Raw genomic sequence first — 114175 nt, 5'->3', positions numbered from 1 at the left:
GAGCGTTAAACGGAAATCCTGCGCGCACTGTGCCAGACGGTCGGCTGATTTCTGTAGCTGCTGCACGTCGCGCACCTCAGTGCGATAGGCAATAATGATGTCTTTGGCGAGGTCCTGCAGTTGGCGGCTCGAAAGTTGCTGTCCAAAGTATTGACTGGCGATATCGGGTAACTGATGCGCTTCATCGAAGATCATCACATCCGCTTCCGGGATCAGCTCGCCAAAACCACCCTCTTTGACCACCAGATCGGCAAGGAACAGATGATGGTTCACCACCACCACATCGGCATCCATGGCTTTCTTACGCGCTTTCACCACAAAGCAATCTTTGTAGAGCGGGCAATCGCTGCCGAGGCAGTTATCGTTAGTGCTGGTGACAAACGGCCAGATCGGACTGTCTTCGGCGACGCCGGAGCAGCTGCTGACGTCACCATCCGAAGTTTGATTTGACCAGCTGCGCACGTTGATCAAATCCCCGAGCGCCTGCACAGTGAGATCGCCACCGGTTTGATTTTGCTGCTCCAGACGTTCGAGGCATAAATAATTGGAACGTCCCTTCAGCAGGGCGGTTTTACCGCTGAACTTCAGGGCACGAGCAATGGTGGGCAAATCGCGGTTATACAGCTGATCCTGTAGTGCTTTGGATCCGGTCGAGATAATGACCTTTTTTTTCGCACGCAATACGGGTGCCAGATAGGCATAGGTTTTACCGGTACCGGTGCCGGCTTCGACCACCAGCTCACCGCCCTTCTTCACCGCTTCCATGACCGCTTGCGCCATTTCACGCTGCGCGGCACGCGGTTTGAAACCTGGAATAGCCTGCGCCAGCGCGCCATCAGCTGCAAAATCGTCTGCCACACATCCTCACCGATTGGTCAAAAACACTGTAATTATGTCAGGATTCCCCTGAGGCGACCACAACAGATGACAGCGCCCTACAGGATATGGCAGGCTAGCGCAGCGAAATTACAGGAGAACACCATGACCATTACGCGTATTGATCCCGCACCCCGCATGTCAGAAGCCGTTGTGCATAACCAGACCGTCTATTACACCAGCGTGCCAGAAAATCTGGATGACGATGCCGAAGCGCAAACCGCCAACGCGCTGGCGGTGATTGACGCGATTCTGACCCGAGTCGGATCAGACAAAAGTAAGATCCTTGATGCCACGATTTTCCTGGTCGATAAAGCTGACTTTCCGGCCATGAACCGTGCATGGGATGCGTGGGTTTCACCTGACAACGCGCCAGTGCGTTGCACCGTGCAAGCTGACTTGATGAATCCGAAGTACAAAGTGGAAATCAAAATCATCGCCGCGCTGTAACCCTTTCTGGCGTTATTCGTCTTCTTCGTCGTCTTCGAACATCGCCCGAATCGATTCACCCTGATAGCTCTGGCGGATCTCGTGTGCCACCTGCGCAATCGCCTGACCACTCGCCATGCCACCCGCCATCAATTCCTGGATACGTTCCACAGCTTGCTGCTGCTGTTCATGAGATAAAGCCGGAAGACCTGTAAACATTATTTGCTCCTGGTGCAAAGGGGGACGCATTATTCCATGAGGAACAAACAGGTGCCAGCGACAAAAAAATGTGCCAGGCTACGCGCCTGCTTGTTGGATTAATTAGCCCGATGATCGTAAAAACCCTTAACCTGAAGTATACGCCGGATGCGCTGTTGCACCGTTTTTCTGCGCTTGCTCATCGTCCCTGGGCGATGTTGCTCACCTCTGGACATGCCGACCATGCCGATAATCGTTTTGACATTTTAACGGCGGATCCCCTTGCCACGCTTACCACGCGCGGCGACATGACGGAAATCGACTGTGATGGCAAGGTGATCCTCTCCGCCGATGATCCACTGTACCTGGTGCAGCAACAGTGCGAAATGCTGGGAGCGACTCCACTGTTTGATGCTGATCTGCCTTTCCAGGGCGGCGCGCTGGGTTTGTTTGGTTATGATCTGGGACGCCGCTTTGAAATCTTACCGCAGCGCGCTGAGCAGGATCTGACAACGCCGGATATGGCAGTCGGCATCTACGATTGGGCTTTGATCGCGGATCATCATCAGCAAAAACTCACCCTGATTTCACTCACCGATGCCGGGCAACGCTGGCAGTGGTTGCAGGCACAAGCGATTCCGCAGCCTAAAGCTTTTGCGCTAACCAGCGACTGGCAGTCAAACCTTAGTTTTGATGAATATGCCGCGCGTTTTGCACAGGTTCAACATTACATTCAGGCCGGTGATTGCTATCAGGTGAATCTGGCGCAACGCTTTAAGGCTCGCTATCACGGTGACGAGTGGCTGGCCTTTTTACGACTCAACCGCGACAACCGCGCGCCCTTCAGTGCATTTATCCGCTTGCCTAAGAGCGTCATTCTTAGCCTGTCACCGGAACGCTTTCTCTCATTGCAGCAGCAGGAGATTGAGACCCGACCGATTAAAGGCACTTTGCCACGCTTAGCCGATCCAGAAGCCGATCGCTTGCAGGCTGAGAAACTGGGCCATGCGGAAAAAGATCGCGCCGAGAACCTGATGATTGTCGATTTGCTGCGCAATGACATTGGCCGCGTGGCAGAACCTGGTAGCGTTAGCGTCCCTGAGTTGTTTGTCGTGGAACCTTTCCCGGCGGTGCATCATCTGGTGAGCACAGTACGAGCGCGACTGCCTCAACATCTCGGCGCAACCGATCTCCTGCGCGCCTGTTTCCCCGGCGGCTCCATTACCGGTGCACCAAAAATTCGCGCTATGGAAATTATTGAGGAACTGGAACCGCAGCGCCGCAACGCCTGGTGCGGCAGCATCGGTTACATCAGCCTGTGTGGTCGCATGGATACCAGCATCACTATCCGCACGTTAATCGCTGAAAATCAGCATCTTTATTGTGCGGCAGGTGGTGGCCTGGTGGCGGACAGCGATGTGGAGCTGGAATATCAGGAGACCTTCCACAAGGTCAATCGTATCTTGCCCAGCCTGAGCGGCGAGGTTTAAATGAGCCTGACGCTTGACCAGTTTCTGAACCGCTTTGTCATGCAACCCCCTGTGAGTGCGCCCAAAAGCGTTATCTGCGGGCGACGGGCGGCTGTACTGGTGCCCGTAATAGACGGTGCTGAGCCCGGGTTGCTGTTGACGCGTCGCTCATCACATTTACGCAAGCATGCCGGTCAGGTGGCGTTCCCGGGTGGGATGCAGGATGTAACGGATAATTCGCTCATTCACACCGCACTGCGTGAGGCCGAAGAAGAAGTCGGCATTCACCCCGCTCAGGTTAGCGTCGTGGGTGTCTTACCGCCCGTGACCAGCAGCACCGGTTTTGCCGTCACGCCGGTGGTCGGCATTATTCCCGCGGACCTACCTCTCAATATTAATCCTGACGAAGTGGAAAGCACCTTCGCGATGCCGCTGGCAGAAGCCCTGCGTCTCAGTCGCTACAGTGGACTCACCTTGCGCCGTGGTCATCGTCAGCATCAGGTGTGGTTATCGTGGTATGAGGATTATTTTATCTGGGGCATGACCGCCGGGATTATTCGCGCATTAAGTCAGCAAATCGCCCTTCCCTGAGTTCCGCGCTGCATGTTACTTCCGCCATAAACTCGATCCACTTCACAACCGCAGAATGGGATAACTATTTCTGTGGCTTATAATTAGTTTATTTCATGCGAAAAGCTGCTCGCTGAGTCACGCGGGCGATTACTATTAGCCGCATAAACGGCCTCAGCCGTACAGAATAAGATTTGTGAGGAGTGTCACCGGTGATTAGTGTTTTTGACATGTTCAAAGTGGGCATTGGCCCATCCAGTTCACATACCGTAGGTCCGATGAAAGCGGGCAAGCAGTTTGTTGATCTGCTGGCCGAACAGGGCAAATTGCAAGACGTGACGCGCATTGCCGTCGACGTCTATGGCTCGCTGTCGCTCACAGGTAAAGGTCACCATACCGATATCGCCATCATTATGGGGCTGGCCGGCTTTGAGCCCGCCACCGTGGATATCGATAGCATTCCCGCTTTTATTAAAGACGTCGAGCAGCGCGAGCGCCTGCTGCTGGCGAACGGTGCACGTGAAGTCGACTTCCCACGCGAAGGCGGCATGGTGTTCCGCAGCGAAAATCTGTCGTTGCATGAAAACGGCATGACGGTTTTCGCCTTTGCCGGCGATCTGTTGATCCTGACCAAGACCTACTACTCCATCGGCGGCGGATTTATCGTTGATGAAGAGCATTTCGGCCAATCCGTACTGGATGAGGTCTCGGTGCCGTATGCGTTCAACTCTGCCAAAGAGTTGTTGAGCCACTGCCATGAAAGTGGATTGTCCCTTTCCGGTTTGGTGATGAAAAATGAGCTGGCGCTGCACAGCCGTGAAGACATTTATGCCTATTTCGGCAACGTCTGGCATACCATGCAGGCCTGTATCGATCGCGGCTTAAATACGGAAGGCGTATTGCCGGGTCCACTGCGCGTGCCGCGCCGCGCTGCCTCGTTGCGTCGTTTACTGGTTTCTTCTTCCAAGCACTCCAATGACCCGATGAACGTGATTGATTGGGTCAACATGTTTGCCTTAGCGGTGAATGAAGAAAATGCCGCCGGTGGACGTGTGGTCACCGCGCCAACCAACGGCGCCTGCGGTATCGTGCCTGCGGTGCTGGCCTATTACGATCACTTTATTGAGACCGTGACGCCGGACATTTTCATCCGTTACTTCCTGGCTTCGGGTGCCATTGGCGTGTTGTATAAAATGAACGCCTCGATTTCAGGTGCTGAAGTGGGCTGTCAGGGCGAAGTCGGTGTGGCCTGTTCGATGGCTGCCGCAGGCCTGGCGGAATTGCTCGGCGCCAGCCCGGAGCAGGTGTGTGTCGCCGCTGAAATCGGTATGGAACATAACCTGGGATTAACCTGTGATCCGGTGGCAGGTCAGGTGCAGGTGCCGTGTATCGAACGTAATGCTATCGCCTCAGTGAAAGCCATCAATGCTGCGCGCATGGCGTTGCGCCGTACCAGTGAACCACGTGTTTCACTGGATAAGGTGATCGAAACCATGTACGAAACCGGTAAAGACATGAATGCCAAGTATCGTGAAACCTCACGCGGCGGTCTGGCGATCAAAGTTCAGTGTGACTAACCAGACATGCTGAAAAAATAATCAATTAGATATTTTTCTGCATCTCACGCTACCTCCAAGTGAGTAAACCAGATACATTAATTTGCGCGCGGCCCTTAGTGGCCGCGCTGTTTTTTAGTGCCGCTTTTTTTCTCTGCGGTGCGCTAAACCTGGCCGCCTCAATGCCGATAACCTACACGTTAATTTGGCTTCAATTTTTGTTTTGCAAGGTGGTTACTGATGCTCATTCCCCAGCAATTTGTCGGTCAATTCCGCCGTAAGCGTTTGCTTATTGCGTTGGTGATCGCGGCGCTGGTTCTGATTCTCACGCTGACTTTTCGTTATATCGAAGAGAAATCGCGTATTGAGCAGCAGTCCCTGAATTTTGCCAGCCGCGCCATTGAGCGCTTTGACCGTATGTTCTCCCCGCTGGATGTCTCCGCCAATAACACGCTTGGGCTGGTTGGCGTGCCTTGCGCGCAAGTTCGCTATCCGTTGATCGAAAAGATCTCGTCATTGCAGACCGTGCGCACCATCCTGCTGGTGCAGGACGACAGTATTTACTGCTCCAGTATTTATGGCCCGCGCAATATTTCGTTTAGTCAGACCTATCCGGAGTTGGCGATTAATAATCAGCGCATGATGCTGACCACCGATAATTACCTGCTGAAAGGCTCACCGGTCTTGCTGCTGTGGACACCCAAATCGCTGGATAATCGCGATGGGCTGCTGCAGGTTATCAATGTGGAATTGATGACAAATTATCTGCTGGAGCCGCAGTTACCCTGGGTCGAACGGGCTATTTTTAATGTCGGCGGACAGAGTCTGGAATATGGCAATCCGTTGATTGAAGAGACAGTGCCATCGGAAGATGAAGTGGCTTTTGATCAGGCTTCACTGCGTTACCCCTACAGCATTACCTTGTATGGCCCTTCTCCGGCACGTCTGGCGTTGCATACGCTGCCTTCCCAATTGCCGCTCGCAGTGTTGCTGAGCTTGCTGATGGGTTATATCGTTTGGTTAGCCACCGCGAACCGCATGAGCCTCAGCTGGCAAATCAGCTATGGCATTACCGCGAATGAATTTATGGTTTACTGTCAGCCGCTGATCAATGCCAAAAGTGGTGAGTGCGATGGCATGGAGTTGTTGCTGCGCTGGCACAATGCGCGTCAAGGCTGGGTTGCGCCGGATGTGTTTATCCCGCTAGCTGAGCGTCAGAACCTGATAGCACCACTGACGCGCTTTGTGTTAGCCAAAGTGGTGAATGAGTTGCCTAACCTGCCGCAATGTTCTTCTTTTCATATTGCGATTAACGTTGCCGCCAGCCATTTCCGCGATCGTGCGATTGTCGAGGATCTGCAAAGTATCTGGTGGCCCGCTAACCCGCTGCCGAAGCTGGTGGTCGAGTTGACCGAGCGCGATGCGCTGCCGGTGATCGATCAATCCGTGGTGTCGCAACTGCATGAGATTGGCGTGCGCCTGGCGATTGATGATTTCGGCACCGGACACAGTTCCCTCGCTTACCTGAAAGACCTGAAGCCAGACGTGCTAAAAATTGACAAGATTTTCACTGCGGCCATCGGTACCGACGCGATTAACGCCACGGTGACAGATATGGTGATTTCGCTGGCGCAGCGTTTGAACATTGCGTTAGTGGCTGAGGGTGTGGAAACCGCGGAGCAGGCACACTATCTGCGTGAGCGCGGCGTGGATCATTTACAGGGCTATTATTACGCCCGTCCAATGCCCATCGAAGATTTCCCTGTGTGGCTGGAGCAGCATCAGGCGCATCTTAGGGCCTGATGTTGGGTTGGATTGTTGTGTCTGATGCTGAGTTGGATTGCTCTGTTTGATGGTGCGTTCGATTGCTATGCCTGGTGGTGCGTTCCAGCCGGTAAAGGGGGATGTTCCGTAAAGACGGCGTGAATACATCCCTGTAGCCTCGGACGCCGCATCCCTGCGGCGTACGCTTTACTCCTCATCCCCCTTTACCGGCTTCATGTGGCATTTTTGCGGTCTGCATAGCGCTGTACCTGGAATGGGTCAATCGCGTTGTGCGTTCAACCTATTCGTTCATTACCTATTTCTCAGTGTGAGTGTGAAAGGTGTCAACGCCATTTATGGCGAAACACTTACTGCTTAATCACATCTCCCTCAGTGAGTGAGTAAAATGTGCCAACGCTATTTAGGACGGGTCACAGAAATAAAAAAGGCCGATATCGTGGATATCGGCCTTTTCGATGACAATTAACTTAGCGCTTACGCCTCATGCTCTTCATCTTCATGCGGCTTATCTTTGGTTACGCGCACCAGGTCGATACGATAATCCGTAGCCTCAATGATTTGGAAATGCAGCGGCGGCAGGTCGATGATCTCACCAGGCTGCGGCAGTTGGCCTTTCTGGGCAATCAACAGACCCGCCAGCGAGGCATGATCTTCTTCCCGATCCACCAGCTCATGGTGGTCGAGCAACTGCTGCAGTGAGTGCAGATCGGTACCGCCCTTCACTAACCAGCCATCACCATCCGCGATAATATCGGGCGTTTCATCTTCATCCGGGAACTCACCGGCAATCGCTTCCAGCACGTCCAGTGGGGTAATCAAACCTTGCACCACACCAAATTCGTTGGTGACGATGACAAAGCTGCCTTTAGCGCGGCGCAGTACGCCCAGCAGGTTGATCGGATCCAGCGTTTCAGGCACCACTATCGCCGGAGTGGTAGCAGCAAACGTCGCCACGTCCATACCATGCTCCAGCGCCACCAGCAGTTCTTTAGCACGCACCACGCCGATGATCTCATCCAGCTCACCGCGACATACCGGGAACAAACTGTGCGGCGTGTCGAGGAGCTGAATACGGATTTCATCCACCGGACGTTCAGCATCCACCCATGAGATATTGCCGCGTGGCGTCATGATGCTACGAATGGAGCGCTGTGACAGCGTCAACACGCCGTTGATCATATAACGCTCTTCGTCTTTAAATGCTTCCTGTGGCATCGCCTGCGTCAACGAAGCTTCTTCAGTGGTTACCGGCTGATGACGCTGGCGACCGCCCATCAGGCGCAAGATCGCTTCAGCGGTGCGTTCTCGCATCGGCCGATGTTCCTGATGGCGAATAAAGTTACGACGCGCAATTTGGTTGAACAGCTCAATCACAATCGAGAAGCCAATTGCGGCGTACAGATAGCCTTTCGGAATGTGGAAACCGAAGCCTTCCGCCACCAATGACAAACCAATCATCAGCAGGAAGCTTAAGCACAGCACCACGACCGTCGGATGGGCATTGACGAAGTTGGTCAACGGCTTCGAAGCCAACAGCATCACACCCATGGCGATCACCACGGCGGTCATCATCACCGGCAGATGGTTGACCATCCCCACTGCGGTAATTACCGCATCAAGCGAGAATACCGCGTCCAGCACCACAATCTGGATCACCACGGCCCAGAAGCTGGCATAACCTTTGTTGCCCTGATGTTCCATGCCGCGGTTTTCCAACCGCTCATGCAGTTCCATGGTTCCCTTGAATAACAGGAACAAACCACCGAACAACAGAATTAAATCTCGCCCGGAAAAACTGAAATCGCCTACGCTGAATAGGGGTCGCGTCAATGTCACAATCCAGGAAATCAGCGACAGCAGGCCCAATCGCATCACGAGAGCGAGTGACAGACCGATCAAACGCGCTTTATCACGCTGTTTCGGTGGCAACTTGTCCGCCAGGATGGCGATGAACACCAGGTTGTCGATGCCGAGAACGATCTCCAGCACGATCAGCGTTAGCAAACCCGCCCAAATTGAGGGGTCGAAGAGAAATTCCATCAATGACTCCTTACAACACAGAGGGGCGAACGAGATTGAGCCTGCGCGGTGAAGCGAGACGAGAGATCGTTAGCAAATGAGGTCACGCTGAAGAGCGTTGTAGTGTGCGCCAGAAAGCGCTGAGAACATGTTGAGCGACGTCGGTGACGGTCCATATAGGTGAGCTGAAGCCCGATACTCCTGAATATTAAACAGAACGCTAATGTATCAGTTACATCAACAACGTCAAAAAATTTTATTACATTTACAAACAACTGCACAAACGCAGGAATAACGAACATAAATGCAATTTTGCAGCGTTACGCTCGAAATAGCTGACAAACATCACATAAATTATTTTTTCGCACACTAAAATAAATCGCGACCTTACTGCTGTGCAGCGGACAGTTTCGGAACATTTATTGATGCGACTCTTCATCTTAGACCTAAACGATCCACCTGAATCAACAACGGTAATTCTCAATGATTCCCGGCAATGCCAGAGAATCTCTCATGCGAACGGAGGTAGCAAGTGACCATTGCTATTGTAATTGGTACACATGGCTGGGCGGCAGAACAGCTGCTTAAAACAGCAGAAATGTTGTTGGGTGAGCAGGAAAATGTCGGATGGATTGATTTCGTGCCCGGCGAAAATGCAGAAACGCTAATCGAAAAGTATCAGGCGAGACTGGCAGAACTCGACACGTCGAAAGGCGTGCTGTTCCTGGTGGATACCTGGGGCGGCAGCCCATTCAACGCGGCCAGCCGCATTGTGGTGGACAAGCCGGATTATGACGTCATCGCCGGGGTGAACATCCCGATGCTGGTGGAAACCCTGATGGGCCGCGATGATAATCCATCCTTTGAGGAATTGATTCATATTGCCGTGGAAGCCGGCCGCGAAGGTGTTAAAGCCCTCAAGACCGAAACCCCTACCCCGGAAGCTGCAGCACCCGTTGCCGCACAAGCCCCGGCGCAACCGCAAAAGCCTTTGGCACCGGGCGAGCACATGAAGATCGGCCTGGCGCGCATCGATGACCGTTTAATTCACGGCCAGGTGGCAACCCGCTGGACCAAAGAGACCAACGTGACTCGCATCATCGTCGTCAGTGATGAAGTGGCTAATGACCATGTGCGTAAAACGCTGCTGACGCAGGTGGCCCCTCCTGGCGTGACAGCACACGTGGTGGATATTGCCAAGATGATCCGCGTGTGGAACAACCCGAAATATGGCCGTGACCGCGTGATGCTGCTGTTCACCAATCCAACCGATGTGGAACGGATTGTTGAACAAGGCGTGGATATCAAGTCGGTCAACATCGGCGGCATGGCATACAAACAGGGTAAAACCCAGGTCAACAACGCAGTTTCGGTCGATCAGAAGGACATTGAAGCCTTCCGTAAACTGAATGAACGCGGTATTGAGTTGGAAGTGCGTAAAGTTTCAAACGACCCAAGACTGAAAATGATGGACCTGATTGCCAAGGTCAATCAGTAGTTCGCTTTTGCCTGCGCTGGCGGGCGAATACTTGAGACCTTGCTGAGGAGAAAAGCAATGGAAATAACCACGCTACAAATCATCCTGATATTTATTGTGGCTTGTATTGCCGGGATGGGTTCGATTCTTGATGAGTTCCAGTTCCACCGTCCACTGGTGGCCTGTACCTTGATTGGTGCGGTTCTGGGTGACATGAAAACCGGTATCATCATCGGTGGTACCCTGGAAATGATCGCGCTGGGCTGGATGAACATCGGTGCGGCAGTTGCACCCGATGCGGCACTGGCCTCCATCATTTCGACCATTCTGGTTATCGCAGGTGGCCAAAGTGTTGGTGCGGGTATCGCACTGGCGATTCCACTGGCGGCAGCCGGCCAGGTTCTGACCATCATCGTCCGTACCATCACCGTTGCCTTCCAGCACGCTGCCGATAAGGCCGCCGAGAAAGGTAATCTGAGCGCCATCAGCTGGATTCACGTCTCTGCACTGGTATTGCAGGCGATGCGTATTGCAATTCCAGCCCTGATTGTGGCGATTTCAGTGGGTACCAGCGTGGTACAGGAACTGTTGAGCTCCATTCCAGAAGTGGTCACCAACGGTCTGAACATCGCCGGTGGCATGATCGTGGTGGTCGGTTACGCGATGGTCATTAACATGATGCGCGCAGGCTACCTGATGCCGTTCTTCTATCTGGGCTTTGTGACGGCGGCCTTCACCAACTTCAACCTGGTTGCTCTGGGCGTAATTGGTGTGGTCATGGCGGTGCTGTATATCCAGCTGGCGCCGAAATATAACCGTACAGCAGGCGCGGCCGCTGCCGGTCCTGCACACAATGACCTCGACAACGAACTCGACTAGGAACAGGTGAAATCATGGTTGATACAACTAACACGCAAAAGAAACTCACCCCGAGCGATGTCCGTGGTGTGTTCATCCGCTCTAACCTGTTTCAGGGTTCATGGAACTTTGAACGCATGCAGGCGCTGGGCTTCTGCTTCTCAATGGTGCCGGTGATTCGTCGCCTCTATCCTGAGAACAATGACGATCGTAAACAGGCGATTAAACGCCATCTGGAGTTCTTCAACACCCATCCGTACGTTGCGGCGCCGGTGCTCGGCGTTACCATGGCGATGGAAGAGCAACGTGCTAACGGCGCGGCGATTGATGATGCGGCGATTAACGGCATCAAAGTCGGCCTGATGGGACCGCTGGCGGGCGTAGGTGACCCGATCTTCTGGGGTACGGTGCGTCCGGTGTTTGCCGCACTCGGTGCCGGTATCGCGATGAGCGGCAGCCTGCTGGGCCCTCTGCTGTTCTTCATTCTGTTTAACGCCGTGCGTATGCTGACGCGTTATTACGGTGTGGCGTACGGTTATCGTAAAGGCGTGGATATCGTCAGCGATATGGGCGGCGGCTTCCTGCAAAAGCTCACGGAGGGGGCGTCGATTCTCGGCCTGTTTGTCATGGGGGCGCTGGTCAACAAGTGGACACACGTGAACGTGCCGCTTGTGGTGTCGCGCATTACCGATCACACCGGCAAAACCACCGTGACCACCGTTCAATCGATCCTCGATCAGCTGATGCCGGGCTTAATCCCGCTGCTGCTGACCTTCGGCTGTATGTGGCTGCTGCGCCGTAAAGTTAACGCACTGTGGATTATTGTGGGCTTCTTTGCCCTGGGTATCTTTGGTTACTGGATCGGCCTGCTCGGTCTGTAATCATCTCGCCGGGGGCTTCGGCTCCCGGCAGTTTTCAGCGAAGTTACCTGAGCGCCAACGTTGAGGTAAATTCGGTTGAGGAAGAAAATGTAATGTCACTGACTGACGCTCTGATTGCCCTGCTGATCATCGCTTTCGCCCTGTTCGCGATTTACGATGACGCTATCCTGCCGCGGCGCAAGGGGCCGACCAAATTGCGTGTCGCGCTGCGTCGTCGCCATAAGATCGACAGCGGTATTTTTATCGTGTTACTGCTGATTCTGCTGTGGAATAACGTCAGCAACCATGGCCCGCAGCTCACCACCACGCTGCTGATGGTGTTATGCTTTATGGCGATCTGGCTATTCTGGCTACGCACGCCGAAATTGTTGATGAAGACAGAGGGACTGTTCTTCGGCAGCGTGTGGATCGACTATCGTCGCATTCAAAGTATGAACTTGTCTGAGGATGGCATTTTAGTCATGCAACTGGAACAGCGTCGCCTGCTGATTGCAGTGCAACAGCTCGACGACCTGGAACGTATCTACAATACGCTGGTGGAAGCGCGTTAAGTGCGCTGCCATAGCGTCAGCATGAAGTCGGCATCGCAGCTAAAGCTATCGGCTGCCACCAGCTGTTGCCAGACTTCTTCGCGCGCGCGCCAGGCAAAAGGCGTCATCTGCAGCAAGCTCACCGCTTCGGCCCCATTTAACGTCATCTCATAACGTAGATTGTGTTGGCCGACCTGGCTAAAACCTTCGTAAGCCTTTTCTTCTGCCGCGTGCAGCTGCACTTCACGATAAATCAGCGCCTTGAACTGCTGCAGATGATGTGGACCCGGCGTCACCGTCAGCAGATAGCCGCCCGTTTTCACCACCCGGTTCAGTTCGGTTTCATTACAGGGAGCATAGATGCGCACAATGCCCTCCAGCGATGCATCAGCAAAGGGTAAACGCTGGCTGGAGGCGACACAAAATTTCACCGTGCGATAACGTTTAGCCGCCATGCGAATCGCCGCTTTCGCCACATCCAGGCCAAACAACTGCGCCTGCGGAAGGGCTTCTGCCATTGCTGCGGTGTAGTAACCCTCGCCACAGCCAATATCCAATATTTGTGCCGCCTGGCCATTCAGGCGCTGTGCCAGATGTTGCGCCACTGCATCGCGCAATGGCTGATAGTGGCCTGCATCAAGAAATGCGCGACGGGCCAGCAGCATTTCCGCACTGTCACCCGGTTCCTTTGAGCCTTTATGCTGCACCGGCAACAAATTAACGTACCCTTCTTTAGCCTGATCGAATTGGTGACCTGCATCGCAGCGGAAGCTGTTGGCTTGCTGGTGCAAATGTTGCTGGCAAAGGGGGCAAATCAAAGACATAGACAACTCCGGGTTCACGATTCGCGCGCAGTTTACCCTGATCGTCTGGCAACAGAAAGGATAAAAGAAAAGCCCCGGTCAGAGACCAGGGCTTTACAATTCGTGTCAGCGGCGCATGGCACCGAGTCTGAGAACGAAATCAGATAGCAGTAACGTTTACTGCAGCTGGACCTTTCTGGCCGTCCTGAATTTCGAACTCAACAGCCTGGCCTTCAGCCAGAGTTTTGAAGCCGTTACCCTGGATTGCAGAGAAGTGTACGAACACGTCTTTGCTGCCGTCAGCAGGAGTAATGAAACCAAAACCTTTAGACTCGTTGAACCACTTAACCTGACCTTTAATCTTTGCCATTTTTGCAAATTCCTTTGATTGTTTATATTGCCCGAAGGCAGTCTTACAGATAAACCAGAGACGTTACTGAATGAGGCACTAATTTAAGGTTCGGCAAGGAAGCGGAATTCAACGTCAACGTCTTTACTCGTAACTTCTTTACTGAAGATGCCATACATAAACAGAACTGTACCTCGTTTGACCCAAGAGTCGTTATCACATATCCGCAAATTAATGGCAAGCCATTTTTAAACGGTGATCGACATGACGCACATAATTGGCCGTTGCTCTGCACTCTTCTGCCATTAGCATATTGACAGATGACGGAATAACTGCACAAAAAAATGTTATATGTCAGAGTAGTTAGCGCCAGTACTTACATTAGTCAAGCGTAGCGACGCAATCTAAACCAGCACAATTAAAGCGGTCAAGGCTACGCAATAAGTATTGCATTAATATGGCATTGATAAAATATTTCGCCAAAAAATTAACGTGGAATGCAACATTCGTGCACTGAGCAAAACTTGTACAAGCCGATTTATTAAGTACAAGTCATTAATTGTTTTGCACCAAAATCAGGAAAATATAAGCGCTCTTGCCCCAAATATATGCACGCTCGTTTTGGCGGTTATCTTATTTTTAACTAACGACTCTACAATTAAATGTTAAAAAAACGCACTGCGACGCTTGATTTAACAAATCGGGCTTAGGACACATCTGAATCGCTATTCTGCAAGCTTCGGCTGGTGCCTATTCTCCATGGCATAAAGCGTGAGTCCAATTCTCCCGCGGATTGCATTGCTTGCGCCAAAGCGGCAGGGGGTTCATCTAAAGGATCATCCGCCAGTTCAAACACACCCCAGTGGATCGGCAGCGTTAACGGACGCCCTATCGCCTGCCATAAACGCACCGCCTGATCGGGGTCCATATGTTGACCGCGCATGAACCATTTTGGTGCATAAGCGCCAATGGGCAACGCGGCAAGATTAAAGGGCCCAAGACGTTCAGCAATTTCTAACAGGTTTTCGCTATAGCCACTGTCACCTGAAAACCAAAAACTCACACTCTGGTTTCGCACCACCCAGCCACACCACAGTGAGCGATTACGATCCCAGAAAGTTCGCATGCTCCAGTGCCGCGCGGGTACGGCAGTCAGCGTCACTCCTGCGATATCAATGGATTGCCACCAGTCGCGTTCGGTGACATGACGCACGCCACGTTTGCGGCACCAGGTTCCCATACCCAGCGGCACAACAAATTGCGCATCCGGGAAATGACGTGCGATGCGCTTTACCGTAGGTCGATCGAGATGGTCGTAGTGATTGTGCGAAATCAGAACCACGTCGAGATGTGGCAACTGTGCAATATGGAGCGGAGCGGGCGTTTTACGCTGTGGTCCAGCAAACGGCAGCGGTGAAGCACGCGCAGAGAGTGCCGGGTCGATGAGAATATAGCGGCGATTGAGCCGCATCAACACGGCGGCATGACCTAACCACCAGACGCGATCGTCATCACCGCCCAGATCGCTTTCCTGATACCAGCGGGCAATGAATGCCGGATAGCCGGCCTGAGGCGGCAGCGGCAAATGGTCCGCTTTGCGCTCCCGCCGCCAGCGCTGCAAATCCCCTGGCTGGCGCAATTCCGGTTCCGGATTGCGGAAACCTTCTGGCGTGTGATGCGCCAGCGTTGCGTCGAACCAGGGATTTTGCCAGGCCATTACTGCTCCATCATGTGTTTAACGTTCTGGAATCATACGGATGAAGTCGCGCTGTTCTACGGCGTCTTCTTCCTCCTGCTGTTTTGCTGTGGCAGGTTGAGCATCCGCCAGGCGGCGCAACAATGCATTCTGTTTTTTCTGCTCTTCCAGCAGTGCTTCCAGCAAACGAATCTGTTCACTGGCGCGCATGCTGGCCCGGTTAACGAAGAACCAGGCTATCAAGGCCACAACAATAATGATGGCCAGTACACCATAACTGAACAGCGGACTGGTATTTGCGGCTAACTCGTTCATAACTGCCTCTATTGTCAAACATAAAACACTTACACCGCCGCTGATTCTACTCGTTGTGTGCGGAAAAGATAATGGTTGCCGGTGGAAAGCAGATTATCCCGCATCTTGATGGCTTTCAGTTATCTCTGATCGATTTCATGAGCAGGACGCGTCATGCTACTACTATAGAAATCGCAGCGACTTCAGGATAGCTGCGTTGTGTATCACAAGGAGATAAAATGAAACTATTCATTCGGGCGATAATCGTGGTGGCAGTAGTCTGGTTAGGGATGCTGTTTACCGGCTATGGCGTACTGACCGGAAGCAACAAAAACGCCGCTGGACTGGGCTTACAGTGTAGCTATCTCACTGCACGCGGCATGATCACCGCGCAATATCTGCATACCGACAGTGGTATTGTGGGTGTCACCGATTGTCCACTGCTGAAGAAAAGTGGCGAAGTGGTAGATAATTAGTGATTTAAACGGGCTGGCGACAGCCCGTTCTGCTATTCAGAATGGGTAGTCGTGGTAACCCAACTGGTCGGAAATATTGCGCGCGGCACGATGCAGCATCGCCACATACTCGTTTTTTGCTTCTTCAGAGAATCGGATTGTTGGGAACGAGATGCTCAATCCCGCGATCACCACGCCGAAGCGGTCGAAAACCGGCACAGCGATACAGCGTAAGCCCTCTTCCTGCTCTTCATTATCTTCACCGAAACCCTGCACTTTTACCTGATCTAATACCTCAAGCAGCGCTTCAGCACTGACGATGGTGTTGGCGGTACTACGACGAAACTCGACTTCGCTCAGGATTGCCTGAACTTCAGTGCGATCGCGCCATGCCAGTAACACTTTACCGATGGCGGTGGTATGCAGCGGGTTGCGACGCCCGATGCGCGAGTACATGCGCAGGTTATACAGCGAATCAATTTTATGGATATAGACAATGCTGTCTTCTTCCAGCGCACCCAGGTGGATGGTTTCTTTGGTCAAACGCGACAGTTCTCGCATTTCGACATCGGCACTACGAATCAGGTCGACGTTTTGTAGTGCCCTGGCACCCAATTCAAACAGCTTGAGCGTCAGCGAATATTTTTCACTTTCCCCTTCCTGCGCGACGTAACCCAATGATTTCATGGTTTGCAGAAAGCGGTAAACCGTGCTTTTTGACATCATCACGCGTTGCGACAGCTCGGTGATACCATGATCACGATCTTCGCCTAACGCCTGCAAAATGCCGAACACTTTCATTACCGAAGAGACGGAGTCTGGCTGTTTATCGTTATCACTGCTCGCCATTGCGCGTATCCTTTTTTGACGGTGTTTCAAAAAAAACGGAACAGAAGCGCCAGTATATGCGTTTCAGCCCAACGGCGGCAACGACTGGCAATCTGCGACACATTCCTTCGTAATTTTTTGTCAATGAATGCGGTGCTTTCCGTCACAAAATTGATTAGCATGATGATATTCACTTCCTTCATTTATTTCATTTATGTCCCCTACAGTCTCTCAGGATGGATTACCTGTTCCGCAGCGGTACGGCGCGATTATCACTATTGCGTTAGGCATCATGATGGCAGTGCTGGATGGTGCCATTGCTAACGTTGCGTTACCCACCATTGCACGCGAACTGAATGCCAGTCCGGCGGAATCAATCTGGATTGTTAACGCCTACCAAATCGCCATTGTTATCTCGTTACTGTCGCTCTCCTTTCTGGGCGATATGCTGGGCTATCGCCGTGTTTATCAGGTAGGGCTGGCGTTGTTTATCGCCACTTCACTGTTCTGCGCCCTCTCCTCTTCACTCAATATGCTTACCGTGGCGCGTATCCTGCAGGGTTTTGGCGGCGCGGCACTGATGAGTGTGAACACAGCGCTGATTCGTATTATCTATCCGCAGCGTTTTCTCGGCCGCGGTATGGCGATTAACTCGCTGATCGTCGCGGTGTCGAGCGCTGCGGGCCCAACGGTGGCAGCCGCGATTCTCTCCATCGCCAGCTGGAAATGGTTATTCCTGATCAACGTGCCGCTGGGCATTGTGGCACTGTGGCTGGCGCTGCGTTTTCTGCCAGATAACACGCAGAAAGCTAAACAGCAGAAGTTCGATGTTCCCAGTGCCATCATGAACGCCCTGTTCTTTGGCCTGCTCATATCGGCCCTCAGCGGGTTCTCACAGGGGCAGGATCACTGGCTCATTCTGGCGGAAGTCGTCGCACTGGTGTTGGTGGGCGTGGTGTTTGTTCGTCGCCAGTTGGCGATGCCAGTGCCGCTACTGCCGGTGGATTTGCTGCGCATCCCCATTTTTTCGTTGTCGATGTGCACTTCGATTTGCTCGTTCTGTGCGCAGATGCTGGCTATGGTTTCGCTGCCATTCTTCCTGCAAAACGTGCTGGGACGGGATGAAGTGGCAACCGGGTTGCTGCTCACACCCTGGCCGCTGGCCACCATGGTGCTGGCACCCATTGCTGGCCGGTTGATTGAGAAAGTCCATGCGGGATTATTGGGTGGCCTGGGGCTGGCAATTTTTGCGGCGGGTCTGTTCTTACTGGCACTGCTGCCTTCACAACCCACCGATATTGATATTATCTGGCGAATGATGCTTTGCGGTGCGGGCTTTGGCCTGTTCCAGTCTCCAAATAATCACACGATTATCTCCTCTGCCCCGCGCCATCGCAGCGGTGGCGCCAGCGGTATGTTAGGGACGGCGCGTTTGGTCGGTCAGAGCAGCGGTGCAGCACTGGTTGCATTGATGTTCAATCTGTTTAACGACAGCGGAACACATGCATCACTGGTTCTGGCGGGTAGTTTCGCCACGGTGGCAGCCGTCGTCAGTATGTCTCGGATGACGCAATCGAGTCAGACGGTGAAGTCATAAAACAACAAAGGTGCCCAATTGGGCACCTTTGTTTATTGCAACAGCCAAACCATTATTTCAGATAGTCACCGTTACGCAACGCTTCGATACGCTTATCGAGCGGCGGATGCGACATAAATAATTCGCTCAACGATTTGCTTTTGCCGTTAATGCAGAATGCCATCATGCTGCTTGGCTCCTGCGGCTCGTAGCTGGTTTTCAAACGCTGCAGAGCGGCAATCATCTTCTCGCGGCCCACCAGTTTGGCTGAACCTGCATCCGCGTGGAATTCACGGTGACGTGAGAACCACATGGTGATGATGCTGGCGAGAATGCCGAACACCAGTTCCAGCACGGTCGCGACCGCAAAATAGACCAGCGGGTTACCGTTGCTGCTCTCTTCACCGTCACGGTTACCCGACAGGAAGCCCGATGCTACCTGCGCGATAATACGCGAAATGAAGATCACGAAGGTGTTCACCACACCCTGAATCAGCGTCATGGTGATCATGTCACCGTTAGCGATGTGGGCGATTTCGTGCGCCAGCACCGCTTCCGCTTCATCACGGCTCATGTTCTGCAGCAAGCCGGTCGAGACCGCAACCAGTGAGGCGTCACGACGTGCACCGGTAGCAAAGGCATTAATATCTGGCGCGTGATAGATCGCCACTTGCGGCATCGCAATGCCGGACTGTTGAGCCTGGCGACTGACGGTATCCATCAGCCAGCGTTCTGTCTCGTTACGGGGTTGTTGAATCACTTCACCGCCGACGGAGCGCAACGCCATCCATTTAGACATCAGCAGTGAAACAAACGCACCGCCAAAGCCAAACAGACCTGCCATAATCATCAGACCCTGAACACTGCTTGACTGAATTCCTGTCAGACTCAGAATCAGTCCGAATACCAACATCACCGCCAGGTTGGTGACCAGGAAAAGCGCAATACGCATCATAAACGTTAATCTTCCTCAGTTGTGCTCGCGCTCATGCGCGGATATACATCCTATGTCCATTGCGCAGGTTTTCAAGCAACCTTAATCTTTAAGTGTCTAAAAAGACATAACTTTACATTTGGTAATGATGTGCGCAATTCTGCCCATTAGCCACAATGAACAATACCTTTGGTGCAAAAAAAACACCGCCGGAGCGGTGCTTTTATTCAGCGAAAATTTATTTCGCGCCTTCGGCAGCAGGCTGGGTTTTCTCCAGCTGTGCCATGTCGTTGGCAATTTTCACGGTTTCGTCCAGATACGGGTCTGGCTCTTTGTAGTCTTTCGGCAAATCTTCAATGCTCTTCAGCGGGGCTTTGCCTTCCGCCTGGTAGCGCGCGTTAATGCGTTCCAGACGCAGTGCATCATCTTCGTGGTTCTCTTTCTCACGTTGAGCAAGATTGAGCGACACAATATTGCGTTTGTCTTTCATCGCGTCAAAGCGCGCAATATCTTTCATGATGTACTGGAACTCGCGATCTTTAGCGATACGATCGGCGTGCTCTTTGGTCAGCTGCGGTACCAGCGCGGTGATATCACCGGTTTTGGTGTAAGTCGCGGCATTCACGCTATCCCATGGCAGCGCGTTGTCCTCGAACTTCTCACCGGTTTCCGCCGCTTCTACGCCAGTTGGCATCAGCAGGTCCGGCGTGACGCCTTTACGCTGAGTACTGCCACCGTTAATGCGATAGAACTTCTGGATGGTATATTGCACTGAGCCCAGCGCCGGCCATTCAGGACGCAGCATCTGATCATAGATGCGGTTGAGCGAACGATACTGCTGCACGGTGCCTTTACCAAAGGTCGGTTCACCCACAATCAGCGCACGGCCGTAATCCTGCATCGCTGCGGCAAAGATTTCAGATGCGGAAGCACTGAAACGATCGACAAGCACCACCAGCGGACCTTTGTAATAAACGATACCGTCGTTATCGCTGTCCTGGCGCACGCGACCGTTGTTGTCACGGACCTGCACCACTGGGCCACTTGGGATAAACAGACCCGACAGTGATACGGCTTCGGTGAGCGCACCGCCGCCGTTGGTACGCAAATCAATCACGATGCTGTCGACGTTCTGCTTCTGCAGTTTTTGCAGCTGCACTTTTACATCGTCAGTCAGGCCAACGTAGAAGCCTGGAATATCCAGTACGCCGACTTTCTCTTTACCGACGTTATGTACGGTGCCTTTCACCGCGCGATCTTCAAGACGGATCTTTTCACGCGTCAGTGTCACGGTGCGGGTTTTGGTGCCCTTGCCAGCAGGCAGGATTTCCAGGCGCACTTTGCTGCCTTTCGGTCCTTTGATTTTGGACACCACATCATCCAGACGCCAGCCAATCACATCTTCCATTGGCTTACCTGGCTGGGCAACACCGACAATGCGGTCGCCCACGCTGATGGATTTGCTTTTCGCGGCCGGTCCGCCAGCCACCATGGAGTTGATGACCGTGTAATCATCGTCCATCTGCAGCACGGCACCGATACCTTCCAGCGACAGGCTCATCTCGGTGTTGAACTGTTCGGTATTACGCGGTGAAAGATAGTTGGTGTGCGGGTCGATTTCGTGCGCAAAGGCGGTCATCGCCAGCTGGAACACATCTTCACTGTTGCTCTGCGCCAGGCGACGAATGGCAAAGTTGTAACGCTTAGTCAGCGTTTCACGAATCTCTTTGTCATCTTTACCGGCCAGTTTCAGGCTCAGCTCGTCATATTTAACTTTGGCATCCCACAACGCGTTCAGCTCATCGCTGTTTTTCGGCCAGGGTGATTTTGCACGGTCAATGTCGATGGTGTCATTGCCGGTGAAATTCATCGGGCGATTCAGCACGCTTAGCGCATATTGATAGCGCTCGAAGCGGCGTTTCTGCGCCAGATTGTAGAGATCGTAGAACACATCCAGCTTACCGCTGCGCAGTTCATCACCCAACGTGGTTTTCTTATCGGCGTATTGCGCGATGTCTGAAGCCAACAACACGTTATGGTTGTAGTCGAGCAGATTCAGGTAGCGATCAAAAATTTTCGCAGAGAAATCCTGATTCAGATCGAACTGGCGATAGTGAGAACGGGTGAAACGCGAAGTGACGCGTTCACTGACGGTAGGATGCTGCGGGTCTTCATGTAACTGTGGAATCTGGTCGGCGCGGGTAATGTTATCTGCGCCAAAGGTGGGGCCTGCTAACAGCAGGCCCGCGATCATACCGATCTTTAGAATGTTGTTCATGCCGAGGTCAGCCTCCGTTTCAGAACTGCAAGTGTTCTGCGCGCACAATCATTGCCATGCCGGAAGCGAGCTGCACCCGAACGCCATCCTTGGTGATTTCAAGAATGGTGGCGTCCATTGCACTTTTGCCTGCTTTAACTTTGATGTTCTGGCCGGGTTGCAAAGTTGAGGTATCAGTGACAGGTTTAGCTCGCGGTGGGCGCGGTGCAGCAGGACGTTCTGCTGATGCGGCACGCGGTGCCTGTGGACGAGGCTTGCGAGGTGCTTCGCCTTCAGCCGCTTTGCGAGGAGCAGGTTTACGAGGACGACGCTCTGCGGTCTCTTCACCGGCTTCGCGTTTCTTCGCTTTTTGCTGATCGCGCTGCGCCTGAACGCGCGCTTTAGCTTCTTCCAGCTGCTTGCGCGCATGTTCAACGTGTTGTTCGTCCAGCACGCCACAGGCGTTGCCATCAAGATCAACACGGATTGCACCCGCTTTAATGCCGTACAGGTAACGCCAGCTTGAGGTATAAAGGCGCAAGGCTGAACGCAGTTGCGTCTTGCTCAGGCTGTTTTCACCCTGAACGCGCTCAACCAGATCCTGGAAGATACCGATTTTAAGCGGACGCGCTTCACCTTCGGCGCTAAAACATTGCGGAAAACGTTCCGCCAAAAAGGCGATCACTTCTTTACTGCTATTCAACTTAGGTTGATTTTCCATGAAATTTCCTGATTACTACGGGTTTGCCGACCAGAGCAGGCATGAACAGGCGACATTATAATGACAACATCGCCAAATGCTATGTGATCCAGTCGATTAGCTGCGTGACAGTTGAATAAATTTTTCGATGTCACTGCCCGCCAGCACTTCACAAAGCCCGTCGGTAAGGGCCACCAGCCCCGCTTCATCCTCACTATCAAAGCGAGAATAAACCGTACTATCAATGTCTAGCACACCGACAACGGTGCCATTCACTTTCAGAGGAATCACGATTTCAGCGTTACTGGCCGCATCACACGCGATATGACCAGGGAACGCATGCACATCCTCAACGAGCTGTACTTTATCCTCTGCAATCGCTGTGCCACAAACCCCTTTGCCCACCGGAATGCGTACGCAGGCAATTTTGCCCTGGAACGGGCCCAGCACCAGCGTATTTGGCTCGGTGAGCAAGTAAAATCCTGCCCAGTTCACGCCTTCCAGGCGTTCAAACAGCAGCGCACTGCAATTACCCAGTGCTGCCAGGAAAGAGGTTTCGCCCGCTAACAGTGCACGGACATCGCGATTTAAATCCTCGTAAAAGGCTTTTTTGTTCATTGTTTAACCATAACTCGTCACTGTCGTGAGCTTGTTGTCACTCAGTTGTTAAAATAAGCACTAATAATCCAGCCCCATCAGGTGAATCATTGTGTTAGTTACTATACCCTTAGCAGTCGGTGGTTAAGACTATTCTTGTACCACTCCCTATTGCAGTCAGATTGCTCTGAACAGCATGCCGGTAAACGTAACGAACGATGGGCCACTTGCGTCACCTATGAAAATTCACGCTATCAGCCAGACGTTGCCCCACGCACGTTATCAGCGTTGTCCGCAATGCGATACCCTTTTTTCCTTACCGGATGTGAAATCGCATCAGTCGGCGCATTGCCCGCGCTGTCATGCAAAAATTCAAAGTGGCCGCGATTGGTCAATGACGCGACTCACCGTAATGGCCGTGACCATGATCGTGTTGATGCCCTTCGCCTTCAGCCTTCCTTTGGTGGATATTCGCTTGCTCGGCATGCGCATCAACGCCAGCCTGGTGGAAGGCGTCATCCAGATGGCGCAGCAGGGCAACGTGCTGACGGCCTCGATGGTGGCGTTTTGTACCATTGGTGCACCGGTAACCTTAGTTGCGGGCATCTGCTATTTATGGATTGGCAACGCCCTCGGGATGAACCTGCGTCCGGTGTTGCTGATGCTGGAGAAGCTCAAAGAGTGGGTGATGCTGGATATCTATCTGGTCGGTGTGGCGGTCGCCTCTATAAAGGTGCAGGATTACGCCGCGCTGGAAGTCGGCTATGGCCTGGTGGCCTATATCGCGCTGACGGTGCTGAGCCTGCTGACGCTGATTCATCTCAACGTGGAAGAGCTGTGGGAGCACTATTATCCGCAGGCTGTACCCACCACACCTCCGGAACAGTGGCAGGTGTGTCTGAACTGTCATCAAACCGGCGTGCCGGACGATCGCGGGCGTTGTACACGTTGTCACACCCCGCTCGATTTCCGTCGTCGCCACAGTTTGCAGAAATCCTGGGCCGCGCTGATCGCTTCGATTGTGCTACTGATCCCCGCTAATCTGCTGCCGATTTCAGTAGTTTACGTTAATGGCGCACGCCGTGAAGATACGATCTTCTCCGGTATTCTGGGTCTGGCTTCCGGCAACATCCCGGTGGCGGCGGTGGTATTTATCGCCAGTATTCTGGTGCCGTTTACCAAAGTGTTAGTGATGCTGACTTTGCTGGTCAGCATCCATTTTAAGTGTGAACAGGGCTTAAAAACCCGCATTCGACTGCTGCGTGCCATCACCTGGGTGGGACGCTGGTCGATGCTGGATCTGTTCGTGATTGCGGTCACCATGTCATTGGTGAATCGCGATCAACTGCTGGCTTTTACCATGGGACCTGCCGCCTTCTACTTTGGCGCGGCAGTCATCCTGACCATTATGGCTGTAGAGTGGCTTGATAGCCGCCTGATCTGGGATGCACATGCAACAGGAAACGCCGACTACACCGACTAGCGCCAACCTGCGTAACAAACGCAAGGTTTCGCCGTTCTGGCTATTGCCCATTATTGCCCTGCTGATTGCTGGCTGGCTGTTATGGACCAACTATCAGGAACGCGGTACCACTATCACCATCAACTTCCAGACCGCGGATGGCATCGTGCCGGGCCGTACGCCGATTCGCTATCAGGGCGTGGAAGTGGGTACCGTGCAAGGTATTGTGCTGAGCGATGACTATCACAGCATCCAGATCAAAGCCAGTATCAAGAGCGATATGCGCGATGCGCTGAAGGACAATACACAGTTCTGGCTGGTGACGCCAAAAGCCTCGCTGGCAGGTGTTTCAGGATTGGATGCGCTGGTGGGCGGTAACTATATTGGCATGATGCCCGGCGGCGGCAATCCGCGTGAGCACTTTACCGCGCTGGACACCCAACCCAAGTATCGCGTCAACACCGGCGAGTTGCTGATCCATCTACACTCTCCCGATTTGGGTTCGCTGAACACCGGGTCGCTGGTCTACTACCGCAAAATCCCGGTGGGACGCGTGTATGACTACAGCATCAACGGTAATACTGATGGCGTCACGGTCGACGTACTGATTGAGCGTCGTTTCGTCAATCTGGTGAAAAAGCAGAGCCGCTTCTGGAACGTGTCCGGCGTAGACGCTGACGTCAGTCTGAGCGGTGCCAAAGTGAAGCTCGAGAGCCTGGCCGCGCTGGTGAATGGGGCGATTGCCTTTGATTCTCCAGAAGAAGGTCAGCAGGCCAACAGCGACGAAAACTATCAGCTCTACCCCGATCTGGCACGCAGCCAGCGTGGCGTGCAGATCAGTCTGGATTTACCGAGCGGCGATAACCTCAAAGCGAATAGCACGCCACTGATGTACCAGGGTCTGGAAGTCGGTACCTTGACCAAACTCAATCTGTTGCCGGGCGGCAAAGTCACCGGCGAACTCACCGTGGATCCTTCGGTGACGAGCCTGATGCGCAGCGGTACCCGCATTGAAATGCGTGCACCCAAACTGAGCCTGACCGACACCAATCTCAGCAGCTTGCTGACCGGTAACACCTTCGAACTGGTACCGGGCGAAGGTCCCGCGCAGGATCACTTTACCGTGCTGCCTGCCAGCGAAACCCTGCTGCAAAAACCGGATGTTCTGACGGTAAAACTCAGCGCGCCGGAAACCTACGGTATTGATGGCGGTCAGCCGGTGATGCTGTACGGCATGAAGATTGGGCAGGTCATTTCGCGTCAACTGGATGAGAATGGCATTAGCTTTGCGGTGGCCATCAATCCGGAATATCGCCATCTGGTGCACGCGGACAGCAAATTCATTGTGAATAGTCGTCTCGACGTGAAGTTTGGTCTCGATGGAATGCAGGTGCTGGGTGCCAGTGCCCGTGAATGGGTAGACGGCGGCATACGTCTGGTGCCGGGTGCGAAAGGCAATCCTTCCGCCCGTTATCCTTTATATGCCGATGCTGAGCGTGCGCAGGAAGGGATTATCGGTGACCAGCCGCCAACCACACTGAAACTGACCGCCAACAGCTTGCCAGATGTGCAGGCCGGTTCAGTGGTGCTGTATCGGAAATTCCAGGTGGGTGAAGTGGTGTACGTGGTGCCGCGCGCCGATGCCTTTGAGATTTCCATCCACATTGAGCCGCAATACCGCAAATTGCTGACCAGCGAGAGCGTATTCTGGGCCGAAGGTGGTGCGAAAGTGCAACTTAACGGCAGCGGTTTAACGGTGCAGGCTTCGCCGCTCAACCGTGCGCTGAAAGGGGCGATCAGTTTCGATAACCTCACTGGCGCGCAAGCGGCGAAAGGCGTGAAACGCGTACTCTATGCCTCTGAAACGGCTGCGCGTGCAGTCGGCAGCCAGATCACCTTGCATACCTTTGATGCCAGCAAGCTGGCTGCGGGCATGCCGATTCGTTACCTCGGCATTAATGTCGGCCAGGTCGAATCACTGGCATTGAGTAAAGACAATAATCAGGTGGTGGCGAAAGCGGTGCTTTATCCCGAGTATGTGCAGGACTTTGCGCGTATCGGCAGTCGCTTCTCGGTGGTCTCACCGGAAATTTCGCCAGCGGGTGTTAATCATCTGGAGACCTTGCTGCAGCCTTACCTCAATGTCGATCCCGGCAAAGGGGCTCAGGCACGTACCTTTGAGTTGCAGGAGAGTACCATCACCGATTCGCGTTACCTCAACGGACTCAACATTTATGTCGATGCCACCGAAGCGGGTTCACTGTCGCTGGGTACGCCGGTGCTGTTCCGTGGTGTAGAAGTGGGCACGGTGACCGGCACTTCGCTGGGTAACATGGCGGATCGCGTACAGATCGCGCTGCGCATCAGCAAGAAGTATCAGCATCTGGTGCGTAATAACTCCGTGTTCTGGCTGGCGTCTGGCTATAACCTCGACTTCGGTCTGATTGGTGGGGTCGTGAAAACCGGTACCTTCCAGCAGTTCATTCGTGGCGGCATTCAATTTGCCACACCGCCGACGGTGCCGCTGGCGCCTCAGGCCGGTGCTGATAAACACTTCCTGTTGCAGGATGAAGCGCCGAAAGAGTGGCGCAGTTGGGGAACGGCGATTCCGGATCCCAATTAAGCAATCGGGCAGCCTGCGGGCTGCCCGTTTTATTTGCACGTGTTACACTTCGCGCTAAATTTGATACCCCGGTAAATGTCCGTGTCCGATCGCTTTCCTGAAGATTTCCTTGCGCTGATGCGCACCAGCCTGGCTGACGAAAATGAACTGCAGCGTTTCCTGGCGATTAGCCAGCAGCCGCTGCGCCGCAGCCTGCGCGTCAATACGTTGAAAATCAGTGTGGAGGCGTTTTTAGCACGCACCGCGCATTATGGCTGGCGCTTAACGCCGGTTCCCTGGTGCGCCGAAGGATTCTGGATCGAGCGGGAAGATGAGACATTGCCGCTGGGCAGTGTGGCCGAGCACCTGAGCGGTTTGTTCTACATTCAGGAAGCCAGCTCAATGCTGCCGGTCACCGCGTTGTTTGATGCCGCGCCAGAAGCACGCAAGGTGATGGATGTGGCCGCTGCACCTGGCTCCAAAACCACGCAAATGGCCGCGTTGATGCGCAACGAAGGCGCGATTCTCGCCAATGAATATTCAGCCAGCCGGGTAAAAGTGTTGCATGCCAATATCAGCCGCTGTGGCGTCAGCAATGTGGCGCTGACGCATTTTGATGGTCGTGTGTTTGGTGCCGCCCTACCTGAGCAGTTTGATGCCATCCTGCTGGATGCGCCCTGCTCCGGCGAAGGTGTGGTGCGTAAAGATGCCGACGCCCTGCGTAACTGGACACTGGCCAGCACTGAAGAGATTGCCGCAACCCAGCGTGACCTGATCGACAGTGCATTCCATGCATTACAACCTGGCGGCACGTTGATCTACTCTACCTGCACGCTGAACCAGATTGAGAACCAACAGGTGATCGCCTGGTTGCAGCAGCGCTATCCCGATGCGGTTGACATCGTGCCGTTGCACGACCTGTTTGACGGTGCCGAGCGTGCATTGACGCCGGAAGGCTTCCTGCATGTCTTCCCACAGATTTTCGACAGTGAAGGCTTCTTTGTCGCACGCCTGCGCAAAACGGCCAGCATCCCGGCGCTGCCCGCACCCACCTATAAAGTGGGTAAACTGCCCTTCTCGCCTGCCAGCCGCAAGCTGGTTGCTGAAGTGCAACAGGCGGCTGCTAAGGTGGGGATTGAGTGGGATGAGCAGCATGCGTTGTGGCAGCGTGATAAAGAACTGTGGCTGTTCCCGGCTGCGCTGGAAAACTGGCTCGGCAGAGTGCGGTTCTCCCGCATCGGTCTGAAGCTGGCAGAGACCTTCCCGAAAGGCTATCGCTGGCAGCATGAAGCGGTGGTTGCCCTGACTAAACCGGGCAGCGCACTGGATTTCGAATTGACGGAAACGGAAGCAGAAAGCTGGTATCGCGGCCAGGATATTCATCCTGAAACCGCACCAACTCGCGATGAAGTGATTGTCACCTATCAGCAGCAGCCATTGGGTTTAGCCAAGAAAGTCAGTAACCGCATCAAAAACAGCTATCCACGCGACCTGGTGCGCGACGGGCGTTTGTTCCGTTAACTCTATTGAAGCTGAACCAGCGTTAAGCGATTACCGAACACTGCGCCGGTGTCGATGTAATGCTGGTTCGCCACATTGAGCGGCTGTTCCAGTGGCGTGTGGCCGAAATAGAAATCGCTCGCACCGTCAATACTGGCGGAAGCGCCACGATGATGGCGGCCGAGACGATCGCGGCTCCACACCACCTGATGCCAGTCCACGTCCTGACCCAACTCATAATGGCTGGCTGGATAGTCCGCATGGGCGATCACCACCACGCGGTCGGCTAACTCCAGGTGCAAAATCAGCGGCAGATCGGCACAGCGTTTCAGCGCATGGCGCGCCGCAATTAAATCCGCCCCTTTTAGTTGCCAGAACCAGTCACCGCCGTTCATCATCCACAGCATAGGGTCTTGCCCTTCCAGCGCCGACAACGCCATCTGTTCATGATTACCGCGCACACAGCGAAACCAAGGCTCCTGCAACAGCTGTAAGCAGCCGGGGCTGTCGGGACCGCGATCGATCAAATCCCCTACCGACAGCAGCAGGTCTCGCTCTTTGTCGAAGTCATGCAGAATGAGCTGCGAGTCCAGTTGAGCGCGGCAACCATGCAAATCGCCCACCACCCAAATGTTACGCCACGTTTTGGCACTCACCGTTTGGTAAAACATGTAATCTTCCCCGGTTGACTGGAAGTTTAGTGAACCCGTCATAAAGTATAGTCCGGTGAGATGAAGCCAGGGGAGGGAGCAGCGTGAGCAGCCGTAAACAATTTATCGGTGTACTGGTGTTTATATTTCTCGGCAGCCTGCTGCTGCTGGAATCGCTGGCGCGTTTGGTGCATCTGCTGTTTGTGGGCTAATCGCTGTTTCCTGTCGCGCTAAACACCTAAACTCCTTTCGATTCATATAAAGGAGCCAATATGAGCCAGAACATTTACGATAACCCCACCTTCTTTGCCGGTTATGCTACTTTACCCCGCTCAGTGGAAGGATTGGATGGCGCACCTGAGTGGCCCGCATTACGAGCGATGCTGCCCGATCTGAATGACTTACGCGTCGTTGATTTAGGCTGTGGATACGGCTGGTTTTGCCGTTACGCGCAGCAGCATGGTGCCCGTGAAATCCTGGGGATTGATGTCTCAGAAAAGATGCTGGCGCAAGCGACCGCCATGACTTCTTCACCGAACATTCGCTATCAACGTGCGGATTTAGAAACTCTGCAGCTCGATAAAACCTATGATCTTGCCTACAGCTCACTGGCATTACATTACCTGAGTCACATCGAGCCGTTATTCACCACCCTGTTCGATGCATTAAAACCTGGCGGTATGCTGATCTTCTCCTGCGAACACCCCATTTATACCGCTCCGTTTCAGCAGCAGTGGATTGTGGATGACCAACAGCAACGCAGTTGGCCGATCAACCATTACCAACAGGAAGGTGAGCGCATCAACAATTGGTTTGCCGATGGCGTGAAGAAGCAGCATCGTAAATTGGCCAGCTGGATTAATGCGTTGATTGGTGCCGGATTCGAGATTGTGCATCTTGATGAATGGGGGCCTGCCGATGAGCAGGTAAAGCAGAATCCGGGCTTAGAGGAAGAGCGCGACCGTCCGATGTTGTTTTTATTGTCTGCCAGAAAACCTCAATAAATTTCAAAAGCGGCTGCGTCCTGCAGCCCTGATGAAAGTCCCGTCCGGCGCTTATCTCCGGCGCTCATTAAAGGCGTTAGCTCTGTGCGGGACGGCGATCACTTTATCAATCCAGACAATTCCGAACAAGTTAAATGATATTAACTATCATTCTCATTATTGCTTTTTTACGCTTCGCTTACATTAATTATGTTTATTTAAGCTTTCTTCCTTCCTGCCGATAACGTCCTATCCTCTTTCCACCTTAATGAGAATATGAAAACGCTTTCTGTTATCACACTTATGCTGTTGCTGGTCAGCATGCCCACTCACGCCAAAAAGCATGTTGAACTGATTGAGCAAGGCAGTTACATCAACAGCGAAGGACAATCGATTCATCGTCCCGCACATACGCAAAATAATGACGTTCCCGATGGCGCAACCGCTCGCTGTCGCGATGGATCATACAGTTTCAGTGCCCATCACCGCGGGACCTGTTCTCGCCATGGTGGCGTTGCGGAATGGCTGGCATCTTAAGCCACACGCAATAAGCAGCATGTGCCAGGCTTAAAGGACACTATTTTCTTAAGGAGTGAGCAATGAAAGACTATTATAAAATCGATCTGGAGCTTTTTATGCAAAATAACGTGGACTTGATTCGCGAAATAAAAAGCAAAGCGCCGGTTTATGCGGATGAGTTGGGATTAGAGGTGGTGCAATATATTAACCGTGAAGTGAAACGAGCCCATCTGGATTATATCGAAAGCCTCGGCGTGCGCGATCCTTATGAATATTACATCTCGCAACATGAAGAAGATCGTCAGCTGGCTGACACGCTAATTGCTCAGCATCGTGCCGCTTTACACCACACCGCTTAACCAACTGATTTGCCACACAAGCCGTGTGGCAAACGGTGTTCTTTAATGCGAGAGAAAGAATATCGCCAGCAGGAAAAATACCCATAATCCGGCAAAGGTCGCAAAGCCGACACGAGGCGTTTTCGTCCGACCGACTACCACACCGATAAAGATGCTTAGTAGCGTTAAGGTGCCAATCATTACCCAGAGAAGATATTGCGCATTTGCCATGAAGGATCCTTATTAATCGGCAATAAAAACAGTGCGCACTCTTATACCATTTTTCACGCTCACTGGCTGCTGTTAAATGTCCGCATCTTTCGTGCTGGCTTGAATTCATTACGCCGTTGGGTGGCCACAACGCACGGCTTTTAATTGTTCCAACTGATTTAACCGTGCCGAGGCATGCTTGTTGGCGCTAGCCTTAGCGATACCGTTGCCGATGCCAAAGTCGCCGATAAAACCAATCACCGTCAGCGCATCAAACTCACCGGTTTTGTCGATCTGCTGCTGGACACTGTGGGACTTCGCAATTTCCTGATCCAGTGCCGCACAGTTGTAGGTTTGCGCTTCTTCATCACTGACTTTGGGTGATTGCGGGTATTGCTTCAGCGCACAGCCGCTGAGCAGCAGGATAGTGGTGAACAGTACAGCAGATTTGAACATCTCAAGACTCTCGTTTGGGCTGGCAGGGTTGGCGTATTGCTGAGAGGAAATGTAGCACGTGAAGCGAGGCGCGATTGGGTGAATAACTGGGCGATTTGCGGGTATTTTGCGCAAAGATTGGGTTAGGATTGCGGGATATGAAATTGATTCGGATAAAAGGATTTCGGACAAATTTCGGGAAACTTGGGTGAAGAGTAAATTATAATCATAAAAATCAATTACATAAAAAAAGACCCAATACGATTCCTGTATCGGGTCCAGGGAAATGGCTCTTTGAGAGCCGTGCGCTAAAAGTTGGCATTTTTGAAGGCGAGTTCGCCTTGCCATTTAAAGGTAGTCCAAGGGTGATTATTTTCCAGCCAACCGTCACGATGCGGTCAGGAAGCTGCCAACTCTGTGATCGTGCTGACACATCGGAAAAGCAAGCGTAGCGGCAAAACTGTGCGCTACGCCCGAATTTTGCAGGGATTACTTACCGCACAGCTGCTGCGCGCGATCAACGATCGGTTGCAGGCTCATTTTCTGGCCAGGATGTGCTTTGTCTTCCGCCACGATGGTATCGATGGATTGCAGTGTGCCCTTGCCGGCATCAGCGCGTGCTTGTGCTTTATCATTCAGCGGATACTGCAACAAGGTGCTCGGATTGATGGCAAACAGCGCGCCGTCTTTCTCACACGTCAGCATCACCTCTTCGCGGGTGAAGGGCCATTTGTCTTTGCCAATCTCAAAGCGGCTGACGGTAATAATCTGTGCGGCCATCGCCTGGCTGCACAGCGCCATCAGAATGCAGGCTGGAATCAATTTCTTCAGCAAAATATCGACCTCATTTTTCATTTATGACAATTCAGGCCGGTGACAGCGTGGCAAACACGCTAACCAATCCGACAACAACAATGGCCAGCAGCAGCTCAAGCTGCGTCAGGCGAATAAACTGCTGCGGCGCGTGGCTGCCCGCGACGCGAAAACCTGGCACCAGAACATAGCGATTGATCAGCGCAATACCCACCATCATCATTACCAGCATCACTTTGACCACCAGCATCGCACTCCACAGGGTGGTGCCCCAATTGAGCGGTGTGCCACCAATCAGCAGGCTGTTGTTCAGCCCGGTAAGCAAAGCCAGTGCGACAGCCAGATGCCCATAACGCGAAAAGCGCATCATGCAGCGAATCGCATCGGTGCGATACGTAATCTGACGGGCTTCACGCATTAGCAATAAGAGAGGCAGTAAGCCGCCGGTCCAAAACGCGGCGGCAATCAAGTGCAGCGCGTGATTGATCTGCTGCAGCAAGCCGGGTAAACCATCGCGCATCGCGGCATGTCCAACGCCAGCCAGCGCCGCCAACTGCAACAGACCACTTATCAGCAAGAGCTGTTGGCGCAGTGTGCCACGCAGCAGCAAGGCCAGCGTGCTCAGCAGTGCGAACCCCAGTTCCCAACACCACACCGCGCCAAAGCGCGTCGCTAAAACCGCCTGCCAGGTTTCCAGGTCACCGACATTGTGCCAGTCACCGCTCATCAAACCGGTTTGCGTGGCGAGCATTAACAGCGCACTGAGCAGGCTTAACAGCGCCGTCGTGACTAAAATTTTGTGCAATCGTTGCGCCAGCACCGGGCGATAACGCCGCGGTGCCAGCAGAGCCGTGTAGAACGCACTGCCAGCCAGCAATAGCACCGCAATAAAATGCAGGGCGCGCAGGACAATCCACAACGTGCTCAGGCTCATCGATTACTTCACGCTAAACGCGTAACTTCCCTTGGTTTTGTGACCATCAACGGACAACACATGCCAGTTCACCTGATAGTGACCTGACGGCAGTGGTTTACTGATCGGCACGATCAACTGATCATGCTGCTTGTCGTTGAGTTTGGCTTTTTCCACGGCCATCGGCTGATTCTGCGCATTGAGCACTTCAACACCGCTGAAGGCAGGCTCAACATCTTCTGTGAAGGTCAGCGTCAGATTTTGTGGCGAGCTGTCGATCACCGCTTTATTGGCGGGAACCGGCGTTTTCAGGTGAGCATGTGCCAGTGCAAACTGACTGAAGACCAACGTGGATGACGCCAGCAACATCGCCACAATCGGATTTAACGCAGTTTTCTTCATCACTTCTTCCCTTTGCCATGCGGCGCTCTGCCGCAAACGTGGCAGCAGGATACGCCGCTGGAACAGACGTGTCGAGACTTGCGGTGCGATCCAATTTCCTTGATCCGTAAAGGGGAAACCATTACTTTTGCCCCTGTTTATCAGGAGAAATGCATGAGCCAAAACCTTGCCCTGTTGTCGCAGGAAGAGAAAGACAAAGTCAATGTCGATCTGGCCGCCGCAGGCGTGGCCTTTAAAGAGCGCTACAACATGCCCGTGATCGCGGAAATGGTCGAGCGCGAGCAGCCGGAAGCCCTGCGCGAATGGTTCCGTCAGCGCTTGATGGCGTACCGTCAGGCATCGCTCAGCCTCTCTCGCCTGCCCTACGAACCTAAACAGAAGTAATTAATCTATGTTACGCGTTATCGATACCGAAACCTGTGGCCTGCAAGGCGGCGTGGTCGAAGTCGCGTCGGTGGATGTGATCGACGGACAGATCGTCAATCCGATGAGCGATTTGATTTGCCCGGACCGCCCCATCAGCCGTCAGGCGATGGCGGTGCATCGCATTACGGAAGCCATGGTCGCCGATAAGCCGACCATTGAAGAAGCGATTGGTCGCTATCATGGCAGCCCGCATTATGTGGCGCACAATGCCAGTTTTGATCGTCGTATGTTGCCGATCATGCCCGGTGAATGGATCTGCACCATGACGCTGGCGCGCCAGCTGTGGCCGGGCATTAAGTACGGAAACCAGGCACTGCGTCACAGCCTGAAGCTTGACGTTACGCCACCTGCTGAACTGCATGCGCACCGTGCGTTATATGACTGCTATGTCACCGCTGCGCTGCTGATCCGCATCATGGAGACCTCCGGCTGGAGCGTCAGTGATATGGTCGGCCGCTGTCAGCCCGCAGAAGTCAGCGGCGATGTGTTCCCGTTTGGTAAATATCGCGGGCAAAGCATTGGCAGCATTGCGCGTAAAGATCCCGGCTACTTACGCTGGGTGCTGGAGAATGTGCGCGATTTGCGCCCACCGTTACGGCAGGCGCTGCGCAAGTACGTGAAAGTCGATCAATAATCGACGCGGTCTGGCAAGCTGCCCTGCGCCAGCCCGATCAGGAAAGTAAACTCCTGCGCTACCCCTTCATAGGCTTTAAAACGCCCGGATTTACCACCGTGACCGGAATCCATCTCGGTACACAGCAGCAGCAGTGTATCGTTGGTTTTCAGCTCACGCAGTTTTGCTACCCACTTCGCCGGTTCCCAATACTGCACCTGGGAATCGTGCAATCCTGTCGTCACTAACAGATGCGGGTAGGCTTTCGCTTCGATGTTGTCATACGGGCTGTACTGGCGAATGATGTGGTAAAACTCTTCTTGCTCCGGGTTGCCCCACTCGTCATATTCGCCGGTGGTTAGTGGGATCGACGGGTCCAGCATGGTCGTCACCACATCGACAAACGGCACTTGCGCCACAACACCGTGGAACAGTTCGGGGGCAAGGTTCATCACACCGCCCATCAACAAGCCGCCCGCACTGCCGCCCATCGCATACAGCTGCTGCGGATTGCCGTAGCCTTTCGCCACCAGCGCCTGCGTCACATCAATGAAGTCGGTGAAGCTATTCATCTTATTCTTCAGGCGACCATCGTCATACCACTGCTGCCCCAGTTCGCCACCGCCGCGCACATGGATAATGGCGTAAACAAAACCGCGTTCCAGCAAGCTAATACGACTGGTGCCGAAACTGGCATCCATGCTACTGCCATAGGCACCATAGCCGTAAGCCAGCAGTGGATTACTGCCCGATTTGAAATGCTTACGGTGATAGACCAGCGACACCGGCACTTCAGTGCCATCACGCACCGTGATCCAGTGATGTTCGCTTTTGTAGTCATCTGAGTTGAAGCCCGGCACCGGCGTCTGTTTCAACACGCGGCGGTCGCCCGTCTCCATATTGAGTTCAAACAGCGTGGTTGGCGTAGTCATGGATGAATAGCCATAACGCAGCGTGTCACTTTCCGGCGAAGGATTGTATGCCAGCCAGGTGACGTAAGCCGGATCGTCAAAGGCGATCCCGATGCTTTCTCCACTTTCCCAGTTGATCTGGCGCAGCGTGTTGACGCCGCGCTGGCGCTCTTCCACCACCAGCCAGTGGCGGAACAGCTGGAAATCCTCCAGCACCACGTTATCGCGTGCCGGAATCAACGCCTGCCAGCGGTTCTCCGCCAGCCATGCGCTGCGATACAGACCAAAGTTTTTGCCGTCGCGATTCGAGCGAATATAGAACTGGTGATTGTAGTGATCGATGCTGTACTCGTGATCGCGACGACGTGGACAGAATACCTGCGGCTGCGCATCCGGATACTCGGCATCAATCAGCTGGATCTCACTGGTAGTGGTGCTGTACATCGCAATCAGGATGAAGTGCTCGGAGGTGGTTTTGTGCACGCTGAGGTGGAAGCTCTCATCCTGCTCTTCATACACCAGCTGATCGTCTGATTGCGGATGACCTAACTCATGGCGCCACACCTGATAGGCCAGTAACGTTTTCGGATGCTTACGCACGTAGTACAGCGTGCGCGAATCATTGGCCCACGCCACGCTGGAAGAAGCATTGCTCAGCACTTCCGGATACCAACTACCACTCTCTAAGTTACGGAAGCGGATGCCATACTGGCGGCGCGACAGAAAATCTTCCGCCAGCGCCATCACCTGGTTGTCGGGTGAGATCGCCAGTGCGCCCATGGTATAGAAATCACTGTGAGAAGCTCGTTGATTGCCGTCGATCAGCAGTTGCCAGGGTTCATCCGCTGGTGCGTTTACCGACTGACGAAAATAGAGCGGGTATTCGTTGCCTACCTCATAGCGGCTTTGATAGCGATAGCCGTTTTTTACGTAGGGGACGGAGTGGTCCTGCGGTGGGATGCGGTCGACAATCTCTTTTAATATCCGTTCCTGCAAAGGATCTTGCGACGCCATCATCGCTTTACCGTACGCATTCTCGGCGTGCAGATGTGCCAGAATCTCTGGGTTTTCACGCTCGTCATCGCGCAGCCAATAGTAGTTATCGGTGCGCGATTCACCGTGCAGGTTCATGACGTGGGGGATTTTTTTCGCTTGCGGCTGGTTCATTCTGGCTCCTTTCCCTGAAAGACAACATTCAGCAAGCGTGGCACTTATCACGCGGGAAGCCAAGCAGCAGCGCACAGGAAGTGTAACGAAAGGAGCGCTTTTTCATGCGCTCCCTCGTCAAGGGTGGTTAACGCAACAAATTAGCTGGAAAATCAGCGGGCAATTCATTGGCCGCACAGGCGATGACCTCATCATTATCGGCACCGCAATCTCGCACCAGTGTGATGGTGGCAAATTCGTCGATCACTTCAGTGGGATAAGCTGGACCCGCTTCGCGATAACGATTCATTTCGTTGAGATGTTCATTCTGGAAGCAAACCGTCTGCTGCGGGTTGTTCATCACCCAGCGGGGGAAGAAGATCGTACCGTGAAACAATCTGTCTCCCAGATTCGCGATCAAACTGACGTCAGTGCCGGTGGGTTCAGTCCAGGAAACTTTGTAGACCTCTTGCGCGACTCGCACAATATAGGCGCGCTGGTCCTTAACCCAACGATTACCCACCATCCCGCTATGAATACGATAATCAACGGTGTTAGCATTTTTAATATACAGCTCATAGTTCCAGCCATTGTCATAGGTATAGATCAGGTGTTTGCCAACAAATCCAGCCAAATCATTTTTATCGAAGGTGCTCATAATGTGTTCTCCTTTGGTTTGAAGCCAGATTACGCCTTCACTTACCTGATGAATAACGCTATGTTTCGATAAAATTCATTCAAAATTTAGATGATATGCATAAATCAACGTTGGAACAGTGGAGCTTGTTAAATGAGGTGGTGCTGCGCGGCAGTTTCGCCAGCGCGGCCGAGTCGACACATCGCAGCCAGTCTTCGGTAAGCTATAACCTCGCCATGCTGCAAGAACGCCTTGAAGTCACCTTGCTGGAGACCAAAGGAAGGCGCACCGTGCTGACGCCTGCAGGCGAGAAGCTTCTGGCGCAGGTCAGGCCACTGTTGAAAGCTTTCTACGCGCTGGAAAGCACCGCCAGCGCTATGCGCAACGGTGAGCGCAGCCGCATCGAACTGATGGTGGATAGCATCTTGCCGCGCGAGCATTTGTTCAGTGTGCTGAGTGAATTCCAGCGTCTCTATCCGGGTACGCAGGTTAACGTCACCGAGGTGTTGGAAACGCAGATACCGGATAACAGCCAGGCGGATGTAATGGTATTGAGCCAGCGCCAGCCCGGGACAGGCCGGGGCGAATGGATGATGAATGTGGATTTCGTGGCTGTTGCGCACCACCAGCATGCGTTACATCACTTGAATGGTGCGGTTAGTGCTGAGCAGTTAGCGGAATATCCGCTGATCCGCATTGCCGATCATCAGCATTTTAGCGTACTGCAGGAGCACCATCAGGGAGAGATCTGGGCTTGTTCCACCATCGAGGCCGCAATTGAGGCAGTAATGCATCAGGTTGGTTATGGTTGGTTACCGGAGACCCGTATTCAGTCCGCCCTGGCGGCAGGAACATTGAAGATGCTGCCGCTGCAACAGGGCGTTCGTCGCGTAACAGCGCTGCATTTACTGATCAATAACGAGATAATTGTTATTGATGCACAGTTGCAAACACTGCTCGATCTGATGCGCAATAAAGCCTGGATATGATCCAGGCATCAGCATCATTACGCCGCTTTCTCCGCCTGAATATCGCGCTGAATGCCGTCGCGCACATCCTGTGGGATCTTCAGGGCATCACCCAGTGCAGAGAGATAGCTGCGCTCCATAAAGTGATCCACATCGATGGCGGCACAGCTGAGGAAGTACAGTTCCAGCGCCTCTTCTTCGTTTTTCACATCTGCCGCCAGCCACTGTGGATCGAGTGGACGGTTCATCGCCTGCTGGATCAGCGTTTCCGCCTGTGAACCATAACCCGCCTGATGGATATTCTGCTCAATAGCGGCACGTTCGCGATCGTCAATATGACCATCGCTTTTGGCAGCGAACACTAACGCCGTCACCAAACGTTCAGCGCGCTGATCCACAGGTGTCTGCAACTGACCAAATTCCGGCTCATCCTGGTGCGTTTCACGCACACGCTGTTTGTATTTGTTCCATAGCACGGCGCCCGCTGCCGCACCGCCGCCGACCAGCAAGGCTTTGCCGCCATATTTGGTCAACAGGCTTCGTGTAGACTTGCTAGCCACCAGCAATCCCGCTAACCCACCCAGCGCGCCGGGTGCCAGCATATCGCTCAAACCACCGGCTTTGCCGTCGCTGCCCTTCTTCGCCAGCACCGACTGGATTTGCTGCAACCAATTGCTCATCGTTTAACTCCTGTTTAAGTTTCCGCGTTCCATGCTGCCGTAGCGAGTGTCAGGTAACGTCAGAGCGGGAAAAGTATGGCAAACCTGATGAAGGCGAATGCGTGAGTACGCAAACGTTTTCGTATATACTGCGCGCGCATTTTGACTGCTAAGGTGAAATTATGACGACTCTCGGAACCGCGCTGCGCCCTGCCGCAACGCGTGTGATGCTGTTAGGTTCAGGCGAATTGGGCAAAGAAGTGGCGCTGGAGTGTCAGCGTCTGGGTGTGGAAGTGATTGCCGTGGATCGTTATGCCGATGCCCCTGCGATGCACGTTGCACACCGTAGCCATGTGATCAATATGCTGGACGGTGATGCGCTGGCTGCGTTAATTGCGCTGGAGAAGCCGCACTTTGTGGTGCCAGAAATTGAAGCTATTGCCACTGAAAAACTGCTGGAACTGGAAGCTCAAGGCCAGAAAGTGGTACCTACCGCGCGTGCAGCGCGCCTGACCATGAACCGCGAAGGTATTCGCCGTCTGGCGGCAGAAGAGTTGTCGTTACCGACTTCAACCTATCAGTTCGCTGACAGCAAAGAGAATTTCGTCGCAGCCGCCAATGAAATTGGTTTTCCGTGCATCGTTAAACCAGTAATGAGCTCATCGGGCAAAGGTCAGAGTTTCATCCGCGAAGCGAGCCAGCTGGATAAAGCCTGGGATTACGCGCAGCAAGGCGGACGTGCCGGTGCCGGTCGCGTGATCGTCGAGGGCGTGGTCAAATTTGATTTCGAAATCACCCTACTGACCATCAGCGCCGTGGATGGCATCCATTTCTGCGCGCCGATTGGTCATCGTCAGGAAGATGGCGATTACCGTGAATCCTGGCAGCCACAGCAGATGACCGACCTGGCTCTGCAGCGTGCACAAGATATCGCATCTAAAGTGGTGAAAGCGCTGGGCGGATACGGTCTGTTTGGCGTTGAGCTGTTTGTCTACGGTGATGAGGTGGTGTTTAGCGAAGTCTCGCCACGCCCACACGATACCGGCATGGTGACGCTGATTTCTCAGGATCTGTCCGAGTTTGCTCTGCATGTGCGCGCGTTCCTTGGCTTGCCAATCGGTGGCATTCGCCAGTATGGCCCGGCGGCTTCGGCGGTGATTCTGCCACAGCTGGATAGCAACAATGTGCAGTTCGTGAACATCGAAGCGGCATTGGGTGCGGGACTGCAGTTGCGTCTGTTCGGCAAGCCAGAGATTGCTGGTCAACGTCGTCTGGGCGTGGCGCTGGCTACTGGTGACAATACCGATGAGGCGATTGCACGTGCCGTGGCGAGTGCCGCAGCCGTGAAAGTAGAGGGCTAATTCCCTCAGCTGCTGACAGCGAAAAAGGGCGGCCACCAGGCCGCCCTTTCAGTTCCAATGATTCGCACCCTGCCAGATGCGTTACTTCGCGCCTTCAACGGCTTCGCGAGCCAGACGCGTAATGCGATCCCAGTCGCCGCTTTCCAGCGCATCGTTCGGCACCAACCACGAACCACCAATACAGAGCACGCTTTTCAGTGCCAGATAGTCACGGTAGTTGGCCGGTGAGATACCGCCGGTTGGGCAGAAACGCACCTGTGGGAACGGACCGCCAATCGCTGACAGTGCTTTCACACCACCATTGGCTTCCGCCGGGAAGAACTTAAACTCACGCAGACCGTAATCCATCCCTAACATCAGTTCAGAAACGGTGCTGATGCCCGGAATCAATGGCACCGGACCTTCAACCGCGGCTTTCAGCAACGGCTCCGTCAGACCTGGGCTGATCACAAACTGCGCACCGGCATCGGTGACTTCTTTTAACTGCTGGGTGTTGATCACCGTGCCCGCGCCGACAATCGCTTCCGGCACTTCTTTGATCATCGCACGCAGCGCATCCATCGCCACCGGGGTACGCAGCGTCACTTCCAGCACGCGCACACCACCCGCCACCAGCGCTTTGGCCATCGGCACAGCGTGTTCCAGTTTGTTCACCACGATCACCGGCACAACCGGGCCCGTTGTCATGATCTGTTCAGCAGTAGTTTTCCAGTTCTTCATCAGGTTTCCTTAGTGGCATCAGCCCGACTCACATCCGGCTGTCAATGTTTGGGCTCTACCATACAAGATTGGCTGGAGCGGCGTCTATCGGATATCAAAAATTATTGAAACTCTGGTTCAATTTTAAGAAAAATGAATTTTCCAATGGGAAGTTTTTTCCTTCTGCATCATTCATCCCATTGCCTGGCATAAATCTTTATCCGAAAAAACCAGATATCAATGACAACACGATAAGTAGCAGGATAATCGCGGACGCAAATGCCATACCCAGCAAAATGGCATGGAATGCGAGCGTTCCGCAGCTAAATATCAGCGCGCCCCTGACACTCCATTTGTTCTCTTTACGCATACCACCAACGAAGGCCATGAGTAAGGCCGCCGCGGCGAGGCTAAGAACAACGGTAGTCAATATTTGATCGATATTGATTTTCCTGACGGGTTCACTTGAGGAAGGAGCTTTGCCTTTCAATCCGTCGATAACGCCTTTTTTAATCTCGCCAACGTGTCTGGCAACGACACTCTCAAGCGAAGGAGGTGCCGAGTAAGGCCCAGTTGAGAAATGGATAAGGCTGATAATCAGAGCTATCGCTCCCAATATCATACCGGCTGAACTCCATGCATTTTTTACCAGCGTATTCACACAATAATCCTTTATTTGATCAACCTGCTCCGTGCAGCAAATACTGTTACACGCTTTCTGACCCGTCAACGCTTACATTTTACAGAAATAAAAAAACGCTTTCGGTGATCATCATCGAAAGCGTTTGTCTGTGGTCTCTAATACCTAACCAGCCGTTAGATCACTGGCTGTGCCATCACAAATTATTCAAACTCATTCCAGGAACGGCCATCACGCGTAATCATCGCGACGGACGCCACCGGACCCCAGGTGCCAGCCTGGTATGGCTTAGGCGCTTCAGCATCGGCGTTCCATGCATCAATGATGGAATCCACCCAGCCCCACGCCGCTTCCACTTCGTCACGACGTACGAACAGCGCCTGAATGCCGCGCATGGTCTCCAGCAGCAGACGCTCATAGGCATCCGCCAGATGTGACTGATTGAAAGTCTCGGAGTAGCTCAGATCCAGCTTGGTGGTCTGCAGTTTGTGCTTGTGATCCAGACCCGGCACTTTGTTCAGGATCTCGATATCCACCCCTTCGTCCGGCTGCAAACGAATGGTCAACTTGTTCTGCGGCAGTTCAGCATAAGAGTCTTTGAACAGGTTCATCTCTGGGTTCTTAAAGTACACAACAACCTCAGAGCATTTGGTCGGCAAGCGCTTACCGGTGCGCAGGTAGAACGGCACGCCCGCCCAGCGCCAGTTGTCGATATCAACACGGATCGCCACGAAGCTCTCGGTGGCGCTCTGCTTGTTCGCGCCCTCTTCTTCCAGATAGCCTGGTACTTTTTTGCCCTGCACGAAGCCGGCGGTGTACTGGCCACGCACGGTTTTTTCACGCACGTTGGTCTGGTCAATACGACGCAGCGAACGCAGCACCTTCACTTTCTCATCACGGATGGCATCCGCACTGAGATCGGATGGCGGTGACATGGCGATCATCGTGAGGATCTGCAACAGGTGGTTCTGGATCATGTCGCGCATCTGGCCAGCTTTATCGAAGTAACCCCAACGACCTTCGATACCCACCTCTTCCGCCACGGTAATCTGCACGTGATCGATGGTACGGTTATCCCAGTTATTCACGAAGATGGAGTTGGCGAAACGCAGTGCCAGCAGGTTCAGTACCGTCTCTTTACCGAGATAGTGGTCAATACGGAACACCTGGCTCTCTTCGAAGTACTTGCCAACGCTGTCATTGATCTCTTGCGAGGTCTCGAGCGAGGTGCCGAGCGGCTTCTCCATCACCACGCGCGCCGGTTTAGCATTCAGCTTGGCGGCGCCCAGTCCATCGCAAATGGCGCCAAAGGTGCTCGGCGGCATGGCGAAGTAGTTGATGGTGACACGATCTTTCTGGTCAAGCATCTTGCCCAGTTTGGTGAAATGCGAGGTGTCGTTAACGTCGAGGTTGCAGAAATCGAGACGGCTGCTGAGTTTATCCCACAGCGCTTCGTCGATTTTCTCCTTCATGAAGGTTTCCAGCGCTTCACGCACCACTTTGGTGTACGCGTCTTTGTCCCACTCCGCGCGCCCCACGCCGATGATGCGTGTGGTGTCGTGAATCTGACCGGCTTTCTCCAGCTGATACAGTGAAGGCAACAGTTTCCGGCGAGCAAGATCGCCTTTGGCACCGAAAATAACCAGATCGCATGCCTGGGCTGTTTGTGTTACCGCCATTTTCCTCTCCTCGTTGCAGGATATACCCGGTTTGAGCGTCCTCATCATCCCAGGTCCTTATTGTAATTTTCTTACAGCACAATGTACTTTTTTCCCCGCATCGGAACAACCCAGACGCGGTGTGGCATTAGCCATTACTTTGAACATGATGGCGAACAAAGGTGTGTTGTGGTGTGCGCTTTTCGCGCTTTTTCTGTTTCGATGTTTGTCGGGATAAAACCCGGCAACGATCAAAGTATGACAAAAAAAACGCGCTTACATTTGTCCGCTGCTGCGTGCGAGGGTGTATTACACGGTATATTGTTGTGAATTGGCAGCGTTTTATCAGGTGATGAACGCGACGAAAGTGATTGAGACGCATCGGGTTAACGACATGCTGGAACATATTCAGGCGCAACTTAACGCGCTGAGCAAATCAGAACGGAAAGTGGCAGAACAGATTCTGGCCGCTCCGCAGCAGGCTATGCACTCCAGCATCGCCACCCTGGCCCGTGCCGCCGACGTCAGCGAACCGACCGTCAATCGCTTTTGTCATCGTATGGGTACGCGTGGCTTCCCCGATTTCAAGTTACGACTGGCACAGAGTCTGGCAAAAGGTCCGAACTGGGTCAGTCGCGATGTGGAAGAAAATGACAGTGTTGAAAGTTACAGCCACAAGATTTTTGATTCCGCCCTCGCCGGCTTAAGCCATGTGCGCCAACAGCTGGATCTTCAGGTCATTGATCAAGCGGTTCTAGCCCTGACTCAGGCACAAAAAATCGCCTTTTTTGGTCTCGGCGCCTCTGCGGTTGTGGCGCACGACGCGACCAATAAATTCCTGCGCTTTAATCTGCCGGTCATCTGGTCAGAGGATATTGTGATCCAGCGCATGAGTTGCATAAATAGTGGACCAAATGACGTTTTTGTTCTCATATCACATACTGGTCGAACCAAAAATATGATAGAACTGGCTCGCCTGGCGCGTGTAAACGCTTCCACAGTACTGGCTATCACCTCTCCGGGTTCACCCCTTGCGGCAGAAGCAACCCTCGCACTGACGCTCGATGTACCTGAAGATACGGATATCTACCTGCCGATGGTTTCCCGCCTTGCGCAATTAACCGTGGTTGATGTTTTGGCGACAGGTTTTACCCTTGAGCGTGGCGCGGCTTTCCGCGAAAATCTGAAACGGGTGAAAGAAGCGCTTAAGGATTCACGCCTGGAAAAGCGGGCGCTGTAAAATAATTAACATCACATTCACAATGTGAGTCGAATCACAGCCCATCGATCATATAGAATATGCGATTACACCGTGTCCCCTTGAGAGTGGCACGAACCTTTGTCAACGGAGTCCTTCATGTCAAGACGTCTCAGAAGAACCAAGATCGTAACTACCCTCGGCCCAGCCACCGATCGCGACAATAACCTCGAAAAAATCATCGCGGCGGGCGCGAACGTGGTGCGACTCAATTTCTCCCACGGCACCCCGGAAGACCACCAGATGCGCGCCAACAAGGTGCGTGAGATTGCCGCTAAGCTTGGCCGTCACGTGGCGATTCTGGGCGACCTGCAAGGTCCAAAAATTCGTGTTTCCACCTTCAAAGAAGGCAAAGTCTTCCTGAATGTCGGCGATCGCTTCCTGCTGGATGCGGATATGGGCAAAGGCGAAGGTGATAAAGAGAAAGTCGGTATCGACTACAAAGGTCTGCCAGAAGACGTGGTGCCGGGCGACATCCTGCTGCTGGATGATGGTCGCGTGCAGTTGAAGGTGCTGGAAGTTCAGGGTGTGAAAGTCTTCACCGAAGTCACTGTCGGCGGCCCGCTTTCCAACAATAAAGGCATCAATAAACTCGGTGGCGGTCTGTCTGCAGAAGCGCTGACGGAGAAAGATAAAGTCGATATCATCACCGCCGCGAAAATCGGCGTGGATTATCTTGCCGTGTCCTTCCCACGTAATGGGGAAGACATGAACTACGCTCGCCGCCTGGCACGCGATGCAGGTTGTGATGCCAAACTGGTGGCCAAAGTCGAACGTGCTGAAGCCGTTGCGTCACAGGAAGCGATGGATGATATCATCCTCGCCTCTGACGTGGTGATGGTGGCGCGTGGCGACCTCGGCGTTGAGATTGGCGATCCAGAGCTGGTGGGTATCCAGAAGGCGCTGATTCGTCGTGCGCGTCAGCTGAACCGTACCATCATCACCGCCACGCAGATGATGGAGTCGATGATCACCAACCCGATGCCAACCCGCGCTGAAGTGATGGACGTGGCGAACGCCGTGCTGGATGGTACCGATGCCGTGATGCTGTCAGCAGAAACCGCTGCCGGTCAGTATCCAGCGGAGACCGTGTCTGCGATGGCGAAAGTGTGTCTCGGTGCGGAAAAAATCCCAAGCGTCAACGTGTCTAAGCACCGTCTTGAAGTGCAGTTCGACAACGTGGAAGAAGCGATTGCGATGTCCGCGATGTATGCAGCCAACCACCTGCAGGGGGTTTCTGCCATCATCACCATGACCGAATCGGGCCGTACTGCGCTGATGACGTCACGTATCACTTCTGGCCTGCCGATCTTCGCTATGTCACGTCACGAATGTACATTGAACCTGACTGCGCTGTATCGCGGCGTGACGCCGGTTTACTTCGACAGCAACAATGATGGTGTAGCCGCCGCGCATGATGCAGTGAACCTGCTGCGCGACAAAGGTTTCCTCGTCTCGGGCGACCTGGTGATTGTCACCCAGGGCGACGTGATGGCAACCACCGGCACCACCAACACCAGCCGTGTTCTGCGCGTAGACTAAACGCTCACGCACCACTCACAGCGGCTGTAACAACATGGATAAACGCGACTGCCTGGCAGTCGCGTTTTTATTTTTTCTGACAAGGAGGCCAGATGGCCCGCTATCAACCGATTACCCAACTCACCGGACGGGTGCTGCTGTTCCCGCTCGCGCTGGTGTTGTTTGAGTTCGCGACTTACATCGCCCATGACATGATTCAGCCCGGCATGCTGCTGGTCACTTCTGAATTCAACGTCGGCCCGGAATGGGTGTCGACTTCTCTTACTGCTTATCTGATGGGCGGCGTGGTGCTGCAGTGGCTGCTCGGCCCGCTCTCGGACAAATATGGTCGCCGTCCAGTCCTGCTGTTCGGCATTCTGTTCTTTGCTGCGGCCTGCATTCTGACCACCTGGGTCACGAACATCGAACAGTTTGTCACCCTGCGCTTTATCCAGGGCATCAGCCTGTGCTTTATCGGTGCAGTCAGTTATGCCGCCGTGCAGGAAGCGTTTGATGAGGCTTTAGCGGTGCGCATGATGGCGCTAATGGCCAACGTGGCCCTCTTAGCCCCGCTGGCCGGTCCGCTGGCGGGTGCCGCCTGGTTAACCGTGGGTGAATGGCGCAGCATGTTCTGGCTGTTTGCGATTTGTAGCGTGGTGGCTTTTGTGGTGCTGTGGCGCATCATGCCGGAAACCGCTGGCGATCGTAGCCACTCCATTGCCCTGCCGAATCTGGCGCGCGCCTATGGCCGTCTGGCTCGCGATCGTCAGGTGATGTATGGATCTTTCGCTATTGGCCTGGTGTTTATTCCGATTCTAGCCTGGGTTGCCCTGTCGCCCGTGATTCTGATGCATGACGAGGGCTTATCGCGCATGGAGTATGCGTTGCTGCAACTGCCAGTGTTCCTTGCCATGATCGCTGGCAACCTGACGCTGGGTAAACTGGCGGGTCGCGTTCCCATCGAGCAGCCGGTCAAATTCGCGGCGTGGCCGATTCTGCTGGGTTTAAGCATCTCGTTGCTGGCTAACCTGCTCGACAGCCATACCTACCTGCTGCTGACTGCAGGATTAAGTCTGTATGCCTTTGGTGCGGGCATGGTCAACGCCGGTCTGTATCGTCTGACGCTGTATTCCAGCAGCGAAGGTAAAGGCAGCGTGGCAGCCATGCTGGGAATGATCAGTATTCTGACATTGGCCATCGGGATTGAACTGGCGAAAGCAGGCTACTTCAGTGGTGGCACGCCATGGTTCAGCGGCATCAACTTTGCGGCGGGTGTGCTGTGGTTTGGCCTGGTCACACTGTTCCTGCGTGAACGTATCCGGCGCAGCCACGTTGAAGCGGTAGAATAATCAAAGGGGCCAATCGGCCCCTTCGTTATTTCTTGCGAGGATAAAGCTCCTTACGCGCATAAGGTTCAATATCCCCTTCTTTACGCGTTTTCAGCAGCTTTAAAATCCAGGTGTATTGCTCTGGATGCGGCCGCACAAATATCTCAACTTCCTCATTCATTCGCCGCGCCAGGGTGTTATCGTCGGCATCCAGCAAATCGTCCATCGGCGGACGCACATAGATTTCCAGACGATGGGTCTCGCTGTTGTACACCGGAAACAGTGGCACCACGCGCGCTCGACATACTTTCATCAATCGGCCGACCGCTGGCAGTGTTGCTTTATAGGTGGCAAAGAAATCCACAAATTCACTGTGCTCCGGGCCGTGATCCTGGTCCGGCAGATAGTAACCGTAATAGCCCTGACGCACCGAGGCGATAAACGGCTTGATGCCGTCATTACGTGCATGCATGCGGCCACCAAAGCGACGGCGTACGGTGTTCCACACATAATCCAGCAGCGGATCGCTCTGATTATGGAACATGGCCGCCATCATCTGGCCCTCTGACGCCAGCAGCATCGCCGGGATATCCACGGCCCAACCGTGCGGCACCAGAAAAATCACGTTCTCATTGTTGGCCTGCAGGGCTTCGATAATTTCACGGCCGTGCCAGTCAACGCGTTGGCGCACACGAGCCGGATCGCGCATCCCCAACTCAGCCATCATCACCATCGCCTGTGGCGCGGTGGCAAACATACGATCAGCAATCTCTTCGCGCTGTGCTTCGCTTAACTCCGGCAGGCAATAATAGAGATTGATCAACGCACGACGACGCGCACTTTTTGCCAGCTTACCGGCAAACCGCCCCAATCCACCCAAAATCGGATCGCGGACTTTGGCAGGCAGCATTGCCATACCCGCCAGCGCACCAATCGCCAGCCAATTGCCCCAGTATTTCGGTTTTAAAAAAGAACGTTGAAAAACGGGAATAAATTCACTGTTATTTTTCTTTCGGGTTTCCATGCACTCGCCTCTGACAATGACGGGACAATGATAGTGACGGTGGTTAATTTTGCAATCATCATGCGTCAGATAGCAAAAAACCGACGAATAATTCGTCGGTTTTTTCACTATTGGCTACAGAAATGGGTTATTTCAGTGCCAGCTGTGGCAGATAACTCTTCACGTCCGCCAGATAGTTGCTGCGATCTTTACCAGTCAGCCCTTCCATACGCGGCAGTTTCGCCGTGAGTGGGTTGACGGCCTGATTGTTGATCCACACTTCGTAATGCAGATGTGGCCCCGTAGACCGCCCGGTGTTGCCTGACAGCGCAATACGGTCACCGCGCTTCACTTTCTGTCCTGGTTTCACCAGCGCCTTACTCAGGTGCATATAACGGGTCATATACTGACGACCGTGACGAATGGCCACGTAGTTACCCGCCGCCCCGCCATTTTTGACCATCACCACTTCACCATCACCCACGGCCAATACCGGTGTACCGATCGGCAGCGCGAAATCGACACCCTTATGTGGTGCGATGCGGCCCGTTACCGGGTTAAGACGGCGCGGATTAAAGTTGGAGGAAACGCGATACTGTTTCACCGTCGGGAAGCGCATAAAACCACGGGCAAGGCCTGAGCCGTTGCGATCGTAGAATTTGCCATCTTCCGCGCGGAACGCGTAGTAATCTTTGCCGCCGGTACGCAGACGCACGCCGAGCAGCTGGCTCTGCGCACTTTTGCCATCCAGCATCTCGCGTGACATCAGCACGCTAAAATCGTCACCGGCGCGCAGTTTGCGGAAATCCATCTGCCACTGCATGGCTTTGATGACGTTGCTGGTTTCAGCACTGGTCAAGCCTGCACGCTGGGCGCTTGCACCAAAGCTGCCACGCACTTCACCTTTCAGCACACTATTTTGCCACTCGCCCTTTTGCATCTCCTGCTGCATCTTAAAGCTGCCATTCGGCTGACGCTCGTAAGTGCGGGTTTCGCGGCGATCCACTTCCCAGGTAAAGTTTTGCAGTTGACCATCCGCATCCAACGTCCAACTGAGTTGCTGGCCGACGCGCAGGTTACGGAAGTCTTTATCGCTATTGACTAACGCATTGATATCACTGAGATCAATACCGTACTGATTCAGTGCGCTGCTCAGGGTATCGCCAGAGGAAACGGTGTAATCGTGTTGATTCGGGTTGTCCTGCACATCTTTATCGATGTCATCGGCCGGAATCTCTTCTTCCGGTTCAACCGTGGTCTGATCAATCGGCTCACTGGCTTCGGGTAACAGCGTGCGCAGTTCATTTTTGTCCAGCGTGATGTCTTTCACGATGGGGGCAACATCATGGGGATGGTAAACGTAAGGCCGCCAGACAGCGACGGCCAACGTGATAACGGTTAATGAACCCAGCATAACGCGGTGGGGACGCGGCAAATTATTAAATGCGAGGGCGACAGAGCGGGCTATCTGCTGCACTTTTACTTATTCCTCTATGCTCCATTCAGGCAGCTCGCATACTGGCTCGACAACTGTGAGAGGAATTTCACATAGCTGTCTTTGGTTAAGCTGATTCCCATGCCCAGCGGGTCAAGTGTGCCTTTGCGCACGTTGGTTCCGCGAGACACGGCATCGATGACGGCCGGCCTGAATTGTGGTTCAGCAAAAACGCATACGGCTTGTTGCTCAACCAACTGTGTTCGTATTTGATGTAAACGCTGGGCGCCCGGTTGGATCTCAGGGTTGACGGTGAAATGTCCAGCAGGGGACAAACCGTAGTGTTTTTCAAAGTAGCTGTACGCATCGTGAAAAACGAAATAACCCTTACTCTTAACGGGGGCAAGCTGCGCGCCAATATGCTTATCCGCATCTGCTAATTCTGCTTCAAACTGCTGCAGGTTCGCGTCAAGTTTGGCTCTGCTTTGCGGCATAAGTTCCAATAATTTTCCGTGGATTGCAACCGCAGATTGTCGCGCAATCTCAGGTGACATCCACAGGTGCATATTAAACTCACCATGGTGGTGGTGTGTATGAGACGGCTCCTGGTCATCAGACTTATCTGAGTCATGCTCATGATCGTGACCGTGCTCATGTTCGTCCTCGTCTTCACCACCACGAATCAGTAGCGGTTTCACCCCTGGCATCGCCGCTATTTCGAGATTTTTAGCCTCAGGTAACTCTGCCGCTGACTTGGTCAGAAACGCCTCCATTTCTGGTCCAACCCATACCACTAAGTCCGCGTTTTTAATACGTTTTACATCAGAAGGACGTAAAGCATAATCGTGCTCTGAAGCGCCATCGGGCAACAGCACTTCCACTGGCGTCACGCCATCTGCAATGGCCGCTGCGATAAATCCGATCGGTTTGATTGAAGCCACTACGGCTGAGTGCGCGGGCATCGCGCAGGCGGCGGCGAGAGCCGCAGCAGGAAGAGTGAAAGCGAAGCGCTGCTTAATGTGTAACATAATGCGTCATTCCATCGTGACCTGTTGATGGAATGTGATATTATAACATTCGAAATTCAATGCAACCCGTAAATAATATGTCGTCACTTGTTACACTTGAAAACATCTCCGTCAAGTTTTCCCAGCGCCCTGTGCTAGCAGGTATTAGCCTGACACTGGAGCCAGGGAAAATACTTACGCTACTTGGGCCGAACGGCGCGGGCAAATCGACGCTGGTCCGGACGGTGCTCGGCCTTCTTACGCCTACAGGGGGTAGCGTCAAACGCACCCCCGGTTTACGCATTGGCTACGTGCCTCAGAAGTTGCACATTGACCCAACGTTGCCGATCACCGTTGAACGTTTTATGCGTCTGACGCGTGGCAGCAAGCGAGATGCTATTCTCCCGGCCTTGAAACGGGTGCAGGCGGGCCATCTGCTGAATGCCCCCCTGCAAAAACTCTCAGGTGGTGAAACCCAGCGCGTACTGCTGGCGCGTGCCCTGCTCAATCAACCCCAGTTACTGGTGTTAGATGAACCTACGCAAGGCGTTGACGTAAATGGGCAAGTGGCGCTCTACGATTTGATCGATCAGCTTCGTCAGGAGCTCAACTGTGGCGTGCTAATGGTTTCGCACGATCTGCATCTGGTGATGGCAAAAACTGACGAGGTATTGTGCCTCAACCACCACATCTGCTGTTCCGGCACGCCAGAAGCGGTGTCGCAGCATCCAGAATTTATCGCCATGTTCGGCCCACGCGGCGCGCAGCAATTGGCTATTTACCGCCATCATCATAATCACCGTCACGATTTACAGGGACGCATTGTGCTGCGCAAAGGAAATGGTCCGTCATGATTGAACTGTTATTACCCGGCTGGCTCGGTGGCGTGCTGCTGGCGCTGGCGGCGGGTCCGCTTGGCTCGTTTGTGGTCTGGCGCCGCATGTCTTATTTCGGCGATACCCTCGCGCACGCTTCGCTGCTCGGCGTGGCCTTTGGTCTGCTGCTTAATGTGAATCCCTATTATGCAGTGATTCTGGTGACTGTATTTCTGGCTCTGGGCTTAGTGTGGCTGGAGCGTCGTCCGCATCTGGCCATTGATACGTTACTCGGTATTATGGCGCACAGCGCGCTGTCGCTGGGTTTGGTGGTAGTCAGCCTGATGCAGGGTGTACGCGTCGATTTAATGGCGTATCTGTTTGGCGATCTGCTGGCGGTGACACCGGATGATTTGTGGATGATGGGCGCTGGCGTTGCCATTGTACTGGCGGTGATGGCATGGCAGTGGCGCTCACTGCTGTCGATGACCATCAGCCCGGAGTTGGCTCAAGTGGATGGCGTCAACATTCAACGCACGCGCCTGATGCTGATGCTGGTCACCGCCCTGACCATTGGTGTGGCAATGAAGTTTGTCGGTGCACTGATTATCACCTCACTGTTGATTATTCCCGCTGCCACCGCACGTCGTTTCTCCCGTTCACCGGAACAGATGGCCGGTTTTGCGGTGATTATCGGTATTCTGGCGGTCACCGGCGGACTGACGTTCTCCGCCACTTACGATACACCCGCCGGCCCTTCCGTGGTGCTGTGCGCCGCTGTGCTGTTCATCTTTAGTATGGCGAAAAAGCCGGCGGCGTAATAAAGGGGCCATTAATGGCCCCTTAGCGAATGCCCGATCGTGAAATCGCGCAGCCGGACGAACGCCAGCGTTACTCGTCGCGGCTGATGCCGAAATGATTGTAGGCATGCTGCGTGGCCAGACGGCCGCGCGGCGTGCGCTGAATGAATCCTTGTTGAATCAGGAAGGGTTCAATCACATCTTCAATGGTTTCCCGTTCTTCACCAATCGCCGCCGCCAGGTTATCCAACCCCACCGGACCACCCGAGAACTTGTCGATGATCGCCAGCAACAGCTTGCGGTCCATGTAATCGAAACCCTGATTATCGACGTTGAGCATATCGAGTGCGCTGGCAGAGACTTCACCACTCATCACACCGTTGGCGCGAACTTCGGCGTAATCGCGTACGCGACGCAATAAACGGTTGGCGATACGAGGTGTACCACGGGCACGGCGCGCCACTTCTAACGCGCCCTCTTCACTCAATGCCAATCCTAAGCACGCTGCACTGCGGCTGACGATGTGTTGCAGATCCGGTACGTTGTAAAATTCAAGGCGTTGCACAATACCAAAACGATCGCGCAGCGGCGAGGTCAGCGAGCCCGCGCGCGTGGTGGCGCCAATCAGGGTAAAGGGGGGCAAATCAAGTTTGATTGAGCGCGCCGCTGGGCCTTCGCCAATCATAATATCCAGCTGATAGTCTTCCATCGCCGGATAGAGTACCTCTTCCACCACCGGTGATAAGCGGTGGATCTCATCGATAAACAGCACGTCATGAGGTTCGAGGTTGGTCAGCATCGCAGCCAGATCGCCTGCCTTCTCCAGCACCGGACCAGAAGTGGTACGTAAATTCACGCCCATCTCATTCGCCACAATGTTAGCCAGCGTGGTTTTACCTAATCCCGGCGGGCCGAAAATCAGCAGATGGTCCAGCGCATCGCCACGCAGTTGCGCTGCTTTGATGAAAATCTCCATCTGCTCGCGCACCTGCGGTTGCCCCACGTATTCCGCCAGGAGCTTAGGACGAATGGCACGGTCGAGGCTCTCTTCTTCATTTATAGAGACGCCCGAGACCAGGCGATCGGCTTCAATCATGCATTACCTCAAATAGCTGCGCGCAGAGCTTCACGGATCAGCGTTTCGCAATCCGCATCAGGTTTGCCGACTTTACTGATCATGCGGCTGGCTTCTTGCGGTTTATAACCCAGCGCCACCAGTGCAGCAACCGCTTCAGCTTCAGCGTCATTCGCGGCTGGCGCTTCAGACGGCGTGGTCAATGTGAAGGTCGAGTCACTGCCAAACAGATCGCCGTGCATGCCTTTAAAGCGGTCTTTCATCTCCACCACCAGACGCTCGGCGGTTTTCTTGCCGACGCCAGGCAACTTGATCAATGACGCGATCTCTTCACGCTCAACGGCGGTCACAAACTGTTGTGCTGACATGCCAGAAAGGATTGCCAGTGCCAGCTTTGGCCCCACGCCATTCACTTTCACCAGCTCACGGAACAGCGCACGCTCTTGTTTGTTGTTGAAGCCGAACAGCAGCTGCGCATCTTCACGCACCACAAACTGGGTGAAGATAATCGCTTCCTGATTGATCTCCGGCAGCTCGTAGAAGCAGGTCATTGGCATGTGCACTTCATAACCCACACCGTGCGCCTCAATCAACACCAGCGGCGGCTGTTTTTCCAGAATATTGCCTCGTAAGCGACCAATCACCTGAGCAGTTCCTTATGTAATCCTAAAAATACCTGATTGATTTCCGCTGACGTTAAAGCGGCAAGCGAGCGCATGACGATGAACGCACTGAGGTCAGTGATTCAGGTGAACAAGGGTAGCTCGCGCATCAGCCAGTGGAAATATGACGGGTATTTATATCATAAAAAAGGCTGGATCAATATCCAGCCTTCAATGTTTGGGTTTTCGTCAGCCGGACCGCAATCGCCCACGCGTCATCACCAGCTTAGCGTCACTCAATCGCGTGGTGTTTTGGCTCAGGTGACAATGGGTGATGGCAATCGCCAGCGCATCAGCGGCATCAGCTTGTGGGTTAGCGGGCAGTTTCAGCAAGGTGCGTACCATGTGCTGAACCTGACTTTTTTCTGCCCCACCGGTGCCGGTTACCGTTTGTTTGACCTGACGTGCTGCATATTCGAACACCGGCAAATCGAGATTCACCGCCGCCACAATCGCTGCGCCACGCGCCTGGCCCAGCTTAAGCGCTGAGTCCGCATTCTTCGCCATAAATACCTGCTCGATAGCAAAATAGTCTGGCGAGAATTGGGTGATGATTTCTGTCACCCCGGCGTAAATCAATTTGAGGCGAGAGGGTAGATCGGTGACATTGGTGCGGATGCAGCCGCTGCCCAGATAGCTGAGCTGGCGGCCAACCTGACGAATCACACCGTAACCGGTGACGCGCGAGCCGGGGTCAATCCCGAGAATGATCGCCACTACGCGCCTCCGGCTGTTAGGTTAATGGAAAACGCCATTACAGCGTTTCCGCGACCTCATCAGAAATTTCACCGTTGTGATAAACTTCCTGCACATCGTCGCAGTCTTCCAGCATGTCGATCAGACGCAGCAGTTTCGGTGCGGTTTCCGCATCCATTTCCGCTTTGGTGGAAGGGATCATTGAGACTTCAGCGGTATCCGCCTTCAGGCCACCGGCTTCCAGCGCATCACGCACCGCACCCAGCTCTTCCCACGCGGTAAACACATCAATCGCACCGTCGTCGTAGCTCACCACGTCTTCCGCACCGGCTTCCAGCGCCGCTTCCATGACCGCATCTTCATCCTGGCCTGGCGCAAAGGAGATCACACCCTTTTTGCTGAACAGGTAAGAAACGGAACCGTCGGTGCCGAGGTTGCCACCGGTTTTGGTGAAGGCGTGACGCACTTCGCCCACGGTACGGTTACGGTTGTCACTCAGACACTCGATCATCACCGCTGAGCCGCCTGGACCGTAACCTTCATAGATGATGGTTTCCATGTTGGAATCATCTTCGCCGCCCACGCCGCGTGCAATCGCACGGTTCATGGTGTCACGGGTCATGTTGTTGGACAGGGCTTTGTCCATTGCTGCGCGCAGACGCGGGTTCGAGCCGGCATCGCCGCCGCCCAGTTTCGCTGCGGTCACCAGCTCACGGATGATCTTGGTGAAGATTTTACCGCGCTTAGCGTCCTGCGCCGCCTTGCGGTGCTTGGTATTTGCCCACTTACTATGTCCAGCCATCTTTACTATTTCTCCGATCTTTAACAGGGTGCAGGCTATCTCACTTGCAATCTTGTCCCCCGGCAGTGCTCGCAATCCTCACGTACAAAAGTACGCTCCGGTTGCTGCGCGCTGGCGGTGAACAACCTTGCTGCGCCGATAACGCCTGACTGTTCAATATTGGGCGGCGTAGAACTGACAATCTGTGCCGATTACGCCATCTGTTCAATTTTAGCGGTGCGAGATAAATGTCTGGCACCGGATTTAAACACGAAGGAAATGCGCTTCGTCGAATTCGTGGAATCTACCTTAATCGTCGCCGGAAAAACGCGCGGCGGCGGGCATTCAGGTAAATTCTTCGATTGCCTGGCGATTACTCCAGGACTTGGTCAGGGCTGCGGCTGCGGCAGGATCGAGCCAGCGCGCGGCGAGATGCTCCGTAAGTAGGAGATCGCGCTCTTGCGGAAGTGCCAGCCGGAACCAGTGTTCACGGTTGTGCGTGGTACCGGGTGCGTAACGATGGCGATAGTGCGGGAAGATTTCAAACTCAATGTGTTTGTGGCAATCGTCCAGCACCAGCTGTTCGCCCGCAACGTCGATACCCAGCTCTTCTGACACTTCGCGCTGTGCCGCCTGACGCGGGCTCTCACCCGCTTCGAGGCTGCCCGTTACGGATTGCCAGAAATTTTCATCATCCCGTCGCTGCAGCATTAACACCCGGCCAGTATCTCGCGCAAAAATCACCACCAGCACTGAAACCGGATGTTTATAGCCCATTACTTGTTCTCTGACTTTTCTTTCTTCGGAGCCACCAGAATGCCGAGATCCAATAACGCTGCCGGGTTGGCTTCGCTTGGCGCTTCGGTCATCAGGCACGCCGCTGCAGTGGTTTTCGGGAACGCGATAACATCACGGATGTTGTCGGTGCCGGTCAGCAGCATGGTCAGACGGTCCAGCCCAAAGGCCAAGCCCGCGTGCGGTGGTGTGCCGTATTTCAGGGCATCCAACAGGAAGCCAAACTTCTCGCGCTGCTCTTCTTCGGTAATACCGAGAATGCTGAATACGGTCTGCTGCATGTTGCCGTTGTGGATACGCACGGAACCGCCACCCACTTCGTAGCCATTGATCACCATATCGTAAGCGTTCGCCACGGCCTGCGTCGGGTCGACCGCCAGCTGTTCAGCCGTCAGCTCTTTAGGCGAGGTGAACGGGTGGTGCATCGCAGCCAGACCGCCCTCTTCATCCGCTTCAAACATTGGGAAGTCGATGACCCACAGCGGTGCCCACATGCTTTCGTCAGTAATCTTCAGATCACGGCCCACTTTCAGACGCAGTGCACCCAGCGCATCAGTGACGATTTTGGCACGGTCAGCACCGAAGAAGATCAGATCGCCATCTTGCGCAGTGGTGCGGTTCAGAATCGCTTCAACGATTTCAGGCGTCAGGAACTTCGCCACCGGGCTCTGTACACCCTCGAAGCCTTTTGCACGCTCGTTGATCTTCATCCACGCCAAACCTTTGGCGCCATAGATCTCAACAAATTTGGTGTACTCATCAATCTGCTTACGCGTCAGCGCTGCACCACCCGGCACACGCAGCGCGGCAACACGACCTTTCGGATCGTTAGCCGGGCCAGCGAACACCTGGAATTCCACGCTTTTCAGCAGGTCAGCCACGTCCACCAGCTCCATTGGGTTGCGCAGATCGGGTTTGTCAGAACCGTAACGGTTCATAGCTTCAGCAAAAGTCATTTGCGGGAAGTCACCGAGATCCACGCCTTTCACGTCGATCCACAATTCACGAATCAGACGCTCCATCTTTTCACGCACCTGCTCGGCGGTCATGAAAGAGGTTTCCACGTCGATTTGGGTGAATTCTGGCTGACGGTCTGCACGCAAGTCTTCATCACGGAAGCATTTAACGATCTGATAATAGCGATCGAAACCGGACATCATCAGCAGCTGTTTGAACAGCTGTGGGGACTGCGGCAGCGCGTAGAATTTGCCTTTATGTACACGGCTTGGCACCAGGTAGTCACGCGCACCTTCTGGCGTGGCTTTGGTCAGCATCGGGGTTTCGATATCGAGGAAGCCCTCGTTATCCATAAAGCGACGCACGAAGCTGGTGATTTTCGCACGGGTTTTCAGACGCTGGGCCATTTCCGGACGACGCAGGTCCAGATAGCGATAGGTCAGACGCGCTTCTTCGCTGTTGACCTGGTTAGAGTCTAGCGGCAGAGGTTCAGCGCGGTTGATGATGTTCAGTGCATGGGCAAACACTTCGACATCGCCGGTGGCCATATCGCTGTTGCGGTTTTTCTCTTCACGCGCACGCACGGTGCCGGTGATCTGGATGCAGAATTCGTTACGCAGTTCAGAGGCCAGCTGGAAAGCGTCCTGATGATCGGCGTCGAAGAATACCTGAGCGATACCTTCACGGTCGCGCATATCGATAAAAATCAGGCTGCCCAGATCGCGACGGCGGTTAACCCAACCGCAGAGAGTGACTTGCTGACCCACGTGAGACAGATTGAGCTGTCCGCAATATTCTGTACGCATAACGTATCCTTTTAACTTCGCCGCTGCTGCCAGACAGCATCAGGCCGCGTAACCTTCTGAGATGCTGTCGCAAAAAAGGCGGCTATTATAATGGAAAAACCCAGGCAGGATAAGTAGAGCCAGATCAAAGCGGGCAAAACATTGCGGTTTATCGCGCGGATTTTCCTGCCGACACCAAAACAGGGTACATTACCCGGCCTATTCCCGCCCGTAAAAGGATCAGGAGCCGCGTTTGACACTTCGCATCGGATTACCGCAATGGCAGCATGCCCGCTGGAAGCATTATGGGCTGGAAACCCTGGCGGATTACGCCCAGCTGTTTGACTGCGTGGAAGGCAACACCACACTGTATGCGCTGCCCTCGCCGGAAACGGTAATACGCTGGCGCGATATGACGCACGATGACTTTCGCTTCTGCTTCAAATTCCCCAACAGCATCAGTCATAAAGCCGCGCTACGAAACTGCGATGAATTACTGAACGAATTCTTCCGCTTGCTCGATCCGTTAGGCCAGCGCATCGGGCAGTATTGGCTGCAACTGCCTGCGACCTTTTCACCCGCGCAACTGAAAGACTTGTGGCTGTTCCTCGATAGCCTGCCGCGCGGGTTTAGTTATGGCGTTGAAGTGCGCCACGAGCAGTTTTTTGCCAAAGGCGAGGCTGAGCGCGCGTTCAACCGTGGCCTGCTGGAACGCGGCGTGAATCGCGTGATCCTCGATAGCCGTCCGGTGCACGCCTCGACTTCGCAAAGCGCCGCCGCCGTGGACGCCCGGGCGAAAAAACCGCGCGTGCCACCGCATGCTGTGCGCAGTGGTTCGCAACCAATGGTGCGCTTTATCGGTAGCGATAGCGTGGATGAGAGCGTGCCGCTGTTCCTGCCTTGGCAACATAAACTGGCGGAGTGGCAGACGGACAGCGATCCGATGCTGTTTATCCATACGCCGGATATGGGCGAAGTGTTTCCCTTACTGCAGGCGCTGTGGCCTCAACTGTTGCAGCTTGAGCCTTCGCTGCGCAATCTGCCCGACTGGCCGCAACAAAGCAGCTTGTTCTAAACTCAAAGCGGGTGCAGCCTGCGGGACTTTCTGACAGAATAGCGCCCTTTCCGATTCATCTCTCCGGACTTTCCATTATGTCTGACCGCGATACGCTATTCTCTGCGCCCATCGATAAGCTGGGTGACTGGACCTTTGACGAGCGCGTGGCTGAAGTCTTTCCCGATATGATTCAGCGCTCGGTGCCGGGTTATTCCAACATCATTTCGATGATTGGCATGCTGGCAGAACGCTTTGTGAAGCCTGATAGCCAGGTTTACGATCTCGGCTGCTCGCTGGGTGCCGCCACGCTCTCTGTGCGCCGCAATATTCATGTGCCCGGCTGCCAGATTATTGCCGTGGATAACTCTCCGGCGATGGTGGAGCGTTGCCGCCGTCACATTGATGCCTTCCGCGCGGACACGCCGGTGCAGGTGATTGAAGCGGATATTCAGGATATCCATATTGAGAATGCTTCAATGGTGGTGCTGAACTTTACTCTGCAATTTCTTGAGCCGCCTGCGCGCCTGGAACTGCTGAAAAAGATCGCTAAAGGCCTCAACCCTGGCGGTGCGCTGGTGCTGTCTGAGAAATTCAGCTTTGAAGATGGCGAAGTGGGCGAACTGCTGTTCAACATGCATCACGACTTCAAGCGTGCTAACGGTTATAGCGAACTGGAAATCAGCCAGAAACGCAGCATGCTGGAAAACGTCATGCTCACCGACAGTGTAGAAGCGCATAAAGCGCGTCTGAAAGACGCCGGTTTTGCCCACGCTGAGTTGTGGTTCCAGTGCTTTAACTTTGGTTCTTTGGTAGCATTGAAATGATTGATTTTGGCCGTTTTTATCAGCAAATCGCCACCGGCCCATTGGCGAGCTGGCTGGAAGTTTTACCCGCACAAGTCGCAGCCTGGCAGCGCGAGAATCTGCACGGTAAATTCCGCGACTGGGAAAAGTCAGTGGATTACCTGCCGCTGCTGAACCCGCAAACGCTGGATCTGGTCAACAGCGTCACGGCCACGGCTGACGATCTCACTGATCGCCAACGTCTTGGTATTGAAAACCTGTTGCGCAACCTGATGCCCTGGCGCAAAGGTCCTTATTCCCTTTACGGCACCGAGATTGATACCGAATGGCGCTCGGACTGGAAATGGGATCGCGTACTGCCGCATATCTCGCCGTTAACCCATCGCACGGTGCTGGATGTCGGCTGCGGTAGCGGTTATCACATGTGGCGCATGATTGGCGCGGGCGCGAAGCTGGTGGTCGGCATCGATCCGATGCAACTGTTCCTGTGTCAGTTCGAAGCGGTGCGTAAGCTGCTGGGGGACGATCGTCGCGCCCATCTGCTGCCACTTGGCATCGAACAACTGCCCGCCTTGCAGGCTTTCGACACAGTGTTTTCCATGGGTGTGCTGTATCATCGCCGCTCGCCGCTCGATCATTTATTGCAGTTGAAAAACCAGCTGGTCAGCGAGGGAGAGCTGGTGCTGGAAACGCTGGTCGTTGAGGGCGATGAAAACACCGTTCTGGTGCCGGGTGAACGCTATGCGCAGATGCGCAACGTTTACTTTATTCCGTCTGCTGCAGCGCTGAAAGGCTGGCTGGAGAAGTGTGGTTTTGTCGATGTGCGCATCGCGGATTACGCGGTGACGTCAGTGGAAGAGCAACGTCGCACCAGCTGGATGACCAGCGAATCGCTGGCCGAGTTCCTTGATCCTAACGACAGCAGCAAAACCATTGAAGGTTATCCAGCACCGCTACGCGCGGTACTGGTGGCACGCAAGCCGTAATGCTTAACGCCGCGACAGCGCCAGCTTCGCGGCGAAACCGATAAACACACAGCCCGTCAAACGATCCATCACTTTCAGCACTGTTGGACGACGCAGATGCGCCGCAAAATACTGACTGCCGCCAATCAATATCGCATTCCATACCAGGCCAATCATCATATGCGTTAACGCCATCAGGGTGCACCATAGCGCCACTGACGCACCGGCCGGAATAAACTGTGGCAGGAAAGTGACATAAAACACACCGACTTTCGGATTTAACAGATTGCCGAATAATCCTCGCGAGAAGCAGGCGAAATAGCTTTGCTCTTTGCCCTGCACACTCTGACTCTCTTCCGCCTGGGTGCGGGGATTCAGCAGCAGTTTAATGCCGAGATAGAGCAGATAGGCGGCGCCGACCCACTTCAACAGGTTATACGCCATTTCGGAAGCCAGCAGCAGCGCGCCGAGACCCAGTCCCACCGCAACGCCCCACACCAGACAGCCCATGGTGACGCCCAATGCGGTGGCTGATGCCCGTTTCCAGCCTTGCGCGGCTGCGGAACGCAGCACCAGCGCGGTATCAAAGCCTGGCGTTAACGTCAGAATAGTAATGGCAAAAAGAAATGAAAATATCAGTGTCATGGCGAGCTCCCTGTCAGTTGGCCGCTATCTTAACCTTGCCGCAACATCTTGACGATAGTTACCTTCCGTCAGCAATTGATAATAATTCTCAACTTGCCAGTAATGGTTAAATCTCCGTCATTTATCTGTGTCACTTTATCGGCAACGGCTTTTCTCACATCAAGGAGTTGTCGCTATGAGTAAATTCATTTTTTCTTCTCCGCGTAAGTATGTTCAGGGTGCAGGTGTGCTGGATGAATTGGGGACCTATGTGGCCGAGCTGGGCCAGCATGCATTTTTGGTCGCCGATGACATCGTCTGGAAACTGATTGGTGAACGCACACAGAAAACGTTAAAAGCGGCAGGCATTGAGTTCAGCTGGCAGCAGTTTAACGGTGAAGCCTCCAGCAACGAGATCAATCGTTTAACGCAGCTGGCGAAATCACAAGGCAGCAATGTGGTGGTGGGCCTTGGCGGCGGTAAAACGCTGGATACCGTAAAAGCGATTGCGGATGAGCTTAAGCAGCCGGTCGCCATAGTACCGACCGTGGCCTCGACGGATGCGCCCTGCAGCGCGCTATCCGTGATTTATTCAGACAGCGGCGTATTTGAGAGCTATCGCTTCTACAGCAAAAACCCGGATCTGGTGCTAGTGGATACCGCGGTTTGTGCCGGTGCGCCAGCCCGCTTGTTCGCCTCCGGCATTGCTGATGGTCTGGCCACCTGGGTGGAGGCTCAGGCCGTGCTGCGCTCGCACGCCAAATCGATGGTCAACGGCGATCCGACCATTGCAGGCACCGCCATTGCGCGTGCTTGTGAAGAGACGCTCCTGACATGGGGCTACAGTGCTTACACCGCGGTGAGTGAGAAGCGCGTGACGCCTGCCGTCGAAGCCGTGGTGGAAGCCAATACCCTGCTTTCAGGACTCGGATTCGAGAATGCCGGATTGGCGGGTGCGCACGCCATTCATAATGGCTTTACCGCGATTGATGGCGATATCCATCATCTGACGCACGGCGAGAAAGTCGCTTACGGCACGCTGACGCAAATGGTGCTGGAGCAGCGTCCGGATGAGGAGATTGCGCGCTATATCCGCTTCTACCGTTCCATCAAGATGCCGACCACGTTGAAAGAGCTGCATCTGGAGAATGAATCCTGGGAGAATCTGCTGCGCGTCGGGGCGCTGGCGAACAGCGAGGGGGATACATTGAAGAACCTCAACCCGAACTTGTCGCCAGAGGATATTGCCAACGCGATTGTCGCAGTGGATGCCTTCAGTAAAACCGTGCAGTAAAAGAGGTTGGGCGCACCACGGTGCGCCCGGACCAACCGCGTTTACTCCCCGTCATCCGCTACGGCTGGCGGGCGATCCCAGTACTGATATTTGTACGCAGAACTCAGGTGGCGCTCGATGGTGCCTTTAGCAAACACCTCGGTTTCATGCAGATAACTTAGCGTACAGTTGCCCACCTCATCCCATAACTGACACTCGTCAACTGAACTTAAGGTACTGACAGGCGTGGTAGCGAAGCCATTAAGCCGCAGCTCTCGCCACTGCTTATCATAACTGTAGGTGTCTTTACCGCGTGCACTGGACGATGAGGTGACCAGCCCTTGTGGATTCCAGCGCCAGGTGCTCTCTCCGTTGGTCATCACATCACTGCCGCGCGCGACGCTTTTCTCCAGACGAAAATGTTTGTCGTAGCGGTAAGTGGTATCGGTGAAGCCATCCTTGCCCATGCTGGTAAATTTGTCGGAAGAACTGATGATGTTGCCATGTTGACCCATTTGCCAGCTGATGGTGCCCTGACGGTTATCCACCACTTCCTCTTTGCCCGCTTTTACCACTTTGACCAGGTAGGCATACTCCGCCACCCAACCTCGCTGCACGCGGGCGATGTGCTGTTCCATGGTCAGCACCACGTTGCCTTCGTTCTTGTCATACGTAATGTCGGCAACCATCAAATCCCCGCACTGATCGAACTGCCCCAGCACGCGTTTTTGCGAATCGACATCTTTACCAAACTCACCGGCTACGACCTGACGTACCGCGCCTTTGGCATCGCCACCCAGCATGATCCAGTTGTTGCTGCTGGTAATATTTTTGCTCAGAGGCGGACAGGCAGTGCTCACCGCCAGCGCTGAACCAGACAAGGGAAACAACAGCACTAAAACAGCACAAGAGTAGGATTTCATGAATGTTATCCGCGCTAAGCCATAAAGTAATCAAAGCATCTTTTTTAACAATGCGCTATCAACGGCTGTACAGCAGACAAAAAGAACCCCAGCAAAACTCACTGGGGTTTGGTACTTGCAAACATCACGTCAGAGTTTTGGCGTGCTGCGCGGCAAAAGGGGTGCGAACTCAGGCGACACGAACTGCGGTCATTTCCAGCATGCTTTTCATCGCTTCGACCACATCGCCGTCGACACAAGTTCGGCTGAATTCGTCGACTTCTGCTTCGGAGCACATGGAGACACCGGCTTTACGGTAGCGCATCGGCGAAGCAACCAGTCGGCTGGCGGAGCTGTGAACTTCCTGCAGACCACTATCGATAAATTTCTGCAAATTGCTCAAACGAACACCTGCACCGGCCATGATAATTGGACCCGTGCTCAGTTCATTTAGTTCCCGCAACAATGCAATTCCAGTTTCCGCGCTCTGCTGCTGGCCGGAAGTCAAAATACGCGCAACGCCTAAATCCGTCAGTACGTCCAGCGAACGTTTGGGGCTGTGGCACAAATCAAAAGCGCGGTGGAAGGTCACAGCCATGCCATCACTGAGCGCCATGATCTGCCGCATGCGCACAATATCAACATGGGCATCTTCATCCAGCATGCCGATCACCACGCCAGGGAAACCGAGTTCACGCATCAGTGCAACATCGGATTTCATCACCTCAAATTCCTGTGCGGTGTAACAAAAATCGCCGCCACGCGGGCGAACAATCGGGTGAACCGGTATGGACAGTTCACGTTGTGCGGCTTCCAGCACGCCAGCTGACGGCGTCAGCCCGCCTTCGCGTGGGGCACTGCACAGTTCCACGCGATCGGCACCGGACTGCTGTGCAGTCATTGCACAGTCGATGCCGTAGCAACAAATTTCCAGTTTCGTCATAGCTTGCTCCTTTTCATGACTTCTGGCTCGAGAGGATGGCTTAAGTTAGTCTGCTTAATTGGACAGTTTACGTGGAAACCTCACTATGGCATTCGATTTTGATCAATGGATAGACCGTCGTCACAGCGATAGTTTGAAGTGGCACAAATATGGCGATCGTGATGTGCTGCCTTTATGGGTTGCAGACACTGATTTTCGCTCGCCGCCCTGCATTATTGAGGCCATTAAAAAACGCGCCGATCACGGTGTTTTTGGCTATGGCGGCACACCCACAGGATTGATTGATATCACTGTTTCCCGCCTGGCGCAGCGCTACAACTGGCATATTCAGCCGGAATGGATCGTTATGCTGCCTGGCGTCGTCAGTGGTCTTAACCTTTCGGTCCGCGCGTTTACCGAGGCTGGGCAACGCACAGTCGCGCCAACGCCGATTTATCCACCGTTCCGCGCGGCCTCAAAACTCGCCGAGCGTGAACAGATCAACTTGCCGCTGCATTTACAGCATGGCCGCTGGGTCGTCGATCTCGATACGGCTGCGATGCAGGGCAATGAACGCCTGCTGATGCTGTGCAACCCGCAAAACCCCGGCGGCACCGTGTATCGTCGCGAGGAACTGGAGGCGCAACTGGCGTTTGCTCAGCAACACGATTTAATCGTTTGTTCTGATGAAATTCACTGTGATTTGATTTTGTCGCCCGATTGCCGCCATATTCCTTTTGCAGCATTGAGTGATGATGCCGCACAGCGCAGCATTACGCTGATATCGCCCTCGAAAACCTTCAACATCGCTGGTCTCGGTGCATCGATGGCGATTATCCCCAACCCTGAATTACGCAAACGGTTTAAACAGGTACGCGAAGGTATTGTGCCAGGAGTCGATATTCTCGCACTGGTGGCAGCTGAAGCAGCCTGGCGTGAAGGTGATGCATGGCTGGAGGCGCAAATCCAATACCTGCGGGCGAATCGCGACTGGCTGGTGGCGCAGGTGAATGCACTCCCCGAACTGCAGATGAATTCGCCCGAAGCGACCTATCTTGGCTGGATTGATGCCAGCCAGCTGGATGTGGCCAGCCCCGCGCTCTATTTTGAAAAACACGGCCTCGGTTTTTCACCCGGCCGCGATTTTGGTGATGACAACTTCGTGCGCTTTAACTTCGGCTGTACGCGCGTCTTACTGGAACAGGCGGTGAGCCGATTGCATAGCGCAGTCATGGCACGGCGTTAGCCTTGTTCGCTGGCGACAATTTCTTCCAGTCGCCAGGGATGAAACTTGATGGTGGTTTGCCCGTCCGTCACCGCCAGTGTCGGGTTGGGCAAACGCTCATGCTCACCTTTTGGCGCGCTGGTTTTGAACGAAATGCCGGGTTGCGTCAGTGCATGATCGGAGAGCAATGCCATCGCGCGCACACCCAATGTTTCGGGCTCACCGCGCAACACGATTTCCACATGTTCCCAGCCTTCATGGCGATACAATTTCTCACCCGGCCAGGGTAACTCAATCACATCGACCTGCCATCCAGCGATCGTTAACGGCTGATGCAATTTGAACAAGCAGATCGGGCGTCCGTTGATCATTGCTTCGGAAAACTGACTGCCCATCTTCTGCAATCCCGCCTTCCAGCGCTCCGCCGTGGCGAACTGATGGCAGCGCACCGCCAGGTGATCGGCCTCATGTTCTGATAACCGCAGCCCTAATCTTTCAGCAAATTGCTGCAAGGAGTGCTCAAATCGAGCCAGGTCTTGTTCTAAATCACTCAGTTCCGCAGGAAAATTCATTTCAACACTCCAGACACATCAATATCAGTTCAATTATTTTAATCAATTTAAAAACAGCAGCGCTTCAGAATCCGCTTGACAAAGTCGTCGGATTCCTCCGATTTCATCATGAAAAAGACCTGAAACCGCATAAATAGGCCCTCTCTTTAGGATTATTCGCCTAAATAGGTCCAGCGGTTACTTTATGAAAACACCTTAAATCACTGTTAATATTAACGATAATTAATACAATGAGATAAGTCTTATTTCAGTTGCAAACAATTGCAGCTTGATACCCTTTCTTATAAATTTGTGTTTCACAACTACAAGGAATGGCTCTATGTCTATGCTCATTGTTGTCGCGGTCCTGATTGCATTGATGGGATTTGCAATTTCCCGCCACTGGAAGGTGCGTGAAGACAAAAGCGTTAAAAATCCTCGTCGTCACCCGCGTCGCCGTTAATCGGCGCGCGGGTTGCTGTTACCCGCCATTGCGCATGCTAAAAGCTGACGCACTTTAACATTTCACGTATACTTCCCCTCTTATTTTTCCGTCCCGCCGCGCTGTTGCGGGATGAAGGCATCGGCTCGCCGCCACTGGCGGGCCTTTTCAGCATATGAAGGTAACGCGGTGAATATTCAGGCTCTTCTATCCGATAAAGTCGGTCAGGCAATGGTAGCGGCGGGTGCGCCAGCAGATTGTGAACCTCAGGTTCGTCAGTCGGCTAAAGTGCAGTTCGGCGATTATCAGGCGAACGGTATCATGGCTGTGGCGAAAAAGCTCGGTCAGGCTCCGCGCCAGCTGGCTGAACAGGTGATTCAGCATCTGGATCTCGCCGGCATCGCCAGCAAAGTCGAAATCGCCGGCCCCGGCTTCATTAATATCTTCCTCGATCGCAACTGGTTGGCTACCCAGGCCGCGCAGGCTCTGCAATTGCCGCGCCTTGGCGTCAGCAGCCTCAAGCCACAAACCGTTGTCATTGACTACTCGGCACCCAACGTCGCCAAGCAGATGCACGTCGGTCACGTCCGTTCCACCATCATCGGTGACGCTGCGGTACGTACGCTGGAATTTCTCGGCCACAACGTGATCCGCGCCAACCACGTCGGCGATTGGGGTACTCAGTTCGGTATGCTGATTGCCTATCTGGAAAAGCAACAGAATGAGCACCACGAAGATATCGCGCTGGCGGATCTGGAAGAGTTCTACCGGGAAGCCAAGGTCACCTATGATGCGGACGAAGCCTTCGCCGAACGCGCCCGTGGTTATGTGGTGAAACTGCAAGGCGGCGACGAATATTGCCGTGCTATGTGGAAAAAACTGGTGGATATCACCATGAGCCAGAATCAGGAAGTCTATGACCGCCTGAACGTGACGCTGACGCGTAAAGATGTGATGGGGGAAAGCCTGTACAACGATATGTTGCCTGGCATCGTCAGCGATTTGCGTGAAAAAGGGCTGGCCGTAACCAGCGAAGGCGCAACCGTGGTGTTCCTTGATGAGTTCAAAAACAAGGAAGGCGAAGCGATGGGCGTGATCATCCAGAAAAAGGATGGCGGCTACCTCTACACCACCACCGATATCGCCTGCGCCAAATACCGCTATGAGACGTTGCATGCCGACCGCGTGCTTTACTACATCGATTCACGCCAGCATCAACATCTGCAACAGGCGTGGACCATTGTGCGTAAAGCCGGATACGTGCCCGAGTCTGTGCCGTTGGAGCACCATGCGTTTGGCATGATGCTGGGCAAAGATGGCCGTCCATTTAAAACCCGCAGCGGTGGCACCATTAAGCTGGCCGATCTGCTGGATGAAGCCGTTGAACGTGCGCATGCGCTGGTCAGTGAGAAAAACCCGGAAATGTCAGCGCAGGAGCTGAAAGATCTGGCGGAAGTGGTGGGTATCGGCGCGGTGAAATATGCCGATCTGTCAAAAAGCCGCACCACCGATTACATCTTCGACTGGGATAACATGCTGGCGTTTGAGGGCAACACTGCACCATACATGCAATATGCCTACACGCGCGTGCTTTCTGTGTTCCGTAAAGCCGGCATTGAAGCTGACAGCCTGAGCGGCGACATCGTGCTGAACGAAGAGCGTGAAGCGCAACTGGCAACTCGCCTGTTGCAGTTTGAAGAAGTGATCACCCAGGTTGCGCGTGATGGCACGCCGCATGTGATGTGTGCTTACCTGTACGATCTGGCAGGCCTGTTCTCTGGCTTCTACGAGCACTGTCCAATCCTCTCCGCCGAGGATGAGCAGGTGCGTAACAGCCGTCTGCAACTGGCTGCATTGACCGCTAAAACGCTGAAACAAGGTCTGGATACGCTGGGTATCAAAACCGTCGAGCGTATGTAACAACAAAAAACCCGCCTCGGCGGGTTTTTTTATTGGCTATTGGTAATTCACCGTCACTTCACTGCTCACCACTCGCAATCCCGGCGGTAACGCGCCCTTCCCCTGAAAACCGAACGCCAGATGCAGCGTCTCGTCAGCCGGAATATTCGCCAGGCTATGCGTTGAACCACTGCCGCCCTCAATCTCTACGCAACGCTGAGTCGCACACAAACGCACGATCAGCCCCGAGGGGGCTGGACGGCTCAACTGGTAACGCCAGTTCACCACCGTAATAGTGCCCACTGCGGGCGAAGGTGCTTTTAAAGCTGGCGTCGTGTGCCAGTTCCCGCGCACGCCGAGGCTCGGACCACTGGCACTGTCATGCCAGGATCCTGCTGCATCCACATAGAGCGGTAGCGCCATCATCGGCAACATCATTAGAGTCCAACACCAACGGCGCATCGGTTATTTGCCCCCAATGGTGGCGGTCATACGGATCTGGCGATTGTCGGTCAGCTCCATATTTGACAGCACCACCAACTGTGGCAGATTGCGGCGCAGGAAGCGCGCCAGCAAGGCACGCAGCGGATGGTTCACCAGCAGCACCGGTGGTGCACCCGTCATCTCTTGCTGTTGCAATGCACCCTGCGTCTGCACTAACAGACGATCGGCCAGACCGGGCTCCAGCCCGCCGCCGCCCTGCAAGGCCTGCAGTAGCAGGCGTTCTAAGGTGGCATCCAGTCCAATCACCTGTACTTCGCCGTTACCCGGGAACCACTGCTGAGTAATCGCACGGCCCAGCGCCACACGCACCACGCTGGTCAGCTCTTGCGGATCGGTCTGGACCGGCGCATGTTCCGCCAGGGTTTCGATGATGGTGCGCATATCGCGGATCGAAACACGCTCAATCAACAGGTTCTGCAGCACTTTGTGCAGGGTGGTCAGGGTGATAACGCCCGGCACCAGATCTTCCGTCAGCTTCGGCATCTCCTGGGTCACGCGATCCAGCAGCTGTTGCGCTTCCTGACGACCAAACAGTTCACTGGCGTATTGACCAATCAGGTGGTTCAGATGCGTTGCCACCACAGTACTGGCTTCTACCACGGTAAAGCCCTGAATCTGCGCCTGCTCTTTCAGCGCACTATCGATCCAGATTGCCGCTAAACCGAAGGCAGGATCGACGGTCGGTTCACCCGGCAAAGAACCGGCTGCAGTACCAGGGTTGATCGCCATCCAGCGCCCAGGATAGGCATCACCGCTGCCAATTTCCACGCCTTTCATCAGGATGCGGTAACGCGCAGGCGGCAACTCCATGTTGTCACGGATGTGCACCACCGGCGGCAGGAAGCCCACCTCCTGTGCGACTTTTTTACGGATACTGCGGATGCGGCCCAGCAGCTCACCGTTTTGCAAATGATCAACCATGGGAATCAGGCGATAACCCACTTCGAGACCCAGCGAATCTTCCAGCTGCACGTCTTTCCAGGAAGCTTCCACCGTGGCGGGTGTCTCCTGCGTTTTGACCAGACTAGAAGGTTCCGAGGTAGTCTTCGGTTTCATCTCTCGACCGCGCAGCCACCAGGCCAGACCAAGCAACGCGGCGGTAAACAGCAGGAAGACAAAGTTGGGCATACCCGGCACCAGGCCGAGCAGACCGATAACACCACCACTCAGCATCAACACACGCGGATTGCTAAACAGCTGGGAGACCATCTGATCGCCCACATCCTGATCGGTGCTGACGCGCGTCACGATAACACCCGCAGCGGTAGAGATGACCAGCGCCGGGATCTGTGCCACCAATCCATCACCGATGGTCAGCAGTGTATAGGTTTCACCTGCGTGCCCCAGATCCATGCCGTGCTGCACCACGCCCACCAGCAGACCGCCGATGACGTTAATCACCATAATCAAAATACCGGCGATGGCGTCACCACGTACGAACTTACTCGCACCGTCCATTGAACCGTAGAAATCGGCTTCCTGGGTCACTTCGCTACGACGACGTTTGGCTTCCTCTTCCCCGATTAAACCGGCGTTAAGGTCAGCATCGATAGCCATCTGCTTGCCGGGCATCCCATCCAGCACAAAACGCGCGCCCACTTCGGCGATACGTCCGGCACCTTTGGTGATAACCATGAAGTTGATGATAACGAGGATGATGAACACCACGATACCGATGGCAAAGTTACCGCCCACGAGGAAGTGGCCGAAAGCTTCAACCACGCGTCCGGCGGCATCGGCACCCGTATGGCCCTCAAGCAGGATAATACGGGTTGAGGCGACGTTCAGCGCCAGGCGCAGCAACGTTGAGAACAGCAGAATGGTCGGGAATGCCGCGAATTCCAGCGTACGCTGGGTAAACATTGCCACCAACAACACCATGATCGATAAGGCAATGTTGAAGGTGAACAGCAGGTCGAGAATGAAGGCAGGTAACGGCAGCACCATCATCGACAGGATCAACATGATCAGTATCGGTCCAGCCAGCACCTTCCACTGCGTGTCTTTAAAGTTGCCCGGTAAACGCAGCTTTTCGGCCAGATTAGCCATCGTTTCTGTTCTCTCCTGCAAAGTCCATGTCTGCCGGAACCGGCAGCTGTTTTGGTTTGGTTGGGATCAAGCCACCTTCGCGTTTCCAGCGACGCAGTTGCCATACCCAGGCCAGCACTTCCGCCACGGCAGCGTAAAGCGCGCCGGGGATGAACTGACCAATTTCCGTGTGTCGATACAGCGCACGCGCCAGCGGCGGTGCTTCTAAAATCGGAATGCGATGTTCTTTTGCCAGCTCACGAATTTTTAGCGCAATATCCCCGGCCCCTTTCGCAATCACCTTTGGCGCGCTCATCTTGCCTTCCTGATACTGCAACGCCACCGAGTAGTGCGTTGGGTTGGTGACGATAACGTCGGCTTTCGGTACATCTGCCATCATGCGACGACGGGCCGCCGCACGCATCGCCTGACGAATGCGCCCTTTGACGTGCGGGTCACCTTCGTTTTGTTTGTGTTCGTCGCGGATTTCCTGGCGGGACATTTTCAGCTTTTTGAAATGGCTGTAGAGCTGCCAGAACACGTCGAAACCGACCATGGGCACCAGGCCCAGCATGATCAACGCACAGCTAATGGCGATCATGGTTAAACCGTGATGGAGCGCGTTGATGGGGGATTCACTGATTAACCGCAGCATCTCCTGCCAGTGCGACCAGATGTACCAGCCACCCACCAGACCCACCAGCACCGCCTTCAAAATGGCTTTTAGCAGTTCCGCCCAGGTCTGTGAGGAAACCATGCGTTTAAGACCACTCAACGGGTTCAGCTTGTTGAAATCCAGCTTGATCGATTTACCGCTGATATTGATCCCACCCAGCAGCATCGGTGCAGCTATCGCCACAATTACCAGGCCTGCCATCAACGGCAGCAGCGCCATCACTGCCTGGCCGATCAGGTTGCTGATGTGGGCGATGATCATTTTGTCATCGGTCACCATGGCATGATCGAAACGAAAGCCAGTGGCCAACATGCTGGCCAGCTGTTCAGCCATCAGTTCGCCGCCGAGCCACAGGATCAGCAAGCCCGCCAGCAGCATCAGTACCGATGTCAGCTCGCGCGATCGCGGAATCTGCCCCTCTTCTCGCGCCTTCTCTAGTCGGTGCGCCGTGGGCGATTCTGTTTTGTCCTCGTCGCTCTCTTCAGCCACGACATACCTCAGCTGGCAGGAATTCTAAGGCATAGGATGCCAAAACCCGCCAAGGCTAAAGCGTGGATTAAGGGGGGAAAATACGAGTTTATTTAGCCATAAGAGAAATTGCGATGTTGCAGCACAAGCCCGCTCCTCATGCGCGTCCCACCGTTACGCACCAGGCTACTTTAGCCAATCAGGAGAAACTGAATGCCGCATGCTGCTTATACGAACCTGAATAAGGAATAAAAAAAGGCGTCCTCCCGCACGTGATGAAAACATGGGGCCGGACGCCTTTATCCAAAGCACTCACTTTCTCGCTATTAACGAAGCAAATGCGCAATGTCTCTTTGCTATAGCAAAGCCTGTGCCAGATAATTATCACTTTAAATTCAATCTATCAGCGAAGCTGACTTGCCAACCATCATTTACTTTGCACAGAGATGACGCAGAATAAGCACAAAACTTGTGCAACCCCCTCCTCCGGGTTATGACTTTAGTGTTATTGCCCATACCCTGAAGTTTGGTCACAACACCGTAAGTAAAAAAAGTATGAGTCTTAAGCAAAAGCTGTGCCGTACTGACTTTAGATAGGGCGGAAGTGTGCACGGAAATTCCGAAAGTAAGAAAATTGTTTACCTGCGCAATCTTTTTTTAACCTTAAGGAAAGATTAAGAACACTTATCAATGACAAGACATCTTTCTACGGCACTTCGGCTTTATCGCCTGCGTCACACACTTACACGACTAAATAAGTAAATTCAGCTTATCTATCACTAAAGGCACAGGTTTTTTATCCCCCTGATATGCGCTGTTTTCGCCCGGTAGCACGGGTTTTCTCGCTATGCAATGGATTGAATTCTCAAAAGTCTTAGGTAGACTGAGCACAGTACTATCTTTCTGTAATCTGACTGTTTTTTGATGGCTTTCCCGCTGCATACTCTGCCCGCCTTAAATGCGTGTGCCACATATTAATCTGCAGCTAATCTGATGAAATTTGAGGTTCATGGTGAATAAGAGTCTGTTGCTCACTCTGCTGGCAGTATTGACGTTGGCGGGTTGTAAAGCGCCACCACCGCCGATGACTGATGACACCCTGGTCACCAGTGAGGTAAATGGCGTCAAGCTGGTTCACCGTCATGCGGTGGCAGCGCCAGGCGAATTCACGCCGGTTAATGAGAGTTTCCGCGCACTGTATGCGGCGTCGGTGATGACCACGCCAGATTATGGCGGCAAGGTCGTTCGTTATCTCGATAACGCTAAACCATTTGAAGTACTGGGACGTGTCGAACACAGTTGGTTAGCCATTGCCGATGAACCCAATGGACAGCTGATTGGTTACATCCCGCCGAAAGCCGGGGTTGAAAGTAGCCGTTATGACGCCACCCTGCGCAGCGACCGTCCACGTCCCCGCCGTACTAAACAGGTCTGCGTGGCCGTTGGCGGTGCCAGCAAGGCTTGCCGCACCAACGATACCGCGACCTGGATCCTAGACTGATAATGCAATATGGCGCAGATTGTCCACAGCAAGGTCGCACTCTGTGGACGCTCCCTAGCGCCATTGCCAGGAAAAAAGATATTTAATGACCCAGGATTCTGTTGTCCGCGATGGCATTGTCGCGGGCAACGATAACCTTTTGCTTAATGCCGCAGCACCGATATTGAATGCCGTTGTCCGTATACGGCAGGCTGCTACGCATGACGATCCCGCCGGTTTACGCCAGTTACTCATTGAAGAGATCCGCCAATTCGAACATCGCTGCAAGCAAGCCGGTTTGCCGTTTGAGATGATTATTGGTGCGCGCTACTGTTTATGCAGCGTACTGGATGAAGCCGCCGCACAAACTCCATGGGGTACGCGCGGTGTGTGGTCAGGGAACGGCATGCTGGTCACTTTCCATAATGAAAGCTGGGGCGGCGAAAAAGTGTTTCAGCTGCTTTCCCGCGTCTCGCAAAGCCCGCAGCAACACCTGTGGTTGCTGGAGCTGATTCATTACTGTCTGTTGCTGGGCTATGAAGGACGTTATCGCGGCAGCGATGCTGGCCGTGCACAGTGTGAAGGGATTCGTAAACGTCTCGCTCAACTGATCCAGGAAACGCGCCCGTCGACCACGAACCCGGCCGTGCCGCTGGTGGAAGTGCATCCCCTGGTCAGCCGCTTAACCCGTCCGATGGTGCCGCTATGGGCCTGTGCGATGTTAGCGGCCCTGATTGCCTGCCTGATTTACAGCGGCCTGAACTGGCGGCTGGGCAATGCGGCCGAGCCGCTGCTGCGCGCCATCTATCAAACACCGCTGCCACAAATTATGCCCGGCCGTCGCCCTACCTCACCGCAGGCATTGCTGGATTTGCATCAGCGTTTGAATGATGTGATCGCCGCCGGTCAACTTGAAGTCAGCGATGGCGCCTTTGGCAGTAAAGTGATCATTCCTGCCGATAAACTCTTCTCCCCTGACGGTACCGTGGTCAATCAGGTTGGTCGCGCGCTGTTGGCGCACGTTGCCAGCGCCATGAAAACCGTTAAAGGCACGGTACTGGTGTCGGTGTATACCGATAACAGCCCGGTGGATGGGCGTTTTGCCTCAAGCTATGAATTTTCCTTTGCGCGCGCACGCGCCGTGACCCAGTTGCTAAACCCGCAACTGGCGGAAGGGCACAGTGTGAAAGCGGAAGGCCGCGGCGACAGTAATCCGCTGCTGCCAAATGACAGCAATGAAAACCGCGCGCGCAACCGCCGTGTGGAGATCACCCTGTTTGCCGCACCGGAAACCCTTGGCAATCATCCAGGAGGTGAGTGATGCGCGCATCGCTGCAACATCTGTTAACCCACCGCCTGCTGTGGAGCCTGATTGGTGTCACTGCCTTAAGCTGTGTGCTGTGGATGCTCGGCCCGCTGTGGAGTTGGGGAGACACCCGCCCGCTAGAGCCGGTGTTTCCTCGTCAACTGCTGGTCGGTTTGCTGTTCTTCTGCTGGGTGCTGTTCCAGTTTATCCCGGCGATCTGGCGCGGCTGGTTTAACAGTAAACTCCTCAACCGTTTGCAGGAGATGAGTCACGAAGAGCTGTCCGATCGTCAGGCCACTGATACGCTGCTGGCTCAGCGCTTCAGTGAAGCAGCGCTGCGCCTGAAACGCACACAGTTTGGTCGACGTCATCAACAGAACTGGTTGGCCCGCTTTCAGAGCCACTATCTCTACCAACTTCCCTGGTATGTGATGATTGGGGCGCCCGGCGCGGGCAAAACCACCGCCCTGCTCAATGCCGGACTGGAGTTTCCACTGACCGATAGCCTTGGCAAAGCGGCGATTCGCGGCGTCGGCGGTACGCGTCACTGCGACTGGTGGTTTACCGACAGCGCGGTGTTGATCGATACCGCAGGGCGATATGCCCTGCAGGAGAGCCAGCGTGCACGCGACGGCGCCGAGTGGCAGAGTTTCATTAACCTGCTGAAACGCTATCGCACCCGCCAGCCGATCAACGGGGTGATCATGACCATTAGCGTTGCCGATCTGCTCACCGATTCCGCGGAAGCACGTCACGCTCAGGCCAGCGCGTTACGTAGCCGCATGCAGGAGTTACACCAGCAAACCGGTATCCATTTCCCGGTGTATGTGATGGTGACCAAGACCGATCTGCTTAAAGGGTTTTTAAGCTTTAACGAAGGCCTGAGCAAACCGCAGCGCGACGCCATCTGGGGTTTCACCTTCCCCTGGGAACCGGGCAAACCGCACAAAGATGACTGGCATAACAGTTTTAGCCAGCAATATCAGCGTTTGGAACAGCGCCTGCAGCAGCAACTACCCACGGTGATGGCGAATGAACGCGATCTCACCCTGCGTGCTGACTGTTTCCTGTTCCCACAGGAGTTCAGCTCGTTAAGGCCGTTGCTGAATGAGTACCTGGATGTGGTGTTCTCGCGCCATGAGGATGAGATTGCCTGGTCAGCGCGCGGCTTATTCTTTACCAGCGGGACTCAGGAAGGCTTACCGTTTGATCGCATCATGGGCGAACTCAACCGTAAGCTTCAATTGCCACATACCGGTGAAAGTAGCCTCGCCACCTGGGATAGCGTCACCCGTAATAACCCCATCCCCGGCAATAAAGGCCAGAGTTTCTTTATCCGCGACCTGCTGAGCGATCTGGTGTTCCGCGAAAGTGGCTTAGCGGGCAGTAACCGCCATTGGGAGTACCGCAACCGCCTGTTCCACTGGATTGGCTACGGTGCGCTCACTGGCGCATTGCTTTTGCTCTCCGGTTTATGGTTGGCCAGCTATGTCCAGAACCAGCAATATCTTAACCAGGTCGCTGAGCGTATTGAGCCAATGACTCGTCAGAGTCAGCAGGTGATTCATCAGCCAGCCGATAATATCTTTGATCTGCTACCCTTCTTAAATAACCTGGTGAAGCTGCCGTTGTCGGAGCGCTTTTCCCTCGACAATCCACCGCTTAGCATGCGCGTGGGTCTCTATCGTGGCAACCAGGTAAGCGATGCGGCATGGGTGCTTTATCAAAATGCGCTTAAGTCTCTACTGTTACCGCGCGTGGCCCAGCAAATCACCAATTTGCTGCGTGATGACCCCGGTAACGACAATGAATACAGCCGCAATGCGCTGCGTGCCTATCAGATGTTGTATCAACCGCGCAATTATGACGGCGAATTCCTGCGTGCCTGGCTGATGCAGAATCTTCAACGCAATCTGCCAGATGATGTCAGCGCCCGGGATTTGCAACAGCTTGACTGGCATCTTAGCCAGCTTCTGGATCAGCAGATTCAGTCGTCGCCTTATGCGCGAGATAACGCACTAATGATGCGCAAGCTTGCAGAAAATCTGAAAATTGCCGGTGCGAATGGCAGTTCGCTGGCGATTGCACCACAGCGGGTTTCGCAGCGATTGACCGGACACAGTGAGTAATGGTGAGGTAACCATGGCGACGCACACCGCGCCGGGTTGGTACGGCAAATTGCCGGCCACCGGCGATTTCCTGCGCCAGCGCCTGAGTGAGAATACCGTGACGCCCTGGAGCCATTGGTTTCAACAGGGGCTCATGCACTGGCATCAGCAACCCGATGCCTCCACTCAGCTGTTTCTGCGCGCACCTGTCTGGAATTTTGTTCTGCCGCTGTCGCCGCTACGTCAGCAGGTGCAGATGGGCTGCCTGCTGCCCTCGTGCGATCGCGTGGGGCGCAGCTGGCCGCTGTTGGCTTTGCGGAGTTTTCCGCTCAGCCACTGGCACAGCGCTCAGCTGGCCATGTCGGGCGACTGGTTTCAGGAGTTGGGCGCGCTGCTACTGCGCGGCGTGCGTGACCGGCTGAACCCCGATGCGCTGGAGCAGCAGATGCAACGCGTCACGCCGCTGATGGTCCCGGATAATCAGCGCAGCGATATTATGGATGTGATTGGTTTTGATGATCTGCCCTGCACGCTGAGCTGGCGTGAAGTGGCGGATAAATTTGATCCCCAGCAGCATATTAGCTACTGGTGGAGTAATCGCAGTGACGGTTTTGCCCACGCCACACATAAACACAGTGGGCCGCTCACCGCGCAACTTTTTGCGTTACTGTTTAACCCGGCGGCAGGTGCACAGCCGGGACGCAACGGCCTCTATCCACCCATGTTTGAATGAGCCGCAGCGTTTTCCTTGTTAACAGGATGACTCATGCAATTTACCATTGTGCAGTGCAATACGGATGTGCCAGCAAAGACGGTTGCTTTTAAACCGCCAGGGGGAACCATTGGCCGCAGTCAGGATAACGATCTGGTACTGCCTGACGAATCGCGCGCCATTTCACGCTTGCAGGCGCTGGTGCATATCTCCCCGGAAGGTGAGTGCCGCCTGACCAATCAGGGCAGCGTGACCTCGGTGGTATTGAACGGCGTGGCGCTACAGCGCGGTTCACAAGTGCAATTACAGCATGGTGATGCACTGCAAATCGGCGATTATGGCCTTGAGGTGCGCGATCCTGCCTGCCAGAGCACCCAGCATGATGACCCGCTCACGTTCTTCGCGGACAGCGCTGCCGATCCTCTCGGTATGCAGCAGGCATTCGACAGGGTGCCGGAACCCACTGCGGCGCGTCCGGAGCGCCTGACTGACCCACGCCTGGGTATTGATCCACAAAGTGATGCCCCTTCGGCTCCCGCCACGTTGCCGCATGCAGATCAGGACAAGCTGCTGGCCGCGCTGCTGGAGGGCATGGGATTGAACAATGGCCATCACACGACGATCACCGAAGAGCAGATGCGCGTGACCGGCCGCATGCTGAGCCTGTTCTCGCAAGGCACTGTTGCCCTGCTCTCTTCCCGTTCGATCCTCAAGCGCGGCGTGAAAGCCGATATGACGATGATCCTCAATGAGGCCAACAATCCGTTTAAAATTTTACCTTCGGGTAAGACGGTATTGATGCAGATTTATCAGAGCCAGATGCCCGGTTTTATGCCGCCAGAAGCGGCAGTGCGCGATGCACTGGTGGATTTGCAGGCGCATCAGCTGGGTATGATCGCTGGCATACGCGCGATCATCGCGGCGATGCTGCAATCCTTCAATCCGCAACGGCTGGAAGAGGAAGCACGTAAAGATGGCGTGTTGCCTAAGCTACCGTTTAACGGCGGGCGTAAAGCGGCCTTGTGGGATTACTTTTCACGCCACTATCAGCGCACTGCCGGTGAAATTGAAGATGACTTCCATACCCTGTTTGGTGAAGCGTTCCTGCATGCGTATGACATGGAAGTGAATCAATATAAAGATTCCCAGACCCGGACCGAAGACGCATGAAAATGATGTTTGCCAGCCGTTGCCAGCAGGGAATGCGCGATGAAAACCAGGATCGCACCGGAGCCGAGCTGGATGAGCACAAAGCCTGCTTTCTGGTTTGCGATGGCGTGGCCGGTTTGCCTGGCGGTGATAAAGCGGCGCAAATCGTGCGGGATACGCTGCTGACTCAGTTACACAACAGCCCGACGTTCACGCCCGAGAGCACTCGTGCAGCGATTGAGCACTGCCAGCAGGTGTTGCATGAGGCGCAGGGAAAAAATCCGAAATATGCTCGCATGAGCACCACGCTGGCCGCGCTGTTTATTGACCGCGAGACACAGCGTGCATGGTGGGCGCATGCTGGTGACAGCCGGGTTTATCACTTCCGTCATGGGGTGTTGAGTCAAGTGACGCGTGACCATAGTCTGGCCCAGCAACTGCGCGAAGCAGGCTATGAAAATACCGGAATTAACAGTAATTTACTCTATAATGCGCTCGGCGTTGAGCCTGCACGTCCAGCCACCTTTAGTGAAGTGATTTCATTGACGGATGGCGATGCGTTTCTCGTCTGCACCGACGGGTTCTGGCTCAATCTGACCACTCACGAGATGGAACAAGCCCTGCGCATGGTCAATGCCTGCGAAGAGTGGCTGACTTTGATGGAACAAGCCGTTAACCGCAGTGTAAAAAGCGACAATCTCAGCGCTCTGGCCATCTGGATTGGCGAACCGCAGGAAGCGACGCTGCTTTATTCCCAGGCTGATGCGGCACGTTTTCTGCCGACACGTTATTGATCCCAAGGACCCTTATGAAAGTGTGGTTGCCGGGCTTAGCGACCCTGTTGCTGGCTCTAAATGCGCAAGCTGATGATTATCGTGTGGTCTATTCGCCGAGTCTGTCGCTTGAAGTCTATATCGATAATGTGGCCAGCAATTCACCCAACGACTGGTGCAAAGAGACCTTGCCGTTGCGTATTGTTTCCGGCAAAAGCACTGATTCCAGCATTCTGACCAGCTTCCTGCCGCGCGTTGGCACGCTGCTGGCGAATCAATGCGGCACGCTGGATGAAATCCCGTGGCAGATGACCAACAAAGACGGCAGCGTGCTGGCCAACGGCAGCGCAGCAAAATTACAGAACTGGCGACCCATCGTGATTAACGATGCGACCGCCAGTGCCAGTGCCAGCAATGCCGCCCCGCTGGATCTCTCACGCCCGGCAGACAGCACCCCATTGCAGCACTTCACCCTACCAGCGGGTTGTCATTTCCGCACCTCCTGGGACGAAAACGGCGACTCGCTATTTATTCCGGATAACCCGCAGCAGCACTGCTCCACGGATGGCTGGCTTGAAGGCCCGAGTGAATTAACGCTGATGAGTGGTGACAAAACCCGCTCGCTGGCGGTGAATTTCTATCAGGGCTATCCCATTGCCAACCTCAAGCTCAGCGGCCCGGCACTGGAAGTGGTGGCGGTGAACAAACAGCGCATGATCGTGACGCGTCCGGACGCCGAAGAGAGTTGGTTAGTGCTGCCGTTCGATAGCCAGCAACATGTGTGGCGCTTCACCGGCAATCTGCTGATTAAAATGGATAAGACAGCAGGTCAAGACAGTGACACGGTGAAGAGTCGGGTTGAAACCTTACGCGGCGTTTGGTCGTCGCAGTTTATGCCACAGCAAAAAGTGACTGTGTTACTGATTGACACCCTGCATGCGGATCTTGCCGATCCGGCGATTGGTGCCTGGCGTAACATTAATTAATTAGCGGTCGTCGCCTGACGTCAACAGACTGGCAGGCGCTACAGGACGTGTTCAGAGAGTTCACTATGTCGGCAAACGAAAACCACACACCGAATGCCCTGCCTGCGGGTTACCGGTTTAATGAATTTGAAATCAAGGAAGTGATTGGCGGCGGCGGCTTTGGCATCGTTTACCGTGCCTGGGACCATCAACTGGAACGCACCATCGCCATCAAAGAGTACATGCCGGTTTCACTGGCGGTGCGTGCCGCTGACCTGTCGCTGGAGTTGCGTGGCGAGCGCTTCCAGAAACTATTCAACGCCGGACGTAACAGCTTCATTCAGGAAGCCCGTTTGCTCGCACGTTTTAATCATCCCGGCCTGCTGCACGTGTTGCGCTTCTGGGAAGAGAATGGCACCGCCTACATGGGCACGCTCTACTACAGCGGGATGACATTAAAAGAGTGGCAGGTCACCAGCCCGGACAGTATCGATGAGTCCTGGATTCGTCGGCTGTTACCGCCGCTGTTTGGCGCAATTAATACCATCCATACCGCCGGTTATCTGCACCGTGATATTTCGCTGGATAACATCCAAATCCAGGAAAATCAGCTGCCGGTGTTACTCGATTTTGGCTCAGCGCGGAAGGAGATCGGCAATCTCTCCGATGAAACCGAGATCATGCTGAAGCCTGGCTTTGCCCCGATTGAGCAATACAGCGAAGAGGGTGAAGTTGAGCAAGGTCCGTGGACCGATATCTATGCGCTTGGCGCGGTGCTGCACAATCTGATTACCGGCCATGCGCCTCCGGTTAGCGTGGTGCGCTGCATCGAGGATAACTATCAGCCACTGGTTGAACGCAAGCCAGCAGGCTATTCCCTGCCGCTACTGCATGCCATCGACTGTGCGCTGGCAATGAAACCCGGCGATCGCCCACAAAGCATTGATGCGTTTGCCAGCCTGATTGATTTGCCGGTGAGCGATGTTGAAGCACTGGTCACCACCTTCCCGGTGGCGGTTGAAGCTCCAGCTCCAGCTCCAGCGCCTGAGCCCGTCGCCGCTCCGGTGCCTGAACCACAGGTAATGGCGGTGAATCATGCAGCGGCGGCGATTGAACCTGTCACGCCACGCAACGTGCGTCGCCTTTCGCCTGGTCTGGTCGCCGCCGCTGCCATTGCCATTCTGGCCGTGGTGGTGGTGGTGTGGAAAACGAATCGCCACAGTGAAACCGCTTCGATCGCCGCTACACCTTCTGCGTCAGCGCCGGTGGCGAGTCAGAGTGCAGCAGCCAGCGCGTCAGGTATGGCAACCGTCTATCTGCGCTTGCAGGAGGGAGAGAAAGTGCTGCTTAACGGCGAAGCGAAGGACGTGAAACCCACCAGCAGCGGCTTTGCTTCACTCAATCTGGCGGCGGGGAGTTATCGAATTGAAGTGCAAAATGGCAGCCAGGTAATGAGCCAATCACTGACCATTGACAAACCCGGAACCTGGCTGATTAATCCGGTTAAACAGTAGTTAACGCGCTGCAGACTGCTGCAGCGCCCTCACCTCAGCGGCCAGACGCGTCAACGCATCTTCCTGCATGCCGCGTTTACCCAACTCCTGTTCGAGGGAGTAGAGATACTGAGCATTGGTGCCCAATGGTCCGCTGGCCTGGGCAATCAACGGTGCGATGGTGCTGCGACAGGAGTCTGCTTCATACAGCGGGTGACGCGGATCCATGATGAATACCAACGCCGTCACTTTACGAGCATCTTCCAGTTCCAGTTCGCACCAGGTTGGCAGATAACAGCCGGTGATCATCTCGCGCTTCCACAGCAGCTCCAGCTCGTCATGCAGCCGCGCTTCGGGTAAACGGAAAGCCAGACCGCTGGTTGAACCGCCTTCTTTTAGCGCCAGCATACGACCGGGCGTCGATACCGTTCCTCTGCCGGCGGTCAGACGCAGACAGAAAGCACGATGCCAGCCTTCGAGTCGTCCGGAAGCTACTTCTTCCGCCTCAAAAACCGGGTTCCACATCAGGGAGCCATAGCCAAAAATCCACACCGGGCTTTGGTCAGGGCGACAAGCCAGTGTGGCAGCGAGTGACGCGGCACGCTTTTCACAGCTCCACAGCAGCGCTTCGTCGATATCGCCAAATGATGTTTTACAATCCGCTTTTAAAAGAAATTCCCGGGTTAACAATGCGACCTCCTCTACTGCGCTGACATCCTGTCGGTTCGGCTCCTCAAAGATGATGTCTTACAGGCAACACGCGTTGCGTCGACTTAAGAGAAGACATTAATGCATTTTTAACAAAAGTTTCAAGATTGACCCCGATCACAAAGGGGAAATTCTTTGTAAATAGCATCGGCTGCCTGGCAGATAACTTGAACAGAGTGATGACGAAGAAAGCAATGAAATGGCAAACATATACTTTAGTTGCACAAGGTTTTTTAAATCCACAAAACCCAGACAAACCGCAATTAAATCAGATTAAAACAGGTATTATTTTATCTTAAAATTACTTTTATCGATTCATAACAAAATGAATAGTCTATGTTATTAGTAGATAATTACTTCTTTTGCTGGATTAGAATAAAAAACCTGAATAAGTAAAGTCGCGTAAAAAGCCTGAAACACAACTGTTGAAAAGTTACACTGCGCTGCGTCAGAAAAGTCATTATATTTATCAGGCACTGATCGCCTGTTTTGTTCTTTTTGCCGGAGAGGATGGTGAATGGCTACACATGAGAAAACCCGACATACCGAGTACTCACTGATTTTCCCGATTGTCGCGCTGACGGTGCTGAGCTTCTTTGGCGGTCAGACGGCATTATTGCCGATTATCGGCATCAACCTGCTGGCGCTGGTCGCCATCCTTTGTAGTGCTTTCAGCGTGGTGCGTCATGCTGACGTGCTGGCACACCGCCTGGGTGAACCCTATGGCTCGCTGATTTTGAGCCTGTCTGTGGTGATTCTGGAGGTCAGTTTGATCTCCGCCTTGATGGCCACCGGCGATGCTGCACCTGCGCTAATGCGTGACACGCTCTACTCCATCATCATGATTGTCACCGGCGGCCTGGTGGGTTTTGCGCTGCTGCTCGGCGGACGCAAATTCGCCACCCAATATGTCAATCTGGCGGGCGTAAAGCAGTACATGATTGCCATCTTCCCGCTGGCGATTCTGGTGCTGGTGTTTCCGAATGCGCTGCCAGGCGGTAACTTCACCACGGCTCAGGCGTTGATCATTGCCGCGATCTCCGCTGCCATGTACGGCGTGTTCCTGCTGATTCAGACCAAAACGCATCAGAGCCTGTTTGTTTATGAGCATGAGGATGACGGTGATGATGGCGATCCGCATCATGGTAAGCCTTCTGCGCATAGCTCGCTGTGGCATACGGTATGGTTGATCATTCATCTAATCGCGGTGATCAGCGTGACCAAGATGAACGCCAACACGCTGGAGCATCTGCTGACGGAACTCAATGCACCTGAGCAGTTCACCGGCTTCCTGGTGGCGTTGCTGATTCTGTCGCCGGAAGGGTTAGGGGCAATCAAAGCGGTGTTAATGAACCAGGTACAGCGTGCGATGAACCTGTTCTTTGGTTCGGTATTAGCCACCATCTCTCTGACGGTGCCGGCGGTCAGCATCATCGCTACCCTGACCGGTCAGCAGCTGATATTTGGTCTTGAACCACCACATATGGTGATCATGAGTGCCGCGCTGATTTTGTGCCATATTTCGTTCTCAACCGGGCGTACCAATGTGCTGAACGGCGCCGCGCATCTGGCACTGTTTGCCGGCTATTTACTGACAATTATGCTGTAGCGTCTGACGCTCAGATTCAAAGCAAAAAAAAGGCGCCCATCGGCGCCTTTCTTACATCTGGATAACGCAATTAGTTGCTGGTATCCAGTTCCGGGAAACTCTTGACCAGATCATCAATCGCTTTCATCTGCACCAGGAATGGCTCCAGCTTATCCAGCGGCAGCGCGGATGGGCCGTCGCATTTCGCGCTGTTCGGCTCAGGGTGCGCTTCAATAAACAGACCAGCGATACCCACCGCCATACCCGCGCGAGCCAGTTCAGCTACCTGCGCGCGACGTCCACCTGAAGCCGCGCCGAACGGATCGCGCGTCTGCAGTGCGTGGGTCACGTCGAAGATAACCGGGCTGTTGTTGGTGACCTTCTTCATCACGTTGAAGCCCAGCATATCGACAACCAGGTTGTCGTAACCGAAATTGCTGCCACGGTCGCACAGGATTACTTTGTCGTTACCGCCTTCCGCGAATTTATCGACAATGTTACCCATCTGGCCAGGGCTAACGAACTGCGGTTTCTTAACGTTGATGACTGCACCGGTTTTCGCCATCGCTTCCACCAGATCGGTCTGACGCGCCAGGAACGCAGGCAGCTGAATCACATCAACGACATCCGCCACCGGCTGCGCCTGTGAAGCTTCATGCACATCAGTGATGATTTTCACGCCGAACGCCTGTTTCAGCTCCTGGAAAATCTTCATGCCCTCTTCCAGACCTGGACCACGGTAGGATTTGATGGAAGAGCGGTTAGCTTTGTCAAAAGAGGCTTTGAACACGTAAGGGATACCGAGTTTGTCGGTCACTTTTACATAGTGTTCGCAAATACGCATGGCGAGGTCGCGCGATTCCAGCACGTTCATGCCACCAAAGAGAACAAATGGCAGATCGTTTGCGACCTTGATATCGCCGATATTTACTACTTTCTGAGTCATGCCCTTTCCTTATTGTCGAGATGACGCTTAGTGCAGCGTCACCTGTTTCTGTTCAATTGCGTGAATCTGCACTTTAATCATTTCGCTGACCGGATCTTCTGGACACTGTTCAACGAAGTAGGTCAAATCGGTCAGTGCGATATGTTCACACTCAAGCTGAGCGTAGATTAACCCCCGATCGCGGATTTCATACGGGTCATCGGGATCAATCTGCAGCAGTACCTGGCTGACGTTTAACGCCAGTTCCATCTGCTTCTCTTCCATCAGTGCCGCTTTCAACGTATCCAGCATTTTACGCATCACGTTGATGGTTTTGGCTTCATCCAGATCATCATTGTAGAGCTTCGCAGTCGGGCTGATATTGCCCTTCAGCCACACTTCCAGCGTATGTGTATCCAGCGTTTCGCCGTTGAAAGGGTTGATCAACCACATTTCACCGTCCAGCCAGTCAGCACGCAGAATCAACTGGGTGGGGAAAATCACCGGGATCAGCGGCAGCTCCAGCTCGTCGGCAATGTGTAACAGAATCACCCCCAGCGATACGGCGGTGCCCTGTCGGCTCTTCAGCACTTTATCGATCCACAGCGCATCGGACAAATTGTAGACGCCGCTGGCGCCACCAAAGCCCCACTGGCGATAAAACAATTCAAGCAGCTTGCCCAGTTGCAAGTCGGCATCCTGTTCGCTACTGACGTATTCCCGTGCTTCTTCAACTAATGCCGCCAGCTGTTGCTGAACGGATGGCGCAGAAAAATCATTGCGTATGGCGCAGGTTGCGCCAATCACCGCTTCACTCAACGGTGTTTCACTGTAATCAACTAGCTCTGGCGAGGTCATACTATCCCCAATAACGGCATTTTGGTCATCGCCAGCTTAATCACAAACAGCAGTGCTACGATTGCAATCAGACAAGCGATCCAACGTGTCCCCATCTTGCGTGGGCGACGGCTCAATGCCACGGAACCTAAGGCGATGTAGATAATAACCCCTAACAGCTTCTCCGTCAGCCAGCTTCCTTGCGGTGAGAACGGATAAAAGTGTGTGATCACCACCAGCCACACGCCACTGAGCAGCAAAAAGGTGTCATTAATATGCGGCGCAATGCGCACCCAGCGACGCTGTAGCATCGCTGAACCGGTGATTAACCAGTAAAAACGCAGCAGAAACAAGCTGATCGTCAACGCTACCGTCAGCAGGTGGAAATGTTTAACCAGCGGATACCAGCTTGCCATGGTGCTTCCTTAAATCAAAAAAATTGCCCAAGTGTGACGCGCGGATTGCCGCCATAATCGTTAATGCTGCTGACATGCTGATAGCCGTGCTGCGTCATGATGGCGCGCACAGCTTCATCTTGTTGCCAGCCGTGCTCCAGCAACAGCCAGCCGCCAGGCTGCAACCACTGTGGGGCACGGTGAATAATCAAACGTAAATCGGCCAGCCCGGCTTCATCGGCCACCAGTGCGCTAAGCGGTTCAAAGCGCACATCGCCCTGCTGCAGATGTTCATCGGCGGCGTCGATATAAGGAGGATTACTGACGATGACATCGAAACGCTGGGCGGGAATGTCATTAAACCAGTGGCTGAGCTGGAAACGCGCATTGCTAATGTGCAACCGCTGAGCATTCTCTTCCGCCAGCGCCACGGCTGCTGGGATACGGTCGCAGCCCAACACCTGGCAGTCAGGACGCTCACTCGCCAGCGCTAACGCGATAGCTCCGGTGCCAGTGCCAAGATCGAGCAAGGAGGACGGTGTTGCGGGAATACGTAAGAGCGCCTGTTCCACCAGCACTTCGGTGTCCGGTCGTGGAATCAAGGTGGCATCATTGACGCGCAACGGCAGCGACCAAAACTCACGCTCGCCCACCAGATGCGCAATCGGTTCGCCTTTCAGCCGACGCGCCAGCAGCGCATCAAGTTCGGCAAGCTGAGTAGCGTCGAGTTCATGATCGTCAAACGCCACCAGCCAGCTGCGTGATTTTCCAGTAACAAAACCCAGCAAAATCTCCGCATCCCGTTTCGGGCTGTCTCCGCCACAGAGCGCGACCACTGCGTGCTTGAGCCAGTGGCGAATCATCATCAGTCTTGTCCAGCCAGCGCGGCCAGCTGATCGGCCTGATACTCCTGCACAATCGGCTCGATCAACGTATCCAGCTTGCCTTCCATGGTTTCATCCAGGCGGTACAGCGTCAGGTTGATACGATGATCGGTAACACGACCCTGCGGGAAGTTGTAAGTGCGGTTACGGTCCGAACGGTCGCCGCTGCCCAACAGGTTGCGACGGGTTGAGGCTTCTGCCGCATTACGCTTGGCGGTCTCGGCGGCATGAATACGCGCACCCAATACTGCCAGCGCTTTGGCTTTGTTTTTGTGCTGGGAACGTTCGTCCTGACACTCAACCACAATACCGGTGGGCAAGTGGGTAATACGAATCGCTGAGTCGGTGGTGTTAACGTGCTGACCACCGGCACCTGAGGAGCGGAAGGTATCGATCTTCAGATCGCCCGCGTTGATTTCCGGCATTTCTGCTTCCGGCAATTCTGGCATCACCGCCACGGTGCAGGCAGAGGTATGAATACGGCCCTGAGATTCGGTTTCCGGGACGCGCTGAACGCGATGACCGCCGGATTCGAATTTCAAACGACCGTAAGCGCCTTCACCATTAATTCGGGCGATAACTTCTTTGTAGCCGCCGTGCTCGCCTTCGTTGGCGCTAATGATCTCGACCTGCCAGCGGCGTGCTTCGGCATAACGGCTGTACATACGGAACAGATCGCCTGCGAAAATTGCCGCTTCATCTCCGCCGGTTCCGGCGCGCACTTCCACAAAGCACGAACGTTCATCATCGGGATCTTTTGGCAGCAGCAGCACCTGAAGCTGTTGTTCCAGCACTTCACGCTTCTCACGCGAAATTTTTAACTCTTCGTTAGCCATTTCACGCATTTCAGGATCGTCGAGCATCATTTCAGCTGTTTCGATATCTTCCTGCACCTGCTGCCAGTCGCGGAAGCAACGGGTCACATCGGTCAACTGTGCATATTCGCGTGATAAGGCGCGAAAACGTTCCTGATCGCCAATGACGCCGGCATCGCCCAGCAACGCTTCAACTTCTTCGTGGCGTTCCTGGAGGGCTTCCAGCTTGGCAACAATAGAGCTCTTCATGTAATAGAGGGTATCCCAGTGATAGGTCGTGACAGACCAGATTACTCTAAACCGAGGCTGTCACGTAAGATCTGCAGGCGTTCGCTGTCGCCATCGCGCGCGGCCTGCTGCAGTGATTTGGTTGGTGCATGAATCAGACGGTTGGTCAGCTTGTGCGCTAACTCTTGCAAGACTTTCTCGGCATCCGCGCCCTGACGCAGCGCGGCAATCGCACGCTCCTGCAACTCGGCACGCACGTCGTCAGCTTGTGAACGATATTCGCGAATGGTGTCGCCCGCGCTTTGCGCACGCAGCCACGCCATAAATTCGCCACTTTCCTGCACAACTATGCTTTCGGCCTGGACTGCAGCGGCTTTGCGTTGTGCCATATTCTGCTCGATGATCGCTTGCAGATCATCGACGCTGTACAAATAGGCGTTCGCCAGTTTACCCACTTCAGGTTCGACATCACGCGGTACGGCGATATCCACCAGCAGCATCGGCTGGTTGCGACGTGCTTTCAAGGCGCGCTCCACCATGCCTTTGCCAATAATCGGCAGCGGGCTGGCAGTAGAAGAAATAATGATATCCGCATCGGCCAGACGGGTTTCAATATCACCCAACCCAATCACTTCTGCGCCCACTTCATCGGCCAGCAGCTGCGCACGCTCGCGGGTGCGGTTGGCAATCATCAACTTCTGCACTTTGTGTTCACGCAGATGACGCGCCACTAACTCGATGGTTTCCCCGGCGCCCACCAGCAACACGTTGACCGTGCTGAGTGATTCGAAGATTTGACGCGCCAGAGAACAGGCGGCGAAGGCGACAGAGACCGCGCTGGCACCGATTTCAGTTTCGGTGCGAACACGTTTAGCGACGGAAAAGGTCTTCTGGAACATGCGCTCCAGCTCGCTGCTTAGCGCATGGTCACGCGAAGAATCAGCATGGGCCTTTTTAACCTGGCCGAGAATTTGCGGTTCGCCCAATACCAGCGAGTCAAGACCGCTGGCAACGCGCATCAGATGGCTGACGGCGGCGTTGTCCTGATGCCAGTAAAGGCTGGCACGGACATCCTCTTCACGCAGATCGTGATACTCGCACAACCAGCGCACTAACCTCTCCTGCAAATCTGTCTGCTGCTCTACGCTGAGGTAAAGTTCAGTACGATTACAGGTTGAGAGCACCACACCACTCTGAACCATCGGCTGGGACAACAGGCTATTCAGAGCCTGATCCAGCGTGTCTGGCAGAAACGCAACGCGTTCGCGCAGCGCAACAGGTGCGGTTTTGTGGTTGATTCCGAGAGCAAGCAGCGTCATGGTGATTCGGGTTGGGATGTCCCAATATTTGTCAGGGCTTTGTGAAGCGCATTCTACAAGATGCCACAGATCAAGAAAAGCCATACAAAGGCTATGACTGTAATAAGATTAAACTGATCGTGCGCAATTATCCTTACATCGGCATTGACGGCATAGTATTGGATGGTTAGCGTTATCGGTTACGAAGTAAAAACGTGTCTGAGGAGACGACCACGTGATGCATTTGCCCCCGCGCAAGCTGTTGCGCCTTTTGCCCCTTGCCAGCGTATTGCTGGCTGCTTGTAGCATCAACAAACCACAAGGTCCTGGCCCCAGCACCACCTCACCGCAATGGCAGCAGCATCAACAAGCCGTTGAGAAAATCACCCAATATCAAACGCGTGGCGCTTTTGCCTATCTTTCCGATAAGCAAAAAGTCTATGCGCGCTTTAACTGGCAGCAAACCGCCGCCGATCGCTATCGTCTGTTGTTAACCAATCCGCTGGGCAGCACCGAGTTGCAGCTGGATGCGCAGGGGTCGGTGGTGCAAATTGTCGATAACAAAGGCAAGCGCTATGTGAGCAATGACGCTGAGAAGATGATTTCACAGTTGACCGGCATGGATATTCCGCTGGCGAATCTGCGTCAGTGGATGATGGGTCTGCCGGGTGATGCCACGGATTATCAGCTCAATAGCAGCTATCAGTTGCAGAGTGTGAATTACAGCCGTAATGGCCAGCAGTGGAAAGTGAACATCTCTGATTACGACAGCAAAGTGAATCCACCGCTGCCGGCCAACCTGGAACTGACAGAAGGTGGTCAGCGTATCAAACTGCGCATGGATAGCTGGACCACGCAATGATCACCACCTGGCCTGCTCCGGCAAAACTGAATCTGTTTCTCTACATTACGGGCCGTCGCGCTGACGGCTACCACAATCTGCAAACGCTGTTTCAGTTTCTTGATCACGGCGACACGCTTGAGATCACGCCTAACAGCAGTGGGAACATTACGCTGCTGACGCCGTTAGCGGGCGTCGCCGATGACGACAACCTGATCGTGCGGGCGGCGCAGATGTTACAGCAAGCAGCAGCCGCTCGCGGTACGCTGCCGGAAAACTCGGGGGTGCAGATAGCCCTGGAAAAACGCCTGCCGATGGGCGGCGGACTGGGCGGAGGCTCTTCCGATGCCGCGACCGTGCTGGTGGCGCTGAACCATTTATGGCAAACCGGGCTAAGCGTGGATGAGTTAGCCACCCTTGGCGTGCAGCTTGGTGCTGATGTTCCGGTGTTCGTGCGTGGGCACGCCGCCTTTGCCGAAGGGGTTGGCGAGGAGATTCAGCCTGCTGAACCTGAAGAAAAATGGTATCTGGTGGCACATCCTGGTATTAGCATCGGCACGCCGGATATCTTTCGCGATCCTGACTTGACGCGCAATTCACCGATACGCACATTAGATGAACTGTTACAGCGTCCTTTTCACAATGATTGTGAAGCTGTGGCAAGAAAACGTTTTCGCGAGGTTGATGCGCTGCTTTCCTGGCTGCTAGAATACGCGCCGTCGCGCCTGACTGGGACCGGATCTTGTGTATTTGCTGAATTTAGCACCGAATCCGCTGCTCGTCAGGTGCTGGAGCTTGCCCCGAAATGGATTTGCGGATTTGTGGCGCGCGGGCTTAATATCTCGCCGTTGCAACGCACCCTTTCCGGGCTCTAAGCGTTTGCGTGACAGTGCCACCCTGTTCCAGGCACTGCACGTGACGCATTAACACACCCGTATGAACGACTTCAAAAGTATTCGCCGGTTACTTTTGAAACGTTCATTCTCTGGACGCCAAGCCTGAGGTTCTTCTCGTGCCTGATATGAAGCTATTTGCTGGTAACGCCACCCCGGAACTAGCACAACGTATTGCCAACCGCCTTTACACTAGCCTCGGAGACGCCGCTGTCGGCCGTTTCAGCGATGGTGAAGTAAGTGTACAGATCAACGAAAATGTACGCGGTGGTGATATTTTCATCATCCAGTCCACCTGTGCCCCCACCAATGATAATCTGATGGAGCTGGTTGTGATGGTCGACGCGTTGCGTCGGGCTTCTGCTGGTCGTATTACTGCTGTTATCCCTTACTTTGGTTATGCCCGTCAGGACCGCCGCGTGCGTTCTGCTCGTGTGCCTATCACCGCCAAAGTGGTTGCCGATTTCCTCTCCAGCGTGGGTGTTGACCGTGTTCTGACGGTTGATTTGCACGCCGAACAGATTCAGGGCTTCTTCGATGTCCCGGTTGATAACGTGTTCGGTAGCCCAATCCTGCTGGAAGATATGCTGCAGATTGGCCTGGAAAACCCGATTGTGGTTTCCCCGGACATCGGCGGCGTCGTGCGTGCGCGTGCTATTGCTAAGCTGCTCAATGACACTGATATGGCTATCATCGATAAACGTCGCCCGCGTGCGAACGTTTCTCAGGTGATGCACATCATCGGTGACGTGGCAGGTCGTGACTGTGTACTGGTCGACGATATGATCGACACCGGCGGTACGCTGTGCAAAGCAGCTGAAGCGTTGAAAGAGCGCGGCGCGAAACGTGTCTTCGCTTATGCGACTCACCCCATCTTCTCTGGTAACGCGGTCGAAAACCTGCGTAAGTCAGTGATCGATCAGGTTATCGTGTGCGACACCATTCCGCTGTCAGACGAGATGAAAGCCCTGCCAATCGTGCGTACCTTAACGCTCTCTGGCATGCTGGCCGAAGCGATTCGCCGTATCAGTAACGAAGAGTCCATCTCCGCAATGTTCGAACATTAATACATTGCATGAAACCGGGCCCCGCGCCCGGTTTTTTATTCCCAACAATCCGCTTCATTTACCGATTAAGCCGCTCTCGCTACAGATATTTTCGCGATAAATTTCGTTAAAACTCGCTATTCTCCCTGCCTTACACTCTTTTCATTCGACACGCGATGCTGCACTTTAGCGGGCCATTGATTAGTGGTATTTTTCTCCACACTTTTTTCTGAGAACTCCGACCACTATGACTCTCGACATTTACACACTATTTGTTTGCGAGCTCTATGTGCTGGGTTTTTTGAGCATTATTTTGGTGTTCGCCTGGGTGGGTGCGCAGTACGATCGCGTGCTGGGGTTCACTACGCTGGCGCTCACATTGACCCTGACAGCGGTGTTTCTCAGCAGCCTGCGCAGTGCTGGTTTTGTTTTTCTTCCCATCGCTGTCGGCAACGTGGTGATGATGCTGGCCTATGGTAATCTGCTGAACGCTTTTCGAGCATTCTGCAATAAACTTCTCGGATTCAGCTGGTTAGCGGCTGCATTGTTATGGGCCATTCTCTGCGCGTTCCCGCAGTTTTACGCCAGCCAACCTAAACGCGTTTTAGTCATATGTCTGCTTTGCATTATTTACACCGGTGCCCTGATTCGCCTGTTGTGGCAATCGCGCGATGCACTGCAGGTGACCTTTTGGCCGGCGCAGATGTTGCTGTGGATCCATCTGCTGTTTCACGTGGCGCGCATTTTCCTGGATGACGCCATCGCTACGCCGGTGCGCGGCGCGATAGCCGGTTCCAGTTTTTCGGTGTACGTGATTCTAGAATCCATTCTGTTTGTGATTGGCCTGACGTTTACCATTCTGGCGATGGTCAATGAGCGCACGCAAATAGCTCACAAACGAGCCTCGCTTCACGATCCCCTGACCAGCGTCTGGAATCGTCGCGCCCTGTTCGAGCAAGCCGACAGATTAGTGGTGCGTAACACGCGAAATCCCCAACCGCTGGTTTACACCGCTGTGCTGTTTGATCTCGACCATTTCAAAGGCATCAACGATCGTTACGGCCATCTGCAAGGTGACCGCGTATTAATCGATTTTTGTCAGGTGGTGCAGGCGTTGCTGCCCGCAGAAGCTCATTTTGCCCGTCTGGGCGGTGAAGAGTTTGCGGCGATTCTGCCGGGCAATAGCGAGGATGCAGAACGGGTGTGTGAGCGTATCCGTCTGGCGACACAGCTGTCGCAGCCCAACGACGTCTGCTATACCGTGAGTATTGGCTATGCTACCGCTAACCATCGCGATCACACCTTCCCGATTTTACTCGGCCTGGCGGACGAAGCGTTATACCGTGCAAAAGCCAGTGGCCGTAACCGCGTCGAACGTTATTTTGTGCAGTTACAGCCGGTGCAGGAAGCCGCTCTCTCTTAATGTGAAGAGTGATTGCGGCGGCAGCGTTTGTCACCGTAATGGCGTAACCAAAAGTAGCGGTCTTCGACACGCTCACGTCCGCTGACACGTGCCCCCACCAGCCACAGCAGTGCCCCGACAAAGATGCTGAACATGGCACCATGTGCGAGGAACTGCGGCAGATTTAACGCAGGCAGCTGATTAATAATGGAATAGCCGACGCCTAATACCATCGTCAGTAAACCTAAACACATCAGGCCATTACCTAAATAGCGGCATTGTTGACGTTTCATGATTCACCTCCATCCTTATGAAAAAGCAAAACAGCACGTATGGTTAACTTGTCATAAGTTTAGGCAATGACTGCCGGTTAAGTTGCGTACAGGATCACACATCCTTCACAATCTCTGACATTTCTTTACGGCCAGAGGCTTGATTTCGATAGAAATTGATAAGTCACGAAGAGGTATCATCTGTACTCAGCACCCTTTGTCATCGCCGCTTGCAGGCAGTAAACTATCGCCCTTTCCGCAGCAAGACAGGATAAACATCGTGAGCAGCATTAAACTGATTGTGGGGCTGGCCAATCCCGGCGCTGAATACGCCGCAACGCGCCATAACGCAGGTGCCTGGTATGTGGATTTGCTGGCCGACCGGAACAATCAGTCATTGAAAGAGGAGCCGAAATTCTACGGCTACACTGCACGCCTGTCTCTGGCGGGTGAAGATGTCCGTTTGCTGGTGCCCACTACTTTTATGAACCTGAGTGGCAAAGCGGTTGCGGCAATGGCGACCTTTTATCGCATCGCACCAGAAGAGATCTTAGTGGCACACGATGAACTGGATCTGCCTCCTGGCATCGCCAAATTCAAACAGGGCGGTGGTCATGGCGGGCATAACGGTCTCAAAGACATCATCAGTAAGCTGGGCAATAACAATAATTTCCATCGCCTGCGGGTTGGCATCGGTCATCCCGGCGATCGCAATAAGGTTACCGGCTTCGTGTTGGGCAAACCGCCTGCCAGCGAGCAAAAACTGATTGACGATGCCGTGGATGAAGCGGTGCGCTGCACAGAACTGTGGCTGAAAGAAGACAAAATCAAGGCGATGAACCGCCTGCATGCGTTCAAGGCTGGCTAAGCCCAATTCCCGCGCCGCAGAAGGCAATTCTGTGTATAATGCGCGAAATTTTTTGAATCTGTCGGCGCTGCCAGCCAGTGCCGTACACTCAGTGAGAAAGGTAATCAGACCATGGGATTTAAATGCGGTATTGTGGGCCTGCCGAACGTCGGTAAATCCACCCTGTTCAACGCGCTGACTAAAGCGGGTATCGAAGCAGCCAACTTTCCGTTCTGCACCATCGAGCCTAACACCGGTGTGGTGCCAATGCCCGATCTGCGCCTCGATCAGCTGAGCGAAATCGTTAAGCCACAGCGTGTTGTGCCGACCACCATGGAATTCGTCGATATCGCCGGTCTGGTGAAAGGCGCATCCAAAGGTGAAGGCCTCGGTAACCAGTTCCTGACCAACATCCGTGAAACCGAAGCTATCGGCCACGTGGTGCGTTGCTTCGAGAACGACAATATTATTCACGTTTCCGGCAAAGTGAACCCGGCGGAAGATATTGACGTTATCAACACTGAGCTGGCGCTGTCCGATCTGGATACCTGTGAACGTGCCATTCAGCGTTGTCAGAAGAAAGCCAAAGGCGGCGACAAAGATGCTAAAGCTGAGCTGGCTGCATTAGAGAAGTGCCTGCCGCATCTGTCCGAAGCGGGCATGTTACGCGCGCTGAAACTGGATGCAGACGAGAAAGCGGCCATTCGCTACCTGAGCTTCCTGACCCTGAAGCCCACCATGTACATCGCCAACGTCAACGAGGACGGTTTTGAAAACAACCCGTACCTTGATCAGGTGCGTGCGATTGCAGAAGCCGAAGGTTCAGTGGTGGTGCCGGTATGTGCAGCCGTTGAATCCGACATCGCTGAGCTGGATGACGAAGAGCGTGATGAGTTCATGGCGGAATTGGGTCTGGAAGAACCAGGTCTGAACCGCGTGATCCGTGCAGGTTATGCCCTGCTCAACCTGCAAACTTACTTCACCGCTGGCGTGAAAGAAGTACGTGCATGGACCATCCCAGTGGGCGCGACCGCGCCGCAGGCTGCCGGTAAAATTCATACCGACTTCGAGAAAGGCTTTATCCGTGCGCAGACCATCGCGTTTGATGACTTTGTGACCTACAAAGGTGAGCAAGGCGCGAAAGAAGCCGGCAAGATGCGTTCAGAAGGTAAAGAGTACATCGTGAAAGATGGCGACGTGATGAACTTCCTGTTCAACGTCTAATCTTCAAGTCGATGATTTGACCCTGTTGAATTAAATTCAGCCAAAAAAATCCACGCCTGGCGTGGATTTTTTATTTCCCATTAGGTAGATTCTTCCGCATTGCCCTCCGGGCGTGTTGGCCATCACATCGCTTTTATCGCTGGCCTAACAAACATTCAACGCTCGCTTTTCCGCAAAAAATCCCCCTTCTGACCACCCTGCTCCAGAGTGTGAACCCGATCATGAAATTGGCTCATGCAGCTTTGAAGTTTAATCACTTTCAATCACCGAGTGACTCTGGCATAAAATTCGCATTGTTATTGACTTAAGACAATGTGAAATCTACCGCAGGTGATAGGCCGCAGTATCAGGTCTACCCGCCTAAAGCCGGAAAGGTTTTGCAGCTGAAATCAGGATACCCGAGCATCATGAGCAACGATTTTGCATTTTCAATTAAGAGCAGCGTTTTCGATGAGAATTACAATCCATCTGAAAATACGCGCATCACCACGAACTTTGCTAACCTGGCGCGTGGAACCCATCGCCAGCAGAACTTGCGCAATGCCTTAATGATGATGAACAACCGTTTCAACTCTCTGGCGCACGCGGACAACCCAAAAGGCGATCGTTATGCTGTTGAGCTGGAAATCATTTCTGCGGAAATTGATATTGAAGGCAATGGCAAAACCTTCCCGGTGATCGAAATCCTGAAAACCAATATTGTTGATCGCAAAACTCAGCAGCGTACCGATGGCATCGTAGGCAATAACTTCTCGTCCTACGTGCGTGATTACGATTTCAGCGTGCGTCTGCTGGCGGCGAATAACAATAACTCCGGTTTCAGCCTGCCGGAAGGTTTCGGTGATCTGCACGGCAACATCTTTAAAAGCTTCGTCAACTCGGCGGCCTATCAGGAACGCTTTAATAAAAAGCCGGTGATCTGCCTGAGCGTATCGAGCAAGAACACCTATCACCGCACTGACTATCAGCATCCGGTGTTGGGCTATGAATACAAGCAAGATGAGCTGTCCCTCACCGACCATTACTTCGGCAAAATGGGATTGCAGGCGCGCTACTTCATGCCTGAAAACAGCGTCGCGCCATTAGCTTTCTATTTCACCGGTGACTTGCTGAATGATTACACGGATCTGGAACTGATCGGCACCATCAGCACCATGGAGACGTTCCAGAAGATTTACCGCCCGGAAATTTACAATGCCAACTCTGCCGCAGGCCAGTGCTATCAGCCAAGCCTGACACATGGCGACCATTCATTAACGCGCATTGTTTACGATCGAGAAGAACGCAGCCGGTTGGCAATTGAGCAGGGGAAGTATACGGAAGAGCACTTCATCAAACCCTATCAAGACATTCTTGAGCAGTGGTCTGCACATTACGTTCTTTGATTAAGCCAAAATAAAAGGTTATTGATTATGAAATTGTTATTGCCTACTTCAACGGCAGGAAGCTTACCGAAACCGGCCTGGCTTGCTCAACCTGAAACGCTGTGGTCGCCATGGAAATTGCAGGGTGATGAATTAGCCGAGGGCAAAAGAGATGCCCTGCTGTTATCCCTGCAGGATCAGCAATTAGCGGGTATTGATATCGTCAGTGATGGCGAGCAAACGCGCCAGCACTTCGTCACCACCTTTATTGAGCATCTCAGCGGCGTTGATTTTGAAAAGCGTGAGATTGTGAAAATTCGCAATCGCTATGACGCCAGCGTGCCGAGCGTGATCGGTGAAGTCGTACGTAAAAAACCAGTGTTTGTTGAAGATGCTAAATTCCTGCGCCAGCAAACCAAACAACAGATTAAGTGGGCTCTGCCAGGCCCAATGACCATGATCGATACGCTTTATGATGGTCACTACAAAAGCCGTGAAAAACTCGCCTGGGAATTTGCCAAAATTCTTAACCAGGAAGCCAAAGAGTTAGAAGCAGCCGGTGTTGATATTATTCAGTTTGATGAACCCGCATTTAACGTGTTCTTCGATGAAGTGAATGACTGGGGCATCGCCGCACTGGAAAGAGCCGTTGAAGGTCTGAAGTGCGAAACCGCCGTGCACATTTGCTACGGCTACGGCATTAAAGCGAACACTGACTGGAAAAAGACCCTCGGCACTGAGTGGCGTCAGTACGAAGAAGTGTTCCCTAAACTGCAAAAGTCTTCTATCGATATCATTTCACTGGAAGCGCAGAATTCGCGCGTGCCAATGGATCTGATTGAGCTGATTCGTGGCAAAAAAGTCATGGTCGGTGCCATTGATGTGGCGACCAACACTATTGAAACTGCGGAAGAAGTCGCTGATACCTTGCGTAAAGCACTGCAGTTTGTCGACGCCGATAAGCTTTATCCTTCTACTAACTGCGGTATGACGCCACTGTCGCGCCGTGTTGCCAGAGGTAAGTTGGAAGCCTTGAGCGCGGGTGCAGCTATCGTACGTAACGAACTCACCGCGTAATGCTGATCCACTCACCGCCCAACAGGACGGTGAGTGCTTTTCCCGGTGCCCAGCGATGTTCAAACGGGCACCGTCTTCAGTCTCCTGCCTGCCTCATTCGATCCTGATAAAACCTCATCAACCCTTATGCGCGTGCGCTTGCCTGTCGGCCAGTAACTGATCGACGAAGGTAACGATCTCCGGTTTTGTCTGCTCAATCTCCGCAATTTTGCTGGCGAACTTCGGCAAATAGGCTTTATGGGCATACAACAATTGATCCAGCACTTTTATCGCCGTGTCGCCCGCCGGAATCAGCGGATTAATGGTGAAAGCGTGTAATGCCGCACCGTAATCTCCGCTAACGGCGGCTTCAATCACCGTTTCCTCCATGGCTTTCATTAACTGAATCATGCCGCGCGCCGCAGGCGGTAACGCTCCCCAACGCAGCGGTTCTGCGCCATGAGAAGTAATCGCAGCGGTGACTTCTACCACGCAATCAAACGGTAAATCGGCAATCGCGCCATTATTGCGTGTTGAGACCACCATTAATTTTCCGCTGTTATTTTGAATCGATGCAATGAGATCGCAAGCCGCATCGCTGTAATGCGCCCCGCCCCGCTGACTTAACTCTTCAGGCTTGTAGTTAAGATTGACGTCTTTATATAACTCGAACAGCCGCGCTTCGGTTTTCTTCACCACTTCAGCACGCGTTTCATACTGTTCGAACTCTTCGATGGCATGAGCGAGCATCGGTTCCTGCAAATAGTAATAGCGGTGATAACCGCAGGGCAGCAGGCCAAGATGTTTTACCTGATCGTAGTTAAAAGGAATCTGATGAATATTTTTCAGCCCTTCATCGCTTTTTTCCTGCTGGTCTGGGGAATAGATTTTATCAATCAGTTCGGCGGTGCGTTCATTGCCCTGCTGATCCCAGACGCGATGCCAGTGGAAATGATTGAGCCCGGCAAACTTGAAATTGAGATCTTTCTCTTCCGCACCGAGCACGCTGCATGCCTGAGTGATATGGCCGAACGGCACATTGCACAGGCCAACGGTTTTTTCCCACTTGCCATATTTAATCGCCGCTTCTGTCACCATACCTGCCGGATTGGTGAAATCCACCAGCCAGGCGTTGGGGCACAATTGACGCATGTCTTCGATAATGTCGAGAATCACCGGCACCGTGCGAAACGCTTTAAATATCCCGCCCGGGCCGTTAGTTTCCTGCCCCAGTAAACCATTAGCTAATGGGATCACTTCGTCTTTTAAGCGTGCATCCAGCAACCCCACGCGGAACTGGGTGGTCACGTAATCCGCATCCTTTAACGCTTCCTTGCGATCGAGAGAAAGATGCACCTGCCAGTCGAGTTTGGCAGCCGCGATCATGCGTTTTGCCATACTGCCAACGATTTCCATCTTCTCTGCGCCGTCCTCAATATCGACCAGCCACAACTCGGCAATCGGTAACTGCTCCTGACGCAGGATAAGTCCTTCAATCAACTCAGGCATATAGCTGGAACCCCCACCGATAGTGACAATCTTGATCTTATTTGGCATAGGATATAACTCCGTTTGGTTGCAATCAGGTGAGTTAAAAGCGCCGTTTCAGGCAGCATTGCGCCTCACCGCATGGATGATATTTTTCCTGGCTCAGGTTTATGTTATTTATTCAGCCTGCCTGCGCAGGCTGGAAAGGATATTCACTGCCGAAGAGATGACAACTCTGATTTACCCGGGCTTCCTGCCCGGGCAATCCGAATTAAAGCGCTTCACCTTGTGAGGCGATGACCTTTTTATACCAGGCAAAACTCTTTTTCTTCGAGCGCGAAAAATCGCCGGTTTGATCGTCATTACGGTTGACGTAAATAAAGCCGTAGCGTTTGCTGTATTGGCCGGTGCCAAAAGAGACACAGTCGAGACAGCCCCAGGGCGTGAAGCCCATTAAATCCACGCCATCTTCCAGTACGGCTTTTTTCATTTGCTCGATGTGTTCACGCAGGTAGGCAATACGATAGTCATCATTGACCTCGCCGTTGGCCTCACGTTGATCGACGGCGCCAAACCCATTTTCCACAATAAACAGCGGCTTCTGATAACGCTCATACAGCGCATTTAGCGTGTAGCGCAGACCGACGGGATCGATCTGCCATCCCCAATCTGACGCCTGCACATGCGGATTTTTTCGGCTGCCGGGGAATGCTTCGAGTGCGCTGTCCATGCGGGTCGCGCTGGCATACTCCACGGCGTTACTCATGTAATAGCTAAAGCCGAGATAGTCGGTGCAGCCTTCTCGCAGCGTTTGTGCATCTTCCGGCGCCATCTCAATGTGAAATCCGCGCAGTTCCCACTCTTTCAAAATGTACGAAGGATAGGCACCGCGCATGTGCACATCGCCAAACAGATAACGTTCCTGCATCGACTTTTGCGCATACATTACGTCATCAGGATGGCATGACCACGGATACAGCGGCACCATCGCCAGCATGCAACCGATCTTGAATTCAGGATTGATTTGATGCCCCAGCTTCACCACTTTGGCACTGGCCACAAACTGATGATGCAGTACCTGATACATCACCTCTTCCGGCTTCTCATGATCGGTGAAAATCACGCCTGAGTTGCTGTAGCCAAATAGCGGTCGCCGCCAGTTACGCTGGTTGTTGATCTCGTTAAAGGTCATCCAGTATTTCACTTTGCCTTTGTAGCGCTTCATCACCACTTCGCTATAGCGCACAAAGAGATCGATCAATTCACGATTTAGCCAGCCGCCATATTGCTGCACCAGATGCAATGGCATCTCGAAGTGCGACAGCGTAATCACCGGTTCGATGCCATATTTGAGCAGCTCATCAAACATGTCGTCGTAGAACTGCAGGCCCGCTTCGTTAGGTTGTTGCTCATCGCCTTTCGGGAAGATGCGTGTCCAGGCAATCGAGGTACGAAAACACTTAAAACCCATCTCGGCAAACAACGCGATATCGTCTTTGTAGTGATGATAAAAATCGGTGGCCTGATGATTGGGGTAGTGTTTCCCCTCGACAATGCCATTGGTAATTTCACGTTCAACGCCATGCGCTCCGCCCGTCAACACATCGACGATGCTCGGCCCTTTACCGCCTTCGTTCCATCCACCTTCAACCTGATGCGCGGCAACGGCGCCGCCCCATAAAAAATCAGCCGGTAACTGAGACATAATCCATCCTTTCATGTGATTAACTGCGTCTTACTGCAAGTGGGTTTTTGATAACTCCTGCACCTGACGATGCAGATAGATCAGCTCTTCAACTAAATCGCGACACAACATAGCGTTCATCAGATGATCCTGCGCATGCACCATAATCAGGTTGACCGGAATTTTGCCGCAGCCTTCATCCGCACCGATTAACGCGGTTTGAATTTTGTGGGCTTCGCGCGCGGCATCTCGTGCACTTGCCAGCAACGCATCGGCTTCCTGCCAGTTGTGTTTTCGGGCCGCTTGCAGTGCCTGCATCGATGATGAACGGGCTTCCCCTGCATGAATGATCAGCTCCATCACCGTGCTTTCCATTTCCTGCATCTCTTGCATTACTTCATCTCCTCAGCCAGTTGTTCCTGCGCCATCTCTTCTTCCTGCGCAAGCAGTTGGCGTTCATACATTTTGAAGAACGGGTAATAAATCAGCGTGGATAAACAAATCAGGAACGCGACTAACACCACTGCGCGCCAGTCCCAGCCGGTTGACCAGGCGGCACCAATCGGTCCCGGCGTGGTCCAGGGTGCCAGCGAAATGACGTGGTTGATCAGGTTGGTACGGGTAGCGGTCCAGGCGATAACCGCGTTGATCAACGGCGTGGTGATAAAGGGAATAAACAGCAGCGGATTCATCACCACCGGTGAACCGAAAATAATCGGCTCATTGATGTTAAACATACCGGGTACAAAGCCGAGGCGGCCGATGGCGCGCAGATGCGCGGAGCGGCTGCGCAGATAGAGAATCACCAGGCCCATGGTGGCACCCGATCCGCCTACGGTGATGAAGAACTGCCAGAATGGCTCGATAAAGATTTTAGGGATCTCTTGCCCGGCATTTAACGCTTCCTGGTTCAGCCCCAGATTACTCAGCCAGAATGCCTGCAGGATGCCGCCAACAATCGCCGCGCCGTGAATGCCGGCGAACCACAGCAAATGACATAGCAATACGGCGATGAGCACCGCAGGCAGTGAATCGGCTGCTGAGATAATTGGCGCAAACACTGACATGATGGCCTGAGGAATCAACAGGCCAAAGTGGCTCTCCATAAACAGGTTCAGCGGGTAGAGCGTCAGGAAAATCACCATGATGGGGATCAGCAGGTCAAAGGACTGACGAATTTTCGGTGGCACCTGTTCCGGCAGTTTGAAACCAATGTTGTACTTCACCAGCCAGTGCATCACTTCCGTGCAGTACAAGCTGATCAGGATGGCGGTGAATATCCCTTCTCCACCCAGCGAAGCGACGGACAATGCGCCGTTCTTTTCCGGTGCAGCCACCACCAAAAAAGTCATCAGCGACAGCAGCGCCGCCATCAGGCCATTCAGTTTGTAGCTTTGCGCCAGGTTATAGGCAATCGCGCCGGTGATGAACACCGCCATGATGCCCATCGTCATGTTGTAGGGCATCATCAGCTGGTCGTTGTACTGTTTCACCATGCCCAGCCACCACTGGGCGAAACCCCATTGGCTGTCCTGACTGAAAGGAGGATGTGAGAACAGCAGCATGAATGAGCCGACAATCAGGAACGGCATCGAGGCAATAAATCCGTCCTTGATCGCCACCACATGCCGTTGCGATGAGAGTCGCGCAGCAATCGGACTGATGCGGTTTTCAATCACACCAAATAAGGAGTCAGCCAGTGTACTCATCATGCCCCCTTATTAGCATCAATCAGGGCGAGCGCCGACTTCAGGATCTTTTCGCCATTTAACATGCCGTAATCCATGGTGTTAATGACGGTGACCGGTTTGTGATACTCCTGTGCCTGACGTTCGAAATCTGCCAGCTTATATTTGATCTGCGGGCCTAGCAGACAACAGTCATACTCGGCGATTTTTTCACTGAACTCTTCCATGCCAACGGCATCAATTTTGGCTTCTAAACCCAGCTGCGTAGCGGCTTTCTGCATTCTTTGTACGACCATGCTGGTTGACATACCTGCGGAACAACACAATAGAATTTTCACCATGACACCCTCCGTTTTTTTTAAATAATTACGCGCCGAGAATCGTTTCTGCAACCGGTTACAGATTCAATTTGTTCTTTTTGTGATCCATAACTCAAACCGTTAACCCTTATTTAAAGAGTGAAAATATGATTAATCTGAGACCGGTTTCATATTATTTTTTTGTTAGCCTTTTAAATATGTGATGAAATCGGATGATAATGAGAAAAAACGTTATCGGTTAGAAGAGCCTCACTCTGCAGTTTTCAGATTGAGCTTTTGCGCTACAATGCGCGAGAACGCTGAGAAGGAAGATAAATGACGACAATGCTTGATGTCGCAAAACGCGCAGGTGTGTCAAAAGCCACGGTGTCACGGGTGCTGGCTGGCCATGCTTATGTGTCTAAAACGGTGCGGGATCGGGTGATGCTGGCCATAGATGAGATGGATTACCGTCCTAACCTGCTGGCACGAAGTCTTGCGACCAACCGTTCGCACAGTATTGGTCTGATGGTGCCCAACACGCTTTACAATGGTCCCTTTTTTACCGAGCTGTTATTCCAGGCCGCGACCATGACGGAAAAACTCGGTTCACAACTGGTGCTGGGCGATGGTAAACACAATGCGCAGCAAGAGCGTGAAGCCATAAACTTTTTAATCGATAGCTATTGCGATGCCGTGATCATCTATCCGCGCTATTTAAGCGTGGAAGATATTGATGCCCTTATTCCTGGTATGAGTAAGCCGTTAATCGTGTTAAACCGCCGTTTGAAGCAGCATCCGCAATATTCGGTGTGTGCTGACCACGAAAATGACACCCTCAACGCGGTGAATCATTTAATTGCTCAGGGCCACCGCGAGATCGCTTTTATCAAAGGGATGGGCAGCTCTCACACCGGATTAAGTCGCCTGAAAGGCTATATTTCATCGTTGATGGAAAATGGCATTGAATACGATGAAAACCTGATGCTGGATGGCTGCTGGACCAGCGCCAGTGGGCAACTGGCGGTTGAAGCACTGTTGCGTCGTAAAGTCAGATTTTCCGCGATTGTCGCCAGCAATGATGATATGGCGATTGGCGCCGCTTGCGCCTTGCACAACGCGGGTTTGCGCATCCCGCATGACGTCTCCTTGCTGGGCTTTGATGATATCCCGGTTGCGCCCTATCTCTTGCCGGCGTTAACCACGGTGCATGTTCCGGTTGCTGAGATGGTGTCGAGCGCATTAACGCAACTGTCTAAAATGCTGGATGGCGAAAGCGTGACGGCGCAGCCACTGATGCCGGGCCGACTGGTGCTGCGTAATTCGATCACCCAGGGACCGTATTACCAGCAAAAATAACGACGCCGTGCGATAATCTGGCTTAATTTGCCACGATGAGCATTTTACGCCATGAAGCATTTCCTCGTTATTGTTCCCGATGGCGGCATGCTGTTTGAAGCCGCCGGTATTGCCGACATCCTGATGCACGCCAACCTGCACCTGCCGGTCGGCGTTGATCAGCCACGTTATCGTGTCAGTATCGCCACCACGCAGCCGCATCAGGTGATCCATGGTCAGTCGGGCCTCAACCTGCTGGCTGACCTGAAGCTGGCCGAATTAGATCCCCGCGCCGCCTGGGACACCATCATGATTACCGGACGCGGTGACAGCGTTGAAGAGGGCAATATGGTGGTGGATTTCATCAGGCTGGCGGCTCCGCAGGCTCGGCGTGTGGTGTCAATTTGTGGTGGCGCGATGCTGCTCGCTGAAGCCGGTTTGCTGGATGGACGCCGCGCCACGTCACACTGGCGCCTGCTGGAAACCCTGCAAACCCGCTTCCCCCGTGTTCAGGTGGAAGGGGGTCCGCTGTATATTCAGGATGGTCCAATCTGGACGTCCGGCGGCGTCAGCTCCGGCTTTGATCTCACGCTGGCGCTGGTTGAAGAGGATTTTGGCTTCAGCGTGGCACGCGATATCGCTCAGGATATGGTGATGTATTTGCGTCGCCCCGGCGGACAGATGCAGTTCAGCCGCTACCAGCTACAACAAACCAGCACCGGCCCGATCCACGATCTGCAAAGCTGGATACGCGCCAACCTGGCGAAAGATCTGTCGGTTGAGAAATTGGCCGAACGTGTCGCCATGAGCCCCCGCAATTTCACCCGCGTATTCACCCGTGAAACCGGTGCGTCACCGGCGCGCTATGTCGCAGAAGCGCGACTGGCCGCCGCACGAGAACTGTTGGAACAGAGCCGCGCGACGCTGGAACGCATCGCCCTCGACACCGGATTTGGCAGCAGCATCAATTTGCGCCGCAGTTTTGAGCGCCAGCTGCATCTCACTCCGGGTGAATATCGCCAACGCTTTCACTGCCGCAAAATGGCGTAAAGTGATCCTTTTTTGTCGTTTACGCCAATCACACATCGTCCTACATTGACTGCAACCACTTCGGATAAGGAGTCAATGATGATTAAGATTGGCATTAACGGCTTTGGCCGTATCGGACGTAACGTGTTCCGCGCCGCACTGGGCAGTAACGATATTGAGATTGTGGCGATTAACGATCTCACCGACAGCAAAACGCTGGCGCATCTGCTCAAACACGACTCATTGTTAGGCAGACTTCCTGCAGAAGTTGAGGCCGGTGAAGGTGAGCTGCGCATCGATGGTAAGCCGGTGCGGGTGTTCAGCGAACGCGACCCGGCCAATATCCGCTGGCGTGACGTGGGTGTTGATATTGTGATTGAAGCCACCGGCTTCTTCACCGAGCGCGAGAAAGCGGCAGTGCATATCACGCACGGCGGCGCAAAACGGGTGATCATCTCCGCTCCTGGTAAAAACGATGATTTGACGATTGTGCTGGGCGTGAACGACCAGCGTTACGATCCCCAGCAGCATTTCGTGGTGAGTAACGGCAGTTGCACGACCAACGGCCTCGCGCCAGCCGCGCAAGTATTGCATCAGGCATTCGGCATTGAACATGGCCTGATGAATACCACCCATGCTTATACCAATAGTCAGGTGCTGCACGATCAGCCGGAGAAAGATCTGCGCGGTGCACGTGCCGCCGCCCTGTCGATTGTGCCTTACTCCAGCGGTGCGGCAAAAGCGCTGGGCCGTGTGATCCCGGAACTGGATGGACGTTTGACGGGCTATTCATTGCGCGTGCCGGTGCCAGTGGTGTCGATTGTGGATCTCACCGTGACGCTGAAGCGTGATGTGACGGCAGAAGAAGTGAACAATGCATTTAAGGCCGCCGCCGCTGAGGGTCCATTAAAAGGCATTCTGGGATACAGCGATGAGCCACTGGTCTCCAGCGACTATCAGGGCGATCCACGTTCATCGATCATTGATGGGCTCTCTACCCTGGTGATTGGCGGCAACCTGGTGAAAATCCTCGCCTGGTACGATAACGAGTGGGGATTCTCAAATCGTCTGGTGGATTTAGCGCGCTTAATGGCGCAGCGCGGATTGTAATTCGCACCAATCTGCAGCCCAAAAAATCCCCGCTGATGCGGGGATTCTCGTTGCTGCCGGGAGTGATTACTTGATGCCCATCGCATCCTTCAGCGTAAAGAACAAGTCCGTCTGATCGGTCAGGCCCACCACGTTAGCCGCATAAGGCCCATAGGCCGCGATGCGCAACTGTGTGCCGGTATGCCCCTGAGAATCCTCTTCAGAGTTACCGTAACTGATGGTCATGACCGCACCATCTTTGGTGTTCACCGCCTGGGTCAGGCCTGGGGCTTTGCTGCCATTTTCAATAATCTGGCTGCTATGCGCATGGTCTGCCGTCACTACCACCAGCGTGTCACCGTGTTCACGTGCAAAAGCCAGCGCCTGCTGCACGGCCTCATCCAGATCCACCGTTTCGCCAATCTGGCCGCACGGGTTCGCCGCGTGATCCTGTTTATCAATTGACGCGCCTTCCACCTGCAGGAAGAAACCTTTCTCATTGGTGCTCAGCAGATCAATCGCCTTTTTGGTCATCTGCGCCAATGTTGGTGTTGATGCCGGGCGATCTTTATTCACTTCACAGGTCACCGCCGGTTTATCGATATTGCCGTGATAGCTGGCTTTTGGTCCCTGCCAGCGAACCGGCATATTGCCATCGGAGAACAGCCCCAGTACCGGTTTCGTTTGATCGGCCTGTTGGATGGCATTCATGCCATCAAGGTTATCAACCAGCTGGAAGCCCAACGCCTGAGCCTGCTCGCGCAGGGTTTTACCCTGATATTCACCCGCTTTGGCGCTTTCAGAGAACGATTTCGCCCCGCCGCCAAGGGTGACATCTGGGCGGGTCTTCAGCATCTGCTCGCTGATAGACCCTTTACCGCCCTGCTCCAGCGCATTGGTGGGACACAGCTCGCTGGTTTTCTCCGGGCCATAACATTTACGCGACGTGACATGCGCCATCAAAGCGGCGGGCGTGGCATCCTGCAATTCTGCAGTCGAGACGTTACCGGTGGCTTTCCCAGCGGCTTTCGCCAACTCCAGAATGGTGACCTGATCCTTGCCATTAACGTCTACGCCGATGGCGCCGTTATAAGATTTGGTGCCCGTCGCCCAGGCGGTCGCGGAGGCAGCCGAATCGGTCACGTAATTCGGTTTGTGAGTTTTCTTGTCTAACGAGTAGTGGGTGTACTGACCGGTTAACGGCAGCGCATCAATGCCTGGGAAGAAACCACCCGCGCCCATCGCCTGATTTCGTGCGGCGGTGATTTCCGAGTCACCCATGCCATCGCCGATCAATAAGATGACGTTTTTGGCCGTGGTATTAACGAGTGAGGCTTTCAGCGCTTCCGTCTGGTCGCTGCTGAGGCGGCGCGCGCCACCGTGTTCGGTGATATCACCGGTGGCGGCGCGGCTATACGTTGTTGTGTCTGCCACTGCTGACGTCGCGATGAGTGAAGCCAGCAGAGAAACCGTGAAAAGAGGTATGTGTTTCATTTATAAGCATCCTTATCAGTAAATATAACCAAATGTTTCCGCAGACAAGTCTGCGACAGTCTGGTGACACTTTTGTGGCAGAGAGGGAATAATTTGATGACAGAACACGCAGTTCGGCGAGAGATGCAGCAAGCTGCACAGAGCTTAAGCGGATAGAACAAAAGGAGAAAATAGGGCTTGACCGTATTCAGGTAACTCCCTATAGTAGCGCCCCGTTGACCCAGTGCGGTTGGCAGAAAAAATGTGGTGAGATGTCCGAGTGGCTGAAGGAGCACGCCTGGAAAGTGTGTATACGGCAACGTATCGGGGGTTCGAATCCCCCTCTCACCGCCATCATTTCGAAGAAGAGCCTGAACGAAAGTTCAGGCTTTTTTTTGTCTTCAATTCAGCCACATCGTTAATTTATCTGGCCATCTTCCATTACCATCGCTAAAAACTTGTCTCTTAGCGGGTCCTTAATCTGACCATTCCACGCCAAACCGGTGTGCCATTGGGTATGCTCGCCTTCCAGCGGCAATAGTGTGACGCCTACAGGCAGGATGTGTTTCACACTCGCCGGCAGTAACGCCACACCATCACCAGCGGCCACCAGCGCCAGTAACGTCTGAATATCATCAGCAGCCGACACCGTGCGCGGCGTGAGGTTTCTTGCGGTCAGGAATTGATCGGCCTGCGTAGTGAGCCCTTCGCCCCGCTGAGGTGCCAACTGTAAGAGTTGATGATTTTCAATAACCTGCGTTGTTTCTAAGTGACTCAATAATTGATCAGCGGCTACCGCCAGCACTAATTGTTCCGTATCCAGACTGTGACTTTGCAGTGGTTCAGGCACGGGTAAGCGCACAAATCCCACCTGCAGTCGTCCTTCAGCAAGCCGTTGGGTCTGAACCGCCGAAGGCATATCGTTGAGCGAGACCTGTACGCCGGGATAACGAACGCGAAAGGCAGCGACACGTTTGGCAGCAAAAAGATAAGAAGAGATGCCAAAACCCAGAGTGAGTTTTCCTGAATCCCCTCTTTGGATCGCCGTCACATCAGCAAAGAAATCCGCGTAGCGCTCCACTGCCTCGCTGGCAGCCGCTAATAACTGCTCTCCCGCCACCGTTAACCGCGCGCCATGCCGGCCGCGCTGAAATAACGTCACACCAGAAAGGTGCTCCAGTGTCTGGATCTGTTTCGAGAGTGCGGGCTGGGTGATGCAGAGCTTATTGGCCGCCGAGTGGTAGGTGCCTTCTTGCGCCAGCGTCACAAAGGCGCGTAACAGTTTAATATCCATTCCAATCGGTTATCAAAGTGGGAGAAGTTGTGATTATACACGGTGGATTTCCCTCTGGTGAAATAGCGACCTACTTCCTTTTGGAGAATCACCATGGAACATTCACTTCGCGTTGCCACCGTGCAGTTTTGCCATCGCGCCAGCGACAAAGCTTACAATCTTTCCGTGATGGAGCGCTTTATCGCGCAGGCCGCACAAGAAGAAGTCAAAATATTAACCTTTCCTGAAATGTGCATCACGGGTTACTGGCATGTGCCGGATCTGCCCATTACAGAGGTCGAAGCCCTGGCCGAGCGCACGGAAAACAGCCCGTCACTGGCGCGTATCGCGAGCCTGGCGGAAAAGCATCAGATGGCGATCGGCGCCGGCTACATCGAAAAGCATGATAATGGACTGCTCTACAATGCCTATGCGGTCTGCATGCCGGATGGCCAACGCCAAGTACATCGTAAGATCCATGCTTTCGAACATGCGGGCATCGCCCAGGGAAATGAATTCACCGTGTTTGACACGCCATGGGGGGTGAAAGTCGGGATTCTGATTTGCTGGGACAATAATTTAACCGATAACGTCCGCATCACCGCGCTCATGGGAGCCGATATTCTGATTGCCCCGCATCAAACAGGTGGCACCCATTCACGCAGTCCCTTTGGTATGAAACCCATTCCGGTGAGCCTGTGGGAAAACCGAGAAAGCGATCCCAGCGCACTGGAAATCGCTCTGGCTAGCGACAGCGGTCGAGGCTGGTTGATGCGCTGGCTGCCTTCGCGTGCGCACGATAACGGGCTTTTCGTCCTGTTCAGTAATGCCGTCGGACTGGATAACGGCGAGATCCGTACCGGCAATGCGATGGTGATTGACCCCTATGGCCGCATCGTTAACGAAACCACTTCCTTCAGGGATACGCTGGTGAGTGCCGACCTGGATCTCTCGTTACTGGCGATGTCTACCGGACGCCGCTGGATCCATGGTCGTCGCCCGGAGCTTTATCAACTCCTGTGTGAACCTCAGGGCTATGAGCGTGATGCACGTACTGCACGGTTCTCCGAGGATGTTCCTGTGTTCGATCACAAAATGACGCGTAAAACATTTTTGGATAAAAAATAACGCAGCATAAGGAGTAAACCTTTCGCGTTTTATGAATACCGACACTGAAGACGCCTGGGGAAGTTAATACTAATATAGGGAAAAACAATAAATGAAGGGATTTATGCATCATGGCATTTTTATCTGCGCCATGACATTCACCTCGTTAGCTGAAGCGGTAATAGAAATTCCGTTTAAATTCGATGAGAGTGCAGTACCGATTGCAACACTGAATATTAATGGTCAGGATGGCGAGTTCATGCTTGATACCGGCTCCGCATTTGCTTTCCATTTTGATCAGTCATTTATACGACAGGTGACCTGGTTAAAATCCCTTAAGGAGAAAGTGCGAACCACCGATCTGACCGGCGAAGTGTTCCTGCATGATAAATTCATGTTCCACCATGTTTACGTCAATGGTATGAACTTTGAGAATGTTGAAGGGATTTCCCTGGTTCCATGGGGGCTGACGCTGCAGCCTGACGGCAAACGTCCGGAAAGTATGGTTATCGGATTGGGGCTATTCCGGCAGAAAGCCCTGCTCATCGATTATCAGCATCGCCTTTTTTCCGTGGCTGATCGGCTGGACGATTTCAATATCGATCGTCAGCAATGGTTAACGCTGCCGTTAACCTTAACCCATGAGGGTATTATCATTGAGGCAATGAAGAATAATGAAACCTTTAATATGCTGCTGGATACCGGCGCATCACACTCAATGCTGTGGAGTAAACGTTTAAATAGAACAGAGAACGTTTATCCCTGCAAAGAAGTCATCGACGAATTGGATTATGAAGGCTGCCGGGCGACTCAAATAAATATCAAAAACACAACATCCGGGGAAATAGATATCGATGTCGTGCTATTAGATGATGTTGACTCGCGAATGGCAGCGGAGGGTATATTAGGCACCGATTTCTTACAGCACCATCGTGTTCTGATTGATTTTCCTAACCAGCAGTTATTGATGCGCGCCATTGAACCAGGCTAAGTAGCAATAAAAAAACCCGGCTTGCGCCGGGTTTTGCTTCGCTACACTCTCAATCAACTTCTAAATCGTTAACCGTAAGCCAGCAGCGTGCGCTGGCAAAGTGCCGAACGGACGCAGTCGTTTTTGTCGAAACGCACCACACCAATCATCTCGTCTTCTTCGAAACGCGCCAGCGCATCAGCAAGACCGGATTTGACATGGGACGGCAAGTCACACTGGGTGATATCACCGTTGACGATAACCGTCACGTTCTCGCCTAAGCGTGTCAGGAACATCTTCATCTGTGCCGCAGTGACGTTTTGTGCCTCATCAAGGATCACTACGGCATTTTCAAACGTACGTCCGCGCATATATGCGAAGGGCGCAATCTCTACCTTGGCAATTTCAGGCCGCAGGCAGTACTGCATAAAGGAAGCGCCGAGACGTTTAACCAGAACGTCGTATACCGGTCGGAAATACGGGGCGAACTTCTCGGAAATATCCCCAGGAAGGAAACCGAGGTCTTCATCCGCCTGCAGAACCGGGCGCGTCACAATAATCCTTTCGATATCCTTATTGATCAGGGCCTCAGCCGCTTTGGCTGCGCTAATCCAGGTTTTACCGCAACCGGCTTCACCGGTGGCGAATATCAGCTGTTTCGTTTCTATGGCATTAAGATAGTGCGCCTGAGCTTCATTTCTGGCTTCAATCGGACCGCGATCGCGTGAATCACGCGCCATACCAATTGAGTCCAACCCACCCATCTGCACCAGCGAAGTGACCGATTCTTCTTCGCGCTGACGGTGACTGCGAGAATCACTACGAACGACTCTTCTTGCTTCACGACGCGCTTTGATCACTGCTTTCTGTCTTCCCATAGTGGCACCTTACAGTTGGTTTCATTTATCGCGGCGGATCACCCGCGGCGATGACTTGAACGCTTTAGAGGTTTGTTTGGCTTCCTTGTAAGCCGGGTCTGGCCATTGAAAATAGTGTGCAACAACGACGAAGCGCTGAAGCGCACCGGTAGAGAATTGGCGTTAGTTCGGAAACGGTAATTGAAAAGTGAAGAGGATACTTTGGAGGGAAGAAATCCCCCGCAGTGTACTGCGCTAGCTGAAGTGTATTTAACTGTCCATAGAAGGACCGGGTCATGCGCGAACTCCAGTGGACTTAGCCACACAACTGA

113 protein-coding genes and 1 tRNA gene (1 of these 114 only partly in view) are annotated in these 114175 nt (G+C 53.7%); 57 read left to right on the top strand and 57 right to left on the bottom strand.

All coding sequences use genetic code 11. The annotated features are described in order from the left end of the window. Positions 1-858, bottom strand: partial view of a DNA repair helicase YoaA gene (gene yoaA / locus F3J37_RS05720; RefSeq protein ID WP_166932328.1) — the 5' portion only. The gene continues 1053 nt to the left of window position 1, outside the view; the window shows 858 of its 1911 coding nt (coding positions 1-858); the start codon lies at positions 856-858; its stop codon lies beyond the left edge, outside the window. Between the two features lie 123 nt (positions 859-981). Between yoaA and F3J37_RS05715 the strand changes: the two genes are divergently transcribed. Next, positions 982-1326, top strand: coding sequence for a RidA family protein (locus tag F3J37_RS05715; RefSeq protein ID WP_034828732.1), 345 nt, complete (start codon positions 982-984; stop codon positions 1324-1326). A 12-nt stretch (positions 1327-1338) separates the two neighbouring features. On the opposite strand, the gene F3J37_RS05710 is transcribed toward F3J37_RS05715, so the two are convergent. Next, complete coding sequence (locus F3J37_RS05710; protein ID WP_034828730.1) at positions 1339-1524, bottom strand: YoaH family protein; 186 nt, start codon at positions 1522-1524, stop codon at positions 1339-1341. A 110-nt stretch (positions 1525-1634) separates the two neighbouring features. Here F3J37_RS05710 and pabB point away from each other — a divergent pair, with 110 nt between their 5' ends. The 4 genes from pabB (at position 1635) to pdeD (ending at position 6901) form a co-directional block, all read left to right on the top strand. After that, positions 1635-2993 (top strand): aminodeoxychorismate synthase component 1, encoded by a 1359-nt coding sequence (pabB, locus tag F3J37_RS05705; protein WP_166932326.1) that lies wholly within the window; start codon positions 1635-1637, stop codon positions 2991-2993. Further along, positions 2994-3563 (top strand): CoA pyrophosphatase, encoded by a 570-nt coding sequence (locus F3J37_RS05700; RefSeq protein WP_166932324.1) that lies wholly within the window; start codon positions 2994-2996, stop codon positions 3561-3563. Positions 3564-3754: 191 nt separating this feature from the next. Continuing rightward, on the top strand, positions 3755-5119 hold the full coding sequence (locus F3J37_RS05695; protein ID WP_166932322.1) for an L-serine ammonia-lyase: 1365 nt from the start codon (positions 3755-3757) through the stop codon (positions 5117-5119). A gap of 219 nt (positions 5120-5338) precedes the next feature. Continuing rightward, positions 5339-6901, top strand: coding sequence for a cyclic di-3',5'-guanosine monophosphate phosphodiesterase PdeD (gene pdeD / locus F3J37_RS05690; protein WP_166932320.1), 1563 nt, complete (start codon positions 5339-5341; stop codon positions 6899-6901). 456 nt (positions 6902-7357) lie between these two features. On the opposite strand, the gene F3J37_RS05685 is transcribed toward pdeD, so the two are convergent. After that, the gene (locus F3J37_RS05685) at positions 7358-8923 is read right to left on the bottom strand and encodes a TerC family protein (RefSeq protein ID WP_034828721.1); all 1566 of its coding nucleotides are present in this window, start codon (positions 8921-8923) and stop codon (positions 7358-7360) included. A 511-nt stretch (positions 8924-9434) separates the two neighbouring features. Between F3J37_RS05685 and manX the strand changes: the two genes are divergently transcribed. The 4 genes from manX to F3J37_RS05665 all read left to right on the top strand — a co-directional run bounded on the left by manX (position 9435) and on the right by F3J37_RS05665 (position 12669). Next, positions 9435-10400 (top strand): PTS mannose transporter subunit IIAB, encoded by a 966-nt coding sequence (manX, locus tag F3J37_RS05680; RefSeq protein WP_166932318.1) that lies wholly within the window; start codon positions 9435-9437, stop codon positions 10398-10400. A gap of 57 nt (positions 10401-10457) precedes the next feature. After that, the gene (locus F3J37_RS05675) at positions 10458-11258 is read left to right on the top strand and encodes a PTS mannose/fructose/sorbose transporter subunit IIC (RefSeq protein ID WP_034828717.1); all 801 of its coding nucleotides are present in this window, start codon (positions 10458-10460) and stop codon (positions 11256-11258) included. Positions 11259-11272: 14 nt separating this feature from the next. Then, the gene (locus F3J37_RS05670) at positions 11273-12118 is read left to right on the top strand and encodes a PTS mannose transporter subunit IID (RefSeq protein ID WP_038646579.1); all 846 of its coding nucleotides are present in this window, start codon (positions 11273-11275) and stop codon (positions 12116-12118) included. 92 nt (positions 12119-12210) lie between these two features. Then, positions 12211-12669 carry a DUF986 family protein gene (locus tag F3J37_RS05665; RefSeq protein ID WP_058960161.1) on the top strand — a complete coding sequence of 153 codons (459 nt, stop codon included), beginning with the start codon at positions 12211-12213 and terminating at the stop codon, positions 12667-12669. Here the strand turns inward: F3J37_RS05665 and rlmA are convergent. The 5 genes from rlmA to F3J37_RS05640 all read right to left on the bottom strand — a co-directional run bounded on the left by rlmA (position 12666) and on the right by F3J37_RS05640 (position 15811). Then, the gene (rlmA, locus tag F3J37_RS05660; protein ID WP_166932316.1) at positions 12666-13472 is read right to left on the bottom strand and encodes a 23S rRNA (guanine(745)-N(1))-methyltransferase; all 807 of its coding nucleotides are present in this window, start codon (positions 13470-13472) and stop codon (positions 12666-12668) included. The genes F3J37_RS05665 and rlmA overlap by 4 nt on opposite strands. A gap of 139 nt (positions 13473-13611) precedes the next feature. Then, complete coding sequence (gene cspE / locus F3J37_RS05655) at positions 13612-13821, bottom strand: transcription antiterminator/RNA stability regulator CspE (RefSeq protein WP_034828712.1); 210 nt, start codon at positions 13819-13821, stop codon at positions 13612-13614. Positions 13822-13904: 83 nt separating this feature from the next. Then, entirely contained in the window at positions 13905-13979 is a 75-nt protein-coding gene (locus F3J37_RS05650) for a DUF2627 domain-containing protein (RefSeq protein WP_128599124.1), read from the bottom strand. 527 nt (positions 13980-14506) lie between these two features. Next, positions 14507-15517: an MBL fold metallo-hydrolase gene (locus F3J37_RS05645; protein ID WP_166932314.1), complete on the bottom strand. Its 1011-nt coding sequence runs from the start codon at positions 15515-15517 to the stop codon at positions 14507-14509. Positions 15518-15535: 18 nt separating this feature from the next. Beyond that, positions 15536-15811, bottom strand: coding sequence for a YebO family protein (locus F3J37_RS05640; protein ID WP_034828707.1), 276 nt, complete (start codon positions 15809-15811; stop codon positions 15536-15538). 218 nt (positions 15812-16029) lie between these two features. On the opposite strand from F3J37_RS05640, the gene F3J37_RS05635 reads away from it, so the two are divergent. Further along, positions 16030-16266 carry a YobH family protein gene (locus F3J37_RS05635; protein WP_034828706.1) on the top strand — a complete coding sequence of 79 codons (237 nt, stop codon included), beginning with the start codon at positions 16030-16032 and terminating at the stop codon, positions 16264-16266. Between the two features lie 36 nt (positions 16267-16302). Here F3J37_RS05635 and kdgR read toward each other — a convergent pair whose 3' ends face one another. Further along, positions 16303-17094, bottom strand: a complete 792-nt coding sequence (gene kdgR / locus F3J37_RS05630) for a DNA-binding transcriptional regulator KdgR (RefSeq protein ID WP_034828705.1) — start codon at positions 17092-17094, stop codon at positions 16303-16305. A 193-nt stretch (positions 17095-17287) separates the two neighbouring features. Here kdgR and F3J37_RS05625 point away from each other — a divergent pair, with 193 nt between their 5' ends. Further along, complete coding sequence (locus tag F3J37_RS05625) at positions 17288-18670, top strand: MFS transporter (RefSeq protein ID WP_166932312.1); 1383 nt, start codon at positions 17288-17290, stop codon at positions 18668-18670. A 52-nt stretch (positions 18671-18722) separates the two neighbouring features. Here the strand turns inward: F3J37_RS05625 and htpX are convergent, their stop codons facing one another. The 4 genes from htpX to msrC all read right to left on the bottom strand — a co-directional run bounded on the left by htpX (position 18723) and on the right by msrC (position 23158). Next, on the bottom strand, positions 18723-19604 hold the full coding sequence (gene htpX / locus F3J37_RS05620) for a protease HtpX (RefSeq protein ID WP_038646563.1): 882 nt from the start codon (positions 19602-19604) through the stop codon (positions 18723-18725). A 217-nt stretch (positions 19605-19821) separates the two neighbouring features. Further along, complete coding sequence (gene prc / locus F3J37_RS05615; protein WP_034828701.1) at positions 19822-21861, bottom strand: carboxy terminal-processing peptidase; 2040 nt, start codon at positions 21859-21861, stop codon at positions 19822-19824. A 19-nt stretch (positions 21862-21880) separates the two neighbouring features. After that, positions 21881-22561, bottom strand: coding sequence for an RNA chaperone ProQ (gene proQ, locus F3J37_RS05610; protein WP_034828699.1), 681 nt, complete (start codon positions 22559-22561; stop codon positions 21881-21883). A 96-nt stretch (positions 22562-22657) separates the two neighbouring features. Continuing rightward, complete coding sequence (gene msrC / locus F3J37_RS05605) at positions 22658-23158, bottom strand: free L-methionine (R)-S-oxide reductase MsrC (protein WP_038646557.1); 501 nt, start codon at positions 23156-23158, stop codon at positions 22658-22660. A 217-nt stretch (positions 23159-23375) separates the two neighbouring features. Here msrC and yebS point away from each other — a divergent pair, with 217 nt between their 5' ends. From yebS to rsmF, 3 genes are all read left to right on the top strand, one after another. Continuing rightward, the gene (gene yebS / locus F3J37_RS05600) at positions 23376-24620 is read left to right on the top strand and encodes a membrane integrity lipid transport subunit YebS (protein ID WP_034828695.1); all 1245 of its coding nucleotides are present in this window, start codon (positions 23376-23378) and stop codon (positions 24618-24620) included. Next, a complete protein-coding gene (locus tag F3J37_RS05595; RefSeq protein WP_166932310.1) occupies positions 24589-27222 on the top strand; it encodes a PqiB family protein in 2634 nt (877 codons plus the stop codon). Before yebS ends, F3J37_RS05595 begins: the two co-directional genes overlap by 32 nt. Positions 27223-27297: 75 nt before the next feature. Next, positions 27298-28722, top strand: a complete 1425-nt coding sequence (gene rsmF / locus F3J37_RS05590) for a 16S rRNA (cytosine(1407)-C(5))-methyltransferase RsmF (protein ID WP_166932308.1) — start codon at positions 27298-27300, stop codon at positions 28720-28722. A 2-nt stretch (positions 28723-28724) separates the two neighbouring features. On the opposite strand, the gene F3J37_RS05585 is transcribed toward rsmF, so the two are convergent. Continuing rightward, positions 28725-29372 (bottom strand): metallophosphoesterase, encoded by a 648-nt coding sequence (locus F3J37_RS05585; RefSeq protein WP_034828689.1) that lies wholly within the window; start codon positions 29370-29372, stop codon positions 28725-28727. Positions 29373-29623: 251 nt separating this feature from the next. On the opposite strand from F3J37_RS05585, the gene F3J37_RS05580 reads away from it, so the two are divergent. The 3 genes from F3J37_RS05580 (at position 29624) to F3J37_RS05570 (ending at position 31212) form a co-directional block, all read left to right on the top strand. Then, positions 29624-30355: a class I SAM-dependent methyltransferase gene (locus F3J37_RS05580; protein WP_166932306.1), complete on the top strand. Its 732-nt coding sequence runs from the start codon at positions 29624-29626 to the stop codon at positions 30353-30355. A gap of 255 nt (positions 30356-30610) precedes the next feature. Next, on the top strand, positions 30611-30871 hold the full coding sequence (locus tag F3J37_RS05575; RefSeq protein ID WP_166932304.1) for a DUF3761 domain-containing protein: 261 nt from the start codon (positions 30611-30613) through the stop codon (positions 30869-30871). Positions 30872-30933: 62 nt separating this feature from the next. Beyond that, positions 30934-31212 (top strand): DUF6388 family protein, encoded by a 279-nt coding sequence (locus F3J37_RS05570; RefSeq protein ID WP_166932302.1) that lies wholly within the window; start codon positions 30934-30936, stop codon positions 31210-31212. A gap of 42 nt (positions 31213-31254) precedes the next feature. On the opposite strand, the gene F3J37_RS05565 is transcribed toward F3J37_RS05570, so the two are convergent. The 5 genes from F3J37_RS05565 to copC all read right to left on the bottom strand — a co-directional run bounded on the left by F3J37_RS05565 (position 31255) and on the right by copC (position 33964). After that, positions 31255-31422: a hypothetical protein gene (locus F3J37_RS05565; protein ID WP_166932300.1), complete on the bottom strand. Its 168-nt coding sequence runs from the start codon at positions 31420-31422 to the stop codon at positions 31255-31257. 108 nt (positions 31423-31530) lie between these two features. After that, positions 31531-31857: a hypothetical protein gene (locus tag F3J37_RS05560; RefSeq protein ID WP_166932298.1), complete on the bottom strand. Its 327-nt coding sequence runs from the start codon at positions 31855-31857 to the stop codon at positions 31531-31533. Between the two features lie 468 nt (positions 31858-32325). Further along, positions 32326-32673: a YebY family protein gene (locus F3J37_RS05555; RefSeq protein ID WP_034828876.1), complete on the bottom strand. Its 348-nt coding sequence runs from the start codon at positions 32671-32673 to the stop codon at positions 32326-32328. Between the two features lie 28 nt (positions 32674-32701). Next, positions 32702-33583 (bottom strand): copper homeostasis membrane protein CopD, encoded by an 882-nt coding sequence (copD, locus tag F3J37_RS05550; protein ID WP_166932296.1) that lies wholly within the window; start codon positions 33581-33583, stop codon positions 32702-32704. A 3-nt stretch (positions 33584-33586) separates the two neighbouring features. Next, on the bottom strand, positions 33587-33964 hold the full coding sequence (gene copC, locus F3J37_RS05545) for a copper homeostasis periplasmic binding protein CopC (protein ID WP_166932294.1): 378 nt from the start codon (positions 33962-33964) through the stop codon (positions 33587-33589). 153 nt (positions 33965-34117) lie between these two features. Between copC and F3J37_RS05540 the strand changes: the two genes are divergently transcribed. Beyond that, on the top strand, positions 34118-34348 hold the full coding sequence (locus F3J37_RS05540; RefSeq protein WP_097116864.1) for a DNA polymerase III subunit theta: 231 nt from the start codon (positions 34118-34120) through the stop codon (positions 34346-34348). Positions 34349-34355: 7 nt separating this feature from the next. Beyond that, the gene (gene exoX, locus F3J37_RS05535) at positions 34356-35024 is read left to right on the top strand and encodes an exodeoxyribonuclease X (protein ID WP_038646533.1); all 669 of its coding nucleotides are present in this window, start codon (positions 34356-34358) and stop codon (positions 35022-35024) included. Here exoX and F3J37_RS05530 read toward each other — a convergent pair. Both F3J37_RS05530 and F3J37_RS05525 read right to left on the bottom strand, forming a co-directional pair. Next, positions 35018-37081 (bottom strand): prolyl oligopeptidase family serine peptidase, encoded by a 2064-nt coding sequence (locus F3J37_RS05530; protein ID WP_166932292.1) that lies wholly within the window; start codon positions 37079-37081, stop codon positions 35018-35020. The genes exoX and F3J37_RS05530 overlap by 7 nt on opposite strands. Before the next feature lie 127 nt (positions 37082-37208). Continuing rightward, on the bottom strand, positions 37209-37721 hold the full coding sequence (locus F3J37_RS05525; protein ID WP_166932370.1) for a phenolic acid decarboxylase: 513 nt from the start codon (positions 37719-37721) through the stop codon (positions 37209-37211). A 92-nt stretch (positions 37722-37813) separates the two neighbouring features. On the opposite strand from F3J37_RS05525, the gene F3J37_RS05520 reads away from it, so the two are divergent. After that, entirely contained in the window at positions 37814-38686 is an 873-nt protein-coding gene (locus F3J37_RS05520) for a LysR family transcriptional regulator (RefSeq protein WP_166932290.1), read from the top strand. 17 nt (positions 38687-38703) lie between these two features. Here the strand turns inward: F3J37_RS05520 and F3J37_RS05515 are convergent, their stop codons facing one another. Further along, entirely contained in the window at positions 38704-39345 is a 642-nt protein-coding gene (locus F3J37_RS05515; protein WP_166932288.1) for a tellurite resistance TerB family protein, read from the bottom strand. A gap of 161 nt (positions 39346-39506) precedes the next feature. Here F3J37_RS05515 and purT point away from each other — a divergent pair, with 161 nt between their 5' ends. Continuing rightward, positions 39507-40685 carry a formate-dependent phosphoribosylglycinamide formyltransferase gene (purT, locus tag F3J37_RS05510; RefSeq protein WP_166932286.1) on the top strand — a complete coding sequence of 393 codons (1179 nt, stop codon included), beginning with the start codon at positions 39507-39509 and terminating at the stop codon, positions 40683-40685. Positions 40686-40766: 81 nt separating this feature from the next. Here the strand turns inward: purT and F3J37_RS05505 are convergent, their stop codons facing one another. The 3 genes from F3J37_RS05505 to zwf all read right to left on the bottom strand — a co-directional run bounded on the left by F3J37_RS05505 (position 40767) and on the right by zwf (position 43703). Next, positions 40767-41405 carry a bifunctional 4-hydroxy-2-oxoglutarate aldolase/2-dehydro-3-deoxy-phosphogluconate aldolase gene (locus F3J37_RS05505; RefSeq protein ID WP_034828669.1) on the bottom strand — a complete coding sequence of 213 codons (639 nt, stop codon included), beginning with the start codon at positions 41403-41405 and terminating at the stop codon, positions 40767-40769. A gap of 196 nt (positions 41406-41601) precedes the next feature. Then, complete coding sequence (gene yidI, locus F3J37_RS05500; RefSeq protein ID WP_034828668.1) at positions 41602-42045, bottom strand: inner membrane protein YidI; 444 nt, start codon at positions 42043-42045, stop codon at positions 41602-41604. Positions 42046-42227: 182 nt separating this feature from the next. Beyond that, positions 42228-43703 carry a glucose-6-phosphate dehydrogenase gene (zwf, locus tag F3J37_RS05495; RefSeq protein ID WP_034828667.1) on the bottom strand — a complete coding sequence of 492 codons (1476 nt, stop codon included), beginning with the start codon at positions 43701-43703 and terminating at the stop codon, positions 42228-42230. A gap of 373 nt (positions 43704-44076) precedes the next feature. Between zwf and F3J37_RS05490 the strand changes: the two genes are divergently transcribed. From F3J37_RS05490 to F3J37_RS05480, 3 genes are all read left to right on the top strand, one after another. Next, a complete protein-coding gene (locus tag F3J37_RS05490; RefSeq protein ID WP_166932368.1) occupies positions 44077-44922 on the top strand; it encodes a MurR/RpiR family transcriptional regulator in 846 nt (281 codons plus the stop codon). Positions 44923-45039: 117 nt separating this feature from the next. After that, positions 45040-46482 carry a pyruvate kinase gene (pyk, locus tag F3J37_RS05485; protein ID WP_166932284.1) on the top strand — a complete coding sequence of 481 codons (1443 nt, stop codon included), beginning with the start codon at positions 45040-45042 and terminating at the stop codon, positions 46480-46482. Between the two features lie 92 nt (positions 46483-46574). Continuing rightward, entirely contained in the window at positions 46575-47810 is a 1236-nt protein-coding gene (locus F3J37_RS05480) for an MFS transporter (protein WP_166932282.1), read from the top strand. Positions 47811-47835: 25 nt separating this feature from the next. Here F3J37_RS05480 and lpxM read toward each other — a convergent pair whose 3' ends face one another. The 3 genes from lpxM to znuA form a co-directional block, all read right to left on the bottom strand. Then, positions 47836-48813 carry a lauroyl-Kdo(2)-lipid IV(A) myristoyltransferase gene (lpxM, locus tag F3J37_RS05475; RefSeq protein WP_058960183.1) on the bottom strand — a complete coding sequence of 326 codons (978 nt, stop codon included), beginning with the start codon at positions 48811-48813 and terminating at the stop codon, positions 47836-47838. Positions 48814-48940: 127 nt separating this feature from the next. Beyond that, the gene (mepM, locus tag F3J37_RS05470; protein ID WP_034828661.1) at positions 48941-50269 is read right to left on the bottom strand and encodes a murein DD-endopeptidase MepM; all 1329 of its coding nucleotides are present in this window, start codon (positions 50267-50269) and stop codon (positions 48941-48943) included. 14 nt (positions 50270-50283) lie between these two features. Beyond that, on the bottom strand, positions 50284-51255 hold the full coding sequence (gene znuA / locus F3J37_RS05465; protein WP_166932280.1) for a zinc ABC transporter substrate-binding protein ZnuA: 972 nt from the start codon (positions 51253-51255) through the stop codon (positions 50284-50286). A 77-nt stretch (positions 51256-51332) separates the two neighbouring features. On the opposite strand from znuA, the gene znuC reads away from it, so the two are divergent. Then, complete coding sequence (znuC, locus tag F3J37_RS05460) at positions 51333-52088, top strand: zinc ABC transporter ATP-binding protein ZnuC (RefSeq protein ID WP_097117250.1); 756 nt, start codon at positions 51333-51335, stop codon at positions 52086-52088. Next, positions 52085-52870, top strand: a complete 786-nt coding sequence (gene znuB, locus F3J37_RS05455; RefSeq protein WP_034828656.1) for a zinc ABC transporter permease subunit ZnuB — start codon at positions 52085-52087, stop codon at positions 52868-52870. The genes znuC and znuB overlap by 4 nt, the downstream gene beginning before the upstream one ends. Before the next feature lie 70 nt (positions 52871-52940). Here znuB and ruvB read toward each other — a convergent pair whose 3' ends face one another. The 6 genes from ruvB to aspS all read right to left on the bottom strand — a co-directional run bounded on the left by ruvB (position 52941) and on the right by aspS (position 58621). Then, positions 52941-53945: a Holliday junction branch migration DNA helicase RuvB gene (gene ruvB, locus F3J37_RS05450; protein ID WP_166932278.1), complete on the bottom strand. Its 1005-nt coding sequence runs from the start codon at positions 53943-53945 to the stop codon at positions 52941-52943. An 8-nt stretch (positions 53946-53953) separates the two neighbouring features. Continuing rightward, positions 53954-54568, bottom strand: coding sequence for a Holliday junction branch migration protein RuvA (ruvA, locus tag F3J37_RS05445; RefSeq protein WP_034828652.1), 615 nt, complete (start codon positions 54566-54568; stop codon positions 53954-53956). A 207-nt stretch (positions 54569-54775) separates the two neighbouring features. Beyond that, positions 54776-55303, bottom strand: coding sequence for a crossover junction endodeoxyribonuclease RuvC (gene ruvC / locus F3J37_RS05440; RefSeq protein WP_038646509.1), 528 nt, complete (start codon positions 55301-55303; stop codon positions 54776-54778). 37 nt (positions 55304-55340) lie between these two features. After that, on the bottom strand, positions 55341-56084 hold the full coding sequence (locus F3J37_RS05435; RefSeq protein WP_034828649.1) for a YebC/PmpR family DNA-binding transcriptional regulator: 744 nt from the start codon (positions 56082-56084) through the stop codon (positions 55341-55343). A 324-nt stretch (positions 56085-56408) separates the two neighbouring features. Then, the gene (nudB, locus tag F3J37_RS05430) at positions 56409-56840 is read right to left on the bottom strand and encodes a dihydroneopterin triphosphate diphosphatase (protein ID WP_166932276.1); all 432 of its coding nucleotides are present in this window, start codon (positions 56838-56840) and stop codon (positions 56409-56411) included. Then, positions 56840-58621, bottom strand: coding sequence for an aspartate--tRNA ligase (aspS, locus tag F3J37_RS05425; RefSeq protein ID WP_166932274.1), 1782 nt, complete (start codon positions 58619-58621; stop codon positions 56840-56842). The genes nudB and aspS overlap by 1 nt, the downstream gene beginning before the upstream one ends. Before the next feature lie 232 nt (positions 58622-58853). On the opposite strand from aspS, the gene F3J37_RS05420 reads away from it, so the two are divergent. The 3 genes from F3J37_RS05420 to cmoB all read left to right on the top strand — a co-directional run bounded on the left by F3J37_RS05420 (position 58854) and on the right by cmoB (position 61446). Continuing rightward, positions 58854-59675, top strand: coding sequence for a DUF72 domain-containing protein (locus F3J37_RS05420; protein WP_166932272.1), 822 nt, complete (start codon positions 58854-58856; stop codon positions 59673-59675). Positions 59676-59752: 77 nt separating this feature from the next. Then, positions 59753-60481: a carboxy-S-adenosyl-L-methionine synthase CmoA gene (gene cmoA, locus F3J37_RS05415; protein WP_160832826.1), complete on the top strand. Its 729-nt coding sequence runs from the start codon at positions 59753-59755 to the stop codon at positions 60479-60481. Further along, positions 60478-61446 carry a tRNA 5-methoxyuridine(34)/uridine 5-oxyacetic acid(34) synthase CmoB gene (gene cmoB / locus F3J37_RS05410; protein ID WP_058960189.1) on the top strand — a complete coding sequence of 323 codons (969 nt, stop codon included), beginning with the start codon at positions 60478-60480 and terminating at the stop codon, positions 61444-61446. The genes cmoA and cmoB overlap by 4 nt, the downstream gene beginning before the upstream one ends. Before the next feature lie 3 nt (positions 61447-61449). On the opposite strand, the gene F3J37_RS05405 is transcribed toward cmoB, so the two are convergent. After that, positions 61450-62070 carry a LysE family translocator gene (locus F3J37_RS05405; protein WP_166932270.1) on the bottom strand — a complete coding sequence of 207 codons (621 nt, stop codon included), beginning with the start codon at positions 62068-62070 and terminating at the stop codon, positions 61450-61452. A gap of 175 nt (positions 62071-62245) precedes the next feature. Here F3J37_RS05405 and F3J37_RS05400 point away from each other — a divergent pair, with 175 nt between their 5' ends. Beyond that, positions 62246-63343 carry a glycerol dehydrogenase gene (locus F3J37_RS05400; protein WP_160832824.1) on the top strand — a complete coding sequence of 366 codons (1098 nt, stop codon included), beginning with the start codon at positions 62246-62248 and terminating at the stop codon, positions 63341-63343. Positions 63344-63384: 41 nt separating this feature from the next. Here F3J37_RS05400 and F3J37_RS05395 read toward each other — a convergent pair whose 3' ends face one another. Both F3J37_RS05395 and cutC read right to left on the bottom strand, forming a co-directional pair. Then, complete coding sequence (locus tag F3J37_RS05395; protein WP_034828634.1) at positions 63385-64245, bottom strand: hypothetical protein; 861 nt, start codon at positions 64243-64245, stop codon at positions 63385-63387. Positions 64246-64414: 169 nt separating this feature from the next. Further along, the gene (cutC, locus tag F3J37_RS05390) at positions 64415-65167 is read right to left on the bottom strand and encodes a copper homeostasis protein CutC (protein WP_034828632.1); all 753 of its coding nucleotides are present in this window, start codon (positions 65165-65167) and stop codon (positions 64415-64417) included. Positions 65168-65252: 85 nt separating this feature from the next. On the opposite strand from cutC, the gene F3J37_RS05385 reads away from it, so the two are divergent. Beyond that, a complete protein-coding gene (locus tag F3J37_RS05385) occupies positions 65253-66392 on the top strand; it encodes a MalY/PatB family protein (RefSeq protein ID WP_166932268.1) in 1140 nt (379 codons plus the stop codon). On the opposite strand, the gene F3J37_RS05380 is transcribed toward F3J37_RS05385, so the two are convergent. Then, on the bottom strand, positions 66389-66943 hold the full coding sequence (locus F3J37_RS05380) for a VOC family protein (protein ID WP_166932266.1): 555 nt from the start codon (positions 66941-66943) through the stop codon (positions 66389-66391). The genes F3J37_RS05385 and F3J37_RS05380 overlap by 4 nt on opposite strands. Before the next feature lie 319 nt (positions 66944-67262). Between F3J37_RS05380 and F3J37_RS28360 the strand changes: the two genes are divergently transcribed. Beyond that, positions 67263-67385 carry a hypothetical protein gene (locus F3J37_RS28360; protein ID WP_007889544.1) on the top strand — a complete coding sequence of 41 codons (123 nt, stop codon included), beginning with the start codon at positions 67263-67265 and terminating at the stop codon, positions 67383-67385. 168 nt (positions 67386-67553) lie between these two features. Then, positions 67554-69284 carry an arginine--tRNA ligase gene (argS, locus tag F3J37_RS05375; protein ID WP_166932264.1) on the top strand — a complete coding sequence of 577 codons (1731 nt, stop codon included), beginning with the start codon at positions 67554-67556 and terminating at the stop codon, positions 69282-69284. 36 nt (positions 69285-69320) lie between these two features. On the opposite strand, the gene flhE is transcribed toward argS, so the two are convergent. From flhE to flhB, 3 genes are read right to left on the bottom strand one after another with little or no spacing between them, the layout of a single operon-like run. Next, positions 69321-69725: a flagellar protein FlhE gene (gene flhE, locus F3J37_RS05370; protein WP_166932262.1), complete on the bottom strand. Its 405-nt coding sequence runs from the start codon at positions 69723-69725 to the stop codon at positions 69321-69323. 3 nt (positions 69726-69728) lie between these two features. After that, positions 69729-71816 carry a flagellar biosynthesis protein FlhA gene (gene flhA, locus F3J37_RS05365; RefSeq protein ID WP_058960198.1) on the bottom strand — a complete coding sequence of 696 codons (2088 nt, stop codon included), beginning with the start codon at positions 71814-71816 and terminating at the stop codon, positions 69729-69731. After that, on the bottom strand, positions 71809-72960 hold the full coding sequence (flhB, locus tag F3J37_RS05360) for a flagellar biosynthesis protein FlhB (RefSeq protein WP_166932260.1): 1152 nt from the start codon (positions 72958-72960) through the stop codon (positions 71809-71811). Before flhB ends, flhA begins: the two co-directional genes overlap by 8 nt. Positions 72961-73948: 988 nt before the next feature. Here flhB and F3J37_RS05355 point away from each other — a divergent pair. The 8 genes from F3J37_RS05355 (at position 73949) to F3J37_RS05320 (ending at position 82946) form a co-directional block, all read left to right on the top strand. Continuing rightward, positions 73949-74440: an SH3 domain-containing protein gene (locus F3J37_RS05355; RefSeq protein ID WP_182058605.1), complete on the top strand. Its 492-nt coding sequence runs from the start codon at positions 73949-73951 to the stop codon at positions 74438-74440. An 85-nt stretch (positions 74441-74525) separates the two neighbouring features. Beyond that, entirely contained in the window at positions 74526-75740 is a 1215-nt protein-coding gene (icmH, locus tag F3J37_RS05350; RefSeq protein WP_058960205.1) for a type IVB secretion system protein IcmH/DotU, read from the top strand. Continuing rightward, positions 75740-77854, top strand: coding sequence for a type VI secretion system membrane subunit TssM (gene tssM, locus F3J37_RS05345; protein ID WP_034828607.1), 2115 nt, complete (start codon positions 75740-75742; stop codon positions 77852-77854). The genes icmH and tssM overlap by 1 nt, the downstream gene beginning before the upstream one ends. 13 nt (positions 77855-77867) lie before the next feature. Then, entirely contained in the window at positions 77868-78566 is a 699-nt protein-coding gene (gene tagF / locus F3J37_RS05340) for a type VI secretion system-associated protein TagF (protein WP_166932256.1), read from the top strand. 33 nt (positions 78567-78599) lie between these two features. Beyond that, complete coding sequence (gene tagH, locus F3J37_RS05335; protein WP_058960208.1) at positions 78600-79715, top strand: type VI secretion system-associated FHA domain protein TagH; 1116 nt, start codon at positions 78600-78602, stop codon at positions 79713-79715. Continuing rightward, the gene (locus tag F3J37_RS05330) at positions 79712-80488 is read left to right on the top strand and encodes a PP2C family protein-serine/threonine phosphatase (RefSeq protein ID WP_166932254.1); all 777 of its coding nucleotides are present in this window, start codon (positions 79712-79714) and stop codon (positions 80486-80488) included. The genes tagH and F3J37_RS05330 overlap by 4 nt, the downstream gene beginning before the upstream one ends. Before the next feature lie 14 nt (positions 80489-80502). Further along, a complete protein-coding gene (locus tag F3J37_RS05325) occupies positions 80503-81453 on the top strand; it encodes a hypothetical protein (RefSeq protein ID WP_034824256.1) in 951 nt (316 codons plus the stop codon). Between the two features lie 65 nt (positions 81454-81518). Beyond that, entirely contained in the window at positions 81519-82946 is a 1428-nt protein-coding gene (locus F3J37_RS05320) for a serine/threonine protein kinase (RefSeq protein ID WP_166932253.1), read from the top strand. Here F3J37_RS05320 and F3J37_RS05315 read toward each other — a convergent pair whose 3' ends face one another. Continuing rightward, the gene (locus F3J37_RS05315; protein WP_034824260.1) at positions 82947-83615 is read right to left on the bottom strand and encodes a gamma-glutamylcyclotransferase; all 669 of its coding nucleotides are present in this window, start codon (positions 83613-83615) and stop codon (positions 82947-82949) included. Positions 83616-84150: 535 nt separating this feature from the next. On the opposite strand from F3J37_RS05315, the gene chaA reads away from it, so the two are divergent. Then, on the top strand, positions 84151-85242 hold the full coding sequence (chaA, locus tag F3J37_RS05310) for a sodium-potassium/proton antiporter ChaA (protein WP_097116833.1): 1092 nt from the start codon (positions 84151-84153) through the stop codon (positions 85240-85242). A gap of 70 nt (positions 85243-85312) precedes the next feature. On the opposite strand, the gene kdsA is transcribed toward chaA, so the two are convergent. Genes kdsA through hemA form a run of 6 tightly spaced genes read right to left on the bottom strand, consistent with a single transcriptional unit; the run spans position 85313 to position 90624 of the window. Next, positions 85313-86167 (bottom strand): 3-deoxy-8-phosphooctulonate synthase, encoded by an 855-nt coding sequence (gene kdsA / locus F3J37_RS05305; protein WP_034824264.1) that lies wholly within the window; start codon positions 86165-86167, stop codon positions 85313-85315. Positions 86168-86194: 27 nt separating this feature from the next. Continuing rightward, positions 86195-87004: an invasion regulator SirB1 gene (gene sirB1 / locus F3J37_RS05300; RefSeq protein ID WP_034824266.1), complete on the bottom strand. Its 810-nt coding sequence runs from the start codon at positions 87002-87004 to the stop codon at positions 86195-86197. After that, a complete protein-coding gene (locus tag F3J37_RS05295) occupies positions 87001-87399 on the bottom strand; it encodes a SirB2 family protein (protein WP_166932251.1) in 399 nt (132 codons plus the stop codon). The genes sirB1 and F3J37_RS05295 overlap by 4 nt, the downstream gene beginning before the upstream one ends. Positions 87400-87413: 14 nt before the next feature. Next, entirely contained in the window at positions 87414-88244 is an 831-nt protein-coding gene (prmC, locus tag F3J37_RS05290; RefSeq protein ID WP_166932250.1) for a peptide chain release factor N(5)-glutamine methyltransferase, read from the bottom strand. Next, a complete protein-coding gene (prfA, locus tag F3J37_RS05285; protein ID WP_034824272.1) occupies positions 88244-89326 on the bottom strand; it encodes a peptide chain release factor 1 in 1083 nt (360 codons plus the stop codon). The genes prmC and prfA overlap by 1 nt, the downstream gene beginning before the upstream one ends. A gap of 41 nt (positions 89327-89367) precedes the next feature. Then, a complete protein-coding gene (gene hemA, locus F3J37_RS05280) occupies positions 89368-90624 on the bottom strand; it encodes a glutamyl-tRNA reductase (protein WP_038646436.1) in 1257 nt (418 codons plus the stop codon). Positions 90625-90841: 217 nt separating this feature from the next. On the opposite strand from hemA, the gene lolB reads away from it, so the two are divergent. The 4 genes from lolB to F3J37_RS05260 all read left to right on the top strand — a co-directional run bounded on the left by lolB (position 90842) and on the right by F3J37_RS05260 (position 94806). Continuing rightward, positions 90842-91465 (top strand): lipoprotein insertase outer membrane protein LolB, encoded by a 624-nt coding sequence (gene lolB, locus F3J37_RS05275; RefSeq protein ID WP_034824277.1) that lies wholly within the window; start codon positions 90842-90844, stop codon positions 91463-91465. Beyond that, positions 91462-92319: a 4-(cytidine 5'-diphospho)-2-C-methyl-D-erythritol kinase gene (gene ispE, locus F3J37_RS05270; RefSeq protein WP_166932248.1), complete on the top strand. Its 858-nt coding sequence runs from the start codon at positions 91462-91464 to the stop codon at positions 92317-92319. The genes lolB and ispE overlap by 4 nt, the downstream gene beginning before the upstream one ends. Before the next feature lie 137 nt (positions 92320-92456). Then, complete coding sequence (gene prs / locus F3J37_RS05265) at positions 92457-93404, top strand: ribose-phosphate diphosphokinase (RefSeq protein WP_034824282.1); 948 nt, start codon at positions 92457-92459, stop codon at positions 93402-93404. 226 nt (positions 93405-93630) lie between these two features. After that, a complete protein-coding gene (locus F3J37_RS05260) occupies positions 93631-94806 on the top strand; it encodes a GGDEF domain-containing protein (protein ID WP_166932246.1) in 1176 nt (391 codons plus the stop codon). Here F3J37_RS05260 and ychH read toward each other — a convergent pair. Beyond that, positions 94803-95078, bottom strand: coding sequence for a stress-induced protein YchH (gene ychH, locus F3J37_RS05255; protein ID WP_034824286.1), 276 nt, complete (start codon positions 95076-95078; stop codon positions 94803-94805). The genes F3J37_RS05260 and ychH overlap by 4 nt on opposite strands. Positions 95079-95337: 259 nt before the next feature. Here ychH and pth point away from each other — a divergent pair, with 259 nt between their 5' ends. From pth to F3J37_RS05235, 4 genes are all read left to right on the top strand, one after another. After that, positions 95338-95925 carry an aminoacyl-tRNA hydrolase gene (gene pth, locus F3J37_RS05250; protein ID WP_034824288.1) on the top strand — a complete coding sequence of 196 codons (588 nt, stop codon included), beginning with the start codon at positions 95338-95340 and terminating at the stop codon, positions 95923-95925. A 111-nt stretch (positions 95926-96036) separates the two neighbouring features. Continuing rightward, complete coding sequence (gene ychF / locus F3J37_RS05245) at positions 96037-97128, top strand: redox-regulated ATPase YchF (RefSeq protein ID WP_034824290.1); 1092 nt, start codon at positions 96037-96039, stop codon at positions 97126-97128. Between the two features lie 407 nt (positions 97129-97535). After that, on the top strand, positions 97536-98513 hold the full coding sequence (locus F3J37_RS05240; protein WP_166932245.1) for a DUF1852 domain-containing protein: 978 nt from the start codon (positions 97536-97538) through the stop codon (positions 98511-98513). 27 nt (positions 98514-98540) lie between these two features. Then, positions 98541-99569, top strand: a complete 1029-nt coding sequence (locus tag F3J37_RS05235; protein ID WP_097116825.1) for a methionine synthase — start codon at positions 98541-98543, stop codon at positions 99567-99569. Positions 99570-99686: 117 nt separating this feature from the next. Here the strand turns inward: F3J37_RS05235 and F3J37_RS05230 are convergent, their stop codons facing one another. Beyond that, entirely contained in the window at positions 99687-101105 is a 1419-nt protein-coding gene (locus tag F3J37_RS05230; protein ID WP_166932243.1) for a 6-phospho-beta-glucosidase, read from the bottom strand. On the opposite strand from F3J37_RS05230, the gene F3J37_RS05225 reads away from it, so the two are divergent. After that, on the top strand, positions 101080-101328 hold the full coding sequence (locus F3J37_RS05225) for a hypothetical protein (RefSeq protein ID WP_166932242.1): 249 nt from the start codon (positions 101080-101082) through the stop codon (positions 101326-101328). The two genes, F3J37_RS05230 and F3J37_RS05225, sit on opposite strands and share 26 nt — an antisense overlap. On the opposite strand, the gene F3J37_RS05220 is transcribed toward F3J37_RS05225, so the two are convergent. From F3J37_RS05220 to F3J37_RS05205, 4 genes are read right to left on the bottom strand one after another with little or no spacing between them, the layout of a single operon-like run. Then, positions 101308-102741, bottom strand: a complete 1434-nt coding sequence (locus F3J37_RS05220; protein WP_166932240.1) for a 6-phospho-beta-glucosidase — start codon at positions 102739-102741, stop codon at positions 101308-101310. The genes F3J37_RS05225 and F3J37_RS05220 overlap by 21 nt on opposite strands. Positions 102742-102771: 30 nt before the next feature. Further along, positions 102772-103104: a PTS lactose/cellobiose transporter subunit IIA gene (locus F3J37_RS05215; protein WP_160832839.1), complete on the bottom strand. Its 333-nt coding sequence runs from the start codon at positions 103102-103104 to the stop codon at positions 102772-102774. Positions 103105-103112: 8 nt separating this feature from the next. Next, positions 103113-104429, bottom strand: a complete 1317-nt coding sequence (locus F3J37_RS05210) for a PTS sugar transporter subunit IIC (RefSeq protein WP_034824306.1) — start codon at positions 104427-104429, stop codon at positions 103113-103115. Further along, a complete protein-coding gene (locus F3J37_RS05205; RefSeq protein ID WP_034824314.1) occupies positions 104429-104749 on the bottom strand; it encodes a PTS sugar transporter subunit IIB in 321 nt (106 codons plus the stop codon). Before F3J37_RS05205 ends, F3J37_RS05210 begins: the two co-directional genes overlap by 1 nt. A gap of 294 nt (positions 104750-105043) precedes the next feature. Here F3J37_RS05205 and F3J37_RS05200 point away from each other — a divergent pair, with 294 nt between their 5' ends. The 3 genes from F3J37_RS05200 (at position 105044) to gap (ending at position 108184) form a co-directional block, all read left to right on the top strand. After that, entirely contained in the window at positions 105044-106066 is a 1023-nt protein-coding gene (locus F3J37_RS05200) for a LacI family DNA-binding transcriptional regulator (RefSeq protein WP_160868144.1), read from the top strand. Positions 106067-106117: 51 nt separating this feature from the next. After that, a complete protein-coding gene (locus F3J37_RS05195; protein WP_097116820.1) occupies positions 106118-107095 on the top strand; it encodes a GlxA family transcriptional regulator in 978 nt (325 codons plus the stop codon). A 78-nt stretch (positions 107096-107173) separates the two neighbouring features. Continuing rightward, the gene (gene gap, locus F3J37_RS05190; protein ID WP_160868153.1) at positions 107174-108184 is read left to right on the top strand and encodes a type I glyceraldehyde-3-phosphate dehydrogenase; all 1011 of its coding nucleotides are present in this window, start codon (positions 107174-107176) and stop codon (positions 108182-108184) included. Positions 108185-108250: 66 nt separating this feature from the next. Here gap and phoA read toward each other — a convergent pair whose 3' ends face one another. Further along, on the bottom strand, positions 108251-109657 hold the full coding sequence (phoA, locus tag F3J37_RS05185; RefSeq protein WP_166932239.1) for an alkaline phosphatase: 1407 nt from the start codon (positions 109655-109657) through the stop codon (positions 108251-108253). Positions 109658-109902: 245 nt separating this feature from the next. On the opposite strand from phoA, the gene F3J37_RS05180 reads away from it, so the two are divergent. Beyond that, positions 109903-109990, top strand: a tRNA-Ser gene (locus tag F3J37_RS05180). A gap of 64 nt (positions 109991-110054) precedes the next feature. Here F3J37_RS05180 and F3J37_RS05175 read toward each other — a convergent pair. Then, the gene (locus tag F3J37_RS05175; protein WP_166932237.1) at positions 110055-110930 is read right to left on the bottom strand and encodes a LysR family transcriptional regulator; all 876 of its coding nucleotides are present in this window, start codon (positions 110928-110930) and stop codon (positions 110055-110057) included. A gap of 93 nt (positions 110931-111023) precedes the next feature. Here F3J37_RS05175 and F3J37_RS05170 point away from each other — a divergent pair, with 93 nt between their 5' ends. Then, positions 111024-112037 (top strand): nitrilase family protein, encoded by a 1014-nt coding sequence (locus F3J37_RS05170; protein ID WP_166932236.1) that lies wholly within the window; start codon positions 111024-111026, stop codon positions 112035-112037. 91 nt (positions 112038-112128) lie between these two features. Then, entirely contained in the window at positions 112129-113007 is an 879-nt protein-coding gene (locus F3J37_RS05165; RefSeq protein WP_166932234.1) for a pepsin/retropepsin-like aspartic protease family protein, read from the top strand. 68 nt (positions 113008-113075) lie between these two features. On the opposite strand, the gene phoH is transcribed toward F3J37_RS05165, so the two are convergent. Next, positions 113076-113864, bottom strand: coding sequence for a phosphate starvation-inducible protein PhoH (gene phoH / locus F3J37_RS05160; protein WP_034824330.1), 789 nt, complete (start codon positions 113862-113864; stop codon positions 113076-113078). Positions 113865-114175: the final 311 nt, after the last annotated feature.

It is taken from the genome of Candidatus Pantoea communis (assembly GCF_011752685.1).
Classification (GTDB): Bacteria; Pseudomonadota; Gammaproteobacteria; order Enterobacterales; family Enterobacteriaceae; genus Pantoea; species Pantoea communis.
Note: the sequence above shows the minus strand (reverse complement) of the source record. Positions and strands in the feature narration are given on the sequence as shown.

Bases quoted from the DNA above. Each gene is read 5' to 3' on its own strand.
- ychH (WP_034824286.1), bottom strand. From the start codon at position 95,078: ATGAAACGTCAACAATGCCGCTATTTAGGTAATGGCCTGATGTGTTTA.
- F3J37_RS05330 (WP_166932254.1), top strand. From the start codon at position 79,712: ATGAAAATGATGTTTGCCAGCCGTTGCCAGCAGGGAATGCGCGATGAA.
- F3J37_RS05625 (WP_166932312.1), top strand. From the start codon at position 17,288: ATGTCCCCTACAGTCTCTCAGGATGGATTACCTGTTCCGCAGCGGTAC.
- F3J37_RS05165 (WP_166932234.1), top strand. From the start codon at position 112,129: ATGAAGGGATTTATGCATCATGGCATTTTTATCTGCGCCATGACATTC.
- F3J37_RS05355 (WP_182058605.1), top strand. From the start codon at position 73,949: ATGGTGAATAAGAGTCTGTTGCTCACTCTGCTGGCAGTATTGACGTTG.
- icmH (WP_058960205.1), top strand. From the start codon at position 74,526: ATGACCCAGGATTCTGTTGTCCGCGATGGCATTGTCGCGGGCAACGAT.
- F3J37_RS05595 (WP_166932310.1), top strand. From the start codon at position 24,589: ATGCAACAGGAAACGCCGACTACACCGACTAGCGCCAACCTGCGTAAC.
- F3J37_RS05520 (WP_166932290.1), top strand. From the start codon at position 37,814: ATGCATAAATCAACGTTGGAACAGTGGAGCTTGTTAAATGAGGTGGTG.
- F3J37_RS05325 (WP_034824256.1), top strand. From the start codon at position 80,503: ATGAAAGTGTGGTTGCCGGGCTTAGCGACCCTGTTGCTGGCTCTAAAT.
- zwf (WP_034828667.1), bottom strand. From the start codon at position 43,703: ATGGCGGTAACACAAACAGCCCAGGCATGCGATCTGGTTATTTTCGGT.
- F3J37_RS05380 (WP_166932266.1), bottom strand. From the start codon at position 66,943: ATGAATTTTCCTGCGGAACTGAGTGATTTAGAACAAGACCTGGCTCGA.
- tagH (WP_058960208.1), top strand. From the start codon at position 78,600: ATGCAATTTACCATTGTGCAGTGCAATACGGATGTGCCAGCAAAGACG.
- tssM (WP_034828607.1), top strand. From the start codon at position 75,740: ATGCGCGCATCGCTGCAACATCTGTTAACCCACCGCCTGCTGTGGAGC.
- F3J37_RS05665 (WP_058960161.1), top strand. From the start codon at position 12,211: ATGTCACTGACTGACGCTCTGATTGCCCTGCTGATCATCGCTTTCGCC.
- kdgR (WP_034828705.1), bottom strand. From the start codon at position 17,094: ATGGCGAGCAGTGATAACGATAAACAGCCAGACTCCGTCTCTTCGGTA.
- F3J37_RS05205 (WP_034824314.1), bottom strand. From the start codon at position 104,749: ATGGTGAAAATTCTATTGTGTTGTTCCGCAGGTATGTCAACCAGCATG.
- F3J37_RS28360 (WP_007889544.1), top strand. From the start codon at position 67,263: ATGTCTATGCTCATTGTTGTCGCGGTCCTGATTGCATTGATGGGATTT.
- ychF (WP_034824290.1), top strand. From the start codon at position 96,037: ATGGGATTTAAATGCGGTATTGTGGGCCTGCCGAACGTCGGTAAATCC.
- F3J37_RS05575 (WP_166932304.1), top strand. From the start codon at position 30,611: ATGAAAACGCTTTCTGTTATCACACTTATGCTGTTGCTGGTCAGCATG.
- prmC (WP_166932250.1), bottom strand. From the start codon at position 88,244: ATGATGATTCGCCACTGGCTCAAGCACGCAGTGGTCGCGCTCTGTGGC.
- F3J37_RS05540 (WP_097116864.1), top strand. From the start codon at position 34,118: ATGAGCCAAAACCTTGCCCTGTTGTCGCAGGAAGAGAAAGACAAAGTC.
- kdsA (WP_034824264.1), bottom strand. From the start codon at position 86,167: ATGACTCAGAAAGTAGTAAATATCGGCGATATCAAGGTCGCAAACGAT.
- F3J37_RS05320 (WP_166932253.1), top strand. From the start codon at position 81,519: ATGTCGGCAAACGAAAACCACACACCGAATGCCCTGCCTGCGGGTTAC.
- nudB (WP_166932276.1), bottom strand. From the start codon at position 56,840: ATGGGCTATAAACATCCGGTTTCAGTGCTGGTGGTGATTTTTGCGCGA.
- yebS (WP_034828695.1), top strand. From the start codon at position 23,376: ATGAAAATTCACGCTATCAGCCAGACGTTGCCCCACGCACGTTATCAG.
- F3J37_RS05505 (WP_034828669.1), bottom strand. From the start codon at position 41,405: ATGAAGAACTGGAAAACTACTGCTGAACAGATCATGACAACGGGCCCG.
- F3J37_RS05175 (WP_166932237.1), bottom strand. From the start codon at position 110,930: ATGGATATTAAACTGTTACGCGCCTTTGTGACGCTGGCGCAAGAAGGC.
- rlmA (WP_166932316.1), bottom strand. From the start codon at position 13,472: ATGTCTTTGATTTGCCCCCTTTGCCAGCAACATTTGCACCAGCAAGCC.
- phoA (WP_166932239.1), bottom strand. From the start codon at position 109,657: ATGAAACACATACCTCTTTTCACGGTTTCTCTGCTGGCTTCACTCATC.
- F3J37_RS05570 (WP_166932302.1), top strand. From the start codon at position 30,934: ATGAAAGACTATTATAAAATCGATCTGGAGCTTTTTATGCAAAATAAC.
- F3J37_RS05195 (WP_097116820.1), top strand. From the start codon at position 106,118: ATGAAGCATTTCCTCGTTATTGTTCCCGATGGCGGCATGCTGTTTGAA.
- hemA (WP_038646436.1), bottom strand. From the start codon at position 90,624: ATGACGCTGCTTGCTCTCGGAATCAACCACAAAACCGCACCTGTTGCG.
- znuB (WP_034828656.1), top strand. From the start codon at position 52,085: ATGATTGAACTGTTATTACCCGGCTGGCTCGGTGGCGTGCTGCTGGCG.
- F3J37_RS05235 (WP_097116825.1), top strand. From the start codon at position 98,541: ATGAAATTGTTATTGCCTACTTCAACGGCAGGAAGCTTACCGAAACCG.
- F3J37_RS05530 (WP_166932292.1), bottom strand. From the start codon at position 37,081: ATGAACCAGCCGCAAGCGAAAAAAATCCCCCACGTCATGAACCTGCAC.
- prfA (WP_034824272.1), bottom strand. From the start codon at position 89,326: ATGAAGAGCTCTATTGTTGCCAAGCTGGAAGCCCTCCAGGAACGCCAC.
- F3J37_RS05490 (WP_166932368.1), top strand. From the start codon at position 44,077: ATGCTGGAACATATTCAGGCGCAACTTAACGCGCTGAGCAAATCAGAA.
- F3J37_RS05580 (WP_166932306.1), top strand. From the start codon at position 29,624: ATGAGCCAGAACATTTACGATAACCCCACCTTCTTTGCCGGTTATGCT.
- F3J37_RS05640 (WP_034828707.1), bottom strand. From the start codon at position 15,811: ATGAACGAGTTAGCCGCAAATACCAGTCCGCTGTTCAGTTATGGTGTA.
- F3J37_RS05260 (WP_166932246.1), top strand. From the start codon at position 93,631: ATGACTCTCGACATTTACACACTATTTGTTTGCGAGCTCTATGTGCTG.
- F3J37_RS05645 (WP_166932314.1), bottom strand. From the start codon at position 15,517: ATGGCCTGGCAAAATCCCTGGTTCGACGCAACGCTGGCGCATCACACG.
- F3J37_RS05240 (WP_166932245.1), top strand. From the start codon at position 97,536: ATGAGCAACGATTTTGCATTTTCAATTAAGAGCAGCGTTTTCGATGAG.
- proQ (WP_034828699.1), bottom strand. From the start codon at position 22,561: ATGGAAAATCAACCTAAGTTGAATAGCAGTAAAGAAGTGATCGCCTTT.
- pdeD (WP_166932320.1), top strand. From the start codon at position 5,339: ATGCTCATTCCCCAGCAATTTGTCGGTCAATTCCGCCGTAAGCGTTTG.
- F3J37_RS05170 (WP_166932236.1), top strand. From the start codon at position 111,024: ATGGAACATTCACTTCGCGTTGCCACCGTGCAGTTTTGCCATCGCGCC.
- aspS (WP_166932274.1), bottom strand. From the start codon at position 58,621: ATGCGTACAGAATATTGCGGACAGCTCAATCTGTCTCACGTGGGTCAG.
- F3J37_RS05685 (WP_034828721.1), bottom strand. From the start codon at position 8,923: ATGGAATTTCTCTTCGACCCCTCAATTTGGGCGGGTTTGCTAACGCTG.
- F3J37_RS05405 (WP_166932270.1), bottom strand. From the start codon at position 62,070: ATGACACTGATATTTTCATTTCTTTTTGCCATTACTATTCTGACGTTA.
- F3J37_RS05560 (WP_166932298.1), bottom strand. From the start codon at position 31,857: ATGTTCAAATCTGCTGTACTGTTCACCACTATCCTGCTGCTCAGCGGC.
- pyk (WP_166932284.1), top strand. From the start codon at position 45,040: ATGTCAAGACGTCTCAGAAGAACCAAGATCGTAACTACCCTCGGCCCA.
- copC (WP_166932294.1), bottom strand. From the start codon at position 33,964: ATGAAGAAAACTGCGTTAAATCCGATTGTGGCGATGTTGCTGGCGTCA.
- znuA (WP_166932280.1), bottom strand. From the start codon at position 51,255: ATGTTACACATTAAGCAGCGCTTCGCTTTCACTCTTCCTGCTGCGGCT.
- F3J37_RS05715 (WP_034828732.1), top strand. From the start codon at position 982: ATGACCATTACGCGTATTGATCCCGCACCCCGCATGTCAGAAGCCGTT.
- F3J37_RS05215 (WP_160832839.1), bottom strand. From the start codon at position 103,104: ATGCAGGAAATGGAAAGCACGGTGATGGAGCTGATCATTCATGCAGGG.
- cmoB (WP_058960189.1), top strand. From the start codon at position 60,478: ATGATTGATTTTGGCCGTTTTTATCAGCAAATCGCCACCGGCCCATTG.
- F3J37_RS05230 (WP_166932243.1), bottom strand. From the start codon at position 101,105: ATGCCAAATAAGATCAAGATTGTCACTATCGGTGGGGGTTCCAGCTAT.
- F3J37_RS05700 (WP_166932324.1), top strand. From the start codon at position 2,994: ATGAGCCTGACGCTTGACCAGTTTCTGAACCGCTTTGTCATGCAACCC.
- chaA (WP_097116833.1), top strand. From the start codon at position 84,151: ATGGCTACACATGAGAAAACCCGACATACCGAGTACTCACTGATTTTC.
- F3J37_RS05670 (WP_038646579.1), top strand. From the start codon at position 11,273: ATGGTTGATACAACTAACACGCAAAAGAAACTCACCCCGAGCGATGTC.
- F3J37_RS05220 (WP_166932240.1), bottom strand. From the start codon at position 102,741: ATGTCTCAGTTACCGGCTGATTTTTTATGGGGCGGCGCCGTTGCCGCG.
- cspE (WP_034828712.1), bottom strand. From the start codon at position 13,821: ATGGCAAAGATTAAAGGTCAGGTTAAGTGGTTCAACGAGTCTAAAGGT.
- F3J37_RS05435 (WP_034828649.1), bottom strand. From the start codon at position 56,084: ATGGCTGGACATAGTAAGTGGGCAAATACCAAGCACCGCAAGGCGGCG.
- htpX (WP_038646563.1), bottom strand. From the start codon at position 19,604: ATGATGCGTATTGCGCTTTTCCTGGTCACCAACCTGGCGGTGATGTTG.
- tagF (WP_166932256.1), top strand. From the start codon at position 77,868: ATGGCGACGCACACCGCGCCGGGTTGGTACGGCAAATTGCCGGCCACC.
- F3J37_RS05295 (WP_166932251.1), bottom strand. From the start codon at position 87,399: ATGGCAAGCTGGTATCCGCTGGTTAAACATTTCCACCTGCTGACGGTA.
- ruvB (WP_166932278.1), bottom strand. From the start codon at position 53,945: ATGATTGAAGCCGATCGCCTGGTCTCGGGCGTCTCTATAAATGAAGAA.
- F3J37_RS05710 (WP_034828730.1), bottom strand. From the start codon at position 1,524: ATGTTTACAGGTCTTCCGGCTTTATCTCATGAACAGCAGCAGCAAGCT.
- F3J37_RS05635 (WP_034828706.1), top strand. From the start codon at position 16,030: ATGAAACTATTCATTCGGGCGATAATCGTGGTGGCAGTAGTCTGGTTA.
- F3J37_RS05480 (WP_166932282.1), top strand. From the start codon at position 46,575: ATGGCCCGCTATCAACCGATTACCCAACTCACCGGACGGGTGCTGCTG.
- phoH (WP_034824330.1), bottom strand. From the start codon at position 113,864: ATGGGAAGACAGAAAGCAGTGATCAAAGCGCGTCGTGAAGCAAGAAGA.
- rsmF (WP_166932308.1), top strand. From the start codon at position 27,298: ATGTCCGTGTCCGATCGCTTTCCTGAAGATTTCCTTGCGCTGATGCGC.
- gap (WP_160868153.1), top strand. From the start codon at position 107,174: ATGATTAAGATTGGCATTAACGGCTTTGGCCGTATCGGACGTAACGTG.
- flhA (WP_058960198.1), bottom strand. From the start codon at position 71,816: ATGGCTAATCTGGCCGAAAAGCTGCGTTTACCGGGCAACTTTAAAGAC.
- ispE (WP_166932248.1), top strand. From the start codon at position 91,462: ATGATCACCACCTGGCCTGCTCCGGCAAAACTGAATCTGTTTCTCTAC.
- F3J37_RS05395 (WP_034828634.1), bottom strand. From the start codon at position 64,245: ATGAAATCCTACTCTTGTGCTGTTTTAGTGCTGTTGTTTCCCTTGTCT.
- F3J37_RS05585 (WP_034828689.1), bottom strand. From the start codon at position 29,372: ATGTTTTACCAAACGGTGAGTGCCAAAACGTGGCGTAACATTTGGGTG.
- F3J37_RS05675 (WP_034828717.1), top strand. From the start codon at position 10,458: ATGGAAATAACCACGCTACAAATCATCCTGATATTTATTGTGGCTTGT.
- F3J37_RS05565 (WP_166932300.1), bottom strand. From the start codon at position 31,422: ATGGCAAATGCGCAATATCTTCTCTGGGTAATGATTGGCACCTTAACG.
- exoX (WP_038646533.1), top strand. From the start codon at position 34,356: ATGTTACGCGTTATCGATACCGAAACCTGTGGCCTGCAAGGCGGCGTG.
- purT (WP_166932286.1), top strand. From the start codon at position 39,507: ATGACGACTCTCGGAACCGCGCTGCGCCCTGCCGCAACGCGTGTGATG.
- F3J37_RS05515 (WP_166932288.1), bottom strand. From the start codon at position 39,345: ATGAGCAATTGGTTGCAGCAAATCCAGTCGGTGCTGGCGAAGAAGGGC.
- cutC (WP_034828632.1), bottom strand. From the start codon at position 65,167: ATGACGAAACTGGAAATTTGTTGCTACGGCATCGACTGTGCAATGACT.
- F3J37_RS05200 (WP_160868144.1), top strand. From the start codon at position 105,044: ATGACGACAATGCTTGATGTCGCAAAACGCGCAGGTGTGTCAAAAGCC.
- flhE (WP_166932262.1), bottom strand. From the start codon at position 69,725: ATGCGCCGTTGGTGTTGGACTCTAATGATGTTGCCGATGATGGCGCTA.
- sirB1 (WP_034824266.1), bottom strand. From the start codon at position 87,004: ATGACCTCGCCAGAGCTAGTTGATTACAGTGAAACACCGTTGAGTGAA.
- znuC (WP_097117250.1), top strand. From the start codon at position 51,333: ATGTCGTCACTTGTTACACTTGAAAACATCTCCGTCAAGTTTTCCCAG.
- F3J37_RS05400 (WP_160832824.1), top strand. From the start codon at position 62,246: ATGAGTAAATTCATTTTTTCTTCTCCGCGTAAGTATGTTCAGGGTGCA.
- copD (WP_166932296.1), bottom strand. From the start codon at position 33,583: ATGAGCCTGAGCACGTTGTGGATTGTCCTGCGCGCCCTGCATTTTATT.
- msrC (WP_038646557.1), bottom strand. From the start codon at position 23,158: ATGAACAAAAAAGCCTTTTACGAGGATTTAAATCGCGATGTCCGTGCA.
- F3J37_RS05385 (WP_166932268.1), top strand. From the start codon at position 65,253: ATGGCATTCGATTTTGATCAATGGATAGACCGTCGTCACAGCGATAGT.
- prc (WP_034828701.1), bottom strand. From the start codon at position 21,861: ATGAACAACATTCTAAAGATCGGTATGATCGCGGGCCTGCTGTTAGCA.
- lolB (WP_034824277.1), top strand. From the start codon at position 90,842: ATGCATTTGCCCCCGCGCAAGCTGTTGCGCCTTTTGCCCCTTGCCAGC.
- F3J37_RS05210 (WP_034824306.1), bottom strand. From the start codon at position 104,429: ATGAGTACACTGGCTGACTCCTTATTTGGTGTGATTGAAAACCGCATC.
- lpxM (WP_058960183.1), bottom strand. From the start codon at position 48,813: ATGGAAACCCGAAAGAAAAATAACAGTGAATTTATTCCCGTTTTTCAA.
- pabB (WP_166932326.1), top strand. From the start codon at position 1,635: ATGATCGTAAAAACCCTTAACCTGAAGTATACGCCGGATGCGCTGTTG.
- cmoA (WP_160832826.1), top strand. From the start codon at position 59,753: ATGTCTGACCGCGATACGCTATTCTCTGCGCCCATCGATAAGCTGGGT.